The sequence below is a fragment of the Comamonas sp. HJ-2 genome, from assembly GCF_053615495.1.
Genome location: NZ_JBSIFD010000005.1, coordinates 115344 through 230686 on the forward strand (window position 1 = coordinate 115344; position 115343 = coordinate 230686).

At 58.8% G+C, this 115343-nt stretch carries 110 protein-coding genes, 1 tRNA gene and 3 pseudogenes (2 of these 114 cut by a window edge); 53 read left to right on the forward strand and 61 right to left on the reverse strand.

All coding sequences use genetic code 11. The features are described 5' to 3' along the window. Positions 1-396: the start of an aminotransferase-like domain-containing protein gene (locus tag ACWGXF_RS06355; RefSeq protein WP_034389670.1), read on the reverse strand. Its footprint begins 1092 nt before the window's first position; the window shows 396 of its 1488 coding nt (coding positions 1-396); the start codon lies at positions 394-396; its stop codon lies beyond the left edge, outside the window. A gap of 134 nt (positions 397-530) precedes the next feature. On the opposite strand from ACWGXF_RS06355, the gene ACWGXF_RS06360 reads away from it, so the two are divergent. Beyond that, positions 531-1148, forward strand: coding sequence for a LysE family translocator (locus ACWGXF_RS06360; protein WP_012838790.1), 618 nt, complete (start codon positions 531-533; stop codon positions 1146-1148). A 9-nt stretch (positions 1149-1157) separates the two neighbouring features. Further along, the gene (locus ACWGXF_RS06365; protein WP_012838791.1) at positions 1158-1667 is read left to right on the forward strand and encodes a GNAT family N-acetyltransferase; all 510 of its coding nucleotides are present in this window, start codon (positions 1158-1160) and stop codon (positions 1665-1667) included. 52 nt (positions 1668-1719) lie between these two features. Here ACWGXF_RS06365 and mnmH read toward each other — a convergent pair whose 3' ends face one another. From mnmH to ACWGXF_RS06380, 3 genes are all read right to left on the reverse strand, one after another. Next, positions 1720-2775, reverse strand: a complete 1056-nt coding sequence (gene mnmH, locus ACWGXF_RS06370; protein ID WP_256630758.1) for a tRNA 2-selenouridine(34) synthase MnmH — start codon at positions 2773-2775, stop codon at positions 1720-1722. Between the two features lie 392 nt (positions 2776-3167). Continuing rightward, on the reverse strand, positions 3168-4523 hold the full coding sequence (locus tag ACWGXF_RS06375; RefSeq protein WP_039048976.1) for an alanine/glycine:cation symporter family protein: 1356 nt from the start codon (positions 4521-4523) through the stop codon (positions 3168-3170). 253 nt (positions 4524-4776) lie between these two features. Beyond that, on the reverse strand, positions 4777-5319 hold the full coding sequence (locus ACWGXF_RS06380; protein WP_034348693.1) for a retropepsin-like aspartic protease family protein: 543 nt from the start codon (positions 5317-5319) through the stop codon (positions 4777-4779). Positions 5320-5463: 144 nt separating this feature from the next. Here ACWGXF_RS06380 and ACWGXF_RS06385 point away from each other — a divergent pair, with 144 nt between their 5' ends. Continuing rightward, entirely contained in the window at positions 5464-6234 is a 771-nt protein-coding gene (locus ACWGXF_RS06385; protein ID WP_256630759.1) for a DsbA family protein, read from the forward strand. A gap of 169 nt (positions 6235-6403) precedes the next feature. On the opposite strand, the gene ACWGXF_RS06390 is transcribed toward ACWGXF_RS06385, so the two are convergent. Together ACWGXF_RS06390 and icd are read right to left on the reverse strand one after the other, a co-directional pair. Continuing rightward, complete coding sequence (locus ACWGXF_RS06390; RefSeq protein ID WP_256630760.1) at positions 6404-8791, reverse strand: membrane-bound PQQ-dependent dehydrogenase, glucose/quinate/shikimate family; 2388 nt, start codon at positions 8789-8791, stop codon at positions 6404-6406. Positions 8792-8996: 205 nt separating this feature from the next. Continuing rightward, a complete protein-coding gene (gene icd, locus ACWGXF_RS06395) occupies positions 8997-10259 on the reverse strand; it encodes an NADP-dependent isocitrate dehydrogenase (RefSeq protein WP_256630761.1) in 1263 nt (420 codons plus the stop codon). 165 nt (positions 10260-10424) lie between these two features. On the opposite strand from icd, the gene ACWGXF_RS06400 reads away from it, so the two are divergent. After that, positions 10425-10688: a hypothetical protein gene (locus ACWGXF_RS06400; protein WP_232096796.1), complete on the forward strand. Its 264-nt coding sequence runs from the start codon at positions 10425-10427 to the stop codon at positions 10686-10688. Positions 10689-10902: 214 nt separating this feature from the next. Further along, positions 10903-11403 carry a DUF192 domain-containing protein gene (locus tag ACWGXF_RS06405; RefSeq protein WP_034389683.1) on the forward strand — a complete coding sequence of 167 codons (501 nt, stop codon included), beginning with the start codon at positions 10903-10905 and terminating at the stop codon, positions 11401-11403. A gap of 204 nt (positions 11404-11607) precedes the next feature. Here ACWGXF_RS06405 and ACWGXF_RS06410 read toward each other — a convergent pair whose 3' ends face one another. The 3 genes from ACWGXF_RS06410 to ACWGXF_RS06420 form a co-directional block, all read right to left on the reverse strand. Beyond that, positions 11608-12474 (reverse strand): alpha/beta hydrolase, encoded by an 867-nt coding sequence (locus ACWGXF_RS06410; protein ID WP_452101772.1) that lies wholly within the window; start codon positions 12472-12474, stop codon positions 11608-11610. A gap of 48 nt (positions 12475-12522) precedes the next feature. Beyond that, positions 12523-13587, reverse strand: coding sequence for an AraC-like ligand-binding domain-containing protein (locus tag ACWGXF_RS06415; protein ID WP_314352689.1), 1065 nt, complete (start codon positions 13585-13587; stop codon positions 12523-12525). Positions 13588-13706: 119 nt separating this feature from the next. Further along, a complete protein-coding gene (locus ACWGXF_RS06420) occupies positions 13707-15938 on the reverse strand; it encodes an NADP-dependent isocitrate dehydrogenase (protein ID WP_256630764.1) in 2232 nt (743 codons plus the stop codon). 38 nt (positions 15939-15976) lie between these two features. Here ACWGXF_RS06420 and ACWGXF_RS06425 point away from each other — a divergent pair, with 38 nt between their 5' ends. The 4 genes and pseudogenes from ACWGXF_RS06425 to ACWGXF_RS06440 all read left to right on the forward strand — a co-directional run bounded on the left by ACWGXF_RS06425 (position 15977) and on the right by ACWGXF_RS06440 (position 22861). Continuing rightward, positions 15977-16384, forward strand: a complete 408-nt coding sequence (locus ACWGXF_RS06425; RefSeq protein WP_131326172.1) for a hypothetical protein — start codon at positions 15977-15979, stop codon at positions 16382-16384. Positions 16385-16842: 458 nt separating this feature from the next. After that, the gene (locus ACWGXF_RS06430; RefSeq protein ID WP_003067427.1) at positions 16843-17136 is read left to right on the forward strand and encodes an H-NS histone family protein; all 294 of its coding nucleotides are present in this window, start codon (positions 16843-16845) and stop codon (positions 17134-17136) included. A gap of 1133 nt (positions 17137-18269) precedes the next feature. Then, a pseudogene (locus tag ACWGXF_RS06435) lies at positions 18270-21645 on the forward strand (EAL domain-containing protein). A gap of 646 nt (positions 21646-22291) precedes the next feature. Beyond that, positions 22292-22861 carry an SMI1/KNR4 family protein gene (locus tag ACWGXF_RS06440; RefSeq protein ID WP_052052645.1) on the forward strand — a complete coding sequence of 190 codons (570 nt, stop codon included), beginning with the start codon at positions 22292-22294 and terminating at the stop codon, positions 22859-22861. A gap of 13 nt (positions 22862-22874) precedes the next feature. Here ACWGXF_RS06440 and ACWGXF_RS06445 read toward each other — a convergent pair whose 3' ends face one another. From ACWGXF_RS06445 to xseA, 3 genes are all read right to left on the reverse strand, one after another. Then, positions 22875-23735, reverse strand: coding sequence for a DODA-type extradiol aromatic ring-opening family dioxygenase (locus tag ACWGXF_RS06445; protein WP_256630766.1), 861 nt, complete (start codon positions 23733-23735; stop codon positions 22875-22877). Positions 23736-23920: 185 nt separating this feature from the next. Further along, positions 23921-24508, reverse strand: a complete 588-nt coding sequence (locus ACWGXF_RS06450; protein WP_256630767.1) for a superoxide dismutase — start codon at positions 24506-24508, stop codon at positions 23921-23923. A gap of 316 nt (positions 24509-24824) precedes the next feature. Beyond that, positions 24825-26162, reverse strand: coding sequence for an exodeoxyribonuclease VII large subunit (xseA, locus tag ACWGXF_RS06455; RefSeq protein WP_256630768.1), 1338 nt, complete (start codon positions 26160-26162; stop codon positions 24825-24827). Between the two features lie 447 nt (positions 26163-26609). On the opposite strand from xseA, the gene ACWGXF_RS06460 reads away from it, so the two are divergent. Continuing rightward, the gene (locus tag ACWGXF_RS06460) at positions 26610-27242 is read left to right on the forward strand and encodes a MotA/TolQ/ExbB proton channel family protein (protein ID WP_003062918.1); all 633 of its coding nucleotides are present in this window, start codon (positions 26610-26612) and stop codon (positions 27240-27242) included. Positions 27243-27261: 19 nt separating this feature from the next. Then, positions 27262-27693, forward strand: coding sequence for an ExbD/TolR family protein (locus ACWGXF_RS06465; protein WP_003054027.1), 432 nt, complete (start codon positions 27262-27264; stop codon positions 27691-27693). Between the two features lie 75 nt (positions 27694-27768). Here ACWGXF_RS06465 and ACWGXF_RS06470 read toward each other — a convergent pair whose 3' ends face one another. After that, complete coding sequence (locus tag ACWGXF_RS06470) at positions 27769-28689, reverse strand: Dyp-type peroxidase (protein WP_256630769.1); 921 nt, start codon at positions 28687-28689, stop codon at positions 27769-27771. 176 nt (positions 28690-28865) lie between these two features. On the opposite strand from ACWGXF_RS06470, the gene ACWGXF_RS06475 reads away from it, so the two are divergent. Then, positions 28866-28942: transfer RNA gene (locus ACWGXF_RS06475), tRNA-Val, on the forward strand. 144 nt (positions 28943-29086) lie between these two features. Here the strand turns inward: ACWGXF_RS06475 and ACWGXF_RS06480 are convergent. Beyond that, positions 29087-29536 carry an SRPBCC family protein gene (locus ACWGXF_RS06480; RefSeq protein ID WP_003062911.1) on the reverse strand — a complete coding sequence of 150 codons (450 nt, stop codon included), beginning with the start codon at positions 29534-29536 and terminating at the stop codon, positions 29087-29089. A 120-nt stretch (positions 29537-29656) separates the two neighbouring features. Here ACWGXF_RS06480 and ACWGXF_RS06485 point away from each other — a divergent pair, with 120 nt between their 5' ends. Together ACWGXF_RS06485 and ACWGXF_RS06490 are read left to right on the forward strand one after the other, a co-directional pair. Then, positions 29657-30139, forward strand: coding sequence for a hypothetical protein (locus ACWGXF_RS06485; RefSeq protein ID WP_452101773.1), 483 nt, complete (start codon positions 29657-29659; stop codon positions 30137-30139). Between the two features lie 206 nt (positions 30140-30345). Further along, positions 30346-31188: a CHAD domain-containing protein gene (locus ACWGXF_RS06490; protein ID WP_054075528.1), complete on the forward strand. Its 843-nt coding sequence runs from the start codon at positions 30346-30348 to the stop codon at positions 31186-31188. Positions 31189-31209: 21 nt separating this feature from the next. Here ACWGXF_RS06490 and dkgB read toward each other — a convergent pair whose 3' ends face one another. Together dkgB and ACWGXF_RS06500 are read right to left on the reverse strand one after the other, a co-directional pair. Beyond that, positions 31210-32016, reverse strand: a complete 807-nt coding sequence (gene dkgB, locus ACWGXF_RS06495; RefSeq protein WP_202788228.1) for a 2,5-didehydrogluconate reductase DkgB — start codon at positions 32014-32016, stop codon at positions 31210-31212. 110 nt (positions 32017-32126) lie between these two features. After that, entirely contained in the window at positions 32127-32297 is a 171-nt protein-coding gene (locus tag ACWGXF_RS06500) for a hypothetical protein (protein ID WP_177340843.1), read from the reverse strand. A 187-nt stretch (positions 32298-32484) separates the two neighbouring features. Between ACWGXF_RS06500 and ACWGXF_RS06505 the strand changes: the two are divergent. From ACWGXF_RS06505 to adk, 7 genes and pseudogenes are all read left to right on the forward strand, one after another. After that, positions 32485-32571 (forward strand): annotated as a pseudogene (locus ACWGXF_RS06505) (LysR family transcriptional regulator); the annotation flags it as partial. A 163-nt stretch (positions 32572-32734) separates the two neighbouring features. Continuing rightward, positions 32735-33304 (forward strand): LysR substrate-binding domain-containing protein, encoded by a 570-nt coding sequence (locus ACWGXF_RS06510; protein WP_314352373.1) that lies wholly within the window; start codon positions 32735-32737, stop codon positions 33302-33304. A gap of 252 nt (positions 33305-33556) precedes the next feature. Beyond that, positions 33557-34966 (forward strand): GntP family permease, encoded by a 1410-nt coding sequence (locus tag ACWGXF_RS06515; RefSeq protein WP_256630771.1) that lies wholly within the window; start codon positions 33557-33559, stop codon positions 34964-34966. A 95-nt stretch (positions 34967-35061) separates the two neighbouring features. After that, a complete protein-coding gene (gene lpxK, locus ACWGXF_RS06520) occupies positions 35062-36105 on the forward strand; it encodes a tetraacyldisaccharide 4'-kinase (RefSeq protein ID WP_256630772.1) in 1044 nt (347 codons plus the stop codon). 97 nt (positions 36106-36202) lie between these two features. Further along, the gene (locus tag ACWGXF_RS06525; protein WP_003054006.1) at positions 36203-36394 is read left to right on the forward strand and encodes a Trm112 family protein; all 192 of its coding nucleotides are present in this window, start codon (positions 36203-36205) and stop codon (positions 36392-36394) included. 3 nt (positions 36395-36397) lie between these two features. Continuing rightward, complete coding sequence (kdsB, locus tag ACWGXF_RS06530) at positions 36398-37174, forward strand: 3-deoxy-manno-octulosonate cytidylyltransferase (RefSeq protein WP_034389710.1); 777 nt, start codon at positions 36398-36400, stop codon at positions 37172-37174. Between the two features lie 390 nt (positions 37175-37564). Continuing rightward, the gene (gene adk / locus ACWGXF_RS06535; RefSeq protein WP_003062884.1) at positions 37565-38221 is read left to right on the forward strand and encodes an adenylate kinase; all 657 of its coding nucleotides are present in this window, start codon (positions 37565-37567) and stop codon (positions 38219-38221) included. 262 nt (positions 38222-38483) lie between these two features. On the opposite strand, the gene ACWGXF_RS06540 is transcribed toward adk, so the two are convergent. Next, entirely contained in the window at positions 38484-39464 is a 981-nt protein-coding gene (locus ACWGXF_RS06540) for an asparaginase (RefSeq protein WP_256630773.1), read from the reverse strand. Between the two features lie 82 nt (positions 39465-39546). Here ACWGXF_RS06540 and lexA point away from each other — a divergent pair, with 82 nt between their 5' ends. The 4 genes from lexA (at position 39547) to ACWGXF_RS06560 (ending at position 42078) form a co-directional block, all read left to right on the forward strand. Further along, a complete protein-coding gene (gene lexA, locus ACWGXF_RS06545; protein ID WP_012838816.1) occupies positions 39547-40218 on the forward strand; it encodes a transcriptional repressor LexA in 672 nt (223 codons plus the stop codon). A gap of 169 nt (positions 40219-40387) precedes the next feature. Beyond that, a complete protein-coding gene (locus ACWGXF_RS06550) occupies positions 40388-40810 on the forward strand; it encodes a hypothetical protein (protein ID WP_256630774.1) in 423 nt (140 codons plus the stop codon). 417 nt (positions 40811-41227) lie between these two features. After that, positions 41228-41473, forward strand: coding sequence for a hypothetical protein (locus ACWGXF_RS06555; RefSeq protein WP_003062877.1), 246 nt, complete (start codon positions 41228-41230; stop codon positions 41471-41473). A gap of 143 nt (positions 41474-41616) precedes the next feature. Next, a complete protein-coding gene (locus ACWGXF_RS06560; RefSeq protein ID WP_003062875.1) occupies positions 41617-42078 on the forward strand; it encodes a universal stress protein in 462 nt (153 codons plus the stop codon). 304 nt (positions 42079-42382) lie between these two features. On the opposite strand, the gene ACWGXF_RS06565 is transcribed toward ACWGXF_RS06560, so the two are convergent. Beyond that, on the reverse strand, positions 42383-42709 hold the full coding sequence (locus ACWGXF_RS06565; protein WP_003075735.1) for a hypothetical protein: 327 nt from the start codon (positions 42707-42709) through the stop codon (positions 42383-42385). A gap of 771 nt (positions 42710-43480) precedes the next feature. Here ACWGXF_RS06565 and ACWGXF_RS06570 point away from each other — a divergent pair. From ACWGXF_RS06570 to ACWGXF_RS06625, 12 genes are all read left to right on the forward strand, one after another. Further along, positions 43481-43789 (forward strand): hypothetical protein, encoded by a 309-nt coding sequence (locus ACWGXF_RS06570; RefSeq protein WP_003053988.1) that lies wholly within the window; start codon positions 43481-43483, stop codon positions 43787-43789. Positions 43790-43884: 95 nt separating this feature from the next. Then, positions 43885-44289, forward strand: a complete 405-nt coding sequence (locus ACWGXF_RS06575) for a hypothetical protein (protein ID WP_003062872.1) — start codon at positions 43885-43887, stop codon at positions 44287-44289. An 84-nt stretch (positions 44290-44373) separates the two neighbouring features. Continuing rightward, positions 44374-45015 (forward strand): FABP family protein, encoded by a 642-nt coding sequence (locus tag ACWGXF_RS06580; protein ID WP_039050622.1) that lies wholly within the window; start codon positions 44374-44376, stop codon positions 45013-45015. Next, the gene (locus ACWGXF_RS06585; protein WP_370466699.1) at positions 45015-45230 is read left to right on the forward strand and encodes a Rha family transcriptional regulator; all 216 of its coding nucleotides are present in this window, start codon (positions 45015-45017) and stop codon (positions 45228-45230) included. The genes ACWGXF_RS06580 and ACWGXF_RS06585 overlap by 1 nt, the downstream gene beginning before the upstream one ends. A 439-nt stretch (positions 45231-45669) precedes the next feature. Then, positions 45670-46116, forward strand: coding sequence for a universal stress protein (locus tag ACWGXF_RS06590; protein WP_003062865.1), 447 nt, complete (start codon positions 45670-45672; stop codon positions 46114-46116). 195 nt (positions 46117-46311) lie between these two features. Next, a complete protein-coding gene (locus tag ACWGXF_RS06595) occupies positions 46312-47790 on the forward strand; it encodes an amidohydrolase family protein (RefSeq protein WP_452101774.1) in 1479 nt (492 codons plus the stop codon). Positions 47791-47799: 9 nt separating this feature from the next. Next, a complete protein-coding gene (locus ACWGXF_RS06600) occupies positions 47800-48561 on the forward strand; it encodes a porin family protein (protein WP_003062860.1) in 762 nt (253 codons plus the stop codon). A gap of 358 nt (positions 48562-48919) precedes the next feature. After that, positions 48920-49780: a hypothetical protein gene (locus ACWGXF_RS06605; protein WP_256630776.1), complete on the forward strand. Its 861-nt coding sequence runs from the start codon at positions 48920-48922 to the stop codon at positions 49778-49780. Between the two features lie 512 nt (positions 49781-50292). Further along, positions 50293-50490 carry a hypothetical protein gene (locus ACWGXF_RS06610; RefSeq protein WP_034389723.1) on the forward strand — a complete coding sequence of 66 codons (198 nt, stop codon included), beginning with the start codon at positions 50293-50295 and terminating at the stop codon, positions 50488-50490. Between the two features lie 68 nt (positions 50491-50558). After that, positions 50559-50906: a PRC-barrel domain-containing protein gene (locus ACWGXF_RS06615; RefSeq protein WP_012838823.1), complete on the forward strand. Its 348-nt coding sequence runs from the start codon at positions 50559-50561 to the stop codon at positions 50904-50906. 523 nt (positions 50907-51429) lie between these two features. Further along, on the forward strand, positions 51430-51681 hold the full coding sequence (locus ACWGXF_RS06620; protein WP_167599004.1) for a hypothetical protein: 252 nt from the start codon (positions 51430-51432) through the stop codon (positions 51679-51681). Between the two features lie 249 nt (positions 51682-51930). Continuing rightward, positions 51931-52125, forward strand: coding sequence for a hypothetical protein (locus ACWGXF_RS06625; RefSeq protein ID WP_003053971.1), 195 nt, complete (start codon positions 51931-51933; stop codon positions 52123-52125). Positions 52126-52464: 339 nt separating this feature from the next. Here ACWGXF_RS06625 and ACWGXF_RS06630 read toward each other — a convergent pair whose 3' ends face one another. Beyond that, on the reverse strand, positions 52465-52845 hold the full coding sequence (locus ACWGXF_RS06630) for a cupin domain-containing protein (protein ID WP_034389780.1): 381 nt from the start codon (positions 52843-52845) through the stop codon (positions 52465-52467). Positions 52846-53418: 573 nt separating this feature from the next. After that, a complete protein-coding gene (locus ACWGXF_RS06635) occupies positions 53419-53664 on the reverse strand; it encodes a putative hemolysin (protein WP_087866464.1) in 246 nt (81 codons plus the stop codon). A gap of 320 nt (positions 53665-53984) precedes the next feature. Between ACWGXF_RS06635 and ACWGXF_RS06640 the strand changes: the two genes are divergently transcribed. Together ACWGXF_RS06640 and ACWGXF_RS06645 are read left to right on the forward strand one after the other, a co-directional pair. Then, entirely contained in the window at positions 53985-55202 is a 1218-nt protein-coding gene (locus ACWGXF_RS06640; protein WP_452101775.1) for a GGDEF domain-containing protein, read from the forward strand. 150 nt (positions 55203-55352) lie between these two features. Next, on the forward strand, positions 55353-56132 hold the full coding sequence (locus ACWGXF_RS06645; RefSeq protein WP_012838828.1) for a YoaK family protein: 780 nt from the start codon (positions 55353-55355) through the stop codon (positions 56130-56132). A 14-nt stretch (positions 56133-56146) separates the two neighbouring features. Here the strand turns inward: ACWGXF_RS06645 and ACWGXF_RS06650 are convergent, their stop codons facing one another. The 3 genes from ACWGXF_RS06650 to ACWGXF_RS06660 form a co-directional block, all read right to left on the reverse strand. After that, on the reverse strand, positions 56147-57313 hold the full coding sequence (locus tag ACWGXF_RS06650) for a diguanylate cyclase (RefSeq protein WP_034389727.1): 1167 nt from the start codon (positions 57311-57313) through the stop codon (positions 56147-56149). A 159-nt stretch (positions 57314-57472) separates the two neighbouring features. Further along, on the reverse strand, positions 57473-58048 hold the full coding sequence (locus tag ACWGXF_RS06655; protein ID WP_452101804.1) for a GGDEF domain-containing protein: 576 nt from the start codon (positions 58046-58048) through the stop codon (positions 57473-57475). Next, complete coding sequence (locus tag ACWGXF_RS06660) at positions 58049-58948, reverse strand: PAS domain-containing protein (protein ID WP_452101776.1); 900 nt, start codon at positions 58946-58948, stop codon at positions 58049-58051. It abuts the gene before it with no gap. Between the two features lie 628 nt (positions 58949-59576). Here ACWGXF_RS06660 and ACWGXF_RS06665 point away from each other — a divergent pair. Beyond that, positions 59577-60596, forward strand: a complete 1020-nt coding sequence (locus ACWGXF_RS06665) for a D-2-hydroxyacid dehydrogenase family protein (protein ID WP_256630778.1) — start codon at positions 59577-59579, stop codon at positions 60594-60596. A 29-nt stretch (positions 60597-60625) separates the two neighbouring features. Here the strand turns inward: ACWGXF_RS06665 and ACWGXF_RS06670 are convergent, their stop codons facing one another. Genes ACWGXF_RS06670 through ACWGXF_RS06680 form a run of 3 tightly spaced genes read right to left on the reverse strand, consistent with a single transcriptional unit; the run spans position 60626 to position 63479 of the window. Beyond that, complete coding sequence (locus tag ACWGXF_RS06670; protein WP_256630779.1) at positions 60626-61432, reverse strand: hypothetical protein; 807 nt, start codon at positions 61430-61432, stop codon at positions 60626-60628. Between the two features lie 3 nt (positions 61433-61435). Beyond that, a complete protein-coding gene (locus tag ACWGXF_RS06675) occupies positions 61436-61867 on the reverse strand; it encodes a DNA polymerase III subunit chi (RefSeq protein WP_034361514.1) in 432 nt (143 codons plus the stop codon). Positions 61868-61919: 52 nt separating this feature from the next. Then, on the reverse strand, positions 61920-63479 hold the full coding sequence (locus ACWGXF_RS06680) for a leucyl aminopeptidase (protein WP_256630780.1): 1560 nt from the start codon (positions 63477-63479) through the stop codon (positions 61920-61922). A 23-nt stretch (positions 63480-63502) separates the two neighbouring features. On the opposite strand from ACWGXF_RS06680, the gene lptF reads away from it, so the two are divergent. The 5 genes from lptF to ACWGXF_RS06705 are packed head-to-tail and all read left to right on the forward strand — an operon-like array spanning position 63503 to position 68350. Continuing rightward, positions 63503-64612, forward strand: a complete 1110-nt coding sequence (gene lptF / locus ACWGXF_RS06685; protein ID WP_012838835.1) for an LPS export ABC transporter permease LptF — start codon at positions 63503-63505, stop codon at positions 64610-64612. Beyond that, entirely contained in the window at positions 64609-65712 is a 1104-nt protein-coding gene (lptG, locus tag ACWGXF_RS06690) for an LPS export ABC transporter permease LptG (protein ID WP_012838836.1), read from the forward strand. The genes lptF and lptG overlap by 4 nt, the downstream gene beginning before the upstream one ends. 2 nt (positions 65713-65714) lie before the next feature. After that, the gene (locus ACWGXF_RS06695) at positions 65715-66143 is read left to right on the forward strand and encodes a sirohydrochlorin chelatase (protein WP_256630781.1); all 429 of its coding nucleotides are present in this window, start codon (positions 65715-65717) and stop codon (positions 66141-66143) included. Between the two features lie 58 nt (positions 66144-66201). After that, positions 66202-67143 carry a CysB family HTH-type transcriptional regulator gene (locus ACWGXF_RS06700; RefSeq protein ID WP_003062823.1) on the forward strand — a complete coding sequence of 314 codons (942 nt, stop codon included), beginning with the start codon at positions 66202-66204 and terminating at the stop codon, positions 67141-67143. 40 nt (positions 67144-67183) lie between these two features. Beyond that, a complete protein-coding gene (locus ACWGXF_RS06705; RefSeq protein WP_256630782.1) occupies positions 67184-68350 on the forward strand; it encodes a pyridoxal phosphate-dependent aminotransferase in 1167 nt (388 codons plus the stop codon). Between the two features lie 116 nt (positions 68351-68466). On the opposite strand, the gene ACWGXF_RS06710 is transcribed toward ACWGXF_RS06705, so the two are convergent. The 11 genes from ACWGXF_RS06710 to ACWGXF_RS06760 all read right to left on the reverse strand — a co-directional run bounded on the left by ACWGXF_RS06710 (position 68467) and on the right by ACWGXF_RS06760 (position 78402). Continuing rightward, positions 68467-69576 (reverse strand): YeeE/YedE family protein, encoded by a 1110-nt coding sequence (locus ACWGXF_RS06710; RefSeq protein WP_256630783.1) that lies wholly within the window; start codon positions 69574-69576, stop codon positions 68467-68469. A 96-nt stretch (positions 69577-69672) separates the two neighbouring features. Next, positions 69673-71406, reverse strand: a complete 1734-nt coding sequence (gene soxB, locus ACWGXF_RS06715) for a thiosulfohydrolase SoxB (protein ID WP_452101777.1) — start codon at positions 71404-71406, stop codon at positions 69673-69675. A gap of 206 nt (positions 71407-71612) precedes the next feature. After that, positions 71613-72266 (reverse strand): sulfur oxidation c-type cytochrome SoxX, encoded by a 654-nt coding sequence (gene soxX, locus ACWGXF_RS06720; protein WP_003062816.1) that lies wholly within the window; start codon positions 72264-72266, stop codon positions 71613-71615. 9 nt (positions 72267-72275) lie between these two features. Further along, the gene (gene soxA, locus ACWGXF_RS06725; protein WP_314352280.1) at positions 72276-73085 is read right to left on the reverse strand and encodes a sulfur oxidation c-type cytochrome SoxA; all 810 of its coding nucleotides are present in this window, start codon (positions 73083-73085) and stop codon (positions 72276-72278) included. 77 nt (positions 73086-73162) lie between these two features. Then, entirely contained in the window at positions 73163-73474 is a 312-nt protein-coding gene (soxZ, locus tag ACWGXF_RS06730) for a thiosulfate oxidation carrier complex protein SoxZ (protein WP_003053938.1), read from the reverse strand. A gap of 32 nt (positions 73475-73506) precedes the next feature. Next, positions 73507-73962: a thiosulfate oxidation carrier protein SoxY gene (gene soxY, locus ACWGXF_RS06735; protein WP_034358616.1), complete on the reverse strand. Its 456-nt coding sequence runs from the start codon at positions 73960-73962 to the stop codon at positions 73507-73509. 47 nt (positions 73963-74009) lie between these two features. Further along, on the reverse strand, positions 74010-75080 hold the full coding sequence (locus ACWGXF_RS06740) for a c-type cytochrome (RefSeq protein WP_003062810.1): 1071 nt from the start codon (positions 75078-75080) through the stop codon (positions 74010-74012). Further along, positions 75064-76416, reverse strand: coding sequence for a sulfite dehydrogenase (gene soxC / locus ACWGXF_RS06745; protein WP_003062808.1), 1353 nt, complete (start codon positions 76414-76416; stop codon positions 75064-75066). Before soxC ends, ACWGXF_RS06740 begins: the two co-directional genes overlap by 17 nt. 55 nt (positions 76417-76471) lie before the next feature. After that, a complete protein-coding gene (locus ACWGXF_RS06750) occupies positions 76472-76792 on the reverse strand; it encodes a c-type cytochrome (RefSeq protein ID WP_314352283.1) in 321 nt (106 codons plus the stop codon). A 126-nt stretch (positions 76793-76918) separates the two neighbouring features. Beyond that, positions 76919-77410, reverse strand: coding sequence for a hypothetical protein (locus tag ACWGXF_RS06755; RefSeq protein ID WP_314352284.1), 492 nt, complete (start codon positions 77408-77410; stop codon positions 76919-76921). After that, the gene (locus ACWGXF_RS06760; protein ID WP_087863735.1) at positions 77410-78402 is read right to left on the reverse strand and encodes an MBL fold metallo-hydrolase; all 993 of its coding nucleotides are present in this window, start codon (positions 78400-78402) and stop codon (positions 77410-77412) included. The genes ACWGXF_RS06755 and ACWGXF_RS06760 overlap by 1 nt, the downstream gene beginning before the upstream one ends. Before the next feature lie 159 nt (positions 78403-78561). Between ACWGXF_RS06760 and ACWGXF_RS06765 the strand changes: the two genes are divergently transcribed. After that, entirely contained in the window at positions 78562-78975 is a 414-nt protein-coding gene (locus ACWGXF_RS06765) for a DsrE family protein (protein ID WP_046460159.1), read from the forward strand. 62 nt (positions 78976-79037) lie between these two features. Here ACWGXF_RS06765 and ACWGXF_RS06770 read toward each other — a convergent pair whose 3' ends face one another. Both ACWGXF_RS06770 and ACWGXF_RS06775 read right to left on the reverse strand, forming a co-directional pair. After that, positions 79038-79346, reverse strand: coding sequence for an ArsR/SmtB family transcription factor (locus tag ACWGXF_RS06770; RefSeq protein ID WP_003053925.1), 309 nt, complete (start codon positions 79344-79346; stop codon positions 79038-79040). 233 nt (positions 79347-79579) lie between these two features. Next, complete coding sequence (locus tag ACWGXF_RS06775) at positions 79580-80173, reverse strand: NUDIX domain-containing protein (protein WP_046460158.1); 594 nt, start codon at positions 80171-80173, stop codon at positions 79580-79582. A 96-nt stretch (positions 80174-80269) separates the two neighbouring features. Here ACWGXF_RS06775 and ACWGXF_RS06780 point away from each other — a divergent pair, with 96 nt between their 5' ends. Then, entirely contained in the window at positions 80270-81208 is a 939-nt protein-coding gene (locus ACWGXF_RS06780; protein ID WP_314352286.1) for an MBL fold metallo-hydrolase, read from the forward strand. Between the two features lie 133 nt (positions 81209-81341). Here the strand turns inward: ACWGXF_RS06780 and ACWGXF_RS06785 are convergent, their stop codons facing one another. After that, positions 81342-82412 (reverse strand): BKACE family enzyme, encoded by a 1071-nt coding sequence (locus ACWGXF_RS06785; protein ID WP_012838850.1) that lies wholly within the window; start codon positions 82410-82412, stop codon positions 81342-81344. Between the two features lie 770 nt (positions 82413-83182). Between ACWGXF_RS06785 and ACWGXF_RS06790 the strand changes: the two genes are divergently transcribed. Further along, a complete protein-coding gene (locus tag ACWGXF_RS06790) occupies positions 83183-84181 on the forward strand; it encodes a tripartite tricarboxylate transporter substrate binding protein (RefSeq protein WP_314352287.1) in 999 nt (332 codons plus the stop codon). Between the two features lie 77 nt (positions 84182-84258). Here ACWGXF_RS06790 and ACWGXF_RS06795 read toward each other — a convergent pair whose 3' ends face one another. Further along, a complete protein-coding gene (locus ACWGXF_RS06795; protein ID WP_314352288.1) occupies positions 84259-85281 on the reverse strand; it encodes an AraC family transcriptional regulator in 1023 nt (340 codons plus the stop codon). 110 nt (positions 85282-85391) lie between these two features. Between ACWGXF_RS06795 and ACWGXF_RS06800 the strand changes: the two genes are divergently transcribed. The 4 genes from ACWGXF_RS06800 (at position 85392) to ACWGXF_RS06815 (ending at position 89424) form a co-directional block, all read left to right on the forward strand. Beyond that, the gene (locus ACWGXF_RS06800; RefSeq protein ID WP_052088092.1) at positions 85392-86303 is read left to right on the forward strand and encodes a TauD/TfdA dioxygenase family protein; all 912 of its coding nucleotides are present in this window, start codon (positions 85392-85394) and stop codon (positions 86301-86303) included. 15 nt (positions 86304-86318) lie between these two features. Next, entirely contained in the window at positions 86319-86921 is a 603-nt protein-coding gene (locus ACWGXF_RS06805; RefSeq protein ID WP_229227268.1) for an RBBP9/YdeN family alpha/beta hydrolase, read from the forward strand. Between the two features lie 99 nt (positions 86922-87020). Continuing rightward, positions 87021-88073, forward strand: coding sequence for a tripartite tricarboxylate transporter substrate binding protein (locus tag ACWGXF_RS06810; RefSeq protein WP_314352289.1), 1053 nt, complete (start codon positions 87021-87023; stop codon positions 88071-88073). Positions 88074-88311: 238 nt separating this feature from the next. Further along, complete coding sequence (locus ACWGXF_RS06815) at positions 88312-89424, forward strand: porin (RefSeq protein ID WP_232096800.1); 1113 nt, start codon at positions 88312-88314, stop codon at positions 89422-89424. A 127-nt stretch (positions 89425-89551) separates the two neighbouring features. On the opposite strand, the gene ACWGXF_RS06820 is transcribed toward ACWGXF_RS06815, so the two are convergent. The 3 genes from ACWGXF_RS06820 to ACWGXF_RS06830 all read right to left on the reverse strand — a co-directional run bounded on the left by ACWGXF_RS06820 (position 89552) and on the right by ACWGXF_RS06830 (position 91601). Further along, positions 89552-89902, reverse strand: a complete 351-nt coding sequence (locus ACWGXF_RS06820) for a Rieske (2Fe-2S) protein (RefSeq protein ID WP_054075507.1) — start codon at positions 89900-89902, stop codon at positions 89552-89554. Continuing rightward, positions 89871-90527 carry a DsbA family protein gene (locus tag ACWGXF_RS06825; RefSeq protein ID WP_054075506.1) on the reverse strand — a complete coding sequence of 219 codons (657 nt, stop codon included), beginning with the start codon at positions 90525-90527 and terminating at the stop codon, positions 89871-89873. The genes ACWGXF_RS06820 and ACWGXF_RS06825 overlap by 32 nt, the downstream gene beginning before the upstream one ends. A gap of 93 nt (positions 90528-90620) precedes the next feature. Beyond that, complete coding sequence (locus ACWGXF_RS06830; protein WP_003062779.1) at positions 90621-91601, reverse strand: quinone oxidoreductase family protein; 981 nt, start codon at positions 91599-91601, stop codon at positions 90621-90623. 484 nt (positions 91602-92085) lie between these two features. On the opposite strand from ACWGXF_RS06830, the gene ACWGXF_RS06835 reads away from it, so the two are divergent. Then, complete coding sequence (locus tag ACWGXF_RS06835) at positions 92086-93876, forward strand: acyl-CoA dehydrogenase (RefSeq protein ID WP_314352291.1); 1791 nt, start codon at positions 92086-92088, stop codon at positions 93874-93876. A gap of 201 nt (positions 93877-94077) precedes the next feature. On the opposite strand, the gene ACWGXF_RS06840 is transcribed toward ACWGXF_RS06835, so the two are convergent. The 17 genes and pseudogenes from ACWGXF_RS06840 to ACWGXF_RS06920 form a co-directional block, all read right to left on the reverse strand. Next, positions 94078-95799 (reverse strand): restriction endonuclease subunit S, encoded by a 1722-nt coding sequence (locus tag ACWGXF_RS06840; protein ID WP_314352292.1) that lies wholly within the window; start codon positions 95797-95799, stop codon positions 94078-94080. Between the two features lie 42 nt (positions 95800-95841). Beyond that, a pseudogene (locus tag ACWGXF_RS06845) lies at positions 95842-97333 on the reverse strand (type I restriction-modification system subunit M). Between the two features lie 165 nt (positions 97334-97498). Further along, positions 97499-100096, reverse strand: a complete 2598-nt coding sequence (gene hsdR / locus ACWGXF_RS06850; protein ID WP_452101778.1) for an EcoAI/FtnUII family type I restriction enzme subunit R — start codon at positions 100094-100096, stop codon at positions 97499-97501. A 423-nt stretch (positions 100097-100519) separates the two neighbouring features. Beyond that, positions 100520-101935, reverse strand: a complete 1416-nt coding sequence (locus tag ACWGXF_RS06855; protein ID WP_452101779.1) for a hypothetical protein — start codon at positions 101933-101935, stop codon at positions 100520-100522. Then, entirely contained in the window at positions 101922-102488 is a 567-nt protein-coding gene (locus tag ACWGXF_RS06860) for a hypothetical protein (protein ID WP_452101780.1), read from the reverse strand. The genes ACWGXF_RS06855 and ACWGXF_RS06860 overlap by 14 nt, the downstream gene beginning before the upstream one ends. A 56-nt stretch (positions 102489-102544) precedes the next feature. Further along, positions 102545-102892, reverse strand: a complete 348-nt coding sequence (locus ACWGXF_RS06865; protein WP_452101781.1) for a type I restriction endonuclease subunit M — start codon at positions 102890-102892, stop codon at positions 102545-102547. Between the two features lie 529 nt (positions 102893-103421). Next, positions 103422-103715: an H-NS histone family protein gene (locus ACWGXF_RS06870; protein WP_276514457.1), complete on the reverse strand. Its 294-nt coding sequence runs from the start codon at positions 103713-103715 to the stop codon at positions 103422-103424. 135 nt (positions 103716-103850) lie between these two features. Continuing rightward, on the reverse strand, positions 103851-105056 hold the full coding sequence (locus tag ACWGXF_RS06875) for a capsule biosynthesis protein (RefSeq protein ID WP_452101782.1): 1206 nt from the start codon (positions 105054-105056) through the stop codon (positions 103851-103853). An 8-nt stretch (positions 105057-105064) separates the two neighbouring features. After that, entirely contained in the window at positions 105065-106117 is a 1053-nt protein-coding gene (locus ACWGXF_RS06880) for an NAD-dependent epimerase/dehydratase family protein (protein ID WP_452101783.1), read from the reverse strand. Next, positions 106117-107262, reverse strand: coding sequence for a GNAT family N-acetyltransferase (locus tag ACWGXF_RS06885; protein WP_452101784.1), 1146 nt, complete (start codon positions 107260-107262; stop codon positions 106117-106119). The genes ACWGXF_RS06880 and ACWGXF_RS06885 overlap by 1 nt, the downstream gene beginning before the upstream one ends. Then, complete coding sequence (locus ACWGXF_RS06890; RefSeq protein WP_452101785.1) at positions 107259-108308, reverse strand: capsular polysaccharide export protein, LipB/KpsS family; 1050 nt, start codon at positions 108306-108308, stop codon at positions 107259-107261. Before ACWGXF_RS06890 ends, ACWGXF_RS06885 begins: the two co-directional genes overlap by 4 nt. Further along, on the reverse strand, positions 108305-109465 hold the full coding sequence (locus tag ACWGXF_RS06895; RefSeq protein WP_452101805.1) for a glycosyltransferase family 4 protein: 1161 nt from the start codon (positions 109463-109465) through the stop codon (positions 108305-108307). Before ACWGXF_RS06895 ends, ACWGXF_RS06890 begins: the two co-directional genes overlap by 4 nt. Before the next feature lie 25 nt (positions 109466-109490). Continuing rightward, on the reverse strand, positions 109491-110660 hold the full coding sequence (locus tag ACWGXF_RS06900; protein WP_452101786.1) for a polysaccharide biosynthesis/export family protein: 1170 nt from the start codon (positions 110658-110660) through the stop codon (positions 109491-109493). Positions 110661-110841: 181 nt separating this feature from the next. Next, positions 110842-112359, reverse strand: coding sequence for a glycosyltransferase family 4 protein (locus ACWGXF_RS06905; protein ID WP_452101787.1), 1518 nt, complete (start codon positions 112357-112359; stop codon positions 110842-110844). A 26-nt stretch (positions 112360-112385) separates the two neighbouring features. Next, on the reverse strand, positions 112386-113093 hold the full coding sequence (locus tag ACWGXF_RS06910; protein ID WP_452101788.1) for a DUF4214 domain-containing protein: 708 nt from the start codon (positions 113091-113093) through the stop codon (positions 112386-112388). Continuing rightward, positions 113080-114108, reverse strand: coding sequence for a polysaccharide pyruvyl transferase family protein (locus ACWGXF_RS06915; RefSeq protein ID WP_452101789.1), 1029 nt, complete (start codon positions 114106-114108; stop codon positions 113080-113082). The genes ACWGXF_RS06910 and ACWGXF_RS06915 overlap by 14 nt, the downstream gene beginning before the upstream one ends. Next, positions 114105-115343, reverse strand: the 3' portion of a protein-coding gene (locus ACWGXF_RS06920) for a glycosyltransferase (protein WP_452101790.1). 297 nt of this gene lie beyond the right edge of the window; the window shows 1239 of its 1536 coding nt (coding positions 298-1536); the start codon falls outside the window, past its right edge — the gene reads right to left on this strand; the stop codon is at positions 114105-114107. Before ACWGXF_RS06920 ends, ACWGXF_RS06915 begins: the two co-directional genes overlap by 4 nt.

Below are 115343 nucleotides of genomic sequence, written 5' to 3' on the forward strand. Positions count from 1 at the left end.
ACGAAAAATGCCGCGCAGCAGATAAGCGGTGTCGAAGTCCGCCGGCTGCGCCGAGGCGCCAGCAACGGCGGCAGGTTCCATCACGCGGCGCTGGGCAGCCACATAAAAACCGCTGCCGCGCCGCGATTGCACCAGGCCCTGGGCAGCCAGCTTGTCGTAGGCCTGGACCACGGTGTCGCGGCTGACACCTGCGCTTTCCGCCAACGCCCGCACCGAAGGCAGGCGCACGCCCACACGCAGGCCGTGGTTGCGGATCAGTCCACCGAAATGCTCGACCAGCTGATCCACCAGTCCCACCGCACTGGAGCGCATGGGCTGCCAGCCCAGGGATGCCGTAGCGGCCACAGGCAAGGCTGCCGGGGTCGCTGCCCTGCCGTCGATATGAGCATCCAGCATGAAGTGCCTCCTCAAAGTGTCAGGTCAATTAGAGCAGGCCAGCTCATAAACTGGCCTGCAAAAGTGTACTGATAGTGTACTGACTACAGGTCTTAGTATAGAGGCACAACGCTTATGCAGCCCCAAGGTTCACCATGCCATTTCTGCCTGAATCCTCAGCCTTCATCCTGCCACTGGCCATGTTTGCCTTTGTCAGCTCCGTGACGCCCGGCCCCAATAATGTGATGCTGACGGCCTCGGGGGCCACTTTCGGCTATCGCCGCAGCGTGCCGCATATGCTGGGCATCTGTCTGGGCGTGGTCATCATGGTGCTGCTGATCGGCGCGGGCCTGGGCAAGCTGTTCGAGGCCGAGCCCCGCATCTACACCCTGCTCAAATATGTGGGCGCGGCCTATCTGATCTGGCTGGCATGGAAAATCGCCCGTGCCGGCGGCGTGGACCAGGGCCAGTCGGGCAGCCGCCCGTTCAGCTTCTGGCAGGCCGCTGCCTTCCAGTGGGTCAACCCCAAGGCCTGGATCATGGCCGTGGGCGTGGTGGCGACTTACACACCGCGCGAAGGCTTTTTCGTCAACCTGATGCTGTCGGCCCTTGTTCTGGGCCTGGTCAACTATCCCAGCATCAGCGTCTGGACCCTGTTCGGCAGCACCGTGGGGCGCGCACTGCGCACTCCGCAGGCCCTGCGCATGTTCAATGGCGTGATGGCCGGTCTGCTGTTGCTGTCGCTGGTGCCCATCTTTGCCGAGCATGTCTAAACTCGGTCCATGCAATATGACATACGCCAACTGACCGAGTCCGACCTTTGCAGTTATCGCGCCCTGCGCCTGCAAGCCCTGACAGAATGCCCCACCGCCTTCGGTGCCACACCTGCCAGCGAACGGGCACTCGGCGATGCGCAGATACTGAGTCGTTTCGGCAGCACGCCAGGCCAAGCCATGTGGGGAGGCTTTGACGCAGACGGCAGACTCTGCGCCACCCTGGGCATGTATCGCGAGCAGGGAGAAAAGACTGCGCACAAGGGCAATCTCTTTGCCATGTACGTGGCTGCGGCGGCCCGAGGCCAAGGCCTGGCCCGCCGCCTGCTGGAGACGGCTGTTGAGCACGGCAGAGCGCTGAACTTGCGACAGCTGATGCTGGGCTGCAATGCCGGCAACGGCAACGCACTACGCTTGTATGAGCAGGCAGGTTTTAGCGAATATGGGCTGGAGCCTGCGGCCCTGTATGTGGACGGCGAGTATTTCGACGAGGTGCTGATGGTGATGAAGCTGGACTAGTCCGCACCGCACCGGCCCGTTTCAGCCGGCAGGCTTGAACAAGCTGCCTGGCTCAGCGCGCCTGCATCGCAATGATCTGCTGCGCCAGACCGGCGATGGCCTCATCCGAGAGCTGGTCTGTCTCCAGAACCTGGCGCCGGGGCCATTGCTCGAAGTGATTTGACTGGGAGCGCTCGTAGTGCGGGTCGTAGTGGCGCAGCATCAGCTCTTCGAACAGCGAAGGCAGCTCCCCGGCCCGAGCCCATTGCTGCCAGCGGCCCACGGTCTCTTTGCCCTGCAGCTCCTTGAGCCAGCCCAGCTTGGTGGCCAGCACTTCGGGATCGTCCCCCAGGTAGGCATAGTCGCGCAGCAGATAGGAAAGGCGTGCGGCGGTCGTCGCACGCACCTCGATGACCGGAGCCTTGTGCAGATGCTGCACCAGCACCAGCGGCAGGCCGACGCGGCCGATCTTGGCGCTCTCGCCTTCCAGATAGACGGGACGCGAGAGATCGAAGCTCTCCAGCTGCTCGGCAATCAGAGTTTCGAAACGCTTCTGGCTGGGCTGCTCGATGCCGGGCAGACCGCCCAGCAAGGAGCCCTTGTGGCTGGCATAGCCCTCCAGGTCCAGCACCTGCTCTCCGCTTTGGGCCAGCGCATGCAGCACGCGGGTCTTGGCCGAGCCGGTGGCACCGCAGAGCACGCGCATCTGCAGCTTAGGCACCAGGCTTTCAAGCTGCGCAATCACATGGCCGCGAAACGCCTTGTAGCCGCCGGCCAGTTGCTGGGCATCCCAGCCGACCAGACGCAGCCAGGTCACCATGGAGCCGCTGCGCAGGCCACCGCGCCAGCAATAGACCAGGGGCTTCCAGTTGGCAGGCTTGTCGGCAAAGGTGTCGCGCAGATGGCGCGCCAGATTGGCCGACACATAGGCCGCCCCCAGACGCTTGGCCTCAAAAGGGCTGACCTGCTTGTAGATGGTGCCGATCTCGGCACGCTCGGCATTGCTCAGTACCGGACAGTTGATGGAGCCGGGGATATGGTCCTGCTCAAACTCGGCGGGCGAGCGGGCATCGATCAGGGCATCAAACTGGTGACGTTCGGGAACGCGAACGGGCTGGCGGTGGGACACGGCGGACTATCCATGGCTGCGCCTGACGGCCTGCATGGCTGCCGGGCAATGGCGTGTGGTCGGGCGCAAAGCGGGAATCGCGACAATGCGGCGATTCGACCTGAGGCTCGGCAACATGAAAAACCTGCAGTCTCATCTCAAGATGAAGCCCGGCAGGCCACGAAGCAAGGGCGTGGATCGAGCCTCGATACGCACAACGGCTGCGGCAAGATTTCCCGCAACAGTCATTCCCTGTGTAGGAGGTATTTTCGCAGATATGCGGGGCTGCTTCAGCCACGGCCCCAAAACTGCACAGGGCGCAGCTGCTTGCACAACTGCGCCCTGTGTGAGGTGAGTGAGGTCAGGTCAAGCTCCAGCACTTGTGCGTCAAGTGCCTAAAGCTGCCGAAATGATCAGGCCTGATTATCCTGGCGTGCAAAGTATTCGCGCGTGAGCTGCACGATCACGGGTGAGAGCAGCAGCAGCGAGATCAGATTGGGAATCGCCATCAGCGCATTCAGCGTATCGGCGACCAGCCAGGCAAAGTCCAGCGTGGCCACGGCACCCACAAAGGCGCTGATGGTCCAGAGGATGCGGAAGGGCTTTTCACAGATGGTGCCGACCAGATAGGTCCAGCATTTTTCACCGTAATAGGCCCAGCCCAGAATCGTGGTGAAGGCAAACACCGACAGCGAAACAGCCAGCACATATTTGCCCACGCCGGGCATGGCGGCCTCGAAGCTCTGGGTGGACAGCACGGCCCCGGTAGCGCCGGAATTCCAGACGCCGCTGACCACGATGGCCAGCCCGGTCATGGTGCAGACGATGATGGTGTCGATGAAGGTGCCCATCATGCCTACCAGTCCCGAGAAAACGGGGTCTCGCGTGGCACCAGCAGCCTGGGCGATGCCGGCCGTGCCCAGGCCCGCTTCGTTGGAAAAAATGCCGCGCGCCACGCCCATGCGGATGGCCATCAGCACCGTCGAGCCCAGAAAGCCGCCCGTTGCCGCCGTGGGGCTGAAGGCCTGCTCGAAGATCAGTGCAAACGCAGCCGGAATGCGGTCGAAGTACACGCCCAGCACATAGAGCACGCAGACCACATAGGCCACGCACATGGCAGGCACCAGCTTTTCGGCCACCGCGCCGATGCGGGTGATGCCTCCCAGCACCACGGCACCGGTAAGCACGGCCAGGCCCAGGCCTGTGATCCAGCTCTCCAAACCGAAAGCCGTGTGCATGGCCGATGCAATACCGTTGGACTGCACCATGGAGCCGATGCCGAAGCCGGCCAGACCGCCAAAGATGGCAAACAGTGTACCCAGCCATTTCCACTTGCTGCCCAGGCCGTTCTTGATGGCGTACATCGGGCCGCCCACCCACTGGCCGTGGTCGTTTTTCTCGCGGTACTTCACCGCCAGGACCACCTCGCCATACTTGGTAGCCATGCCCAGCAGCGCCGTCATCCACATCCAGAACAGTGCGCCCGGGCCGCCCACGGCAATGGCCGTGGCCACGCCGGCAATATTGCCCGTGCCCACGGTGGCGGACAATGCCGTCATCAGCGCTGCATAGGGAGTGATGTCGCCATCGGCCTTGTCGCCGGGACGGCGGCTGCGCCAGATCATGCGAAAGCCGCGCACGATGTTGCGCAGCGGCATGAAGCCCAGGCGGATCTGCAGATAAAAACCCGTGCCGAGAATCAGCACGATCATGGGAACGCCCCAGACAATATCGTTGAGGGCTTTGAAGAGTTGGGTTAACCAGTCCATTGAGTGTCGTCTGCCGCAGCCGGCTTTCGCCTGCGGTCCATTGAATGGCAACAGTCCCGGAACATGTCTTTCACCCATGAGCGGCGAGTGCGGCAACCGCAAGAGGCCCGTGTGAGGCCCACGCACAGCGCACTATTCCTGTTTGCCGGTTGGCAAAGCGCCCTACTTTAATCCAGTCTGCGATCGCTTTTGGGCTGCCGCGGCCTATGACTCGCACAAGTGCGAAAAATCACGGCCAGTGTCTTCACGGCACTCACTTGCGCGGGCGCAGCAGCATTTCGTCGCCGCTCATCTGCACATCGAAAAAGCGCAGAAAGTTCTGGCCCAGCAAGGCGTCTTCGCTGTCGTCGCCCGTATAGCCCGTGCCCACGCGCACATCGCGCACACGCAGGCTGGCGATGCGGACCTCGTCGGCCGTGACGATGCGGCCGTCACGTTCGCCGTTGGCCGTGCGAAAACGTACCTTCTCGCCGCCTTCCAGCCCGGCACGCTCGGCCAGCGCATCGGTCACGCTGACCGAGGTGGCCCCGGTATCGACTAAAAAGGTGACGGGCTGATCGTTGACATAGCCCTTGACACGGAAGTGCCCGTCCATGCCGCGCTCTATGCGCAGCGTGCCGTCGGCCAGGACCTTGGCCTGGGCCGGCTTGAGGAAATGCTGCATGGCCAGATACATCGCGGCCATGACCACCAGCCAGAACAGCAGAAACAGCATGGTGCTGCGCCGTGCCACGGATTGCGGGGAAGGCTCGGACTCTGGCGAGGACTGGGGCGGCGGCGTGACATTCAGGCGCATGGGCAGGCAAACAAGCTGAGGACAATGCAGCCATTTTGCCAAGACCGGCGCCAAGGTCATACCCGGCCATTACGGCGCCAGCGCCACTACCGCGCTTACATTGAAGCTTGTTTGCAAATCTATCGGCCTGCAAGGCCGCCCAATATGAACACATCCAAGCTGCCCGCCCTGGTGCTGCACTATATTTTCGATCCCCTGTGCGGCTGGTGCTATGCCGCCGCCCCGCTGGTCAAGGCCGCGAGCGAAGTACCCGGCATCGCCGTGCAATGGCATGCCGGCGGCATGCTGACCGGAGCCCACACGCGCACCATCACTGCGGACTGGCGTGACAAGGTCATGCCCAGCGACCAGCGCATTGCGGAGATGACGGGCCAGCCCTTTGGCGATGCCTACCTCAACGGCCTGCTCAATGACATTGGCGCGCCGCTGGATTCCGAGCCCCCCACCACGGCCCTGCTGGCCGCCGAAGCGCTGGCCGGCAAGGGCCTGGAGATGTTGGCTGCCGAGCAGAAAGCCCATTACGTGGAGGGCCGCCGCATCAGCGAGCCCGCCGTGCTGCGCGAACTGGCGGCCGGCATCGGTCTGGACAGCGCGGCCTATGACGCGGCCTACGCCGAGCAAAGCGGCGCGGCCACGCAAAAGCATATCGCCGAAAGCCGTGAATGGCTGGGCATGGTGCAGGGCCAGGGCTTCCCCACCCTGGCGCTGGAGTTCGACCACCCCGAGCAGGCCGGCCAACGCGCCGTGCAGCGCATCGAGATCGGCGAATGGCTGGGCGATGTCGACGGCTGGAAGCAGCAGCTGGCCGCCTGGGCCGAGCAGATTGCCGAGCTCAATCAGCAGCAGGCCGGCGACACCGACACCAGTGGCGACCCCAGCTGCGGCCCCGACGGTTGCGAGCTGCCAGCGCGCTGAGCGGCGCGGCCAGCGTGGCACACGCCTGCGCGGCAGATACTCTTTTATTCATAGCTTGCAGCGCTTGATATTTAAAGATTTCATGCATTATTCAATCTAAATTCCTTATCCATTAAGCGCAAGCAGCTATCTTTTTTAATCCCTCTGTCGACGACTCCGCACCCTGTCGCTATTGCGGCAGGGCATAGGCGATCACATAGTCACCGCGCTTGGGCGACTGGCGTGCGCCACCGGCGGTGATCACCACATACTGCCTGCCGGTTCTGGGCGAGACATAGCTCATCGGCCCGCCCTGGCTGCCCACGGGCAGGCGCGAGCGCCAGATCTCCTTGCCGTTGGCGCTGTCGAAGGCACGCAGATAGAAGTCCTGAGTCCCCGCGAAGAAAACCAGCCCCGACTTGGTGACCATGGAAGGCCCCAGCGTGGGCATGCCGATGGGAATGGTCAGCCACATGGGAATGCCCAGAGGGCCGGTGTCGCGCACCGTGCCCACGGGCACCTGCCATTTGATCTGGCGCGATTTCAGATCCACCGCCGTCATGGTGCCGAAAGGCGGCTTCTGGCAGGGAATGCCCAGCGGCGACAGAAAGCGCTGGCGCATGGCACCAAACGGCGTGCCCTCCTGGGGCACGGCCCCCATCTCGATGCCGCTGGCGCCCGGCTTCATATCGGCGCGCGCAATCATGTAGTTCGCCAGACCCAGGCGCATATCGTTGACGAACATGGTCTGGCTGATCGGGTCTATGGAGACGCTGCCCCAGTTCATGCCGCCCAGCGAGCCCGGAAACTGCAGCGTCGGCCCCATGCCCGGGGGCGTGAACACGCCCTGATGATCCATGTCCTTGAAGGCAATCCGACACAGCAGCTGATCGAAGGGCGTGGCGCCCCACATATCGGACTCCTTGAGGGTCTGGTTGCCGATATTGGGCATGCCCGTGGAATGCGGCTGGGTCGGCGCATAGCGCTCGCCCGGCACATGGCCTTGCGGCACGGGCAGCTCCTGCACCTCTGCCAGAGGCTCGCCGGTCTCGCGGTTGAGCATGAAGATCATGCCCTGCTTGGTCACCTGCAGCAGCGCGGGGTCCACCCCGCCCTGGGCATTGCTCACATCGACCAGAGCGGGCTGGGACGGGATGTCGAAGTCCCACAGGTCGTGGTGCACGGTCTGGTAGAGCCAGCGCGGCTTGCCGGTGCGGATATCCATGGCCACGATGGCGGAGCTGTTCTTCTCCATCTCCGCAGTGCGCTGGGCCGCATAGAAGTCCGGCGTCGCATTGCCCGTGCCCAGATAGGCCAGGCCCAGCCTGGCGTCATAGGACATGCCGCCCCAGACATTGGGCGAGTTGCGCGTATAGGTCTGTCCCTGCGGCGGCGGCCCGGTGATGTCGGCATTGCCCGGGTCCCAGGCCCAGACCAGCTTGCCGCTCAGCACATCAAAAGCGCGCACCACGCCCGAGGGCTCGTCGGTCGAGAAATTGTCGGCCACGCGGCCGCCCACGATCACCAGATTCTCGGCCACCAGCGGCGCCGAGGTCTGCTGATACCAGCCCTGCTTGACCTCACCCATGCCCTGGGTCAGATCCAGCACACCGTCCTTGCCGAAGTCGGTACATGGCTTGCCCGAATCGGGATCGAGCGCGATCAATCGCGCATCGATGGTGGGCAGAAACAGACGACGCCTGCAGCCTGGCGCAACATCTCCGGGCTTGCCGAGGGCACCCGAGGCCTTGATTGCGGCCTCATTGCCATCGAAGTAACCCAGACCTCTGCAGCGCTGCCAGTTGGGTGACTTGGCCTCGGGGTCGAATTTCCACTTCTCCTCGCCCGTGTCCACATCCAGCGCCAGCACCTTGCCGTAGGCCGTGCAGACATACAGGCGCTCCCCGATCTGCTGCGGCGTGTTCTGGTCTTCGGCACCCGAGCCCGAGCTCTGGGGCACATCGCCGGTGCGTGCCGTCCAGGCCACGGCCAGCTTGTCGACATTGTCCCGGCTGATCTGCTCGACAGCCGCAAAGCGCTGTCCTGCGGGGCCCTGCCCCCAGTCCGTCCAGTCCGAGGCCTTGATCTCCATGGAGCCTACCGAAGGCACTTCGGTGACCTCGGGGGCAATCACGCCCTTGGGCGAGAAGGCACTGACGGCCGTCGCGACGATGCCCAGACCCAGCACCACCACCGACACTGCGGCTCCCAGGCGTCCGTAGTCGTTCATGACCAGCTTGCCCGCCTCAAGCTGTGCGTAGCCCAGGGCCACCAGCAGGCCCAGCACGGCAAACACCATCAGACGCGAAACCAGCGGCCAGAACTCCCAGCCGGCATCCCACCAGGCCCAGACCAGCGTCAGCAAAAAGGCCAGCGCATAGAGATGGGCGCCGGCCCTGCGCCGCGCCAGCAGCAGTGTGGCCGATGCCAGCATCGCCAGCCCCATCAGCACAAAGTACCAGCTGCCTCCCTTGCCGAGCAGAATGCCGCCGCCTATGGTCAGGTACAGACCCATGAGCAGCATCAGCAACCCCACTGCAAGCCAGTACCAGCGCCCGTCATTGGATGAAGGAGCCATAGCCTCACCTGAAATTAATTGCCATTTGTGTATTGCACGCCTTAACGCCGATACACATCGACATACTTTCGAGGCTTTGCACGCCAGCCTCAGGACTACAAGCGCCAGGTCTCGGGCGCAGAAAAAAGCCGCACCGTGGAGACGGTGCGGCCGCTGAGATGGCAGTGCCGGCAGATCTTCAAAGCTGCCAGGCAGGCGGCTCAGCTCAGTCCATCATCGAGATCACCACATCCCCGAAGCCCGAACAGGACACTTGGGTCGCACCGTCCATCAGGCGGGCGAAGTCATAGGTCACATGCTTGCTCTGGATGGCTTTTTCCAGCGACTCGACGATCAGATCCGCAGCCTCGCGCCAGCCCATATGGCGCAGCATCATCTCGGCGCAGAGAATCATGGAGCCGGGGTTCACATAGTCCTTGCCCGCATAGCGCGGCGCCGTGCCGTGGGTGGCTTCGAAGCAGGCAATGCTCTCCGACAGATTGGCACCGGGAGCAATGCCGATCCCGCCCACCTGCGCGGCCAGCGCATCCGAGATGTAGTCGCCGTTAAGGTTGAGCGTGGCCACCACCGAATATTCGGCCGGACGCATCAGAATCTGCTGCAAGAAGGCATCAGTGATCGAGTCCTTGATGACGATGTCCTTGCCCGTCTTCGGGTGCTTGATGCGGCACCAGGGGCCGCCGTCGATCAGCTCGGCACCGAACTCGCGCTGCGCCAGCGCATAGCCCCAGTCACGGAAAGCGCCTTCCGTGTACTTCATGATGTTGCCCTTGTGAACCAGGGTCACACTGGGCTTGTTGTTGTCGATGGCGTACTGGATGGCCTTGCGCACCAGGCGCTCCGTGCCCTCGCGCGAGACGGGCTTGATGCCGATGCCCGAGGTTTCGGGAAAGCGGATCTTGTTGGCGCCCATTTCCTTGGCCAGGAAGTCGATGAGCTTTTTCGCCTTCTCGCTGCCGGCCGCGTATTCGATACCCGCGTAGATGTCCTCCGAGTTCTCGCGGAAGATCACCATATTCGTCTTCTCGGGCTCCTTGAGCGGCGAAGGCACGCCCTTGAAGTACTGCACGGGGCGCAGGCAGACATAAAGATCCAGCTCCTGGCGCAGCGCCACGTTCAGCGAGCGGATGCCGCCGCCCACTGGCGTGGTCAGCGGGCCCTTGATGGACACGGCATAGTCGCGCACGGCGGCCACGGTTTCCTCGGGCAGCCAGACATCGGGGCCGTAGATGCGCGTGGCCTTCTCACCCGCATACACCTCCATCCAGGCAATCTTGCGCTGCCCGCCATAGACCTTGGCAACGGCTGCGTCTGCCACCTTGCGCATCACCGGCGTCACATCAACACCGACACCATCGCCCTCGATGAAGGGAATGATGGGTTGGCTCGGAACATTCAGTGTCTTGTCCGCGTTGACGCCGATCTTCTCCCCTTGCGGCGGAACCTGGATGTGCTGGGACGTGCTCATGTTGTGGAATCTCCTAGTCTTGAATACTGCGCGGTGGCGCACCTTTTTGGTGCTATTTTGTTGCCCCCGATTTTGGCACCTTGCTCTAAGCAAATTTTAAGAAATACAGCATAAAAACCTGTCAACGGCGGCACAGAGCTGCCGTTGAGAGGGTGTGGGGGACAGATGGGCTGCTCCTCACTTCAACCTGAAACCTGGCATTGCCGCATCTTTAGGAAATTGGCAACTATGAAAAAACTACTCGCTGTCCTGATTGCTGGTTCGTTCGCTGCTGGCGCTTTTGCTCAAGCCGCCGCGCCGGCGCAGCCTGCCACACCTGCCACCCCTGCCGCAACAGCAGCGGCGCCCACCGTCAAGCATATGAAGGCAAAACCTGCCAAAAAGCATCATATGCAGCACAGCAGCAAAAAGATGCACAAGCCAGCCTGATCGCGCGCTGAAAGCCGGTCTGGCGATACCGGCACGCCATGCCTCTGTACGCCGGACCTGACTCACGCCAAAGCCTGCCGAACGGAAAGTTCTGCAGGCTTTGCATTTTGCAGACCGGCTCCGGCCGCCTATTTGCGACAGCGATTTGCACCGCAACCCACGCGGATTGCTATAGGCTTGTGACTTCCGACTTCCTGTTTGGCATGCAAGGCTCATGAAGAACCTCCCCACCAAGACAATCCCCAAATCCGGCTGGCGCGCCCCGCTGCTGGCCCTGGCCTGCAGCGCCCTGCTGGGCCTGTTCGGCAACCCGGCCATGGCCCGCGACGAAGGTCAGCCGCAGACGAATCTGCGCCGCATCGATCTGACGGCCGGCATGTACCGCATCGACACCCAACTGGCCATCACGCCGCAGCAGCGCGAAATCGGTCTCATGTTCCGCAAGGAGATGCCGCAGCAGGAAGGCATGCTCTTCGTCTTCGAAGTACCCGGCGTGCAGTGCTTCTGGATGCGCAACACCATCTTGCCCCTGACAGCGGCCTTTGTGGCCGATGACGGCACCATCGTCAATCTGGCCGACATGAAACCCATGAGCGAAGACTCCCACTGCTCGGCCAAGCCCGTGCGCTATGTGCTGGAGATGAACCAGGGCTGGTTTGCCAAGCGCGGCATCAAGGCTGGCACCAAGCTGGGCGGCGCGCCCTTCAAGCAGTAGCTGACGCAAAGAGGACAGCTTCTGCCTCTTGCCGCACCATCCTGGCAGACCCTCCGATCTCTTTCACAACAGCCTTTGCTCATCGGCATTCGATGTTTTCCCCAGGCGTCTGGTTGGCATCCATTGCCGCCAGCCGGCTGTTCATTCGGCTGAGCCACTTCACAAGGTGGCTTCAGTTTTCTGCTGCGCTGCCACTCCGCACGACTAGGACGCGGCAATCGCCGCCAGGAGCTCGGCTAGCCTGACAGGCTGGGACAGAAAGGGAGAGTGGCTGGAAACCAGCTCGTGAACCACCGTGCAATTCTCGGGAGCAAAGCCGTCCGCCTCGTCGATGAAACGCTGCTGCAATGCGGGCTTGAGCGCGCGATCCTCCAGGCAGCGTATGTAATGCCTGGGCAGGCTGCCCCAGCGTTCCCGCGTGGTGGTGATCGGCGTTGCGAATGGCGCCACCGGAACATCTGGCGTCAGCTGATGCAGCATTGCCTCATAGTCTTCGCTGCTCACGTCGGCATAAAAGGCCTGTTTTCCGTTGGCTCGGTATGTTGCGCTGCTGCTGCGATGATCCATGCGCAGAGCGCCGACCACGGCCGGATCCGCCAGCAATTGGGGGCCCACAAGCTCACCCTCGTTCTCCGATGCCTGGATATAGGAAATGCCGGGGACGCCCGAGCCCGGCATGAAAGCCGTCAGATAGACCAGCTTGGACAGTTTCTCGGGCACACGCTCCGCCACCGCCGTTGCCACAACACCGCCCATGCTGTGGGCCACCAGCACGACCTTGTCGCATCCGGCCGCCCTGACCTGGTCGATGGTGGCGATGACACTGTCCGCATAGTCGTCCAGCGTGACATGTGCAACCGGCGAAGGCTCTCTTGCGAATGCCGCAGCATCGAGAGGCCTGCGACCATATGATGCCGGGAAGCGCGCGTTCAACCCATGCGCGGGAAGGTCTCGCGCCACCGCCAGATACCCTTTGGCAGCCAGCAGCGGAATCACGCGCTCATAAGTCAATGCACCATGCCATGCGCCATGAACGAGTACGAAGGCAGTGCTTGAAAAGTCTTGTGACATGCGGTCTCCTGAGTGTGTTCAAGCCAGGCTAGTGGCTTGATCAAGACTCTAAGAGGGCCCGCTTGGCGCAGGCAATCCCCTCTTGTCCATGAACGCAGCCAGCTTGTCCGGGAGTGCAACGGCCAAGCCCTCATCGTGCATATCACGCCATGCTTTGGGAGCCATGCCGAATCGCTCGCGAAAACGCCTGCTCAGATGCGCACAAGAGGCAAAGCCGCAGCGCGAGGCAGCCTCCTGAATGGAAAGCTGCGGCTCGGCCTTCAGAAGGGTACGCACGCGCTCCAGGCGATACCCCCACAGTTCCGCCCCGAAGCTGGTTCCATCTCCGGCCAGCCAGGCATGTAAGCTGCGCACCGAGACACCTATTTCCGCTGCGGCCCTCAACGGTGAATAGTCCGGATCCGCGTAATGGCGGCCAATGAGGGCGGCCACTTTGGCGCGCGCATGCCGGCGATGAGGTGGTGCCGCGCGTGGCTCCAGCCCCTCCGGCATCAGGGCTCGCAACAAGCTGACCATGGCCTGGGCGATGCACGCGCCATCAGGGGCCTGAATATCGGCTTGCCACTTGGACAGCGCTTGCATCTGGTTCATCAGCAAGAGCGCTGGGGCCGTGCCGGGCAGCCGCCAGGGCATCTCTCCCAAGGCTTGCACGGTGCGATCGCCCAACAGCGCATGGGGAACGGCCAGAGACAGCAGGTCCGTGGCCACAGAGTGCTGCAGCTTGAAAGGCCGGCAGCTGTCAAAGAGCAGCAAGCGTTGCGGCCCGACCTCTACCTCTTGTCCGTTCTGCACTATCCGTGCATTGCCCGTGCGATAGAGGTTGACGAACAGCACAGGCGAGCCGCCACAAGACAGATCGGCAGCGGTGCGCCACATATCATGCGCCGGGCCCCTGACCTCGTTGAGCGCAAGACAGTCGATGGTGCGATGAACCATGGCTGCCTGAAAATCGTCGGCCCGCCTCAGCTGCGGCGTCATGGGAACGAATGCCCGCGCACAAATGTCGCGCCAGAACTCCCGACGAAGCCTGGCCGGTATGGCAAGAGAAGTCCAGCTATCGTACATACGCATCATGCTCCTTGATAGCACCATAAGGCAGCCAACTTCAAGCATCCGGCCCTGAAGCCATACTCACTCGCATGCAGTCGTAAAAAAACCGGCAACCCTTGCGGGCCTGCCGGTTTTACTTGGGCTCAGCTGCACAGGCGTGTAGCCTGCAGCAGCTGCCTGCATTACACCGACGCGATGGCGGCGTTGAAGGTGGCGCTGGGGCGCATCACGGCATCCAGCTTGGCCACGTCGGGCATGTAGTAGCCGCCGATATCGGCTGCCTTGCCTTGCACTTCCTTCATCTCGGCCACGATCTTGGCTTCGTTCTCGGTCAGGCTCTTGGCCAGAGGTGCGAACTTGGCCGCCAGTGCTGCATCTTCGGTCTGAGCAGCCAGAGCCTGGGCCCAGTACAGAGCGATGTAGAACTGCGAACCACGGTTGTCCAGCTCGCCGGTGCGACGCGAAGGCGACTTGTCTTCGTCCAGCAGCTTGCCGGTGGCTTCGTCCAGAGTCTTGGCCAGCAGCTTGGCGCGGGCATTGTTTTCCTTGATGCCCAGGTCTTCAAACGAGACGGCCAGAGCCAGGAATTCACCCAGCGAGTCCCAGCGCAGGTGGTTTTCTTCCACCAGTTGCTGCACATGCTTGGGAGCGGAGCCGCCAGCACCGGTTTCGTACATGCCGCCGCCGGCCATCAGAGGCACGATGGACAGCATCTTGGCCGAGGTGCCCAGTTCCAGAATCGGGAACAGGTCGGTCAGATAGTCACGCAGAATGTTGCCGGTCACCGAGATGGTGTCCAGACCGCGGGCCACGCGCTCCAGCGTGTAGCGCATGGCGCGCACTTGCGAGAGGATGTGGATTTCCAGGCCGTTGGTGTCGTATTCCTTCAAGTAGGTCTGCACCTTCTTGATCAGCTCGGCTTCGTGCGGACGATAGGGGTCCAGCCAGAACACGGCAGGCATGCCGGAGTTACGGGCACGGGTCACAGCCAGCTTCACCCAGTCACGGATAGGAGCATCCTTGACCTGGCACATGCGCCAGATGTCGCCAGCTTCCACGTTCTGGCTCAGCAGCACTTCGCCGGTGGCGATGTCCACGATGTTGGCCACGCCGTCTTCGACGATCTCAAACGTCTTGTCGTGCGAGCCGTACTCTTCGGCCTTTTGCGCCATCAGACCCACGTTGGGCACGGTGCCCATGGTCTTGGGGTCGAAGTTGCCGTGCCACTTGCAGAAGTTGATCACTTCCTGGTAGATACGGGCAAAGGTGGACTCAGGCATCACGGCCTTGCAGTCGTAAGGCTTGCCGTCAGCGGCCCACATCTTGCCGCCCACGCGGATCATGGCGGGCATGGAAGCATCCACGATCACGTCGTTGGGCGAATGGAAGTTGGTGATGCCCTTGGCGGAATCGACCATGGCCAGACGTGGACGGTGCTCCTGGCACTTGTGCAGGTCACGGATGATTTCTTCGCGCTGCGAAGCAGGCAGGGTCTCGATCTTCTCGTACAGATTGGCCATGCCGTTGTTCACGTTCACGCCCAGCTGATCGAACAGCTTGCCGTGCTTTTCGAAGGCTTCCTTGTAGAAAATCTTCACGCAGTGACCGAACACGATGGGGTGGGATACCTTCATCATGGTGGCCTTCACGTGCAGCGAGAACAAGATGCCCGACTCGCGGCAGTCTTCGATTTCCTTTTCATAGAAGGCGCACAAGGCCTTCTTGCTCATGAACATGGAATCGATCACTTCTGCTGCCTGCAGCTTGACCTTGTCCTTGAGAACGATGCTGTTGCCGGACTTGGTCTCCAGCACCATCTTCACTTCGCGGGCCTTGTCCAGCGTCATGGACTTTTCGCCGTGGTAGAAGTCGCCCTCTTCCATGTGCGACACATGGGTTTGCGACCACTGCTTCCACTCACCCATGGAATGGGGGTGCTTCTTGGCGTAGTTCTTGACCGCTGCAGGCGCGCGGCGATCCGAGTTGCCTTCGCGCAGCACGGGGTTCACGGCAGAGCCGATGCACTTGTTGTAGCGTGCCTTGATGTCCTTTTCGGCATCGGTCGTGGCGGTTTCAGGATAGTCGGGGATGGCGTAGCCCTTGCCCTGCAATTCCTTGATCGCTTCTTGCAGCTGGCCCACGGATGCGGAGATATTGGGCAGCTTGATGATGTTGGCTTCAGGCGTCAGCGTCAGCTTGCCCAGTTCAGCCAGGTTGTTCGGAGCGCGTTGGGCTTCGGTCAAAAAGTCGGGGAACTCGCCCAAGATACGGCCTGCCAGCGAGATATCGCTGGTCTCCACATTGATGCCGGCCGGTGCTGCGAAAGCACGGATCACGGGCAGGAATGCGCTGGTGGCCAGGCGGGGAGCCTCGTCAGTCAAGGTGTAGATGATGGTGGGTTGCTGCGTACTCATCTCTTGTCTCAGGTTGTGAAAAAAGGGGGAAAGGTGCCTTGGGCCTGCATCCCGGGCTTGCGCAATGGGGCCTGACACAGCGGGACGACACTTTCTTGATGCAATGCGTTCCCACAATACAAAATTCTACGCGCAACCGGGCCGATTTTTTTAAGTCTTGTACAAGACTCAAGGATTTAGCTCAACTTTCAAAAGGCGTTTTCATTGGGAAACAGGCTTTTTTCCCCGGTTTTCTTCCATGTAAAAAAGTCGCACTGCCGCATTCATTTAGCGGCCATCACAGCCGTGCAAGTTGCGTTGAAGAGTTGCGTTGCGCGGCCTTTGGCACAAATTTGCGCGATCTTTGGCACAAAGTAGCACAGGCTTTGGCACCAAGGCTGACAAATTGGCAAGCGATCACGTCCTCGAATGTGTTGTTTTATCACCCATCGACCAGTCTCCGTTGACGATGGGGGCGTTGGATGGATGCGTTGACCAGTTGAGCTCCAACCGGGAGCACTGGCAAGAACAGGCCTTTAGCTGCCCTGTAGGTTTTTGCTGAAAAGGAGTCCTGCAAAGCCATATGGGTCACTTCTGACCGAGCGGCTCAAGTCGGCTGACCGCGAGCGCCGAACGAATGCTTTGTGGGCACTCAATAGATGGCTTCTGGTCACACCTAGCCAATCCCTCCGTACCTTTGAATAAGACATCGTGCAATACGAGACGCTTCAGTACCTGCTTGTCTCTAAAGCTCATTTTATTTTTTGTGTGCGCCTGAGCTTTTGGAGTTGACGCACCTCAAATCAAGACACAATGTACGCGGTCACTTTCGATTGAAAGTGAACCAACTGCATAAACGACGTATCTCATGTATGGGTGCATCCCTTTAGTGCTGGTTCATAACTTTACATAGGACCTCTTTTAGATGAGTACACATTCTTATAAGGATTTGTTGGCGCAACGCGAGGCTCTTGAGCAGCAGATTGCTGCCGCCCGCAAGACTGAAGTCGCAGACGCGGTGCAAAAAATCAAAGGCTTGATCGAGGCTTTCGGGCTGACACAGGATGATGTCTTCCCTGCCGCCAAGCAAAAACAAAAACGCGAGGCTGGCTCTGTGGCTCCAAAATATCGTGACCCAACCACAGGCCAGACTTGGTCCGGTCGAGGAAAGCCTCCGAATTGGATCAAAGATCAAGATCGTTCTCAGTTTGAGATTTGAAAGTGGCCCTAGCGGCCACTTTTTATTTCTCCCGACTGCCGCGGCGATCAGTCTTGCTCGCCCACTGGCGATTCTCTCAACACTGCCCCGGAGACTCCTCACTCTTGGCCCAGTTGTAAATCGCTGATTCGCCACGTTCGCGCTGATTCGCACCGCCGCCAACCGCGCACTCCTGCCGCCGGACTTCCATCTCAAAGTCCTTGAAGCATGCCCGAATTGCAGAATCCGGTCGTTGATGCTGATGGCGGCCTTGCCTTTGATTTCCTTGGGCTTTTCAGACGTCAGCTCGTACTGCTTCCGCTCGAGCGACACACCATAGTCTTCGGTCTCCCAGCGGCTGTACCCTACCGTATCGATCCATCTGTGCCCAAGCAAGCTGCTCGATGTAAGCGTCGCCTGTCATTCACAGAATGCCGCTGATAGGTTCACAGCCACGCCGTGAGCGAAGCCACATTCAGCGGGCTGCGACAAGGGACTTGCTCACATGTCCAAGCAGGGCTTTCGGCCCAAGTCCAGAAACTTCAAGTCATTTGGCCAGCCCGAGAAGATCAAGTCGCTCAGGAGGAAGCCGGATGCAGCGATAGCCTCGCCACCTCGCTCGCTTTCGTGTGCCGAACCCTAGTCGAACACCACTCCTGAAAACTGCTCAATCTTCATTCAAGGCCGGGGGTTTTTATAAGGTTCTCCAAATTGATATGACTCAAGAATTCAAAAGAAAAAAGCGATCTCTTGTTGAGAGATCGACCGTAAAAATTCTCAGCTACTTGAATTCAGCATCTTTGTAATGCGTCTTGATCGTATCAACAACGCTAAAAAAGAACGCTATTTATCTGCTGGCTACTGAATATCACATTGCTCTGCCGAACTAGCAAACGGACGCTTCAATGCCAAGCAACACACAGAATTTCGCGAAATTCGACTCCTCTGCAATGTGAACCAATGACAACAAATGAAACAAATCGCATATTGTTTGTATATTTGAGCTTGTATCCCTCAGTTTGCATGTTGATGGACCCTGCACACTCCTCCTATCCGGAGTGTCTGGATCCCTTACATGGATGGTGATGTCAGCCTAGGCCAGCGGCAAGTGAAAATGGCTTGTGCGGCCTGCATCTAGCGTAGGAGCGCGTTCTATGGTGCGGAGGTCTAGTTTCGAGTCCAAGGTTGTCACAGCATTTGGAACGGCTGCGCTGGTAGTGATCGCGATGGCACTATCGACGTGGGAAGTTGCAAATGATGCCGCCAAAGCCGCCCAAATGGTGACACATGCACACCAGTTGCTCAACAATATAGATCGCGTCAGAGGCTACTCTCTCCAATCTGAACTAACCACTCAAAATTTCCGTCTGACAGGTAATGCCGAGCATATTGCCGAGCGAAATGCAGCGATGGCTGAGCGAGAGCTTTCGCTGGAAAAAATACGGCAACTAACGATCGATAATCCAGATCAACAACGTCGCTGGACAGAGCTGCGTAAAGTCATTGACCAGCGCATGGCAGCTGCACGCCAAATTGAAAAATTGCGCAATACCCAAGGTCAGAAGGCAGCAAATGCATTTGCTGCCGCAACTACGCTTGCATCCACGCGTTTGCGCACCTATGAATTGCTGAGCGAGATGGATACCGAGGCGCGCCTGCGACTCGCTCTGGAAGAGGCCGAGCACAAGCAAGCGCGTCATAAGCTGGTGATGGCTGGAGCATTGGTCGCTGTGGCACTTATCTTGCTGTTGGGTTCCTCCTATCTTCTGATAAGACGTCAATTGCGCGAAACAGAAGCCAGTCAGCGTGCTCTGGCTGACAATGAAGAAAGCCTTGTGACTACCTTGCACTCGATCGGCGATGCAGTACTCGCAACAGACACTGAAGGGCGAATCACTCGCATGAATTCAGTGGCCGAACAGCTCACAGGCTGGAGTATCAATGAGGCTCAAGGCCGTTCTATCGAGGAAGTATTCAATATCATTCATGAGCAGACCCGCGAGCCTGCTCATATTCCTGTAGCAACGGTGTTAGCCACCGGGGAAGTGCAGATACTTGCCGACTACACCTCAATCATTGCCAGAGATGGCACCGAACGTCCAATCTCTGATAGCGCAGCCCCCATCCGCGACTCCAAAGGCCAACTACGAGGTGCTGTACTAGTCTTTAGACGTTACTTTGGAGCGAAAGGCACAACGGATCATCCGTGAGCAAAACGCGTCACTTGAAGCTGACGTGCACCAACGCACTTTGCAATGGCATGAGATTCAAAGCCATTTGCACAACGTCATCAGCGCCGTTCCGGCGCTGATTGCCTACGTTAATGCACAACAGCACTACGAGTACGTCAACACTCAGTACCGGGAGTGCTTTGCACCTGACCGCGAAGACATCACGGGTGAGTCGGTAAGAAAAATCCTCGGAGAGGAACGCTATGTTGTTGCCAATGATTTGATCGGCAAGGTCCTCGCAGGAGAGCCGCAAACATATGATTGGCAGCCCTTTCCAGGAGTTTGGCAGACTATTCAGTATGTTCCCAAACACCAAGCCGATGGAACGGTTGCTGGCTATTACGTATTGGGCACCGATATTACTGAGCGCAAGCACTATGAAGAACGTATCCAGACGCTCAATGGGGAACTCGAACAACGAGTGCATGAGTTAGAGCATATTGGCCGCGGACTGCGAACCTTGAGTGCCGGTAATCGCACCATGCTACGAGCCAGCGAAGAACAGAGTCTGCTTGAAAACATGTGCCGAGCCATCGTGGCTGCAGGAGGCTATGGCATGGCTGCAGTCTGGTATTCGGGTGACGAGCCAGATCAACAACTACGTCCGATGGCCGAGTGCAATTATCCAGGCGGTATAGAAGCACTTCGCAGTCTAGGACTCATAGCAGCCGATACGGAGCTAGGCCAAAGTCTGACAGCTAGCGCAATTCGCAGCGGCAAGGTTCAATTTGTCCGAGACATGCGCGTAGATTCCAACCATGTTCGATGGAGCGACAAGCTTGGTGAACTGAAATCAGGCGTATCTTGCCCTTTATTGGTTGAGGGCGAAGTCATTGGCGCACTATCCATTTATGACACCGAACCAGACGCGTTCGGCGAAGATGAAATCGCATTGCTGACCGAGTCAGCGGACGATCTAGCCTTTGGCATTTCCATTCTGCGTACACGCTCAGAACAACTACGTGTACAAGCAGAGATTAATCATATGCTGCGCCATGATCCCTTGACTGGACTACCCAATTCGATTGAATTCAGGGAAGTGCTGACTGCGACAATTGAGGGAAGCTCTTCGCATCCAGAACCAATCGCGGCTTTGCAATTCAATATTGAACGCCTTCGAGAAATCAACGAGGTGCTAGGTTTCTCTAATGGGGACCAGATTCTTAGAGACTTCGGAGAGCGCCTAAGGCAAAGCATTCCCGATTCTGCACATATTGCTCGTTTACGCGGAGACGAATTCGCGGTATTAGCGCCCACTCTGGATAGAGGTTCCGCCGTAGCCTTGGCCGAAGAGTTGGAAAAAACCATCTCCCGCCCTTTCCCTATCGCAGATATTGAATTGGATGTCAGTGCAAGAGCTGGCATAGCTTTGTTTCCCGAACACGGCACAACTTCCGATGAACTATTGCGTCAAATGGGAAAGGCCACCCATCAAGCCAAGGCCCGCGGACTGAGCCAGTGCGTATTCGACCCGTCGCATCAGAAAAATCAAGCGGGACGCTTGACCATGGCAGGAGAACTTCGGCGAGCCATTGCAGGCAATCAGCTGCGGCTATTTTTACAGCCAAAAGTTGATTTTTCCTCCGGGCAAATCTGTGGAGCAGAGGCCTTGGTACGCTGGATGCATCCAATTAAAGGACTAATTCCTCCCGGATTGTTTATCGACCTGGCTGAGCAAACAGGCTTGATCAAGCCTTTGACGGAATGGGTCATTGTCGCAGCCCTTGATCTGCTGCAGAGCTGGCAGGCAAAAGGTTGTGCTGTTCCTATTGCAATCAATCTCTCCGCGCGAAACTTCAGAGATGAACAGCTTTTCGCCAAGTATCGCCAATGGCATTCAGAGCGCTCTGTGTCAACCGGACTATTGGAAATCGAAATTACGGAAAGCGCCGTAATGGAGCATGCTGAATATGCTCTACGAGCACTGAGTGAGATGAGCGATGCTGGGATTCCTCTTTATGTGGATGATTTTGGAACAGGGTACTCATCATTGAGCTATCTACAAAAACTACCAGTAGATTACATCAAGATCGACCAATCATTCGTTTCTGCAATGCATCGCGATAGGGATTCTGCCACGATTGTGCGCTCCACCATTGATCTCGTACATGATCTAGGACGGAAGACAGTTGCCGAAGGTGTGGAGACCAAAGAGCACTGGGATCTGCTCAAGGATCTTGGCTGTGATATTGCACAAGGCTACTACATCGCCAAACCTATGCCTTCCAGCGATTTCCAGCAATGGGCCGAAGATTTCAGAACATCTCAGTCACGGGATAGTTCATCCTTTTCAAGATAATCCATTACATTGAAATTACGCGCCCAATAACAAAGAAACAGGTATTTTCAACATCAATGAATCTTCAAGACAGCAGAATCATGCGGTGCATAGATACGCCTGAAATTTTATTCTGACAAATTCAATAATGACAGACGAAAAATAATAATCTATAGCGAGTAAATTAATCTGGCGTTTGCAACGCCTAGATACTTTGAATCTGCACTTCGCAACTTCATAGCCGATTACATTCTCACTCCCGACCTCATACGAGATTGCAAGTTCTCGAATTTGAAAGCGTCGAGTCTGGCATCTCTTTTTTAGATGGCATTCAAAGGTCGAAACCCAAGAGCAACTGCCGACCTTATAGTTTCCGGCCTCAGACTGAAGGCCAAGCACACAAGAAGTGCTTCAAATGCGCACCACGCAAAAAAGCAAGTGCGCCAGTGGCACTATGCTGATCGCTATCGTCTATGGATTCAACTGGTCAGCGCAACACAATGACTGCCTCTGGCGCAAGAAGTGTTGGCATGAAGCAAAGACCGCGGATTTACTACACTGAAAATCCAAAGAGCCACACTTTGCCCCCAAACAGACTCCCCAACACCCGCTGTCGGTCCGACCTCGCTGCCCAATTCACTTACCTCGGACTACTACGCCTGCCACCATGACACCTGACCAATATCTTGCGCATTTGCATGCTGTGTATGCTGCATTCCAGCTGCGCTTTCACCCCTTGCCGCCGGCCAGCGAACAGGATCTGGCCGCTTTGGCCGCCGCGCTGGGGCCTCTGGATGCCGATCTTGCCGCATTCTGGCGCCTGACTGCAGGCAGCAGCACCGACAGCACCCAACCCTTGTTTCAGCGGCCAGGCTTTGTGGATGCTCTGGACCTTCTCACGCCACCGCAGGCCATGGCCCAGGCACTCCGCATGGAAAAGCGAGCCCAGCGCATGTGGGATCTGGCCGGCCCCGCGTCCCAGGACCCTCGCCTGAGCGGGCGCTGGTGGCACACCGGCTGGCAGCCGTTTGCCAGCTTCTATGGCGACATCGTGCTAATGGCTGATCATCATCCCGGTCCTGAAGGACAGCGCGGCCAGATCATTGCCTATGTGCACGACCCCGACCAGGTCTGCTGGATTGCCCCCAGCTTCTCAGCCTATCTTCAAGCGTCCGCCGACTCGATTGACGATGACAGAGAAGAATTTTTGAATGGTCCGCTGGACGAGCAAGAATAAGCGGAGCTCTGAGCTACGCCCCGGCCTGAAGGCAGTAACTGGACAGCGTGGCCGAGTCCATGAAGGCCTCTTCAAAGTAAACACGGCGGGCCAGGTCCTGCTCCGCCGCCCCCACCACCACCATCAGCGGCAGCAGATGCTCCTCCCGCGGATGGGCCGTACGCGCGCCGGGGGCCCGATCCCAATCGGCCAGCCGCTGGCTGCGCGCGGCAGGTGTCATCTGCATCAGCGTCTCGGCCAACCAATCGTCAAACAGCTTGGAAGGCGCCCGCCCCACGGGGCCGAAACTACGCATATTGTGATAGCTGGAGCCGCTGCCAATGATGAGAACTCCCTCGTCACGCAACGGGGCCAGCGCACGACCCACGGCCAGGTGTTCTGCAGCGTTCAGATTGCTGCGCAGGCTGAGCTGAAGCACGGGCACATCGGCCTGCGGATAGATCACAGCCATGGGCACAAACATGCCATGGTCGTAGCCGCGCTGGTCGTCAGCCCGCACGTCCTCTCCAGCCTGCGCCAGCAACTGCTGCACCCTGCCTGCCAGCTCAGACGAGCCGGGCGCACGGTAATGCAGGTTATAGGTTTGCGGCGGAAAGCCGCCATAGTCGTACAGCATGCCAGGATGGGCGGCACTCTGCACGGTGAAAACCGGCTCCTCCCAATGGGCGGAGATCAGCAACACGGCCCGGGGCCTGCGCGCCAGTTGGCGCGGAATATTGCGCAAGCCCTCGGCCATCAGCTCATGCCAGTCGTGCATCTCCGGCACCCAGGGCCAGGGGCCGGCGCCATGGCAGAGAAAGTACACCGGCATGCGAGCGCCTGCCTCCATTGGCCCGGAAACCGCCTGACTGCCCAGGCCTTCACGCTCCTCCATACCAGTCTCTCCCATGCATCAATAGGTCATCAAAAACATAGCTGCCTGCACTTTCCGCATCAAAACTGGAGACCTAAAACTCCTCATTCTTAGCAGACGGGCATAAAAAAACCTCCTTGCGGAGGTTTTTGCCAACGATCAGGTCCGAGCCGTGCAGCCGCAGACCTGATGCCGTATTGCCGTGATCAGGCAGCGAAGTTGGCTTCGGCGAACTTCCAGTTCACCAGCTTTTCCAGGAAGGTTTCGACAAACTTGGGACGCAGGTTGCGGTAGTCGATGTAGTAAGCGTGTTCCCACACGTCCACGGTCAGCAGCGCCTTGTCGGCGGTGGTCAGGGGGGTACCGGCAGCGCCCATGTTGACGATGTCCACGGAACCGTCGGCCTTCTTCACCAGCCAGGTCCAGCCGGAACCGAAGTTGCCGGCAGCGGAAGCCACGAAAGCCTTCTTGAACTCGGCGTAGGAGCCCCACTTCTTGTTGATGGCATCAGCCAGAGCGCCTGTAGGATCTGCTCCGCCGTTGGGGGTCATGCAGTTCCAGAAGAAAGTGTGGTTCCAGATCTGGGCAGCGTTGTTGTAGATGCCGCCGGAAGACTTCTTGACGACTTCTTCCAGATCCATATTTTCGAATTCGGTGCCCTTTTGCAGGTTGTTCAGGTTCACCACATAGGCGTTATGGTGCTTGCCATGGTGGAATTCCAGGGTTTCCTGGCTGTAACCGAACGGAGCCAGTGCATCGATAGCGTATGGCAGGGGGGGCAGAGTGCGTTCCATGATGGTTTTCCTCGTGGTTGAAATTTTTGGGGGCCGTCCAGTGCCAAGGCGCCTGAGCGGTGACCGCTGTGCCGGCCGGCACATTGCTGTACTACAGACGTCAAGTATTGCACTAACCGAACCATTGTAGAAAGAACTGAGAGGCTGCGGGCCACTCATCAGGACTATTGCGCACGCAGCCAAAAGCATGCGCTCACGGCTTACAGCGCATGAACACTGGCCCCTGTTGCATTGCCTGCGCCGATTGCAAAAGAGTTCTGATGAAGAACCCGGTTAGCGTGCAGGTGTTTTGCTGCCAGCTTGTGACTGGCGAGCATCAAAGCAGGCGCGGCTGAGTGACCACCACATCCACCGCTCCGTCCGACAACTGAGCCTTCAGTGCCGTCCCCGGAACGGCCTGCCTGGCCTGGGTCACAGGCCTGCCCTGCTGATCCGTCAGCAAGGCATAGCCGCGCTGCAACACCAGGCGCGGGTCCAGCAGTTGCAAGCGCAGGTCGATACGATCCAGCGTTTGCCTTTGCTGCTCCAGACTGCGCTGGAAGATATTGGGAAAATTAACCTGTATCGCTTGCTGGTTCTGCGCAAGCCGCTGCAATTTCAATAGCATGGAGTGGCGCAGGCGCTGCGCCTGACGACTGAGCTGCAACTGATTGCGCGCCAACTGCTCGCTGGGCCGCCCCAAACGCTGTGCAGCGATATCCAGGCGCTGGGCCTGGCGGTCCAGCACACGCTGCACCGCGTTGTCCATGCGGTCCTGGGCCAGAGCCAGCGCACCCAACCAGACCTCGCGCGGCTGGGCTGCCAGCTCGGCCGCAGCCGTGGGCGTGGGCGCACGCAGGTCGGCGCAAAAATCGGCAATGGTGAAGTCGGTTTCGTGACCCACGCCGCTGATCAGCGGCACCGGGCTTTGCACAATGGTGCGCGCCAACTGTTCGTCGTTGAAGGCCCACAGGTCTTCCAGCGAGCCACCACCGCGCACCAGCAAGATGGTGTCTATCACCGGCTGCCGCGTGGGGTCAGCAGGCAAATTGCCGCTTGGGCCTTGCCCGTCTCGCGCCAGCCGATACAGCTTTGACAATGCCTGCACCAGTGACTGCGGCGCCTGTGCGCCTTGCACCAGAGCTGGCACGATCACCACCGGAATATGTGGCACGCGACGGCGCAGCGCCGTCACCACATCGTGCAAGGCGGCCGCGCCCAGAGACGTGACCAAGCCGATGCCGCGCGGCAAGGGTGGCAGCGGCCTCTTGCGCGCAGGGTCGAACAGTCCCTCGGACTCCAACTGGGCCTTGAGGCGCAAAAACTGCTCGAACAGTGCCCCCTGCCCGGCTCGCTGCATGCTCTCCACCACCAGTTGCAGATCGCCACGCTGCTCGTAGACGCCTAGACGCCCTCTGACTTCGACCAGCTCGCCATCACGTGGCGAGAAACCGACCTGCTCGGCCGCACGACGGAACATGGCACAGCGAATCTGCCCGCTCGCGTCCTTGAGGTTGAAATAGCAATGCCCGCTGGCAGCGCGCGAAAAGCCACTGAGCTCGCCGCGCACCGCGACCGGATTGAAGCGAGCCTGCAAGGCATCGCCAATGGCGTGGCATAGCGCGCCAACTTCCCACACATGCGGCGTGGTTGCTGAGTTTGGACGTTCAAACATTGAATTCATGCGGTGTCAGCGAGGTCTTACGCGGGCCTGATTCTCCACAGATGTCGGCGTCCAGCCTTGTCGGCGACAAAGCCAGAAAAATCCTAAACAACACATGAGGAATATCATCCATCTTATTGATTTAAAACAACTTATAAGGCTTCACACAGGTGTCAAACTCGTAACAAGCCTTTAAAGCGAAGCAGATAACTGCCCGGCATAGCAACTAGATCACAAAGTTATCCACAGATTTCTGTGATATACGCGAAAGCATTCGCAAAGAATCGCAAGCACTTTGTGCCTGCTCTGCCGCTCCAAGCTCCTTGCGCTAGCGCTGCCGCACGATCTTGCTGCGCTGGCTCAAGCCTGCCGTATGAGGCCTGTAAAAACGGGTCGCAGCGGCACGGCAGTGGGTCATAATCGTCGGCTGCAATTTCTGAACGACGAGGGAGAGCAACGTTGCTGTCGATCATACAAGCCGCAGGATGGCCTATCTGGCCTTTGATTGCCTGCTCGATTCTGGCCCTGGCCCTGATTTTTGAGCGCTTTGCCTCGCTGAAAGCCAGCAAGGTCGCGCCGACCAATCTGCTCAATGAAGCGATTTCGGTCTCCACCAAGCACCTGCCCAGCGCTGAAACCACCCAGCAACTGGCGCAAAGCTCGGTATTGGGTGAGGTGCTGGCCACTGGTCTGCGTACCCGCCAGGCACATCCCGAAAGCAGCGAGGAAGAGCTGCGCTCGGCCATGGAGGGCGCGGGCCGCGCCGCCGCCCACAAGCTGGAAAAGTATTTGAGCGCCCTGGCCACCATTGCCTCGGCCGCGCCGCTGCTGGGCCTGTTGGGCACGGTGATCGGCATGATCGAGATTTTCGGCTCCCAGCCCGGAGCCAGCTCCGGCGCCGGCAACCCCGCCCAGCTCGCCCATGGCATCTCGATTGCGCTCTACAACACGGCATTCGGCCTGATGGTGGCCATTCCGTCGTTGATCTTCTGGCGCTATTTCCGCGCCCGTGTGGACGGCTATCTGCTGGGCATGGAACTGGCGTCCGAGCAGTTCGTGCGCCATCTGGGCCGCATCAAGCCTGCCAAGTAAGAAGCGGAACACATCCATCATGAACTTCCGTCCTCGTCACCGCGATGAGCCCGAGATCAATCTGATTGCCTTCATCGACGTGCTGCTGGTGGTGCTGATCTTTTTGATGCTCTCCACCACTTACAGCAAGTTCACCGAGCTGCAGCTGACCTTGCCCGTGGCCGACACCGAGCAGCAACGCGATCGCCCCAAGGAAATCATCGTCGGCGTCTCTGCTGATGGCCGCTACTCCGTCAACAAGCAAGGCGTGGATGACCGCAGCGTCTCCTCTGTTGCCGCCGCCCTGTCCGGTGCGGCAACAGCGGGCAATGACAGCGTGGTCATCATCAGTGCCGATGCCAACTCCCCGCACCAGTCGGTGGTGACCGTCATGGAAGCGGCCCGCCACGCGGGACTGTCGCAGATCACGTTTGCCACCCAGACCTCGGCCAGTGCAGGCAAGGCCAACTAGAAGCCTCTCGGGGAATAGGCAGCAGATGAAAAAACGGGCCAGATGGCCCGTTTTTCTTTGCACCCATGCCATTTCTCAGGCCTGGAGTCCCAGCACCGTCAGATCCAGCTTGCCGCCAGAAACCGGCGGACACCAGAAATAGCAGCCCGTCAGCGGCCTGGAAAAGCGGAACAGTCCATCGCTGATGCCGTCATCCATGCCCAGCATGCGGCGCATCTGAGCCTCGAAAGCGTCAAAGCTGCAACCAAAGGCGGAGAACATCAAGCCGCTGCGATCACTGCCCTGCGGGCTGACGCTCCACCAGGGCATTGAGCGTCGCACCACAAAGGCTTCCGGCTCAAAGCTCTCCTGCGCCGTGCGCTTGACATGGGCCGACTCAGGGGCATCGTCCAGTTCCTCGTTGTCGCTGCGGCGGCGACCCACGGCATGGTCCTGCTCCATGGTGCTCATGCAGCCAAAGGCAGAGTAGTCATGTTGCCACTGTTGCAAGGCCCAGTAGCTGCAGCCGTCCATGCCTGCCCCCTGCTCTGCCGCAATGCCGGCTGCCACGGCCTCATCGTCCTCGGGGTTCTCGGTGCCGTCTTCATAACCGGTCAGATCACGGCCGTGACCGTTGTCCGAACGCTGGTGCACAAAGGCATCCACGATGTGATCAAGCTTGAAGACCGGCGCCAGCAAGTTGGTCAGCTTGGCCGTCAGAGCGATCAGCTCACCGCGTTGATCGCCGCGCAGCCACAGGCACAGCGCATAAGGTGTGCTGGGTGCTTCGAACTGCGGGCCCTTGAGGTGCGGGAACTCGCGCATCAGCGGCAGTTTCTTGTCCAGTTGCTGCAGCACCTGCAGGCCCAGACCCGCCACTATCTGCTGACCGTCAACACTGGTCTGCAATTTCTTCAGACTGTTCTGCAAATCTGCACCTGCACCGACCAGGGTGAAGAAAACATAGCGCCCCTGTTCAGGAAGAGACGCCAGAATGCCTGCTTGTGCTTTTGTCATGGGGTTGCCGATTCAATTGATGGAAAACACATCAAAGTTTAGTAGCGAATCAGCAGCGCCCCGCCGAGCCTTGAGCCGCTTGCCGGATTTGAAAAAATTCAGCCTCAGGCGCAAAAAAGTCGCGACTTTGCCCAAACCACCATTTTTCCGCTGCTAGAATTCATCCCATCGACGACAGGCGCGTAGCTCAGCTGGTTAGAGCACCACCTTGACATGGTGGGGGTCGTTGGTTCGAGTCCAATCGCGCCTACCAAACATCGCAAGCAAAACCAGAGCTTGCAAGCAAGACAGCCCGCTGAAAAGCGGGCTTTTTTTTCTGCCCCTCTCTTGGAGCGCCGACGCATGGATCACGCCATGCATTGAGCTCGGGCCGTCAATGTCGCGCTCTGCGTCGTTTTCACGCTCCGTCAGGGATGGTCGGCTCCACCAGGAGGGCAAGCAACTGCAGCGACTCCTGCCAGCCCAGATAGCAGGCCTGCTCGGGAATCACGTCGGGAACGCCCTCCTGCACCACATGCAGCTCGGTGCCACAAAACACGGCTTTCAAGTTCACGGTGGTGATCATTTCACCCGGCAGATTCGGGTCCTCGAAGCGGTCGGTATGGCGTATGCGCTGGCCTGGCACCAGCTCCAGAAACTCGCCGCCAAAGCTGTTTTGACTGTTGGCGGAAAAATTGATGAAGCTCATGCGATAGCGGCCGCCCACACGGGCGTCAAATTCATGCACCTGCGCTGCGAAACCATGGGGCGGCAACCACTTGACCATGGCTTCGGGGGTCGTGAAGGCCCGATAGACGCGTTCGGGCGGAGCTTTGATCACACGGTGCAGTCGAATGGTCTGTGGCATGCGAGACTCCTGAGGTATAGGCCACAAGCTTAGCTCTCATCACAATGACTGGCTACCAGCTTCTCGAGAATGCGCTCATCAGCCGCTGCGTCAAAACAAGCACCACTACAGCCAACTCCATTGACCCATCCTCGACATTCACAGAACCCGATGAAGGATTCGCCGACTTTAGGCAGATGGCTGTCCATGGCACGCGATGACGAGATCGTCATCGACGCCGCCGACATCAACCATGAGGCATCGTCCAATCTGTGGTGCTTTTCTCCGTGCGATGACGAGTCCCTGGGTCTCAGTGCTGCAGCTCTTGTCGATTTCATCAACCAGGTCATGACAGCCAGGCGAGAGAAATTGAGCGGAAATTCATCCATGCTTTTCTATTGCTGGCATGACGCACAGACGAGGCAGCTACGCTTCAGTCTTGTCTCCAGCACACATGGCCGGCTGCCTTTCGGCGGCGCCATTAACCCCTCTGCAGAGCTCGCCGCCGTCGCAGAACATGTCGTCAAGAAGGACTGGCTCAATGCCGACTGGGGCAAGACTGGGCCGAACGGCCCTGGTGCAAAAACAGCCTTGAGCCTGCCCATGATCGTTGCCAACCTTTAGCAGCCAAGCCCAGCCTTCAGACTCATCACTGCCCAGGCCAGTCACCGGCCTGAACGCTCCCGCCGCAATTCAGAAGCTGCCCACGGACATAGGGCAGGGAACATGGCACACTGTGGCAAACAGCAGCGAGAGCAATGCGGACCGGAGCATCGCTTTGCTAGTCGCAAGCTTGTCTCAGCCTCATGAAAACTGCCCCGGGAGTTCGTATGGGCAAAGGCAAACCAGACGCCGCAGTGGCGTTTTCAGCTATCGCATCCCCGCTTGTCGACTCGGCAGTCGAACAGGCCCGGCACATAGCCCGAGAGCCCGCCGCCGAGGGGATTCATCAATTGCGCGTTGCGCTGCGCAACCTGCTGACACTATGGTGGCTCTACCGCCCCCTGATGGGCGCCGAGGAATATGCACGGCAGCGCGGCTGCCTGAAATCGATTGCCGGCGCAGCAGGCAAGGCCCGCGATTACGACATTCTGATCGAGCTGCTGAGCCGTCATGGCAAATGCAGTGCAGCCGGCATTGCCGCAATATACGTCGCTCGCGAGGCGGCCTTGCAGGCTGGCAGAGAAATCCTGTCACCTCCGCATATACAGACATGCCTGCTGAAAACGCTGACACAAACAGAGGCAGGCTTGCGCGCCAAGCCTCGCCAGCTGCGATTGGGAGCACTTGCCGAAGCACGGATCGCAAAATCCAGGCGGCAATTGCACCAACGCATCAAGCGGGCGATAACAGCGAACAAGCCAGATATCGAAGCATTTCACGATGTCAGAAAAGCCGGCAAGAAAACTCGTTATCTGCTGGAGCTATTCGGACCTCTGCTGCCCAAAGATCATCACCGTCTGCTCAAACGCCTCAAGAAAATCCAGCAACCTCTCGGAGAGCTGAATGATCTTGCCGCCAGCGAAAGCCTGCTACGCCAGAACCTGCGCCTGATCTCCACACCGGATCAAGCGAAAAAGCTAGAACGCTGGCTCAAGAGAAAACGCAAACGTCGCCAGAGTACTCTGGCCTGCACGCTGCGGCAGGATTGGCAGTCCAAGCGGCCCGGTTAAGGGCCTAATACGGCACCACTATCAGTCCCACACAGGAGCCAGGCCTTCGGGACTGACTTCTCGCCCGTTACGCTCCAGCGCGGCGATCAGCGCCATGTCTTCGGCATCCAGCTTGAGGTCGCGCGCCAGCAGGTTGCTGGCCAGGTTCTCGCGCTTGGTCGACGAGGGAATCACCGCATAGCCCAGCTGCAGCGCCCAGGCCAGGGCCACCTGCGCCACCGTGGCGTTGTGCTTGGCGGCAATCTGCGCCAGCACCGGGTCCTTGAGCACCTTGCCGTAGGCCAAGGTCATATAGGAAGTGACCTGAATGCCCTGCTCCTTCAAAAAGGCGGTCAGCTTGTGGCTCTGCAGATAGGGGCTCAGCTCGATCTGGTTGGTGGCAATCTCGCCCTGGCCTACGGCCGCGATGGCCTGCTTGGTCAGTTCGATATTGAAGTTGGAGATACCGATCTGGCGGGTCAGCCCCTGGGCCTTGGCCTCGGCCAGCGCCTCCATGTACTCGGACAGCTCGACACCATTGCCGGGGGCGGGCCAGTGAATCAAGGTCAGGTCCACGTAGTCCGTACGCAGCTTTTTCAGGCTGTCCTGAAGGCTGGAGATCAGCTTAGCTTTGCTGTAGTTCTCGACCCAGATCTTGGTGGTGACGAACAGATCGCCACGTGCCACGTCGCTCTCGGCAATCGCCTGACCGACTTCAGCCTCGTTGCCATAGATCTGAGCCGTGTCGACAGCGCGATAACCCACATCGAGTGCATTGCGCACGGAATCGATCACGGTCTGACCGGAGAGGCGGAAGGTACCGACGCCGAAGAAAGGAATATGGCTCATGAAATAACTCCTGAATGAGATTGAAGACGGCAGCCAGTCCTGAGCTTCCATGTCTGCTATCAGGCCAGGCTTTTCCGATGCCTGAAGTTTGCCCAACCCATATTTGTAGATTAAGCCCTGTATTTCACAAATTCTTTTGAAATTAAATCAAATATAGAACTCGAATCTTGCGCCAGCAGTGACCAGTCTTCATCATCTTTGATAGCAACACGTGCCCCAGCAGAAACGACTGCCATGCCCACCGCGGGAATGCTGGCTTGGACGCCATCGGCAATCACCAACAGTCGGTCCACAGAGGCGAATTCGGCAATGCGCCGGTGACCAGGGCGAACAACAGAACCACGGACAGGTTTCCGGCGCGGTGTCCTCGATTAATATTTGCAGATCAAGCTTGGCATCCCCCATTTTTCTTGAACCGAATTCAACAATGAAGACCACGCTCGATGAATTGCAGGCCTTGTGGCCGTCGTGGACACGGGGTCCATCACGGCCGCTTCGGAGCTGCTGGGCCTGACAATTTCGGCTACCAGCCGCACGCTGGGACGCCTGGAAGAAAAGCTGCAGACCACGATGCTGCGTCGCACGACCAGACGCCTGGAACTCACCGAGGAAGGCGCCACCTTATTGCAGCATGCCCGCGCCATACAGGCATCGGTGGACGAAGCGGAGGAGCTGATGGCGGCGCGGCGCATGCGGCCGGCGGGAAGATTGCGTGTCGATGCAGCCCCCCTTCATGCTGCATGTGCTGGTGCCGCTGATTGCAGGATTTCGTGCGCGCTACCCCGAGGTGGAGCTGGAGCTGAACTCCAACGAAGGCATCATCGGCGTGCTCAAGGACTCCACGCTGCACGCCCGCCCTGTGGGCATCAGTCGCATTCGCGTGCTGGCCAGCCCGGCCTATCTCAAGCGCCATGGCATGCCCGCCAGTCCGACACAGCTCGCCCAGCACAGCCTGCTGGGCTTTACCCAGCCCGAGTCGCTCAACGACTGGCCGCTGCGCGACGCCGACGGCAACGCCGTGCGCATTCGCCCGGACATTGCCTCCTCCAGCGGCGAGACACTCCGGCATATGGCTCTGGCCGGCCTGGGCATAGTCTGCCTGTCGGACTTCATGACCCGCACAGACCGCGAGCAAGGAAATCTGGTGCAGCTGCTCGGCAAGCAGACACTGGACATCTGCCAGCCCATCAATGCGGTCTACTATCGAAACACCGCACTGGCGGCGCGCATCACCTGCTTTGTGGACCATGTGATGGAAACGCTGAGCAGCCGTCCCTTCGGGACCTGAGCGACGCAAGCCGGCGAATCAAAGACGATGGCGGCTGTCATACCTGTGTCGCGATGACGCTGCGCAATGGGCTTGCAGCGCAGCTCTTGCTGCGGAGCTGAACCGCCGCACCAGAGCACGCCAGGGATGGACGGCAAATCAAGCCCCCATGGCTGGCTGCTGCTGGCTGCTGCTGGCTGCTGCTGGCCCGCAAAGGCTGCGCTGCTTTTGAATTGAATGCCGTGACTGCACGGTTTGCTTAGAGAGGTGCATGTGATCAGCATTTTGGGCATCGTTCTTTCACTCGGTCTGCTCATCACTTTGGCCTATCGCGGCGTCAGCGTGCTGCTGCTGGCACCACTGACAGCCCTGCTGGCCGTGGCCTTCGGTGCACCGGAGCTGATGCTGGTCAGCTACACCCAGATCTTCATGGTCAGCCTTGGCGGCTTTGTCATCGCCTACTTTCCGCTGTTCTTGCTGGGCGCGGTCTTCGGCAAGCTGATGGAAGCCTCGGGGGCAGCTCACATCATTGCCCATGGCATTGCGGCAGCACTGGGCGAGCGGCGCGCCATACTCGCCGTGGTGCTGGCCTGCGCCGTTCTCACCTACGGCGGTGTTTCCTTGTTTGTCGTGGCCTTTGCGGTGTATCCCATCGCCCAGGCGCTTTTCCGGCGTGCCGACATCCCGCGCCGCCTCATGCCGGCCACGATTGCGCTGGGAGCCTTTACCTTCACCATGACGGCGCTGCCCGGCACGCCGGCCATCCAGAACGCGATTCCCATGCCCTATTTCGGCACCACGCCGTTTGCCGCGCCGGGACTGGGCCTGATCGCCGCAGCCGTGATGCTGATGCTCGGCCTGTGGTGGCTGCACTGGCGCAGCGCGCAGGCGCGCTCCAGGGGAGAAGGCTTTACCGCCGAGGATGAAGCCCAGCAGCCGGCGGACGAACTTGCTCCAGCAGCAGAGGCCACCCCCAGCCATCTGGAGCTGGGCAAGGCCTTGCTGCCTGTTGCCGTGGTGATCGCTCTGAACTATCTTTTATCGGTGCATGTGCTTGCAGGTCTGGACACGCGCTATCTGGCCGAGGCCCGTTTCGGTGCCACCAGCATCGAGGCGCTGCGCGGCATCTGGGCCGTGATTGCGGCCCTGACCGCGGCAATCTGCCTGCTGGTTGCCCTGTGGTGGGGCCGCCTGCCACAGCTCAAGCAACTGCTCGACCAAGGCGCCAGCGCCTCGGCCCTGCCGCTGCTGAACACGGCCTCCCAGGTCGGTTATGGTGCTGTCATCGCCTCGCTGGCAGGCTTCACGCTGATACGCGATGCGGTGCTGAACATCTACCCGGACAACCCGCTGATCTCGATGTCGATCGCCATCAATATTCTGGCCGGCATCACCGGCTCGGCCTCGGGCGGCATGAGCATTGCCCTCCAGACCCTGGGCAGCACCTGGCTGCAGATGGGTGAGGCCGCCGGCCTGTCGCCCCAGTTGCTGCACCGCGTCACGGCCGTCGCCACGGGCGGACTGGACACCTTGCCGCACAACGGCGCCGTCATCACCCTGCTGGGCATCTGCGGGCTCACGCATCGCCAGTCCTATCTGGACATTGCCATGGTGGCTATCGTCCCGGCCGTCGCTGCCCTTGCCGTCATCGTGGCGCTGGGCAGCCTGTTTGGCAGTTTTTGATCCCGAGCTCCCGGGATCAGGGCCCAGGTATTTGCGCATCACGCAGGCCCGTTGGCTGCGGGAACTCCGGCCGCGCCCGTATGATCCCAACCCCTATGCCTCAAAACACCGCCCAAGCATCCTCCTCGCAACATGGCTTGCGCGCCCTCTGGCGCCAGCGTGGAGCGGGTGCCTGGCTACTGTGGCCGCTATCGCTACTCTATGGAGTGCTGCAGGCCTGGAACGCCAGGCGCATGCTCGGCCGCCAGCAAAGCACGGGGCTGCCAGTCATCGTCGTCGGCAATGTGATTGCGGGCGGCGCGGGCAAGACCCCCGTGACTCAGGCCGTGGTGGCCCACCTCAAGGCCAGGGGCTGGCAGCCGGCCATCATCTCGCGCGGCTATGGCCGCAGGATCGAGAACGGACAGGATTGCCGTGAGGCCCTGCCGGACAGCCCCGCCAGCGAGGTCGGCGACGAGCCCGCCCTGCTGGCGCGCAGCACCGGCGTGCCGGTCTTTGTCGCCTCCAGGCGTCTGGAGGCGGCGCAAGCGCTGCGCCAGCGCTACCCGCAGGTCGACGTGATCGTGAGCGACGACGGCCTGCAACATCTGGCCCTGGCACGCGATGTGGAGCTGTGCGTCTTCAATGATGAAGGAGTCGGAAACGGCTTTCTGCTGCCCGCAGGCCCGTTGCGCGAGCCCTGGCCTCGCCCGGTGACGGCCACACTGCATGCCGGCCAGCCGCCCCGGCCACTGGGCTCTTCACCGGCGTTCGCGCTGCAGCGCAGCCTGGCCGACACCGCCCACAACGGCCATGGCCAGAGCATCCCGCTGCGCAGTCTGGCCGCTCAGAGCCCGGAGGCCGTGGCCGCCGTGGCACGCCCCGAGTCCTTTTTTGCCATGCTGGCCGCCCAGGGCATCACTCCGGCAGCAACCCAGGCCCTGCCCGATCACTATGATTTCGAGAGCTTCTCGCGCACGCTGGCAAACGACAAACCCTTGATTTGCACCGAAAAAGATGCCGTCAAGCTCTGGCGCAGCCATCCTGAAGCCTGGGCCGTTCCCCTTGAGCTGCAGCTGCCGCAGGCCTTCTGGGAGCTGCTGGACGCTCAGCTGGCCAAGGCCAGCGCCAATATTCGCCGCGATGGCAAGCCAGCCTGACTATCATTGAGCCTATGGATCGGCCTCGGCTGATCACCCCTTTTTTGCAGCGCCAGCCCCCTGCTGGCGCCCTCATCCCGTTTTGCAGGAATACTCCATGGACGCCAAACTTCTCGAACTGCTGGTCTGCCCCGTCACCAAGGGCCCGCTGCGCTTTGACCGCGAGCATCAGGAGCTGATCAGCCACAGCGCGCGTCTGGCCTATCCCGTGCGCGACGGCATCCCTGTGCTGCTGGAAAACGAAGCCCGTACCCTGTCCGACGACGAGCTGGAAGAAGAAAAGCAATAAGCCATGAGCTATACGGTACTGATCCCGGCCCGCCTGTCCTCGACCCGTCTGCCCGGCAAGCCCCTGGCCGATATTGCCGGCTTGCCGATGGTGGTGCGCGTGGCCCAGCGCGCGGCTCTGGCCGGCGCAGCCCGCTGCGTGGTGGCGGCCGACGACGAGAGCATTGTGGCGGCCTGCGCCCGGCATGGCGTCCAGGCCATTCTGACCCGCAAGGATCATCCAAGCGGCAGCGACCGTCTGGCCGAAGCCTGTGCGCAACTGGGCCTGTCCGGCGACGATGTGGTCGTCAATGTGCAGGGCGACGAGCCGCTGATCGACCCCAAGCTGATCGAGGCTGTGGCGCAACTGCTGCTGGCCCGTCCTGAAGCCAGCATGGGCACGGCGGCTCATCCTATTGATAGCCTGACGGATTACCGCAACCCGAACGTGGTGAAGGTGGTCTGTGACGCCAAGGGTCTGGCCAGCTATTTCAGCCGCGCCCCCATCCCCTGCTCACGCGACCACGGCGATGAAGCCTGGTGGCAGACGGCGGCCCCCAGGGCCGGTCACACAGGTTTCACACCGCTGCGCCATATTGGCATCTACAGCTACAAGGCCGGTTTTCTGCGCGAGTTCCCGCAACTGGCACCCGCGCCGACCGAAGCCATGGAGCAGCTGGAGCAGCTGCGCGCCCTCTGGCACGGCCACCGCATTGCCGTGCATATCACGCCCGATGCACCGGGTGCCGGCGTCGACACGCCCGAAGACCTGGAGCGCGTGCGCGCTGTTTTTGCTGGTTGAAAAAAAGACCTGCGCACCTTGGCGACACCGGTGCGCAGGCTGTCTTCATCCAGGGCTGCTCACGCATCAAGCCGGCAGCTGCCCAGCCCACGCGCGCAGTCCCAAAGGGCCCTGGGCCAGTCCAGGAAAGCGCTGATCGCTATACTTTCCGCATAGTCCGAATAGCATATGTAACGGCTTCGGCACCTGGATTACAACTACAGCAATCGCGTTTGCAGCGGATACATGCCTTCAATTGGCCGCACTTGTGACAGCCTTGACTGAATTGTGTAAGCCTGTGTTGGTCTTGTGCGTGCTATCCTTGCCCGCGAAAAAATACGGCCCGGGGACTACGGACGACCACCCGTCTGCCTGGGCCAGCAAGAATTTCTACTCTCCTCAAGGATTTCCATGAAACTGATTTTGTTGGGTGCACCCGGCGCCGGCAAAGGCACTCAGGCGGCCTTTATTTGCCAAAAGTACGGTATCCCTCAAATCTCTACGGGCGACATGCTGCGCGCCGCCGTCAAGGCTGGCACCCCTCTGGGTCTGCAAGCCAAGGCCGTGATGGACGCCGGCCAGCTGGTCAGCGACGATCTGATCATCAACCTGGTCAAGGAACGCATTGCCCAGCCCGACTGCGCCAAGGGTTTCCTGTTTGACGGCTTCCCCCGCACCATCCCCCAGGCCGACGCCATGAAGGCCGCCGGCGTGAAGCTGGACTATGTGCTGGAAATCGATGTGCCCTTCGACGCCATCATCGAACGCATGAGCGGCCGCCGCAGCCACCCCGCCTCGGGCCGCACCTACCATGTCAAGTTCAACCCTCCCAAGGTGGAAGGCAAGGACGACGTGACCGGTGAAGACCTGGTTCAGCGCGAAGACGACAAGGAAGAAACCGTCAAGAAGCGCCTGGACGTCTACAGCAGCCAGACACGTCCTCTGGTGGACTACTACAGCAACTGGGCCAAGGCCGATGCAGCAGCGGCCCCCAAGTACCGCGCCATCAGCGGCACAGGCAGCGTGGAAGAAATCACCGAACGCGCTCTGGCCGCTCTGGCTTCCTGATCGCCCTGATCACTCGCTCATGGAGCCTTGCCGACTTTCGCGGCCAGGCATCTCTGGGCAAAAAAGGCCGGTGTCTTCACCGGCCTTTTTTGTTTTTGAAGCTCGCGCTCCCGGCCTTCCGGCCGGCGGGATAGCTGCACCAAGGATGGCATTGCAGCCATCAATATTCATAGCTGCCTGCGCCTACATTCATTGGACTTCAGGTAAAAACACCATAAATACTCTTTATTAACGCAGGCTGACCGCTCTCATAATAAGAGCATCAATCCAATGCGTGAGGCCAGCCCATCAGCTCCAGCATCAGGCTGATTCTGGCCTTGGCCGCCGGCAGGCTGCTCACACGGCCATCCCCCGCTCCCTCGGCCCGCACCACCTGCCCCTCCTCGCACCGGGTCGTGATGCGCAAAGCCATGCCCTGCGCCTGCGCCCAGTCCAGGGCTGGCGCCAATGCCTGATGGACCGTGCCATTGCCCGTGCCCACCACCACCACGGCACGCACGCCTGCCGCATACCAGGCCTGCATCACCGCCAGCGCTACGGCACTGTTGCAGCCGGCATGACTGTGCAGCAGCTCCACCAGGGGCCAGTGATCTGCGGGCGGTAAAGCGATTGCAGTGGAGCTGGCCGCAACGACCGGCAGCCCGCCTGTTGCCCAGCGCAGCCGCCCCTCTTCCACCCAGCCCTGCGGGCCGGCACCACTGCCATCGAAGGCATCCACACGGTAAGGATGCACCTTGCGCACCTGGCGTGCACTGAACACCCGGCCCGCCACCACGGCAAGCACACCGCGGCCAGCAGCCTGCATGTCGGCCGCACAGGCCACGGCATCGCGCAGATTGCCGGGGCCGTCAGCCGAAATGGCTGTGGCCGGGCGCATGGCGCAGGTCAGTACCACGGGCTTTGCCGGGTGCAGAACACATTGCAGAAACCAGGCGGTTTCCTCCAGCGTGTCGGTGCCATGGGTGATCACGATGCCGCTCACGTCATCACGAGCGAGCAGCTCGGCACATCGCAGCGCGAGTGCATGCCAGGTCGCGTGATCCATATCCTTGCTGTCCAGCTGCGCCAGCTGCTCCACCTGCAGCGACGCAGAAGCAACGAGCTCCAGGTCCGGCACGGCCTGCAGCAGCTGAGCCACGCCCAGTTGGGCCGCACGGTAGCCCACACTGGTGCCCGCCTGCTCGGCAACACCGGCAATCGTGCCACCGGTGCCCAGAATGACGATATTTTTGTCACGTTCCACTTGCAGTCCTCTTCAAACTGATTAAAAATACAGGTACTGGATGAACACACAGTATTCATCATCGATCGATCAAGGAATGCCCATGGACCACCCCAAGCTCACTCCCCGCCAGCAGCAGATTCTGGACCTCATCCAGTCCAGCATCGCTCGCACGGGTGCGCCCCCTACCCGGGCCGAGATTGCCAGCACCTTTGGCTTCAAGTCGGCCAATGCTGCAGAAGAGCATTTGCAGGCACTGGCCCGCAAGGGCGTCATAGATCTGGTCAGCGGCACATCGCGCGGTATTCGCCTGCGCGCCGATACCGTGCGCAACATCAATGCGGCACGTGGTGCCAGCTTTGCGCTACCGCTCACAGCCCTGGCCCCGCTGGTGCTTCCCCTGGTCGGCCGCGTCGCTGCCGGCTCGCCTATTCTGGCCCAGGAACATATCGATCAGAGCTATTCGGTCGAGCCCAGCCTGTTTGCCGCCAAGCCCGATTACCTGCTCAAGGTCCGCGGCATGTCCATGCGTGACGCGGGCATCATGGACGGCGACCTGCTGGCGGTACAGGCTACGCATGAAGCGCGCAACGGCCAGATTGTGGTGGCCCGCCTCGGTGACGACGTGACCGTCAAACGCTTCAAGCGCACGCCTCAGGGCATCGAGCTGCTGCCCGAGAACCCCGACTACAAGATCATTCACGTCGATCCTGAAGAGCCATTCGCCATCGAAGGCCTGGCCGTAGGCCTTATCCGCAACAGCATGTTCATGTAACGGGCAGACGGCGTCCCTACGCCTATGCAGCGGAGGCACCGGGCCTCTTTCCCTCTCAAGCCCAGGTGGTAGGCGCGAAGCCGTTGAGCTTCGCCCTGGGCGGAGCTTTGCCTGAAGAACGCAATCCTGCCCTTATCCATGCCGCAAGGTCATCAAGAGGAGTTGCCAAATGGGATTCGCCACATCACTGCAGGCTTTGACACGCCTGACCCTTAAAGGGCAGCCTGCCACGCTGTCGCTCAACCCGAACTTCTGCTCTGATGATGCAAGCGAAGCCGCTGCAGAACCTGTATCCTTCACTAGCAATCGCCCAAAGGCGAAGCAGATCAGCATTCCTGTCATGCGCGCCAACCGCGGTCGCAGTCGTCTAGGCAGCAATACGCTTTGTCCTCAGGCTTTTGCAGCGACACCAGAGCTGCAATCGCCAATAACCGACGAGTCTAGGCAAGCAGCTTCTCCACGACTTCTCAAGATCGTGCAGCGTGAGCCGCGCAGTCAGCCCGAATGCCTGTTGATCTGCGGACGCATGGCCGATGTCTGTGCCGCGCTGGAGCGTATGGCACTCCATGAGCAAACAACCCCGCAAGTCTGAAAGCACAGTGAGGTTTGACTGCCTGCACTCGTGCAGCTCCGAGCCTGACCCGCGATAGGTCTGCAGGCGATGCAACAAAGCTTCCATTGCATCCAACAGGAAGCCACCTCAACGCTCTTGGCCCATCGGCCGGCAGATATGGCGCCAGACAACTCTGCCAGCAGTGCATAGGCAAAAACTCGATGTCGCCAGAGCAGGCCCTCTATATTGGCGCCGAACGATCTGGATTGCCATGTAAATTATTTGCTGATGTTCTGCCTGTGCCTGTCCGCCAGAACGCATTTCGCACAAGCCTTGCAGCCTTCTAAACTCCTTGTCAGGCGCGAATATGCGTCAGAACGGATACCCGGATCAGGGTATTGCAGCACCTCTTCGACAGTGGAAACATTCATATACACATGTCAATGAGGGCGTCTTATGAGTGCCTACCGCAAGCTCTTGCAGCACATACAGGCCAAAGACGCCAATGGAGACCTGCGCCTGATTCTGGTCTATCAGAGTTTTGATGAGGTTGACATGCCGCATGGCGTCTCCATACGACCGTCTGCCATTTACTTTGAAACTGCCGATCATCAGGAGGTCAACTGGCTCAATCCGCAGCAGTTCGAGATAGAGGCCACTGGCGAAATCCTCAATCGCGTTCCCCCTTCGCCCGAGGAATGAGACAACTCGACGCCATCGACCCCGTTACAGAGTCTTACCTCCTGTCTACAACTCTGCTGCATTCAAGAACTAGGCATTGCGCGGCTCGAAATATTGGAATAAATTGATTCTCAGGCACATCTTCCGGCATCAGGAGGCTGAACATGTTCAAGCACCTGCTCATTCCCACCGATGGCACCAAACTGTCAGAGGCTGCCGTGCGTGCTGGCGTTCTGCTTGCGCGTGAACAAGGCGCCAAGGTGACCGGCCTTTATGTCATGCCCGATTACCGCGCCATCATCTACGGCGCAGACGCACTGCTGACTTACAACAGCACAGAGTTCGAGCGAAGTGCCAACAGCGATGCAGATGCGGCTTTGCAGTTCGTTGACCAGATTGCCAGACCTGAAGGCGTACCCTGCAACTTTGTGCGAGTCACCCACGCCTCTGTTTACCAAGCCATTGTTCACCAGGCGCAGGAATTGCAGTGCGACCTGATTTGCATGGCCTCACACGGTCGCAAAGGTATTGGCGGAATTTTGCTGGGCAGCGAAACCCAGCGCGTCCTGACGCACAGCCATGTCCCGGTGCTGGTACACCGGCCCGCCTCCACCGGCAAACATTAAGGAGCCAGAAATATCGAATAGCAGTCCTGCATGTCGCACGCTTGCCTCGGTACAGGATGGGCAAGTGATTTGCAAGTCATGGCTGCAAAATGCAGGCCAGCCAGTCAGGAGCTGCTGGCCGCACCCGATGGGGCAACCTGTCAACCGTTCAAACGCGTCAGCAACAGTGCAAGAGCGATAAACGGCGATTGAGGCCAAAGTAGCGCCTCTGCCAACTATTCAAATGCATTGACTGTGTGAGCTGCAGAACCGGATCGAGAGGACCCCAAAACTTGCCCGCCTTGCGCGGGCATTTTTTTGGCTGCTAGGCACATCGCTCCGATACTTCTCCCAATCGCTCACGATGCCCAGGCAAGGTGAACAGAATCTGGAGATTCTGCGAGTCCATTTGCTGCACCACGATGGAGCCGTCTTCGTGCAGATAGATCCGCACAGTGTGTGCATCATCCAGATCCCAGTGCGCAACGCTCGTATTCACCCCCCGCCAGCCATGCTCCTCGCACAGCCGACGCCGGCGCAAGGCCTTCAAAAATTCCTGCGAAGCACCAAGCTCTGCATTGGTTTGCACCCAGCTGTCGATCACCAACTCATAAGCCATCTGCTGCGTATGGCAAGGCTTGGCCAGCTTCATGTGCCTGATCCAGGCATCTAGACGGGAGGCAAAAGTGTATTGCAGGTGGTGGGACATGGGCTTTTTTTTGAATTCAGTAGGGCATCAGGCTAGATCGCCACTTGCACATCAAAATCAGAATTTTCCTACGCCCAATTTACCGAAAAGTGCAGCAGAAACAAAATCTACATCACCAATAGGTTCAGGGTTTAACACTGTTTGACGACCGGCCTGAGAGACAACTGGCAGAGCGAGACTTGCCAGAGCCACGGTGAACCCTGAGCCTGCACGGTGACATATCTCAAGGATTGGATAGGCTGGCTTTTGGACGCTTGCCAGCTGCTCAGCCACCGCATTGCCTAGTATTTCGGGAGCACCTACCGATGACTTGCCTGTTGGAATTCAGGCAAGGCGATTCAGCCCTGCTTTCGTTGACTCAGGCCAGAGCATCGTCATCCTGAAATTCAATGCGCCTCTCTCAAAATTGTCATCATCAGGCAATTTTTACGCTCAAACCCATGCCGGCTCAGAATAGATTTCATTAAAAAAATCTATCTTTTCACTCAGTTACTTAGCACGGCCACTTCATCAAGAAAAGATGACAGCGGCACCGGCAAAGCACCTCCCCAGCGCTTCAGAGAAGCTCACACAGCAGATCTGCTCTGTCCATTAGCGCGATCTGTAAGTGCCTACATACTTCCTTACATCCTCTTGATACAACATCAGTCAAATGCAATGAAATGTCAGCTCGCAGGTCCTGCGGCAAGTCGTTGAGCAACAGGGAGTGTCGTCATGAGAAAAGTTAATCCTGCCGCCAAGAACGCGAACCGCGCTTTTGTCCGTCTGCACACGTATGTGACCAAGCAATTCGACTGGGATCTCTTCACCAAGGACTACCGGGTAGTCCTGCACACTGACGAGGACGGAGGCGTCACGCTCTACATCGTCAAGGTCTTCGACAAGGATGGACAGCCTGCCGCACTAGGGCCAAAGATCCCTAACCAGATTACGTTCTCTTACCGTCAGGCTCCCATCATGTCGGTATGGACAGAGTTCTTTAACGACGGCAAATTCAGTTGGCGCAATGTCTCCTGCCGCTAGGGCGCGGCGGTGGAGGATGGTGGATTGGCTGTCGGCATAGACACCCGTCGCTGCGCCAGGAGCGCCATCCTGTCCAACACATTCAGGAGAGTTGCATGACCCGCTTCCAACCGATGCTTGCAACTGCTGCCCTGCTCAGTCTCATGACACTACATCTCAGCAGCAGCTCCATGGCACAGGCCGCCTTTACAACCCCGGGCGGCTACACCAACTCCTACAGCGGCCAGATCACGGGCAACGGCATCGTGCAATACGGGCTCGAAACGCGGCCCTTCCAGCGCATGACCGTCACGCTCAATACCAACAACCCCTCCAGCCAGATGAACGTCTTCAAGGACGGCTCTGCCCAGCCCCTATGCCAAGGCTCGGCCAACAACAACATCTGCACCTTTCGCATCGAACGTGGTGCCAGCTATCGCGTGCTGATCTTCCTCACGCGTGAAGCCGCCCAGCGCGGCGAAAGTGCACGCTTTACGCTCACCACCGAAGAAAGCACCTGACAGCTTGACTGCCGTCAAGAAGCCCTCAGTCCATGGCTTGTAAACTGGCTTCAACAGATTCAAAGTGAAAGCCCGTTACACGATATGGAAAACTTTCCCAAAGACATCTACACCGAGCCCACGCCCGATGTGAATACCCTGGCCAACCTTGGCCCCCTCACCGGCATGGCCGGCATCTGGACCGGCAAGCGCGGCCTGGACATCAACCCCAAGGCTGACGGCCCCGAAAAGCAGGCCTTTATCGAGCACATGGAGTGCCAGCCCATCGATGCGCAAACCAACGGGCCACAGCTCTTCTATGGCCTGCGCTACCACACACGCATCGTCAAGCCCGACGATGTGGAAACCTTTCACGACCAGGTCGGTTACTGGCTGTGGGAGCCTGCCACCGGCAACATCATCCAGACCCTGACCATCCCGCGCGGACAGACCGCCATGGCCACGGGCAAGACCACGGCCGACGCCACCAGCTTCACCCTCAGGGCCGAGCGCGGCTCCACCGTCAACGGCATCTCCAGCAACCCGTTTCTGGAGCACGCCTTCAGAACCGACGCCTATACCATCACCATCACCAAGCACTCGGACGGCACCTGGTCGTACGAGCAGGAAACCACGCTGACCATCCCCGGCCAGAGCGAACCTTTTGCCCATACCGACCGCAACACCTTGCACAAGATTGGCGAGCCCACGCCCAACCCAACGGCAAGGGCCGCAGTTGAAATCTGATTAGCACTCTCAAAAGACTCCACGCCCCGGCCGAATTCACTGGGTCCGCAGGGCGCACACTCCCCGATTACCGCATCGTCCGCGATGGCCTTACGCTGCTGACCATGGCCCTTACAGGCAAGAAAGCGCTTGCCTTCAAACCGGCTTATATAGATGCCTTTCAGCGCATGGAGGCCGTTCGCAGCAGGCTGCCGGCATTCGGCGCATGGAGCTGACCTTCAATCTGGTCACGAAGGCTGAGGCGCAAGTGCACCGCACTGCGTTCATGACCTTGATACAGGGCGATGCCGATAGATGAGCGCACCGCAGCCACCTGCCGAACCTGAATTACGGTCGCCCACCCTGCGTCATATACAGCCGATTGTGACCGAGCTGAGGCAGGCCTCCTTTGACAGCCTGCCGACCGACAACAGCCGCAGAGCAGGCTGCGCAAGACCTTCGGATAGTCTGCTTTTGATAGCTTCCAACGCTTTATGGATAAGGGCTTGAGGCGGCTTTTACCTGCAACCTCATGAATTTGATTTCCATCAAGAAACCGTCTGAATACTCATTTCAAGGTGTTGCATTAGCAGCCCTGGAGTGTGAGTATGAGTTCGGTGATCGATCGAATTGATTTGGCAACAAGACGCGCACCTATGCGCAAGGAGGCTGGATATGTTCAAGCACATTTTGATTCCTACGGACGGCTCTAAGCTCTCTGAGGCCGCGCTGCGCGCGGGCATACAACTGGCTAAGGAACAAGGCGCACAGGTGACGGCGCTGTATGTGATGCCGGATTACGCAGCCATGATTTACGGAGCCGAGGCGCTGATCGCCTACAACTCTGCAGAGTTCGACAAGAGCGCCCAGAAGGAAGCAGATCAGGTGTTGCAAGCTGCCCTGGACATTGCCAAGACCGAGGGCGTGGCCTGCCAGACGGTGCGGGTCACGAATATCTCCATCAATCAGGCCATCATCAAGCAGGCGCAGGAGGGTAACTGCGATCTGATCTGCATGGCATCACACGGCCGCAAGGGCATTGCCGGCATTTTGCTGGGCAGCGAGACCCAGCGCGTACTGGTCAACAGCAGCATTCCGGTTCTGGTACACCGCCCGGTTTAAGCATGCTCGACTGCAGCGCAGCCACTTCCCGGCCGCTCTCATAATGCAAGCAACGCCCCATCGCCCTCGTGCGGTGGGGCGCTTTTTCATGGCCGATCGTCGTGTAGCATCGGTGCATCAAATTGTGAGCCTTTGGTCCCATTTGTCACGCCGGCAGCGGCGTCTCTTGTTCATTTTGAAAAAAGGGAAAAGCAGATGAGTCACGCAATCGCAACCGATGCCGGCCTGGCGTGGCAGACCGGCCCGATTCGCCCGAGAGCCTGCACCTGCGGCAGCGTGGTGTGCCAGTTGCTGCATGAGCGGGTGATGAGCGATATGTCGCGCCGCATGTTTGTGGGCGGGGTGGCGGCCATGATGGCGCCATTTGTGACCCTGCATGCTGCCGAGACAGGCGCGGGCGGGGCGGCCAGGCCGGCCGACCGCCCCGTGTTGCTGACCAATCTGCGCCTGTTTGACGGCACGGGCAAGTCGGTGCGCCAAGGCGTGCAGGTGCTGATCCAGGGCAAGCTGATTGCCGCCCTGCCCTCTGCCGGCGAGAAGGTGGAAGGTGCGCAAGTGATCGACTGCCAGGGCAAGCTGGTGATGCCGGGCATGATCGACACGCACTGGCACACCATGCTGGCAGCCATTCCGCAGATGACGGCCATGACGGCAGATCTGGGCTATCTGTATATCTCCGCCGCGCAGGAGGCGCAGCGCACGCTGATGCGCGGCTTTACCTCGGTGCGGGACGCGGGCGGCCCCGCCTTTGCGCTCAAGCGCGCGATCGACGAGGGCATGGTCCCGGGCCCGCGCATCTATCCCAGCGGGGCGATGATTTCTCAGACCTCGGGCCATGGCGACTTCCGCCTTCGCAGTGATATTCCGCGTGCAGCGAACGAGCCGCTGAGCATGGTGGAGCAAACCGGCGTGGCCATGATTGCGGATGGCGAGACCGAGGTTCTGCGCCGCGTGCGCGAGCAGTTGATGCTGGGGGCATCGCAAATCAAGATGCTGGCAGGCGGCGGCGTGGCATCGCTGTACGACCCGCTGGACAGCACCCAGTTCACCGAGAAGGAGTTGCGCGCCGGCGTGGAGGCCGCCGCAGACTGGAACACCTATGTGATGTCGCATGTTTACACCCCCAAAGGCATCAAGCGGGCCATCAAGGCGGGCGTAAAGAGCATCGAACACGGCCAGTTGGCCGACGAGGAAAGCGCGCGCATGATGCGCGACGAGGGCGTGTGGTGGAGCCTGCAGCCGTTTCTGCAGGACGAGGACGCCAACCCCTACACCGATGCAGTGCGCCGCGAGAGCCAGTCGCGCGTGGCCCAGGGCACGGTGCGCGCCTATGAGATGGCGCAGAAGTACGGCATCAAGACGGGCTGGGGCACGGACATTCTGTTCAGTCCCAAGGGCACGGTCACACAGGGCAAGCAACTGGCCAAGCTGACGCGCTTTTACGACCCCATGACGCTGCTGAAGCAGGCCACGGGCACCAACGGCGAACTGCTGGCCCTGTCGGGCGAGCGCAACCCCTATCCCCAGCCGCTGGGCCGCATAGCCCCTGGCGCATCTGCCGATCTTCTGGTGGCCGATGGCGACCCGACGGTGAATCTGGACTTCCTGAGTAACCCGGAACAGAACCTGCGCCTGATCATGAAGGATGGCAAGGTTTACAAGAACACGCTGTAAGAGAGACAAATGACCCAGCACATCAACACCACTCCGGGTATGGCAGCGGCGGCGCTGGCCGTGAGCCTGCTGGCAGGCACGCCGGCCTGGGCACAGGACAAGACGGCAGCCGATGCATGGCGCTTTCAGCTCACGCCCTATGTATGGATGACGGGGCTGGACGGCAGCGTCCGCCCGTTCAGAGGAGCACCAACGGTGAGCGTGAACAAATCGTTCTCGGACATTCTGGAGGACCTGGACGCTGCAGCCTTTGTGAACGGCACGGCACGCAAGGGACAATATGTGCTGCAGGGAGATTTCAGCTACGCCGCTACATCGGACAAGGCTGCCTTACCCTTAGGCCTGAGCGCAAATGCCAAGATTCGCCAGACCTCGCTGACGATGACCGGCGGGCACAACTGGATGCTGAGTCCGCAGTCGAGCGTTGACCTGATGGCGGGCCTGCGCCTATGGCAGATCAAGGCCGAAGTGAGTGTGCCAGGAGTGGGTTCAGCGCAGTCCAACACCTCATTCGTCGACCCGGTGGTCGCCGCACGCTGGCGCTACGATATTGCGCCGCGCTGGTCCACCTTGGTGTATGCCGATATGGGTGGGCTGGATGTGGGCTCGAAGTTCACCTGGCAGGTGCACGGCTCGGTGAACTACCAAGTCAAGGAAAACATCTTTGTGTCCGTGGGCTACCGCCACCTGAGCGTGGACTACCGTGACGACGGCAAGCGACTGGACTTCAGCCAGAGCGGCCCGATCGTCGGAGCGACGTTCAGGTTTTGATCACCACCAGCGGATAGCCAACACCCAGCCCCTCAGACCTGCGGCTGCAACGCCGCATGCAGCAATGGCATAGGCGATGGCAATCGCTGCGGGCGAACCAGGCTGCACCAGGCCCTCTATAGCACTGGACTACCTGGTGCGTGATCTCGCTCGGTTTCAGCGCATGGAGTCTCCTCAACCACCGGGGAGTCAGAGCCTGAAAACGCGCTCGAAGCACCACTACAGGACAAACCAGGGACGTGCGCACTCATTGCTGCAGCCTGCCTTTCCTTGCCCCATCAGCCGCCCGCGCCAGACGACAATGTCAAAGCAGCACCAACTGACCAAAACAAGAAATCCGACAGGCCACAAGACATTAATGAACCGCACCGAATTTCTGCAACAGCCCGAAGTCATTGGCTTTACCGACTGGCTTGCAGCCACACTCCCCCAGCGACAGATTCAGTTGAACATTCGCTCTTCCAGCTACGTGCCCAAGGGCTTGATGGCCACCACCCGTTTTGCCGATCTGGTACCTCACCACTACCGCTGGCGGGCGACTGGCCTGGCAACGGGCGACTGGGCCGAGTCGTGCATCAAGACAAGCGCTCTTTCTGCCAAGCTGCGCGCTGCCGTGCAGGCCAACGATGCGACAGCCACCCTGGCCGCCTGTAGCGATGTGCTGGACTGGGGCGGCGAGCGCAACCCCAAGGAAGGCGCGCGGCCCTTTCTTGTGGGCCTTGGCACTAATATCAGCCACTACATTGCCCAGACCCACCAGGAAATGGCGCTTGGCTCGGCCAGCCTGCGCACCGGCTTTCCGACAGTGCGGCTCATGAACTCCATGCTCACCAAGGTGCACGCCTTTTATTCGGCCGAAGGCTTGCCCATCTATGACTCACGGGTCAGCGCCGCGGCGGCTGCACTGGTGGAGTTCTGGCGCCGCAGCAGCGGCAGGCCCCACCTGCCCGATACACTGAGCTTCCCGCTGGCCGGCGGCAGCCAGAAGCCCCAGCACAAACTGGCTTGCCTGTTTGACCAGCCACCGACGCCGGGCACCCTGCTCTACACCAGCCAAAGCACGCCCCAGCGCTGGGCTGGCGCCAAGGTGCGGCTGGCCTGGGTAATGGCCGAGACCCTGCGCAAGACCCCCAGCCTGTTTTCAGGCCAGCCTGATCGCATGCGGGCCATGGAAGCTTCACTCTTCATGGTGGGCTACGACCTGAACTGCCTGGCCTGAACAAAACAGCCCCTGCCAACCAGTCGTTGCAGGGGCTTTTCTCCGCATCCAGGCATTTAGGTCAGATAGGCCTCCAGCGCTTATCCATCAAACGCCGGAAGCTATCAAAACGGCTAGCTCTGGAAAAAGCCAATGGGCCTGTCGAATGCGGACAAGGGCAAAACGGCAAGACTGGCGGAATCACGGCAACGCCCTTCACCAAGGCATAAGGCCGGCCGGTGTACACGCTTCAGGGTACTGCGGTTGGAGCGACTTGCATCGGGGAGGCAGCGATCGCAACCCTGAGTGAGCCCAGAACCCAGCACGTTCTGCTGCGCATCTGGATGAATACTGTGAGGAATATCGAGAGTTCCGCCTCAAACGTAAACCAAATGCTACGTAATGGCCGTGAATTCACAAAATTCAGCGTTGCGCCACGTTCTCCTACAGAAGGGTTTTCCATGACTCGGCGACCATGCACCCACAGCAAGCCAACCCGGTTTGCTGGTCACCAACCTGAAGGAGTGAAGGACATGACGCAACAAGCGAACCAGCAGCACAACCCCAGCCAACAGGACAAGCAGCAACAGCAGCAGCAAAACCCTGGGCAACGCCAACCAGGCCAGAACACCAGCCAACCCGGCCAGCAGCAACAGCAAACCCCAGGACAGCAGAAGACCCCTGCTCAGCAACAGCAGCCCGGGCAACAGCACAAAACGCCCCAGCAGTGAATGTGAGCGCCTCAGCGCTGGCCCACCTTGCCAGCGTTGTTCTGTACCACGCAAAGAAAGGAGCAGGAATGCAACCAGCCTCACCTGTCATCTCATCCGATCGTGTCAACGGCACCAACGTCTACAACCCCAACGGCGACAAACTGGGGGCTATCGACTCACTGATGATCGACAAGCTCACCGGCAAGATTCGATATGCAGTGATGCAGTTTGGCGGCTTCCTGGGCATCGGCTCAGATCTCTACCCACTGCCGTGGGATAGCCTCAAATACGAACCCAGCCAAGGCGGGTACGTGGTTTCCGTCACCAAGGAACGGCTTGAAAACGCCCCTCGCTACGAGGGAGGCACATTGCCTGAATACACCGACGACTACGGCCGCCGTGTTTATGACCACTACGGTGTGCCCTTTGTCTAACCCCGGCACGCAACCACACATGCGCTAGTGCCCAAACTCAAGAAGAACCGCAGGCCGGTCGGCGCCGGCCACCAACCAGTTGGAGTTCAGCCCACCTCGCGGTCGGCTTTTTTTTGCGCGGAGATTTTCAAATGTAGCCTCCTGGCCCCGCGGGCCTTAAGCGCGACCTCTCCCCGCAGGGTCAAGCGGGGCCATCTGGTGTGATGGTTCCCGGTACAAGGTATTGCTCAAAATCGAGGCCTGAAATACGCTTTACCAATACCGTGGTGCACAAGCCGTGAGCTGCGGTCTGAGCGGTCACACCAGATGGTGATGATATCCATTGCTTTCTGCCGAGCCTGAGGTTCTCTACCCTCCCTCTGCTTCCCCAGGCACGCCGCAAGGCATCGGCCTTTACACGCAAGCCCACCAGCCAACGCCGGTGGGCTTTTTCTTTGCCGGTAGACGCTCAGTGCAGCCACACAACACACGAGGTCGATGTCTGTTGACGCGCTGTACAGGGGAAATTTAAACTACTGTACAAATGAACAGCACTGATAAAAATAACAGTAAAATTCAAGGCAACAGCTTGCTGCGCCAGAGCGCGAAGCGCATTCACTCCACCATACCTTTGTTGGTTTCACCGGCTCTCAAGAGCGCTGGTCTTTTTTATCCGACCCCGCCCATCCAGCGGGCCTGCTTCTCGCCAAAAGGAGACTCCATGCTGTACAGCACCGTTCCTCAACCCGTTGATGAAGACCTCGTGCAGCGCCTGCGCGAGAAGGGAGGCCTGTGAAATGGCCACACATCCCCACCGCCCTGCTCGCGCTGCTCCTGACAGTCCTGCTCTTGATCGCCCCGGCCTTGGAACAAAGCTACTGACCGCCGCGCAATGGGGCCTCAGCCTCCTGGGGATCGTTTGCCTCATCGGCGTGGCGGTCGTCATTGCCACCACCCCGGAAGCCTGGCCGCTGTGAACGGTCGACCTCATCGATTTTGATAACCACAGGCGTTTTCCTGACAAGCGCCAGACCGGAGAAATATCATGGAAAAGATCATCGAATCCCTGATCCTCGTCGCCGCCATCTTCATGGGCGTACTGTGGCTTGCCACCCCCAACGCCCAGGCAGACGAACCCACCACCCTCACCAAATCCGTGCGCGACGAGTTCGCCTGCCCGGGCATGCACGCCGAATGGCTGGACGCCCACACCGTCCAGTGCCTGCGTGAAAAGCCCTGATCTACCGTCCCGCTGCCCCCGCGAACAGCCCATGCCCCATCGACACCGTACGGCAACGGCAACAGCTACAGCACCACCACAGCCAACACAGCCGGCTGCTGCCTGCTATGGAAAGCAAGGCTGCTAGTTCAATCCAGACGATGCCATCAGCTGCAGCACACTTTCAAATGCAGATAGGGCGGGCGCAACGCAATCGCCAATTCAGAAGCTCGGAAGCGCCCGCCAAGCAGACAAAAGCCCGCAAGGTTCCAGACCTAGCAGGCTTTTTTGCCAAGTGGTTGGCATGTACTACCGCTACCTCAATCTGCTATGGCAAGCCCGCAAGCACTTGCGCGAGCGTTACTCGGAAGGTTTTGCGTAGACCTCTGCACTCAGCACCTCAAGGCCGACAAAGGGTTCAGTCCCTTCGACCCAGGCATCGTGACCGGGTGGGATGGCGTAGGACTCGCCTGCGCTGAGCATTTTCTGAGAGCCGTCCTGCATTTGAACGGTGAGCTTTCCCGAAACGACGTGCCCCACATGCGAGAGCTGGCAGTATTCAGTCTTCACCACGGGCTTGATGCATTCGGACCAGCGCCATCCGGGCTCAAAGTTGAACCGTCCAATCGTGTAGCCCTGAAGCTTTACGAGCTCCACGCGAGTTTTGCTAGGTGTGCGAAGTTCATCAGGCTCGCTGTGTGACCTGACTTCTAGCTTCTCAACGCTGACTGGAGTGGCCATGATTTTCTCCTTCATAAGAGCTGCACCTCGAGCCCCCAAGGAATTCTTCAGGTATAGCTGGTGAGCCGAAGGACAGATGAAAAAACTTATCACTACGTCATTCGCATGGCATTGCCAGGAGCACTTATCAGTTACCAATTGCTGCATGCGGCACGGCACTGTCTGCGCCGCCCAATTCACGGCTGACAGCAAAAAGCATGCTTTGACATACGGGGTGCCTACGCGGCCCATCTAAAGCGCCACAAGTTCGCACAGATTTTTCAGATTTGCATACAGCAAGCAGATCGAATGCAGCTGCAGCAAGAACGGCATGACTTCTTTGCGCAGCCCCAAAACGGCGCAGTGCTGACTGTTTTGGGCGCAGCCAATGCCTTAGCCATTGGTAAAGCTGGCTGAACTGTCCAGACCCCGCCCACCCAGCCTACGCCATATGGGCTTTTTTGTCTGCCATTCACGGAGGCACGATGGGTCGCGCCGCCCCCTTGGCCTCAGCGAGGTACATGCCCGAGTCATCCGCCGTGCACCAAGAACCTACTAGCACTTGAGCCCGCTGATGTTAGGACTACGGCTCGGTTACTTTGCAGGGTGGTCGCGGCGGAACAGCTCCCACTCGTCGATTTCCGTGCCGTTGGGCAGCACGCAGATGCCGCGCTCTCCGGCAGTGGTCTTCTCGATGCGGGCCTTGCCGCCCAGCTGGGCGCAGTACACCGATGCGGGGTTGGCCATGCCGATCACAGGTGCAGCGGACTGAGGTTGGGCGCAACCGCTGATGGCCAGTGCAGAAAGTACTGCGCTGGTGGTTCCAAGTGCTTTTTTCATGGGCTCAATGTAGCAAATGCCGCCTTTTTCATTGAGCCGCAAAAAATCCTGACTCACATCAATCTCTCGTTTCCTTCATACATATGGGCTAAGGGTTGGCACCGACGATGTTGGCGGCACTCTGTCAGCCAATGTCACTTTTAGTTATTTCACCTCCAAAAGAGGAAAAGTGAACTGTCAGAAATCGCAAGAAGTTGTTAATTTGTGATCCGGAAGATGAGCGGCTGACACATTAATGGCCGCCTTGGCATTTAGATTTGACTAGAGATATGGCCAGTCTGGCCTGTCTGTTGGTGATCACTAGCAGAAGGGCTGTGTGTATGCATACGAGCAACGACCACATCTTTGTGTTGATGCCATCTCTGTCCCTGCTCTTCCTGGCCGGCCTGCTGGGAGTGTGCTGGGCGACCCAGCCCAAGCAACGCTTTCTACTCTGGCTGTGCGCCTCTTTCCTGCTAACCGCAATGTCCATCAGCATTCGCAGCGTGCTGAAGTTTGAAGTCCTCAATCACTATGTGGTTCTCGTCAACGCTCTGTTTCTGGCGGGAGCTTGGTGTTTTTCCAAGAGCTTTTCAGAGCGTCGGTGCGTACCCACATATCCGCTTGCAGCCCTTGTCTTGTGTGCCGCGACGCTGGCCTCGCTCTACTATTTCGCCAACGTGGCACAGAACCAGGTGGGTAGACTGCACACATTCGGTATAGGCGTAGCTCTGATGCTCTTGCTGCCAGTGCCGGCAGTTCTCAAACGAGGCCTCGCCAACGACTGGCTGGATAGGATTTTGCTGTGGTCCTATATGTTTTATGCCGTCTTTACCATGCTGCGCCCGACGCTGGTCGCGACTTTCGCGCATAACGGTCTCGGCGATGCCATGGATGCCAACTCAACCTATTGGCTGACAACGCTGATGAGTATTTTGCTTTTTGCATTGCTCTTCACGGTTTTAGTCTGTGCAGTCACCATCAGGGACACAGTCCGTCAACTGCGCACTGAACGCGACCTGGATGCTCTGACCCAGATACTGAATCGCCGCGCATTCAGTGAAGCCGCACAGCATCGCCTGGCCGACCAGCGCCTGTATCCCATGGCGCTTCTGGCCAGCGATATTGATCATTTCAAACGCATCAACGACAACTGGGGGCATGACAAAGGTGACGAGGTCTTGCAGCTTGTCGCCAGAGCGATGCAGCACAATGTGCGCAGCAATGATCTGGTTGCCCGCTTCGGCGGTGAAGAGTTTATGGTTCTGCTGACAAAGATCGATTTGCAAGGTGCCGAGCAAGTCGCCAAGCGCATTGGCCTGGAGTTGAGAAATGACCAGGAGCTATTGCCGAAAGGGCCAGCCCTGACGCTGAGCTTTGGCATCACTTCAATCAGCAATGCCGACCAGCTTGAAGGTGCACTGAGGCAAGCCGACCAGTTGCTGTACAGCGCCAAAAATGCTGGCCGAGACCGCGTTCATGTGGAAGGCCGCACTTACCCAGACATCAGCTTTGAACACACCTTACCGGCAGACCACCCCATGGCATTGCTGATGTAAGCCGGTGAATTCGCTGACCCATGCCATCACGCACCAGGCAGCTCACGTATCCAAGTTGGCCCACAATGATTCCTGCATGGTCGCTGGCAAACCAATTTGCCAGCATTGATGCACCCCGTCATGGGTGCACTTTTGTCAGTGGAATCCTTGATGCGCAGACTTCGCCATCTCACCAACCGGCATCGCACGCCGTCCACCAATGTCGCCCTGGGTCTGCTGCTGGCCTTTAACGCAGGCGCGGTCAACGCTGGCGGCTTTCTTGTGCTGCGGATGTATACCTCGCACATGACGGGCTTTGCCTCTCAACTGGCTGACGGCCTGGTGCTTGAGAACGCCAAGCTGCTGCTGAATGCGCTTGGTGCCATCATCGCCTTTACAACAGGCGCGGCCGTCTGCGCGTTGCTGGTGAACTGGGGGCGCAAACGCCATCTGTACAGCGTCTATGCCCTGCCGCTGATGCTGGAGGCCGTCATGCTGATTGCCTTCGGCCTGATGGGCACAGTCACCTTGACCTGGAACACTCCCTTCGCAGTGCCGCTGACCGTTCTGCTGCTGTCCTTCATGATGGGTTTGCAGAATGCCGTAGGTTCCAAGACATCCGGCGGCAGCACTCGCACCACGCACATGACCGGCAATTTCACGGATCTGGGCATGGAACTGGGCAAGATGTTCTTCTGGAAGCGCCACGCCAACGCCGGCCTTCAACTGTCGCCCCTGGTTCGGCATGACTGGCGCCGTATGAAGGTGTCCGCAGGGCTGATCTTGATGTTTGTGCTGGGCGGCATTACCGGTGCACTGGGCTTCAAGCATATCGGCTTCATCTGCGTGGTTCCGCTGGCCGCTCTTTTGCTTGTACTGTCCGTGCCGCCATTTATGCGCGATGCAGCACAGTCCGCCGAGCGGCCGTCACTCTTCAGCAAGAAGAGCTGAGTGCATCCGGTATCTCACGCCGCTGCCGCGACGTCCCCGGGTCCATGCACGACGACCTGATCGCGCCCAAGCTCCTTGGCCTTGTAGAGTTGCTGATCAGCCCTCATTAGGGCTTCGCGCAGATCGCTGCCGAATGGACTGACAACGACACCCATGCTCAAGGTCACGCGCTGACCATCGGGCAATGGCGCAATGATCTCGACCGCTCCGGCACGAATACGCTGCGCCACACGTTGTGCAGTCTCAATGTCGGCATGGGTCAACAGCAGCACAAATTCTTCGCCTCCAAAGCGAGCCACCAGGTCGGTTCCACGGACACTTGCCTGTATGACTTCCGCGACGGCCTTGAGTACTCCGTCTCCATATTCGTGCCCCCAGTTGTCGTTGACCCGCTTGAAGTGATCCAGATCCGCCACCACGATGGAAAGCGGTTGCGCTTTTCGATCCCGGGCCAGCGGGTCTGCAAGCTCCCAGAAGCCGCGACGATTCAACACGCGAGTCAGCATGTCGTGATTGCGCTCGTCTCTGAGTGTGGCCATTGCATCCCTCATCGAAACGATGAGCATGAGGCCCGAGAACACCAGGCTGAACAATAGCGAGCCCAGCATGGTGACCAACCAGTAAATGGAGCTGAGCATGTCCTGAAGCTCAGTGAATCCCAGAAACAGCACCATGATGGGCCTGAGCACTGTATAGATCGCAAAGGCCCCATATGACCTGTAAAGCAGCTTTTCCAGCCCGTCACGTCTGACTTTTTTTAGCGCAATGGCAGGAAACGGTATGAAGTGAATGATGCCAAGCCCTGTGTTCAGCCAGAGCACGCGCGCAGCAATGTTGTCCTGCACGATGCTGTACTCGTAAAGAGCAGCAACCACGATGATCGATACCAGGGCCGAGATCTTGGGATATGAGGAGACGGAAAACTTTTGAGCGACGCCCCAGGTACAGAGCCAGGCACCAAACAGATAAATGGGCCCGGTGTAAACAGCCCACCGAACCAGTTGTCCGTGAGGTGTCAAGCACTGCCAACCCAAGGCAAGCCCCGTAAGTGTCAACCCACAAGCCGTCGAGAGCAGAAACACTGAGCGGCGCTGTGCAAGCCAGCAAAAAGCCATGAGTGCGCCCAGTGCCGTTATGCATACCGGCGCGACCAACAAGTACAGCTGCAAATTGCTAGGCATGAATCAGCCGATCAGTAAAGCTCATTCGCGCGGCTACACATTGGTGGCTACCCATGCTCTGAGGTTAGGAAGAAGGAGTCCGTTTGATCAGTGGACTGTTGAATTCGGGGCGATGTTAGCAAGTGTCCAAAAGCCGAGAAATCGATTTCCCGACAAATATCAGTTACCGGCTCCGGTGCGCGGGACGGGCCAGGCGTCACGAGAGCCATCCCTGCTGCGCTCGAGTTCGTCGCCCCGGCCCGGATAGCGAGCCCTCTGAACCTGATTGCGGCCCGAACTCTTGGCCCGGTACAAGGCCATGTCGGTGCGGCGCAGCAGTTGCGCAGAGGCTTCACCGGCCTGCCAGCTGCCCACGCCGAACGACATGGTGATGGTTCCTGCCGCCGCGTAGCTGTGCGATGCGATGCTGCGGCGCAGCCGCTCGGCCAGCTCCAGGGCCGCCTGCAGGCCGACGCCCGGTACGATGATCAGGAACTCCTCGCCACCCCAGCGCGCAACATGCTCCGAGGACCGTACGGTGTTCCTGAGGACTTTTGCGATCTGCTGCAGGACCTGGTCGCCGGCCTCATGGCCGAACTGATCGTTGACCTGCTTGAACAGATCGACGTCGCACATGATCAGTGCATAGGGAACGCCTTGACGCTCGGCAATTCGCTGGCAATTTTCCAGCTCGTAACTTCCGGCACTGCGGTTGGGCAAGCCGGTCAGATCATCCCGGTAGGCCCGTACCAGCAGTTACTGTTCACGCTGAACCAGGTCGCTGATGTCTTTGGAAATGCTCACATAGTGCGTTATCCGGTGCCTGGCATCGCGCAGCGCCGAAATGCTCTGGGCGGCATGGTAGAGCTCGCCATCCTTGCGCCGATTGATGAAAGTCCGGCTGAAGTTTTCTCCGCGCACCAAGGCGTCGCGCAACTCGGCATAAAACTGTGCCGTATGTGAGCCGGACTGCAGCATGGCCGGCGTGCGACCCATTACTTCTGCGGCGCAATAACCCGTCTGATGCTCAAAAGCATGATTGACAAACACGAGATAGCCATTGCGATCGGTAATGAATACCGGCGCATTGGCCGAGTTCAATGCCTGGATCATCAAATCCCGCTGCCTTTCGCTTTCCACCTGCCGCGTCACATCCTGCTGCACGGATACAAAATGCGTGATCTTCCCGTTTACATCCCGCACGGCAGAGATATTCCAGGACACATGGTATGGCGTTCCATCCTTGCGGTAGTTGACTGCGCTACCTTGAAAAAAACGTCCCTCGGCAAGGCATTGGCGCAATTGCTCAATCACCTGCTGATCCGTCTCGGGGCCCTGCAACATACGCGGAGACCGGCCCAGCAGCTCTGCTGCGGAGTAACCGCTCATGCTGGTAAATGCCTTGTTGCAATAGCGAATGAACGGGCCACCGCCAGCCATTTCGGCATCGGTTATCACCACGGCATTAAATGCCTGGGCCACAGCCACCTCAAGCAGTTGCGGTTGGGTATCCAGGCGAGAATCAGAAAGTGACGAAATATAACTATTCTTCTCCATCGCCACATTCTCACCTTGATTGGGAATGCGGCGACACATTAATTTCTGACCGACCCTGACACCTGCACAGTCATCGATATCCGCGCCGGTATTGAGCAAGCAGCCGGCAGAGATGTTAATGATTGGACATATATGAAATGCTTGACAAGCGTTTTACCCATATGGACCGGTTTTCGAACCGGTTTGCATTTGGCAGCGCACCGAAAATGACTGCCTGGTCAACAGACCGGAGGCGCAAACCTTTGGCCTCTGAATCAGGCAGAAGATATTACAAAGCTGCTGCACATCGGGCAGGCTCGAACGGTCGGGGCTGAAGCAGCCAAGCCGCAGATGCCACGAGTGCCCGGCAGCCCGGCATTTGCGGATCGTGTTGCCTCGATGCGCTGACGCACCGGTCGTCTGCGTACCAGCTCGGACATACCGGTAAACCCCAGTTTTGCCGGTCACAGCCACTGCAAGCCACGGACCGTCTCCGGCCTGGATCACAATGGCATCCGCAACCCGGAGCTTCTTGGGGCATGGTCATCAAGCGCCTGCAAATGCCATGCGTCAGCCTGGCTTTCAGAACCGGTGCCAAACCTGAGCTAAGCTCTGGTATGTGTAGGGTGTGCACGCAGGGAATCTGGTGGCGTCGATTTGGCGTAAGTTTTCACGAGAGCAATCCTAAGCCTTTGATCGCATTGAATTTCATTCAATAAACTCAGCCACTTACTTAAGGATGCCAGTGGTGAACATCGTTATCCTGGACGATTACCAAGACGCGGTTCGCAAGCTCGATTGCGCCAAGCTGCTCGATGCCTTCAACGCCAAGGTCTACACCAACACCATCAAGGGTGTGGGACAGCTATCAGTCCGGCTGCGCGATGCGGATGTCATCGTCCTGATTCGCGAGCGCACCCAGATCTCGCGCCAGCTGCTCGATAAACTGCCCCGGCTCAAGCTGATTTCCCAGACGGGCAAGGCGGGCGCCCATATCGATGTGCAGGCCTGCAGCGAGCGTGGCGTGGCGATCGCGGAAGGCGTGGGCTCTCCGATTGCGCCGGCAGAGCTGACCTGGTCGCTGATCATGTCGGCCATGCGTCGCCTGCCGCAGTACATCGCCAATCTCAAACATGGTGCCTGGCAACAGTCGGGACTCAAGGCGGCATCCATGCCGCCCAACTTCGGGCTGGGCAGCGTGCTGCGCGGACGCATGCTGGGCATCTGGGGTTATGGCCGCATCGGGCAGCTGCTGGCGGGCTACGGCAAGGCTTTCGGCATGCAGGTCTGCGTCTGGGGCAGCGAAGCCTCGCGCCGCAAGGCCGAGGCCGACGGCTATCTGAGCGCCCCCTCCAAGGAAGCCTTTTTCGAGCAATGCGATGTGTTGTCGCTGCATCTGCGTCTGCACGACGCGACGCGGGGCATCGTGACGGCACAGGATCTGGCGCGGATGAAACCGACCGCCCTGTTCGTCAACACCTCGCGCGCCGAGCTGGTGGAGCCCGAAGCCTTGCTCTGCGCCCTGAACCGCGGCCGCCCCGGCCTGGCCGCCATCGATGTCTTCGAAAGCGAGCCGATACTGCAAGGCCATGCCTTGCTGAGGCTGGAGAATTGCATATGCACACCCCATATCGGCTATGTGGAACAGGACAGCTATGAGCTGTATTTCCGCGCGGCGTTCGAGAACGTGGTGAACTTTGCCAACGGCCAGCCCAGCAATATTCTGAACCCCGAGGTTTTCAACGGTCCGCTGCGACTGAACCGCTAGGCTGGGATGCCGCGGCCAGCGGCTATCGGCTATTGCCGGGTCTGCTGTGCAAGCTCGGCCTCCACGGCTTCGTAGACCGATTGACGCACCACGGTCTCCACTTCTTCACGCAGGCGCAGCACCATGGATCGGGTCTGTGCTTCCACAACCTGCGCTATCGCCTCCTTGAGCTTCTGCTCCAGAACCAGATCCACCCGCTGCATGAGTCTGTGGACCAGATACTCTTCGGTCACCACGGCACCGTGCGCATCCAGTGCCTGCTGCAGGCCGGCTGCCCCAAAGACCGGGGCGGGTTCAACAGCCTGCTCCACATCTTGTGCCTGGACGAGTGGCTCGGCGGCTTCCTCATCGAGTGCCTCAGACCCAGGTTGAAGCTCTTCACCCTGGGGTTGGCCAGCGTCCGTAACGGATGGCTGCTCCGCCTGGTCTGCGAGCGGAAATGCCGCCACGAGTTCGGCAGTTACCAACTCAGTCTCAGGCTCCACCTGCCTGGCCGATATTGCTTCTACCACCTCCCCAGCCATGCTCTGCGCAAATGACTGCTGCGGCGGCAAGGATTCCGGCAAAGGGGGCAGTTGATGCGGAATACCTGCAGGCCGGCCGCGGCCGTAGAGACCGTCCGCCAGCCATGAGGTGTGAAACGACGGCCTCGCCAGAGGGACAACGCTGTCTCCCAGCGTCCGCGGGCCTAGCACCTGCTGCGCAGCTCCCTGAGAGTGCTCCGGCGGCGCCGGCTGAGCGCTGTCCGCAGTGTCTTCAAGCGCGGCAGCTTCGGGCTGAACCACCTCGGTCAGGGTGGGGACGAAGCGTGGCGGAACTTTGGATGAGGAGCTCATGACCTAGCCCTTGAGATTCAGATCGTGCCGGACGATGGAAAAACCACGCGCTGCATAGTCGCGCCAGCGGGCACGCGCATCCTGGCGATCCATCTCATCGCCGGAAGAAACGATTTCCACCACGCGCGCGAAGCGCTCAAACCCCGACGGCACCTGCGGCGTGAGATTGACCAGGACATCGTAATGAGGCAGGTCCTGCAGGTGTTCGGCCAGGATGACGGGAGAAGCAGCAAGCATCCGCGCCCCATCCGACTCGCAAGCATGCGCGAGAAAATCCGTGGCCGACACGCTCCACAAACGGGGCGAAAGCCGGCTCAGCGCAGCTCCATCCCCCAGAACCACGATACGCGCACCATGACGCAGAGCCTTGCGTGCGAATCGGCACACATAGCCCAGCTTGTCTGGTGCATTGAAATGAAAGGCAATTTCTGTCACAACTCTTGGCGGCAGATGCGGCCCGAAACCAGGCCGCATCTGCCGACTTTTCTTAAGCCGAAGCCTTGGCAGTCACACGCGTGCGGCGCGAAGCCGCAGGTTTGGCAGCACTCTTGCGAGCCACCGGGGTCCTGGCAGCAGTCGCTGCTGCAGCGGCAATCCGGCCTTCCTGACCCAGCAGATATTGCACCAGCAGGCCTACGGGGCGACCCGTAGCGCCCTTGGCAGCACCGCTCTTCCAGGCAGTACCGGCGATATCCAGATGTGCCCAGGGAATATCGCCCACAAATTTCTGCAGGAACTTGGCGGCCGTCACCGCACCTGCGGCGCGCCCTGCCACGTTGCCCATGTCCGCAAAATTGCTCTTGAGGCCATCGGCGTACTCCTCGTCCAGAGGCATGCGCCAGCAAGGGTCGAGCGCCGCGTCGCCCGCAGTCTGCAAGGCTGCTGCCAGCTCGTCGCTGGTCGAGAACAGGCCGCTGCGCAAACCGCCCAGGGCAATCACGCAAGCGCCAGTCAGCGTGGCCATATCGACCAGCGCAGAGGGCTTGAAACGCGATGCGTAATGCAGCACATCGCACAGCACCAGGCGACCTTCTGCGTCCGTGTTGAGGATCTCGATGGTCTGACCGCTCATGCTGGTCACCACATCGCCAGGCTTGATGGCTGCACCGTCGGGCATGTTCTCGCATGCAGGAATCAGGCCCACGACATTGATGGCCGGCTGCAGCTTGGCCAGCGCCTGGAACACGCCCAGCACGCTGGCAGCACCGCCCATGTCGAACTTCATCTCATCCATCTCGGCTGCAGGCTTGAGCGATATGCCGCCGGTGTCAAAAGTGATGCCCTTGCCCACCAGCACGATGGGGGCCACGCTCTTGGCCGCACCGTTGTAGTGCAATTCGATGAAGCGCAGGGGTTCGCGCGAGCCCTGGGCCACCGCCATGAAAGCACCCATGCCCAGCTTGGCCACATCGGCAGGGCCGTGAATCTTGCAGCTCATGCGTGCTGCCTTGGCAATGCTCTTGGCAGCATTGGCCAGCAAGGTGGGCGTTGCATGGTTGGCCGGGCGGTTGGCCCATTCGCGGGCCATGGCAACGCCCTCCTGCTGCGCCACTGCGGTATTGAAAGCAGCGGTAACAGCGGCCGTCTTGGACGATACGCCCAGCACGAGCTTGGTCAGCGCCACGGGCTTGGCCTGGGATTTGGTGTGGGTATAGAGGTAGGTCGCATCGGCAACCGCCTGCACGGCAGCCGCCACAGCCTGGACATCGGCATCAAAGGCAAAGCTCACAACAGCCTTGGCAATGCCTTCGGTCTTGAGCACCGCGCCGCAGCCAGCCAAGGCATTGCGCACGTCCTTGGGAGTACCAGCTCCCACGCCCAGCAGCACCACACGACGTGCGGCAATGGCGGGCACTTGGTACAAAGGCAATTGCTTGCCACAAGACAGGGCAAAATCACCCTGCTTCACCGCATGAGCCACCATGGCTCCGATGGCGTCGCTGCCGAATGTGCCCGATGCTGCCTGTTCAGAAACCAGCACCAGCAGCAAATCACATTTTTCGCGCGCTGCAGCGGCAGCGGTCAGAGCCTTCAGTTCAAAGTTCATAATCGGTGTTTTCCTTTTAGCCAATGTTATTCGATTCATCCATACGCAAAGAGCTGGCCCGCAGCTTTGGCGCGACGGCCGTGGTTCTGATCACTGTGGTGATGACCATGATGCTGATCCGCACCCTGGGTCAAGCTTACAAGGGCAGTGTCAGCCCTTCCGACGTGATGCTGGTCATGGGTTTCACCGTGCTCGGACAACTCCCGACCATTTTGGGCCTGAGTCTGTTTGTCGCCATTGTGGGCTCTCTGTCCCGCATGTACCGCGACAGCGAGATGGTCATCTGGTTTGCTGCCGGCCAGGGTCTGGCCAGCCTGCTCAAACCCTTGCTGCGCTTTGCCTGGCCGGTGATTCTCATCACGGCCGTCCTGGCCCTCGGCGTGCTGCCCTGGTCCTATCAGCAAATCGAGCAGATCAAGACCCAGTTCCAGCAGCGCAGCGACTTGGATCGCATCGCACCCGGCGAGTTCCAGGAATCGGCCGGCGGCACACGCGTGTTCTTCGTGGACAAGGACTCTCCCTCGGACATGGCGGCCAGCAATGTCTTCGTGGTCTCGCGCGACCCGGGCAAGGAGTCCGTGACCTCGGCCAAGGGCGCGCATCTGGCCGTCATCAAGGGCCAGCGCATGGTGATTCTCGAAGACGGCCAGCGCATGGAGACACGCAGCGACGACGGCTCGGTGCGCATCACCGAATTCAAGGAATACGGCGTGCAGGTCGACAACGACAACCCCGTCGCCATCGAGGAGATGGCGGCGCGCAGCATGCCCACCAAGGACTTGATCGGCAAGGACGAGCCGATTGCCCGCTCCGTGCTCGCATGGCGTCTGGGCCTGCCGTTTGCCGCGCTCAACTTTGTCATTCTGGGCCTGGCCATCTCCAGCGTGAACCCGCGTGCGGGCAATAGCAGCAGCCTGATGATCGCCCTCTTCGCCTTTATCGTTTACTACAACCTCATGACACTGGGCGAGAGCTGGGTCAGCGCCAACAAGATAGGCATGTGGGGCATTCTGGGCCTGCTGCACGGCAGCATCCTGATCGTCAGCGTGCTGGTACTGCTGGCGCGCCATTTCCGCTGGTCGCCGCGCGATCTGCTGCAGCGCTCGGGCACCCGCAAGGAGGTGGCACGATGAAAGTCCTGCGCAACCTGATCTATCGCGAGGTCATACAGGCCGTCCTGTATGTCTCGCTGGCCTTTCTGGCGCTGTTCTTCTTCTTCGACCTGGTCGATGAGATGCGCTGGGTAGGCAGCGGCAACGCCGGCTACACCGCCACGCGCGCCCTGCTGTTTGTGGCCCTGTCCATTCCGGGCCACCTCTACGAGCTGATGCCGATTGCCGTGCTGATCGGCGCCATCTTCGTGATGGCCAAGTTCGCCCAGAGCTCGGAGTTCACCATCATGCGCACCAGCGGCATGGGCCCCTGGCTGGCACTGCGCACGCTGCTGATTCTGGGCATGAGCTTTGTGCTGCTCACGGTGCTGGTGGGCGACTATATTGCCCCCGCTGCCGACAACTTCAGCCAGAAACTGCGTGTGGTCAGCAAAGGCCAGATCTCCCGGGGCGCGACAGGCGCCTGGCTCAAGGAAAAGCAAGGCGATCACTCGGTCGCCATCAACGTCGGCGCCGTCAAGAGCCCTGGCGACTTCGTCAATGTGCGCATCTTCGAGTTCGACAGCAAGGGCCGTATCGCCGCGCAGATCAACGCCCAGTCGGCCCAGGTCGATGAAGACAGGGAGCAGTGGACGCTGCAGGGCGTGCAAGGCAGCAAGGTGGCCCAGGATGGCGATGTCACCAAGCTAAGCCCAATCAGCGAAGCCAGCATGAACTGGCCCACCAAGGTCACTGCGGCCATGGTCTCGGGCGCGCTGCTCAAGCCTGATCGCATGACCACGATTGCGCTGTTCCAGTTCATACGCCATTTGCAGGACAACGGCCAGGCCGCGCAAAAGTACGAAATCGAGTTCTGGCGCAAGGTCTTCTACCCGCTGAGCTGCCTGGTGATGGTGGTTCTCGCCCTGCCTTTTGCCTATCTGCATTTCCGCTCGGGCGGCATCACGGCCTATGTGTTTGGCGGGGTGATGGCCGGCATCAGCTTCTTCCTGCTCAACAACGTGTTCGGCTATATCGGCACCCTGCAATCCTGGTGGCCCTGGCTGGCCGCCGCGGCGCCGGGCCTGCTCTACACCGCGCTATCGCTCTCGGCCTTTGGCTGGCTGGTACTGAGGCGCTAGCCATGGATGACGCAGCCAACCACTCTCCAGCCCGGGCCGGCCTGATCCTACTGGCCCATGGCTCCAGAGACCCCCTCTGGCGCCAGCCCATAGAGGCCGTGCACCAGCTGCTGCAGGCCATGCAGCCCGACCTGCCCTGCATCTGCGCCTATCTGGACGCCTGCGCCCCGGATCTGCCTGCCGCCACGCAGAGCCTGATTGCCCAGGGCGTCGAGCATCTGATCGTGCTGCCGCTGTTTCTCGGCACTGGCAAACATGCACGAGAAGACATTCCGCGCCTGCTGGACGAATTGCGCCGGCAGCATCCCGCCTGTCGGTTCGATCTGCAGACCACTGCGGGCGAGAATCCGCGCGTCACGTCCCTGCTGGCGCAGCTGGCGATAGAGGCGGCAGCTGGCACCGAAGTGCTCAAACATACAGATTTCAAATAAAAAACAGCTTCTTTAGATATTTGAAGCATAATGATGCAAGTTCTTAGTCCATGCCGTCATGAACCTGCATCAATTCCGCTTCGTTCAGGAAGCCGCCCGCCGCAATCTCAACCTCACCGAGGCGGCCAAGGCCTTGCACACCTCCCAGCCCGGAGTCTCCAAAGCCATCATCGAGCTTGAGGAAGAGCTGGGCATCGATATCTTTGCGCGCCACGGCAAGCGCCTCAAGCGCATCACCGAGCCGGGACAGGAAGTCCTCAAGAGCATAGAGCTGATCATGCGCGAGGTGGGCAACCTCAAGCGCATCGGCGAGCAATACAGCGCCCAGGACAGCGGCACGCTGAGCATCGCCACCACCCACACCCAGGCCCGCTATGTGCTGCCGCCCGCCGTGGCACGCCTGCGCGAGCTCTATCCCAAGGTCACCATCAGCCTGCACCAGGCCACGCCCGCCGAAGTCGCGCGCATGGTGATCGACGAAGTCGCCGAGATCGGCATGGCCACCGAATCGCTGGCCGACTACCCCGATCTGGTGACCCTGCCCTGCTACGAATGGCAGCATGTGCTGGTCATCCCCACGGGCCACCCGCTGGCGCAGAAAGAGCGCATCACGCTCGAGGACATCGCCCAGGAAGCCCTGATCACCTACCACCCGTCGTTTACCGGACGCGGCAAGATCGACCAGGCCTTCGAGATGCGCCGCCTGCATCCGCATATCGTGCTGGAAGCCATCGATGCCGACGTGATCAAGACCTATGTGCGTCTGGGCCTGGGCATCGGCATCGTGGCCGAGATGGCCATGCGCGACGATCCCGTCAACGACCTGGTGGTGCGCCCCGTCGGCCATCTGTTCGGCACCAGCGTGGCCCGTGTGGCCATCAAGCGAGGCGCATACTTGCGCAACTTCGTCTACCGGTTTGCCGAGCTGCTCAGCGACCGTCTCTCGCGCGACCTCATCATGCGCGCCATGAACGGCAGCGTGGACGACTTCGGACTCTGATCCTGCCCGCCTCAAGGGCCGGTGCCTGTGCGCCCGGCCCATGCATTGCAAGACTATCGTGACTCCCAACTTCCCCAGCAAGCTGCCCAATGTGGGCACCACCATTTTCACCGTCATGTCGGCGCTGGCCGCCGAGCACCAGGCCGTCAATCTGGGCCAGGGCTTCCCCGACTTCGGCTGCGACCCCAGGCTGCTCGACGCTGTCAACGATGCCATGCGTGCCGGTCACAACCAGTACCCGCCCATGACGGGCTGGCCCGCACTGCGCGAGGCCGTGGCTGCCAAGATCGAAACGCTGCACGGCCGCCGCTATGACGCGGGCAGCGAAATCACCATTACCGCCGGTGCCACCCAGGCCATTCTCACAGCCATTCTGGCTACCGTGCATGCAGGCGACGAAGTCATCGTTCTCGATCCCTGCTACGACAGCTATGTGCCCAATATCGAGATGGCCGGCGGCGTGGCCGTGCGGGTGCCGCTGACACCCGGCAGCTTCCGCCCCGACTTTGCCAGGATCGCTGCCGCCATCACTCCGCGCACGCGCCTGCTGATCATCAACAGCCCGCACAACCCCAGCGCCACCATCTGGACCGATGCGGAAATGCGCCAGCTCGAAGCCCTGCTGGCGCCCACCAATGTGCTGCTGATCAGCGACGAGGTCTACGAGCACATGGTCTTCGACGGTGCCGAGCATCTGAGCAGCGCCCGCTACCCGGGCCTGGCCGAGCGCGCCTTCATCGTTTCCAGCTTTGGCAAGACCTACCATGTCACGGGCTGGAAGGTCGGCACCGTGGCCGCGCCCGCCGCCCTCAGCGCCGAATTCCGCAAGGTGCACCAGTTCAATGTGTTCACCGTGAACACGCCCATGCAGGCGGGTCTCGCGCAGTACATGCAGGACCCGGCGCCCTATATGGAGCTTTCGGCCTTCTATCAGGCCAAGCGCGATCTGTTCCTCGGCGGCCTGCAGGGCTCGCGCCTGAAGCTGCTGCCCACGGCCGGCACTTATTTCCTCTGTGCCGACATCTCCTCTGTCTCGGACCTCAACGAGGCCGAGTTCTGCCAGTGGCTGGTCCGGGAAATCGGCGTGGCCGCGATTCCGCTTTCGGCCTTCTACGGCGACGGTTTCGACCAGCGCGTGGTGCGTTTCTGCTTTGCCAAGAAAGACGAAACCCTGATCGAGGCTGCCGCGCGCCTGCGCCAGCTCTGAAACGCTGAGACCCATAAAAAAGGAGCGCCTACCGCGCTCCTTTTCTCGTTTTCAGCAGGTTTTCATGCTGAATCTGTTTATCAGCAAGCGCAAGAAGCTATCAAATTAACTCTGCTTCATGCCGTCTCTGCCAGATGGCGCAGCATCAGCACCGCCCCCAGCACAATGCCGGCCAGCGCCACAAAGCTGCCCAGACTGAGCATGGAGATCGCGCTGATGCCCTGGCCCACGGTGCAGCCCATGGCCGTCACGCCGCCCACACCCATCATCAGCCCTCCCAGAAGATGGCGGGCCAGATCGCCGCGGTCGGCAAAGCCCTGCCACTGGAAGTCCCTGCGCCACAGCGCATGGACAAAGCTGCCCAGAACCACGCCCGCGACCGAGACAATGCCCCAGGTCAGCACCTTGTTGCGGTCGCTGAAGAACATCAGCCAGTCCAGCGTGTGCGCCACCGGCGTGACAAAGCTGAAGGCCTCGATGCGGCCGCTATAGGTCGCGGCATAGACCTGCTCCAGCGTCTCGGGGTGCTCGGCCACCAGCGCCAGATGGCCACCTAGCCACCAGGCCGCCGTCACGCACAGGCCGACCAGCAGCCCGCCCAGCAATACGACCCGGCTGCGCTCGGCACCGGGCCGGGGATCGAAGGCCAGCAGCAACAGCAAGCTCCCCAGACCCAGGCCCAGCACGCCGCGCAGCAGCGTCAAGGGCCAGGCCATATGGCCGGCCAGCCATTCGGGCAGCAGGGCCGGGCCCGCGAATTCCAGATGCACGCTGTCCAGCCAGCGCACCCGCGCCACGGCAGTAATGCCCTTGAGCGTGGCAAAGGCGGCCACGCCCATGACCAGCAGCACCACCAGCGCCTTGAGACTGCCGCTGCCCAGCCGGGTCAGATTTCTGGCCCCGCAACCCGATGCCAGCACCATGCCGCCGCCAAACAACAGCCCTCCCGCCAGGGCCGACAGCCACAGCAGGCGGCGGCTGGCATAAAGGGCATCACCCACCTGCAACTGGCCCCACAGCGCCAGCGCCGTGAAGCCCAGCATGCTCACGGCGATGGCCATGCACCACTGGCGCGCCCGTCCCCAGTCCTGCAGATACACCACATCGCTGATGGCACCCACGGTGCAAAAGCGGGTCTCGCGCATCACAAAGCCCAGCACAGCGGCCAGCAACAAAATGGCCACCAGAACGGTGGCCGTCAGGGAATCAAACTCGGCAGGACTCATGCGGGCATTGGACGGCGCGGCCCGGCTTCAAGGCAATGGCATATACCCCAGCCCGCGCAATAACACTGTCTTAATCGGCTTTCCAATCAGCTTTCATCAGGCCTTGGCCAGCCCCTGATTGCCGCCGACATTGATCAGTCGGGGCTCGTCAAGCCGGCGCGGCCCGAGCGTCTTGTGGTCCTTGAGCCAGGGCTCGACCACCTCCCAGATCTGTTTGTGTCCTGCGCTCTTGGCATCTTCGGCCACGGGCGCCCAGCCGGCCACCTTGTATTTCTTGTCCGCCTCCAGCAACTGGCCGTTCAGGCGCATGTCGCTGATGCGCCGACCCGCGCCGGCCGCCGGGTCGCACTGGTATTGCAGACCGCCCACGCGCACCATGTCGCCGCCCTGCTGGTAGTAAGGATCGGGATTGAAGAGATTGTCGGCCACGTCTTCGAGCACGGTCTTGATCGTGCCCCCCGTCATCTCGGTCACCGTGGCATAGGAATAGGTGGTGGCCGTCATGTCCATCAGCCATTCGCGCGTGATGTCCTGCCCGGCCAGCAACGATGTACCCCAGCGAAAGCCCGGCGAGAAGGCAATCGGCGCATTCTGCACCTCCATCATGGCGTCCAGCAGCAACTGGTCGCCCGTGCCGTTGAAGTTGCCACGGCGGTACAGCGTGCCGTCGGTGCGCGCCAGCACTTCGCCCAGCCGGCTTTCATAGGGCGCACGCACTCGGGTGATCAGCGCCTGCATCTGGGCATCGGCCGGCAGGATGTTGGCGAACACAGGCAGCAGGCGGTACTGGAAGCCACGCACCTTGCCGTCCCTCACATCAAAGTCCAGCACACCGAGAAACTTGCCGTTCGAGCCCGCGTTGGTGACTATGGTCTTGCCGCCTGCGTTCTGCACCAGCGTGGGCACTGGCATGCCGTCATGCGTGTGGCCGCCCAGGATGGCGTCTATGCCGCGCACGCGGCTGGCCATCTTGAGGTCCACGTCCATGCCGTTGTGCGAGAGCACGACCACCACCTTGGCGCCCTTGGCGCGAACCTCGTCCACCATCTTCTGCAGATTGTCGTCCTGGATGCCGAAGCTCCAGTCCGCCACCATGTAGCGCGGGTTGGCGATCGGCGTGTACGGAAAGGCCTGGCCGATGATGGCCACGGGCACGCCGTTGATCTCGCGGATCACATAGGGCTTGAACACCGGATCGCCGAAATCGGCCGTCTTGACGTTTTGTGCCACAAAGTCGAGCTGCGTGCCGAAATCCTTGTCGATGATCTCCTGCACGCGCTGCATGCCGTAGGTGAATTCCCAATGGCCCGTCATGACGTCCACGCCCAGCAGCTTGCAGGCATCCACCATGTCCTGGGCATTGGTCCAGAGCGAAGTGGCCGAGCCCTGCCAGGTATCGCCGCCGTCCAGCAGCAGTGCGCCAGGACGCGAGGCGCGCATGCGCTTGACCAGCGTGGACAGATGGGCAAACCCGCCCACCTTGCCATAGCGCCTGGCCGCCGCCTCGAAGTCCAGATAGCTGAAGGCATGGGCCGACGCCGTGCCTGGCTTGATGCCCACGGAGCGCAGCAGATGCTCGCCCACCAGATGCGGGCGCTGGTTCTTCATCGCAGCAATACCGAGATTGACACTGGGCTCACGGAAGTGAATCGGGTTGAGCTGAGCATGGCAGTCCGTCATATGCAACAGGGACACATTGCCGAACGGCGCCACCTCATACAAGGCCTTGTCGGCCAGCGACTGATCGGCGTAGGCATAGCGCTGCAATCCCATGCCCGAGACACTGGCTGCTGCCAGCACTTGCAGAAATTCGCGTTTGGAAAGACTCATGCTGATATCCGTTGGTACCTATGCAAACAAGGAGGCAAGCACGGGCATTTCTACCCTGCCCGATCCGAATTTGCATAAGTTGTGTGCGTAATGCTGCGCGCCGCAACTGCTTGGCAGACGCCAGGCAAGGGGTGCGAAGGGTCATCCCCTCCCGAATTGCGAAGCAACGCGAGAGAGGGGCAAGCGGCATAGCCGCTCAGAGGGAGCTATTTGTTGACGGGAGAGGCAGGATCGACAAGCAAGGCGACAAGATCTCGTGTCTGCGCTTCGGTGAGGATGCCGGAGTGACCGAAGCGGGGCATGCCCGAGCAGGCGTTGTAGGCCTTGGCGTTCCAGATCTTGCCCCAGGTGTACTCGACGATGGCTCTGGACTCGGGGCTAGACGGATCCTTGATGCCGCGAATCTTTCCATAGTTGTAGAGACTGGGGCCCAGCGTGCCAAAGGAGATTTCTTCCTTGCTGATCTGGTGGCAGTTGTAGCAGTTGCCGCCATTGGCGCTGCCTGCCTTGTCGCTCCAGGTCATGCCTCTACCGTTCTGGGCGATTTTTTCGCCCTCCTTCCAGTCGCCGAGCAGCTTGCCATCCTGAGGCCATTTGACGGTCTTGAGATTGGCAGCTTCGATGGCTTGCGCACGCGCAGGTGCCAACGGCTTGCCGGATGCATCGGCAGCGCTGCAGGCCGCATTCGATTCGTCCTGCTGCAGGCGATCGACCTTGGCGATGCCCTGGTCGCGGAAAGAGGTCTGCACCATCCTGGCCGTCAAGGCATCGATGTCCGCCGCCCCGTCGACGGAGGCACAGCCCAGCACCAGCAACGATGCGGCCACGGCCAGGTACGGCATGTGTTTTTGCTTGCGCATAGGGCCTCCTTATCGCTTGATGGCCGGTGCGGTCGACGTCCCGCCCTTGCCGTTGACGCCCATGAACACACCCAGCGCCACCGTCACGTCGCTGGCGTAACCGGGATAGGGAAAGCGCTGCTGACGGAAGCAGTCGTTGAGGCGGCGCTGCATGCTCCAGAGCTCGCCTGATGAAACCCGATAGGCGGGCCAGGCGCCAAAGCCTTCCGCAGCCCCGGGGTTCCTGGTCAGATTGGGCAGATCCTGCATGCGGATGCGCTTGCCATCCGCACCATGGCAGGAAGCACAGGCAAAGTCATGTGGGCCGCCGCGCATATAGAACATGCGCTTGCCCGCCTCGTACATCTGCCTTTCCTGCGCATGGCCTTGGGGCAGGTTGAACTTCATGCCTTTGGACTGCGATGAAATCCAGGCCACCAGCCCTTCCATGTTCTTTTGCTCGTCCTTGCCGAACGGTGTTGCCGCAATCTTTTGCGCATCCAGCCCCTGCAGCCTTTCCATGCAGGTCAGCAGGCGCGACTCCAGATCCTGCACCTTGCCCGTGTCGGCAAAATAGCGCGGCAGCTCCACAAAGGCACCCTTGACCACGCCCGGCCCCTTGCCCAGATCGCACTGCTCCATGGACGCCTTGCGGGGGCCGCGCTTTTGCGTCCACAGCTCCTCGCCCTTCATCTCGAACAGCTCGGCAGGGTTGCCGTCCTGCAGCATCTCGCGGTACTCGGCAATGCCGTCGGCTGTGGACTTTTGCGCCAGCACCGGCGCGGCCATGCACAAGGCCAGCACGGCAGCAGCCGCCTGGCCCGGGGAGGAATGTCTCATGGGGCACCTCTCTGTTTTTAATTGATTCTGGACTGGGGTGAAGGCTGGCCGACGGCCAGCCGCTGTCTGCGCCGTGCTCAGCTCACGGTCGCTTCATCGGTGCGGGTCTCGCCCTTGTTGTCCTTCCAGCTCACCGAGATCTTGTCGCCAGCCTTGGCACCCTTGACCACGAACTGCAGAAACGGGTTCTTGGAAACCGCAGGCCCCCACTCAGCCTGCAGCACCTGCTTGCCGTTGTGCGCGGCCGTCACCTCCTGAATAAACCAGGCGGGCACGGTCTTGCCTTCCGCATCCTTGCGCTGGCCGGTCTCCATTTCATGGGACATCAGCACGCGCACGGTGGTCTTGTCACCTGCAGCCTGGGCACGAATACGCATTGGATCAGCCATGTTCTTCTCCTTTTTCAGATGATTGGTTGCAATCAACCGCCGCAGCCACCGAGGGTGACCTTGACTTCCTTCTTGGCATAGAAAGCCTTGCCGTCATTGGTGATGGCCACGGCATACACATCGGAGGACTGGCCCAGCTTGGCGCGGGTCAGGAAGTTGGCTTCCAGCGCCTCGTTGACGGTGAAGGCCGCAACCAGCGTGTTGGGATTCTTTTCCACCAGCACCAGCATCTGCTTCACATTGGGCAGGCTGGTCGCTGCGCCCAGAGGCACGACGGCCCCGTTTTCGGCGATGTCGGGCGCCGTCAGCGTCACGTCCTTGCTTTCGGCAGGCGCAGCAGCTCCCATGGCCTTGAGCACATCGGCCACGGTCTTGGCGTCGAAAGCGGTCTTGTTATAGGCAGCCTGCGCTGCTTGCGGCAGCAGGCCGGCGGCCATCAGCATGCCGAGCACGGCCGCACTGTTCCTGAGGGCGTCTCTACGTTTCATCTTTGTCTCCTTTTCATTCACTTCACAGTCGCACGACACAAGCTGCATCAGGGCTTGGCGCCCGCCGCCAGCCACTGGGCAATCACCTTGGCATCAGCATCGCTGAGATTGGGCTGGGGCGGCATGGGTGTTGATCCCCAGACGCCGGAGCCTCCGACCCTGATCTTGTTTGCCAGATAGTCCAACTGGCCACCGTGCTTGCTGGCAATTTCGCTGAAGGCCGGGCCAACGAGTTTCTGCGCCATGCCGTGGCAAGCCATGCAGGCGTTCTTTTCCAGCAATGCCGTCGGTGCCGCACTGCCCGATTTCCTGTCAACAGCAGGCTTGACCGCCTTGCTTGCACCGCCATCGGTCTCGATGCCGCGCTGGGCACCGACCAGCCGGTTCTGCTGAGCCAGATTGCCGTGGTTGTTGCTGGCATGCTCGGGCAAGGCCGAGCGCAGCCTGGGCTCGGGGCCACAGTTGCTCATGCAGGCAGTAGCCAGCACATCGGGCCTGACGCTCTTGCCGAACTCATTGCCGGGCCACAGAGCATGCCGGGTCGTCATGCCGTTGCGGTTGGGCAGCTTCCGCTGCACCTCGGCAATGTTCGTGTCGCTGAGCGTGAAGCTCTCGGGCACCACGCCACCGAGGTTGAGCAGATAGGCCGTGACGGCATACACCTCTTCGGTGGACAGCGACTTGGGCGCATTCCAGGGCATGGCACGATTGATGTAATCCCACAGCGTGGACACCGTGGCCACCTTCATCAGGGTCGTGCGGCCCGGAAAGGCCGGATCCTTGAGCCGCGCCACATGCCCGGTCTTGATGTCCTCGGCCGTGGTGCCGCCGACCAGCGGGCTGAACACCTCGTTGGATTCGCCGAACACCCCATGGCAGGACGCGCATTTGGCCTCCCACACATCCATGCCTTTTTGCACCGAGCCCGAGCCTGCGGGCAGCCCCTTGAAGTCAGGGCGCACATCGATATCCCAGGCCAGAACCTCCTTGCCCGTGGCATTGCGGCCCACGCCGGGATAGCGGTCTTCGGCAGACTTGCTCTGCGCCGCAGCGGGCCCGGCGGCCACGCCCATGGCAAGCAGCGTCAGCAGGAGCAGAGGTTTATGCAAGCTGAACATTCGCGACCTCCCCGTTGGCACGTACCGCCCAGGACTGGATGGAATTGTTGTGATAGATGGAGCGCGTGCCGCGCGCGGCACGCAGTTGCTGGTAGCTGGGCTGCACATAGCCGGTCTCATCCATGGCGCGGCTCTGGATGATGCATTCCTCGCCATTCCAGACCCAGTCCAGGTTGAAGCGCGTCAGGCATTTGCCCATTACCGGCCCTTCGAGCCGGGCCGTGCGCCAGTTGCGACCGCCATCCACACTCACATCCACGCGCTTGACCTTGCCGCGCCCCGACCAGGCCAGGCCCGTGATGTTGTAGAAACCCTTGTCCAGCAGCATCTGGCCGCCGGACGGCGTGGTGACCACACTCTTGCACTCCTGAATGCTCGAGTACTGACGGTGCTGTCCATCGGGCATCAGGTCCACATAGTGGATCGCCTCGTCCTTGGCTGCATAAGGCATGTCGCCCACCTCGATGCGGCGCAGGTATTTCACCCAGCTCACACCCTGCACGCCCGGCACCACCAGGCGCAGCGGATAGCCCTGCTCGGGCCGCAGCATCTCGCCGTTCTGGCCGTAGGCGACCAGCACCTCGCCGGAAGTGATCAACTCCACGGGGATGGTTCGCGTCATGGACGAGCCATCCGCCCCCTCGGCCAGAATGAACTTGCCCTTCTTCAGATCGGCACCGGCCATCTCCAGCAGGGTGATCAGGGGCACGCCCGTGAACTCGCTGCACGACAGCATGCCGTGTGTGTACTGCACCGTGGGCACGGCCACATTGCCCCACTCCATGCCGGTGTTGGCGCCGCATTCTATGAAATGAAAGCGCGACACCGAAGGCAGACGCATGATCTCGTCCATGGTGAAGACCTTGGGATTCTTCACCAAGCCGTTGATCATCAGCCTGTGCTTGGAAGGGTCGATATCCCACCAGCCCTGGTGGTGGCGCTCGAAATGCAGACCGCTGGGCGTGACGATGCCGAACAGCGACTGCAGCGGTGCAAACGATACCGAGGCCTGCTTGGTCTGGGTCAGACCCGGGCTCTGGCGACGCTGCACATTGGCCTCGTACCTGGAGGGCTTGCCGTAGCCGTCGGTGACCACCGGCTGGCCCAGACCCTTGCTGTGTGCGGGCAGCTCCAGAATATTCGGGTCCCCATCGCCGCTCACGGCCTGCCGGTCCTGCGCATGGACGGCTGCAGCGCTGGCTGCAGCGGCCGCGAAAGCCCCGCGAATGAAGTCACGCCGACCTGCCCTGGCTTCGGCAAACACCGTACCTACATCGTCCGCCCGCACAAAGTTTTCGGGTGCCTTGCGCACCTTGCCCATCAACTGGCTTTGCATAAGCTCTCTCTTTGATCGTTGGTGGCGCTTACCGGGAAAGCACGACACGCCTGTTTCATTTGGAACCCTTGAGAATCCAGGCCGCCAGCGTCTGGGTGTCCGCATCGCTGAGTGCTGGCTGGGCGGGCATGGGCACCGGCCCCCATTTGCCGGAGCCACCGGCCTTGATGCTTTTGACCAGATAGGCCTGTGCATCGGCCTGGGCCGCATATTTCCTGGCCACATCCTGGAACGCCGGGCCTACCAGTTTCTTGTCCGCCGCATGGCAGACCATGCAGGCGTTCTTCTGCGCCAGCGCCTGATCCGCCTGCGCCAGTGCAGGAACAGCCAGCCCCAGCAACACCATCAAGCCACCCAGCCAGGATGCAGTCTTCATCGCTTGGTCTCCTTATATTTATATATAAGCATGTTGTTATTTAAAGTATCCAACAGCTCGTCAAATTTGAGATCCCGCGCTAACCCTCGTTATTCCCGAACAGGAACAGCGATACCCATATCCGGCTCAACGCCCCTGCACTGCTGCCCGGGCAGCCTTCATGCGTTCATCCAGATAAGCGCCATAAAAATCGGGGATGGAGCTGCCAATCAGGCGATCAGCCACTTCCCGTCGTCCTGCTCCATGAAAAAGCACGGTAGGAGCAACCTCGATCTCCAGTTGCCTGACCATGTCGCCATGCGTGGTCGCCGTGCCATCCCAGCTCTGCAAAGGCTCACGTGACAGAAAATGAATCTGAGTCACCAAAGCCCCGGACTGTTGCAACGGCAGCAGGTAATGTTCGCGCACGATCTTGCAGAACGGGCAGCCATGCAGGCTTGCCATCACCACCAACGGCTGCTTGCGGGCCAGCGCCAAGGCCAGGTCGTGCTGCAGACTCTGGCTGGTGGGCAGCAGGCGCTCAGAGGCATCGAGCGCCGCCCACGCCGGGGCCGCGCCCGCCAGCAGCAGCTGCAAGCACAGTCTTCTGCGGGCACGAAAGGAGCTGGCTGTTTCCATCACGGCTTTTCCTGCTCCATCAGCAAAAAGGTGTTGTAGGCATTCATGCGATTGGCTTCCTTGAACAGCGGGTAAGCCGAGAACCTGGACCAGTCCGTCGCCTGATAGGCCTCGTCAAACGGGTCGAGGTTGGCTGCGGCCTTGCCCATGGCCTCGCGCAGATAGTGCAGATAGTCTCGCGTCAGCTGCATGTCCTGGCGCGGCTGCTCGGAGGCCGGGCCGTGGCCCGGCACCATGACCTTGACGGGGAGCTTGAGCAACTCATCCAGCGCGGCAATCCAGTGGCGGCTGTCGGCCTGGCCCACATAGGGAATGCGGTTGCGAAACACCACATCGCCAATGAACAGCACACCGCTTTGCGGCAGGAAGATGGCCGTATCCTCCGGCGTATGCGATGGCCCCATATGCTGCAGCACAAAGTCCACGCCCCCCACCTTCAGCGTGGAGCTATCGCCCGACACCCATTGATTCGCGGGCACCAGGCGCGTGCTCCGGTCGACCCAGGGAGCCAGATCCTTGCGCGAAGCCTCAAGCCGCAGATGCGCGGTTTCTGAGTTGATGTATTCACGCGCCTGGGCATGGGCCACGATTTTTGCGCCCAGGGCCTCGAACACCTGCAGGCCATAGATGTGGTCGGCGTGATAGTGGGTCAGCAGCACATGGCTGATGGGCTTGGGCGTCAGCGTACGGATTTTCTGCACTAGCTCTTCGGCCAGTGCGGGCGAACCCAGCGCATCGATCACGACCACGCTGTCATGGGTGATGACAAAGCCCGCATTGGAGATGAAGTTGCGATTGGCCGGGCTGCCCAGCGCCGATACGCCCTGCACAAAAAATACATTGGCAGCCACCTGTTGCAACTCCATCACGGGCGCGCTGACCGCTTGCGGAATGAGCGACCTGGGGGCTGCATCATGCGCGGCCGCTGTACCTGTCGCTGCAATCGCTGCCCACACAAAGCTCCTCAGCGCAGCTCCTGCCCAGCTTGTCATGGCTTTGTCTCCCTTGCATGGGCAGCGCGTCATGCTTGCATGTCGCCACTAGCGCTTGCCCTATTTTTGAATGTTTGCGTCATCGTTAATATAAGCAAGTGGCAATATTTAACCAAGGGCATCTTCCCTGATTCCCATAGACACCACAGGAGACATTCCATGAAGCGCCAGTTCATTGCCCTGAGCTTTGCCCTGTGTACGGCGATTGCCGCCGCTCAGGATGTGAAAGTGGTCTATCACGTCAACACCGGCGTGGAGACAGCGGCCGCCATACTCGCCAATATCAATAACGAACTCAATGCCTCGCCCACGGACAAGATTGTGGTGGTCACCCATGGACCAGGCATAGACTTTCTGCTGAACAATGCCAAGGATAGTAAGGGCCGCGAGTTCAGCGGCCAGGTCAGCGCACTGGTGGGGCGCGGCGTGGAGTTCAAGGTCTGCAACAACACGCTGCAAACGCGCAAGCTCGATGCCTCAAGCCTGCTGATGGAGGCCTCGGTCGTCCCCTCCGGTGTGGCCGAAGTCGCACGCCTGCAGGCCAAAGAAGGCTTTGTCTATCTCAAGCCCTGAACCGCACACGGCCATGAAAAAAGGCGCCTGGTGCGCCTTTTCTTCCTTTGGGGCTCAAGCCATCAGTTCTGTTCGATGGCAATCTGCACGCAGATAGTGCGGCACATATGGACGACCTTCTCGTTGGCGATGAAATAGTAGATGCTGACCCCTTCACGCCTGCGGCCCAGAATGCCGGACTGGTACAACGTGTTCAGATGCTGAGACATATTGGGCTGGGTCGTGTCTATGGAAGCCAGCAGCTCGGAGACGTTTTTTTCTCCGTTGCACAACGCGCTGATGATCTTCAGCCGCATGGGCGCAGCCATGGCTTTGAACAGCTCGGCCGCACTCTCGAAAACGCTGTCATCCTCAAGCTCTGACGATTCCATGAAACACTCCTGAACACCGCTTCAGACGGCAACCCTCAAATAGAGGTGGTACGCCATGGTGCATGGCACCAGTTTATAGGAAGGTCCTGCAGCGCCTGTCATCACCCGACGACAAACACTGATGGGCATCAGGCAATCCCGAAAAAGAAGCAGCCAGCGCCTGACTGCCATGAATTTCAGGAACTTTCATAGCTGAAACCCATTGCCAATATACGCAAGCAGCTATCAAAAAATCAAGCTGGCTTCCACTCCAGAGGCCAGGCACCGCTTTGCACGTTCTGCAGCCACAGGCAGCAGCTCAGGGTCTTGGCATCAGTGACCTGGCCACTACGCACGCCGTCCAGCAGCTCGTCAGCCGTCATGCTGCAGACATCGAGAAACTCGTCAGCATCGAGCTGGCGCTCGCCCGCGGTCAGGCCGCGCGCGAAGAAGATGTGAATGACTTCGTCGGAGTAGCCGATCGCCAGATGCATGGGGCCGGCATAGGCCCATTCCCGCGCGCTGTAGCCGGTTTCCTCCAGCAGCTCGCGCTGAGCGCAGATCAGCGGCTGCTCGCCCGCATCGAGCTTGCCTGCGGGAAACTCAGTCATGACCCGGCCCACGGGGTAGCGAAACTGCCGCTCCAGCAGCACGCGTCCATCGTCGAGCAGCCCGATCACCACCACGGCGCCGGGGTGCACCACATACTCGCGCGTGGCCTGCCCGCCATGAGGCAGACGCACGGTATCGAGCCTCACCTGCAGAAAACTGCCCTGGTGCACCAGCTCGCTTTTGATGGGGTGCTCGATCAGATGGGCTTCCTGAGCCTGTTTGTCTTGTTGGGTCATCTCCGACTCGTCTTTCAAAGCGCTGTGGTGACAGCGCAAATACATCCAAGGTTTTAATCTTCGCAGAAGCCGGCTTCACTTTCCTCCACTCAGACCATGATGCATCCCATCGACACAGCCCAGACAGACATACAGCGCCACCAGTTTGGCCGCGTGACGGTGTTTCGCGGCGCCAAGGGTGGCAAGTATCCGGACGGCAACCAGGTCATGATTCGCGGCAGCGATACGCTGGCAGCGCTGGATACGCCTATCGTTGCCAACCTTATCGGGGCCGAGTTCGATGCCACCGAGCTGGTGGTGATGGGTCATGTGCATGAGGACCATATGGCCGGCCTGCACCGCCTACCGGACGCGCAGGTCTTTGCTCACGCGGGCGATCTGGCGGCCTTGCAAAGCTGGGAGGGCCTGGTTGCCACCCTTGGCTGGGCCGATTCGGCGCAGGCCGGCATCCTGCGCAGCAAGCTGGAGAGCGAATTCTTCTACGCCCCCAGACCCGATGCCAAGGGCTACGAGGATGGAGCCGTCTGGGAGCTGGGCCGGTCGCAGATTCGCGCCATTCATATGCCTGGCCATACCGCCGGCCATACCGTGCTGCTGATCGAGCCCGAAGGTGTTGCCTTTATCGGCGATATCGACCTGACAGGATTCGGCCCTTATTACGGCGATGCCTGCTCCTGTCTGACTGACTTTCGCCGCAGCCTGGCGCGGCTGCCCGAGATCGAGGCCCGGGTCTGGGTGACCTCGCACCACAAGGGCATTTACACGGAACGCGAGGCATTTATGCGAGACCTCAAGCGCTTTGCTGCGGTCATTGACGAGCGCGGTGCGCGCATTCTCGAATGGCTGGCGCAGCGGCCCATGACGCTCTCGCAGATGGTGGAGCAACGCCTGCTCTACCCGCAGGGCTTTGATGCGCCCTGGGTACAGGGGGCCGAGACGCGCAGCATTTCCCAGCATCTGGATGAGCTGCTGGCGGTCGGAGAAATCCTGCAGCAGCGCAACGTGCGCGGCGAAGACCTTTATCTGCGGGCTTGAATCCAGAGAAATAAAAAAGCCGACTTCTCAAGGAAGTCGGCGGTGGCAGGCGCTTGGCCACGCATCCACCAGGCAAGCGTGACAAACGCACAGCGGCTAGATCAGCCGGGCCCGGTCACCCGGGCTTTGAGACTCAGGCCACAGCGTCCATGGGCTTGCGCAGAAAGCCCTGGTTGGCGCCCTTGCGGTTGGGTGCGAAGCCGTTCTTGGCCAGGGTTTCGTCGGCGGTTTCGTAGAACACGCCGATCTGCTTGATCTCGCGGGCCTGCTGGGCCGTGGCAATCGGGCGACCGAACTCGCCCGCAATGCGCACCAGCTGCTTGATCTGCTCCACGGTGCTCATCTTGCCGGTGCGGGTCTGATTCCACAGCACGTCTTCGATACCGCAGCGCACATGCAGACCCAGGGCCATGCCGATCATATTGATGGGCAGCACGTTCAGCACCGAGCTTTCCACCGTCACGATGGCGTTGTCGGGCACGGCGCGCAGCATATTGGCCAGGTTGTAGATATTGGCCTGGTCCATGCCGCCGCTGATGGCGACCCAGTTCATGACCAGCGGCCCCTTGTAGACGCCACGGCGGATCATGCGCTCTATGGTTTCGAAACTGTTGATGTTGTAGACCTGGAAGGCGCTCTGGATGCCCTTTTCGGACAGGCGACGGATATGTTCTTCGACGAAGCTGGGGTTCGAGGGAACAATCATGTCCTTGTAGGTCTTGTGCAGATGCGGGAAGCCGCGCGAGACACCGCGGAAGTCGTCTTCGCCGGCATGCTCGGTCACGTTCATCTGCGTGGTGTTCACGGTCACCGTCACCTGGTCGGGCACGGGTGTCAGCTCGGCCAGCATATGGCGGGTATCGTCGGAGAGCCACTTGGCTTCGCCGTCCGGGCCTTCGGGCGCAAAGCTGATGGAGCCGCCGACCTGGATGATCATCTCGGGCACACGCTCACGCACACCGGCAATAAGCTCGTTGAACTTGGACAGACGCTTGCTGCCCTTGCCGTCGTCTTCACGCACATGCAGATGCAGCACGGTGGCGCCGGCCTCATAGCAGTCCACGGCCTTCTGAATCTGCTCTTCCATGGTGATGGGGATGTCCTCGGGGAAGTCCGAGGGAATCCAGCCCGGAGCGTAAGGAGCTGCAGTGATGATCAGCGGTTGCTGGTTTTCGGGATACAGGTGACCGTCAAGAAAGTTCATGGTTGTTGTCTCCGGTTTGAGTGCGAGAAATCAGTGTCTGGACAAACTGCATCAGCCGATTTCAGGCCATTGCCGATGCGTGAAGCCAGTATCAAATGCCATGCGAGATGCCACTTTGCATTTCAAGACACGCGCTTTCTCAAACGCGACAAGACCGGCAAACCATGCCTGAAGGTGATTGGCTCAGGCAACAGAGAGACAACATCGGCTCATGCACTGCAAAAGTCCAGGCGACTGCCGCGCACCATCGGCAACCTGCGATCTCCCCCTCCTCGCGGCTCCGATTGCAAGGCGCCCATACCGCGCCTCAAGCACGCATCGAAGCCATGCAGGCTGCAACCCTACATCGGGTAAGTGCGGAGTACTGCAGTCATCAAATGCGAAGTCGCAGGCATGAAACGCCAAGTCACCGGACTTGCGGACCTCCATCATGAATTGGTGCATTCCTACACCCCAAGCACAAGAGCGCAGGGACATGCCGGCAGATTCAGCGGATCACCTATTCGTTGGGTCTGCCCCCTGCGAGACAGAGATCGGCGTCATGCCGAATGTCTGTCCCCCATGAAAAACGACAGGAGACATCAATGACAACCGCTGTGAATTTTGCTGGACCACCCGGCCCGCAAGTGATGCCCGTGATTCGCGTCTTGCGAGCCAGAGCCGATAGCGCCGCAGCAAGACAAACTCTGAATGCTTGCGTTCTTGAAGATGGGCGGGTCACAGACTCTCCCGCCAGCGCCATCTGAGCAACTCCATTTAGGGAGCAACACATGCGAAACATTCCTCGAACCCTGCGTTCCTGCGCCGCAATTCTTTGCGTCGGCGTAATGGCCAGCACCGCCGTACAGGCTCAGACCCCTGCACCCGCCTGGCCCGTCAAACCCATCCGCCTCGTCGTTCCTGCGCCTCCTGGTGGCATCACCGATGGTGTGGCGCGCCTGGTGGCCGATCATCTGCAGACCAATCTGGGCCAGCCCGTGGTCGTCGACAACAAACCCGGCGGATCGGCCGTGATTGCCGAGCGCGCCGTGATGAATGCACCTGCCGACTGGCATACGCTGATGATTGCGCCCTCCAGCATCTGGACCGACTTTCCACTCACCGTGAAGACACCGTTTGACGTGCACAAGACATTCACCTATGTCTCGGATGTGGCCTCCATGGTGCATATGCTGGTGGCCAACAACAGCTTTCCCCCCAACAGGATTCAGGAGGTGCTGGACTATGCAAAAAAGAGCTCCGGCCCTATCAATATCGCCAACCTGAGCCCCGGCACTCGCTCCGACATGCTGGGTGAGTTGCTGAGCGAGAAAAGCGGCGGCAAGATCACCGCCGTGCCCTACAAGGGCTCGGCCCCTGCCATCGTCGATCTGATCGGCAATCAGGTACAACTGACTTTTGAAGTGGTGACCAATGCAGCCCCGCTGGTCAAGGCCGGCAAGATCAAGGCCCTGGGCGTGGTCTCGCCCAACCGCTCGCGCCTGCTACCCGATGTGCCCAGCTTTGCCGAGCAGAACATGCCCGACTTTGTGCTGCCCGATGCCAGTGTGGGACTGTTCGTGCTGAGCAGCACGCCCCCGGCCCTGACCCAGAAGGTGCGCCAGGAAATGGACAAGGTGACTCAATCCGCCAAGTTTCAGGCGCAGCTCAAAACCCAGGGCTTTGACGCCCCCCAGCCCAGCACGATGACGGAGCTGCAACAAAAAATGCTGAACACGGTGGAGCAGAACCGCAAAATTCTGAGCAAGCTCAGAATCGCCAGCAACTGAAGGACGCTGGCGTAGCCGCCCTCTTCCTGGGGTGGCACTTTGGTAGTGTGTTTGGCGGGCCCCTGCGGCCCGCTTTTTTATGCGCCGCCTGTGCCTTCGGTCTGCGCCTTGGCACGGCTGTCCTTGGCACTGCAGCCGAACTGGCTCTGATACCAGCGTGAAAAACTGCTGGGGGCCGTAAAGCCCAGCAGCTCGGCCACTTCGGTCAGAGAGCGGTTGCTCTCGAACACATAGCGCACGGCCAGCTCCTTGCGGATATCGTTCATCAGCGAGGAAAAGCTCTGACCCTTTTCCGTCAGCCGGCGCTGAATGGTGCGTGGCACCACACCCAGGTGCTCGCTGACTTTCTCAATGCTGCAGCGCCCGCTGGGCAACAGCAGCAAGATGGTGCGGCGCACATCGTCAAGCACTGCTTCCTCGCTCATGGGAGCCACGGACTCCAGCAGCTTCTGGGCATAGCGCACCATGGCAGGGTCGGCAAATTCGTTGCGCGTATCGAGATCGGCCTTGACGCAAACAATGCAGTTGAACTCTTGATTGAACTCCACGCGCGGGCCGAACATCAGGTGATGCATGCTCAGGTCCTTGGGCGCGGCGTGCTCGAAACACACCATGCGAGGCTGCCAGTCGCGACCTATCAGCTGCCGAATGGCGCGCACCATCACGCCCAGCGCCAGCTCCACGCGCTGGCGCGTAGGCTCATGGGCACGGCCGGCCAGCAACAGCTCACGGATCAGCACCGTGTCGGCCTGCTCATCCAGCTCCAGCGTCATGGCGCCGTTGAGCAGGGCCAGATGACGCACCAGCAGGCTCAGCGAATCGCGCAGCGTAGCCTGATCGCGAATCAGCAGGCCCACTGGCCCCATATTGGACAGCAGGCGCGAGCGCGCCATGCACAGACCAAAGCTTTCATTGCCCGACTGCGTGGCCGAGGCCTGCAGCAAACGCCCCACCTTGTCCACCGGAATCATCAGATCCGGCTCGTCGAGCACACCGGGGCTCAGGCCGGCATCGAGCAGCATGCGCGCGCCATTCAGTCCCGAAGCCTGGGCGACTTCGGCGTAATTGGTCAAGCAGGCGGCGCGAACGAGAGAGGCCATGGGGTTTCACTAACTTGGCACTAATTGCAAAGCACCAGTCATGTAATGACAAGCGCCGATCGAGGGGAGTTTTCACACTGGCGACATTGATTCTATAAGGAGACTTCCCAATGAAAAACGAGGTTGGCGCAGCACCCGCCCTTATCCGCTCCAGCTCTTTGACCCGCTCGCTGGAAGTCAATCCTCTGACCTGCTCCATCGGTGCGGAGCTGTCCAACGTTCACCTGGGAGCGGCCGCCGAGGACGAAGGCCTGATGGCCGAGATCCGCCAGGCACTGCTCAAGCACCGCGTGATCTTTTTCCGCGACCAGGACATCACACGCGCCGAGCATGTGGCGTTTGCGCGCAAATTTGGCGAACTGGAAGACCACCCGGTGGTGGGAAGCCACCCCGAGCACCCAGGCCTGGTGCAGATCTACAAGACCCCCGACAACCCTCTGGACCGCAACGAGAACTCATGGCACACCGATGCCACCTGGCGCGAGCAGCCCCCCATGGGCTGCGTGCTGCGCTGCGTTGAATGCCCGCCAGTGGGCGGCGACACCATGTGGGTGAACATGGTGATGGCCTATGAGAACCTGCCAGACGACATCAAGGTCAAGATCGAGCATCTGCGTGCCCGCCATAGCATCGAAGCGAGCTTTGGTGCCGTCATGCCTATCGAAAAGCGTCTGGCACTCAAGGCCCAATACCCCGACGCCGAGCACCCCGTGGTCCGCATCCACCCCGAAACCGGCGAGAAGATTCTGTTCGTCAACAGCAGCTTCACCACCCATTTCACCAACTACAACACACCCGCCAATGTGCGCTTCGGCCTGGACAAATCGCCCGGCTCCTCGCAACTGCTCAATTACCTGACCAGCCAGGCCATGATTCCCGAGTACCAGGTGCGCTTCAAATGGAGCAAAAACAGCGTAGCCTTCTGGGACAACCGCTCCACCCAGCACTACGCTGTGATGGACTACCAGCCCTGCCACCGCAAGATGGAACGCACCGCCATCATCGGCGGCCCCACGGACTGAGCCAGGAGACAGAAGATGACCTTGAAGCACACGATTCTCATCATCCCCGGCCTGCGCGACCATGTGGAAGAGCACTGGCAGACGCTGCTGGCCAAGGAGCTGACTGCGCAGTCCGTCCCCTGCGTCACCGTGCCACCGCTGGAGCAGGACAAGCTCAGCTGCCAGGCCCGCCTGGACGCGATCGACCGTGCACTGGACGGCATCGACGGCCCCGTCGTCATCGTGGCGCACAGCGCCGGCTGCATGATGGTGGCGCACTGGGCGCTGCGCCGAGCCCGTCCCATTCTCGGAGCCTTGCTGGCCGCCCCCGCCGATGTGGAAACCCAGATGCCTGCCGGCTACCCCCCCAAGGATGTGCTGGCAGCCCACGGCTGGACGCCCATCCCGCGCCAGCGCCTGCCGTTTCCCACACTGCTGGCAGCCAGCAGCAATGACCCGCTGACCCAGTTGGAGCGCGCGCGCGGCTTTGCGCGCGACTGGGGGAGCGAGCTGGTGGAGCTGGGCCCCCAGGGCCACCTGAACCCGGCCTCGGGCCATGGCCCCTGGCCGCAGGCAAAACAGCTGATCGAGGATTTGCAGGCTCGGATCGAAGCCCGACAGCCCGAGCCAACGGCCTGAGCCACCCGAAGACCATCACGATGAATGCGCAGCCACCCACAATATATAAAAGGTGCGCGCAGATGGGGAGCCAGATCTCCCCATTGAAGGAGACAAGCAATGAAGGCAACGACACCCGCCTCACGCAATTCAGTGGACACCGCAGGTTCTCGCACCGCGACAGCCTGCGCACTGCGCCGGAAATTAGGCCTGGCCGTCATGGCCGTGGCCGCCAGCCTGGCCTTGCCCGCACAGGCCGAGCAGACCGCGGACTGGCCGACCAAGCCCATACGCCTGATCGTCACCGGGCCTGCCGGCGGCACGGCTGACACCCTGGCCCGCCTGCTGGCAGAGGGCATGCAGCAAGAGCTCAAGCAGCCCGTGATCGTGGAGTCCAAGCCCGGTGCCTCGGGGGCCATCGGCATCCAGGACCTCAAGTCCCATGGCAAAAACGGCTACACCTTTCTGGTGATTCAGGACGGAGCACTGAGCGAGGCGCCCCTGGCCCAGAAAGTCAGTTTCGACCCGTTCAAGGACCTGACGCCGCTGGCCCAGCTCACACGCACCGGACTGGTCATGGTCGCCAACAAGGATCTGCCGTTCCAGACCCTGCCCGAATTCATCAGCTACGCCAGACAGCAACGCGACGGCGTGGACTTTGCCTCCTACGCCACGGGCCTGAAGGGTCACACCTCGGGCATGCTGCTGGGCCAGTTGGCCAAGATCAATATGCGCCATGTGGGCTACAAGGGCTCGCCCCCTGCTCTGGTGGACCTCATGGGCGGCCATGTCCCGGTGATGTTCGATGGCGTCACCACTTCGCTACCCCTGATTCGCAGCGGCAAGATCAAGGCGCTGGCCGCCGTCTATCCGACCCGCCTGCAGACTTTGCCAGAGGTGCCGACCTTCACGGAGCTGGGCTATCCCCAGCTGTCCAAACCCGGCTGGTTCGCCCTGTGGTCCCACCCGCAAACCCCGGCAGCCATCCAGCAGAAGCTGCGGGATGTGGCGCTGGCGCATTTCCGCAAGGAGGCCGTTCTCAAGCAGCTCGCCACGGTGGGCATGGAGCCCGGCCAGCCCCTTACCACGGCAGAAATGACGGCCGACCTCAAAGAGGCCAGCCGCAAGCAGGCAGCCCTGCTCAAGTCCATAGGCTACAAGCCCGAAAACTGAGGCCCGGGTCCTTGAGCAGTTGCCCTCAAGCTGCTCCATTACTTATCTGATTCAAGACCTCTGCCCGGTGCCCACCCTTGGCACCGTGGGCGGCCGCACCCAGCTCCAGTCCTTTGGCGGGATTAGAGCTGTGGGCTTGCCTGCGCCCTCAACCCATCCCCAGGCCCGGCCTTGCCCTGCTGTGTTTTTCGTCGGTTTGCCATCAGGCATCTTTTTTCAACGGTTCAAGGAGACATGAATGACTACAAAAAAAATGGCTTTCAATGCGCTGAGCGCTCTCGCATGCACGCTGGCGCCGCTGGCGGCCTCGGCACAATCCTCTGTGCAGGTCTATGGCGTGGTGGATATGGCCGTATCCAATTACCGCGGCGCTGGCGCAGGCTCGCGTCAGATGCTGACCTCCAGCGGCAATCAGGCCAGCCGCCTGGGCTTCAAGGGCCGTGAAGATCTCGGCAGCGGTCTGGCCGCCGGCTTTGATCTGGAAGCGGGTCTCAATACCGACAACGGCACCGGCCAGGCCTCCAACACCAACAACCAGCCTTCGGGGGCAGGCAGCAGCAACGGTCTGAGCTTCAACCGCAAGGCCCTGGTCTATCTGCAGAGCAAGCAATGGGGCGAGGTACGTCTGGGCCGCGACTATGTGCCCGCCTTCTGGAACATGTTCAACTACGACCCCTTTCGCCTGGGCGTGGGCATGAGCCTGCATGTGCTGCACGGTACCACTGTGACGGGCTTTCGGGCATCGAACAGCATTGGCTACTTCTCGCCCGGCTGCTCCAGCTCCAGTTGCAAAGGCCTGTTCTATCAGTTGATGACTGCATTCGGTGAAAACGATGCCGGCCCCAACCGCCAGGACGGCCGCGTCTATGGTGCACGCCTGGGCTATGGAGGCGACAACTGGGATGCAGCCGTCGCCATCACGTCCACCAAGAATCGTGCGGCCGACGATTACAGACAGATCAATGCCGCCGCATCCTACCTCTGGGAGGGCCACCGCCTCATGGTTCTGGCTGCCGATCACCGCACCGGCAACCGCCTGGCAGGTCTGGACAATGCCGACCATGTACGCTACTGGCAGCTGGGTGCCATCTGGAAGGTCGGCAACGGCAATATCCCCATGAGCTTCATGCGCCTGAACCGCAATGACAACAGCGGCAGCAGCTCCAACAAGTACGCCGTGGGTTATGTGCACAACCTCTCCAAGCGCACCGCACTCTACGGCACCTATGCCTATGTAGACAACCGCGGCAGCATCAACCTGCCGGTGGCCACGGGCGCGCTGCAAGGCCCGATTCCAGTCGCTGGCGGCAATGCCTCGGGCTTTGACATCGGCATTCGCCACACGTTCTGAGTCCAATCCATGGCAACCGGCGCCTGCCGGTTGCCGACCAGAGGACATCAATCCTGAAACCATAGAAGAAGGCCCGCAGAGAAAATCTGCGGGCCTTCTTCTATGCACATCAGCGCTCGAGGGTGTATCAGCAGTTGTCAGGCGGTTTGAGCCAGAGCAGTCCCTCTCTGACAAGAACTTCGTAGAGAGGAATCGTCATCTGCGGCGATGCCGTGCACTTGCCGCTGCGGATATCGAACTTGAGTCCATGCGCGGGGCAGCTCAGCACATGGGCATCGCAATTGCCGCCGGCCATGGAGGCACCCGCATGCGGGCAGCTGTTCTCCAAGGCATAGAACTCGCCTTCGACATTCAGCAGCAAGATGCTCTGGCCACCAGGCGTGAAGACCAACTTTCGCCCGCCAGGCGGCAAATCCCGCGCGGCACCGGCGGCCAGCAATGCGGTATCAGGCGAAGATGCTGTCGGCAACACGGGCATGCTCCATGGCGCGCAGCAGCTCCGCGGGCGCCACCGCGCCCGTCACCTGCAGACGCTGGTTGAACACCATATGCGGCACGCCGCCGGTATGGCCGGCCTCGCTTTGGTAGCGCAGCGCATCAAAGCGGGAAGGACTCCAGTCCAGTGCTGCCGAGTGCGCCAGCTGCTGCAGCACCATGACCGAGCCTATATCGCGGCCCTGCACAAAGTAAGCGGCAAAGATGGACTCCACAAAACGGATCATGGATTCACCATCGAGCAGAGTCTGGGCGTAGTTGACCAACGCACAAACCAGGCGCGTGCTGGGGAAGGTTTCAATCAGCGCATGATTGATCTGCAGGCCCGCCGCATGGGCCGCCGAGCGCACCTGGGCACGGCGAACCTCCACGGCCCTGGGACCGCCCAGCCTGGCTTCGTAGAAGGCCTGGTAAGGCACTCCATGCTCCGGGATATGGGGCAGCAGAGTGTCTGCATGCCAATGGATTGCAAGCTGCTGGTCGGGATATCTGGCCAGCAGCATCTCACGGGCGGCCAGCAGATTGCGCAGACCGATCCAGCACCAGGGGCAGATCAGGTCCAGCGAAAAGTCGACCTGCAGTGTCGTTGCAGCAGAGCTTTGAGTCATGGCATTTATTTCCTTGGGCAATCACCGGGGTTGATGCAAAAAAAGGGCTGAATGGCTCAGCCCTTTTCATACAGAAGTGCTGCCTTTGGTATCTCAGAGCGTGAAGATGGCCGATCCCACAATCTTGCGGGCTTCCAGATCGCGGTGAGCCTGAACGGCGTCTTCCAGCGCATAGCGCTTGCTGATATCCACCTTGATACGGCCTTCGGCCACATGGGCGAACAGTTCGTTGGCCAGCTCTGCACGCTCCGCGGGGTCGGCGATGTAATGCGCCGATGCAGGACGCGTCAGGAAGAGCGAGCCTTTGCCGGCCAGAATCTGCGGGTTGAATGGCGCAATGGAGCCCGAAGCCGTACCCAGACAGACCATCAGCCCGCGCACCTTCAGGCTGTTGAGCGAGCCCTCGAAAGTGTCCTTGCCCACGCTGTCGAAGACGGCATTCACGCCCACGCCGTCTGTCAGCTCACGCACGCGCTTGGCCACGTCTTCGTGGCTGTAGTTGATGGTGTGAACGCAGCCGTTGGCCTTGGCCACTTCGGCCTTGGCATCGCTGGAGACTGTGCCGATCACGTTCAGGCCTTCCAGCTTTGCCCACTGCGACACCAGCAGGCCCACGCCACCGGCTGCAGCATGCAGCAAGATGGTGTCGCCCTTCTTGAAGTCCCAGATACGGCGCATCAGGTAAGCCGCCGTCAGTCCACGCATGGTGATGGCTGCTGCGGTTTCAAAGCTGATATTGTCAGGCAGACGGATCAGGGGGGCAGCAGAAATCAGGCGCTCCGTGGCGTAAGCGCCGATGGTGTTCAGTGCACCGGTATAGGTCACGCGGTCGCCGACCTTGAAATCCGTCACGCCGTCGCCCACGGCCGTGATCGTGCCGCAAGCCTCGCTGCCCACGCCCGCGGGCAAAGGAGCGGGATACAGACCGGAGCGGAAATAGGTATCGGCAAAGTTCAAGGCTACAGCGCCTTGCTTGAGGCGGACCTGACCTGGACCGGGTTGGCCGACTTCAATGTCTTCCTGTCGCAACACCTCGGGGCCGCCAACTTCGTGATAACGGATTACTTTAGCCATACAAACTCCCAGTCAGATACCAATCGAAAGGTGATGCAGCACACTGCCTCACCTCGAACAGAAGCAATACGAATCAATGACTTAGGCCATATCCCCGGTATTCTTCCATTCAGACTGGGTTGAATTTATGGGAATTCGGCTCCAGGACATTTCCCGAGAACGCCGCTCTCTTGTCTTTACGCGACACCACGGGTAAACACCAGGTCAAAAAAGTTAACTATAAAGTTTCTCTTTGATTGAAAGCTTGCCGCAAGCGTTGGCCACCATATTGCGCGTCTGCGACTGCGGCAAGCCCGTCACAGCCTCTAGAATCATTCCGTTTACGTAAACGTCAAACCAATGCGAGGTCCTGACATTCTTGCCAGGCGCCAGACATGAAGTCGAGGGAAGCCCCTGCCATCCGTGGCAGGCAACATCCCCAACAATCCAAGGCACAACCCAGGTCTGGCAGCCAGCCGGGCCAGCATTCAAGGAAACAGAGACGATGACCTACAAAGCGCCCATCAAAGACATGCTGTTCGACATGGAGCATCTGGCCCAGATCGAGCAGGTCGCCCAGATTCCCGGCTTTGAAGATGCGGGGCTGGAAACTGCGCAGGCCGTGCTCGAAGAATGCGCCAAGCTCTGCGAAGGCGTGGTCGCCCCCCTGAATGTTCCCGGCGACCTCAATCCCTCTTCCTTCAAGGATGGTGTGGTCACCACCACGCCCGGCTTTGCCGATGCCTTCAAGCAGTACGCCGAAGGCGGTTGGCAGGGTCTGCAACATCCTGCCGACTTTGGCGGCCAGGGGCTGCCCAAGACCATTGGCGCGGCCTGTATCGAGATGCTCAATAGCGCCAACCTGAGCTTTGCTCTGTGCCCGCTGCTGACCGACGGCGCCATCGAGGCGCTGCTGACTGCCGGCAGTGACGCGCTCAAGTCCACCTATCTGGAAAAGCTCGTGACCGGCGAATGGACAGGCACCATGAACCTGACCGAGCCCCAGGCCGGATCCGACCTGGCCCTGGTGCGCACCAGGGCCGAGCCTCAGGGCGACGGCAGCTACAAGGTCTTCGGCACCAAGATCTTCATCACCTATGGTGAGCACGATATGGCGGACAACATCGTCCACCTGGTGCTGGCCCGCGTGGCGGGGGCGCCCGAGGGCGTCAAGGGGATCAGCCTGTTCGTCGTGCCCAAGTTCCTCGTGAACCAGGACGGCTCCTTGGGCAAGCGCAACGATGTGCACTGCGTCAGCATCGAGCACAAGATGGGCATCAAGGCCTCGCCCACGGCCGTGCTGCAATTTGGCGACAACGGAGGAGCCATCGGCTACCTCGTGGGCGAGGAAAACCGCGGCCTCGAATACATGTTCATCATGATGAACGCCGCCCGCTATGCCGTGGGCCTGCAGGGCCTGGCCGTCGCCGAGCGTGCCTACCAGCACGCCGTGGCCTACGCCAAGGAACGCGTGCAAAGCCGCCCCGTCGACGGCTCGGTCAAGGCCAGCGCCACCATCATCCACCACCCCGATGTGCGCCGCATGCTGATGACCATGCGTGCCAGCAACGAGGGCTGCCGCGCCATGGCAACCGCCGCCGCCGCCGCCTACGATGCCGCCCACCACCATCCGGACGCCGAAGTGCGTCAGGCCAATCAGACCTTCTATGAATTCATGGTGCCCCTGGTCAAGGGCTACAGCACCGAAATGAGCCTGGAAGTCACCAGCCTGGGCGTGCAGGTGCATGGCGGCATGGGCTTTATCGAGGAAACCGGCGCCGCCCAGTATTACCGCGACGCCAAGATCCTGACCATCTATGAGGGCACGACCGCCATCCAGGCCAATGACCTGGTCGGCCGCAAGACCGCGCGTGATGGAGGCCAGACCGCCAAGGCCATTGCCGCCCAGATCGAAAAGACCGAGGCGGCTCTCATTGCCAGCGGCACCGATGCGGCCAAGGCAGTCGCGAGGAATCTGGCCCAGGCCCGTCAGGCCTTTGTGCAGGTGGTGGACTTCATCGTGGCAAAGGCCAAGGCCGACCCCAATGCGGCGTATGCGGGCAGCGTTCCCTATCTGATGCTCACCGGCAACCTGGTCGCCGGCTGGCAGCTGGGCCGCTCGGTGCTGGCCGCGCAGGAGTTGCTGGCCAAGGGCCAGGACAAGGCCTTCATGCAGGCCAAGCTGGCCACGGCACAGTTCTATGCCGAACATATCCTGACCCGAGTGTCCGGTCAGGCCGATGCCGTGATCAATGGCGCAGCCAGCGTGATGGCATTGTCCATGGATCTGTTCTGATCCTGCACCTGACGGCAGGGCGATAATGCCCTGCCTCATCATGAAATGCATGGAAATAGCGGCTAGCGCTTATGGATAAAGCGCTAGCCGCTATTTTTTGCCCCCCAAACACACCTGCCAGGACTTACGCAAACAAGATTGCAGCAACGACCTGCTCCTGAGGCAGTCATCCTGCCTGAACCCGTTTTGCGTAAGTCGTGACTATGCTGCAGCCTGCTCTACCCATGCCTGCGCCAGCTGGGTTTGGGTACTGCGCGCTTGAGTGAGCTTTTCACGCAACTGCTGGCACAGGGCGCGCAGCTCGGTGACGCGGGCGACGATGCGGGATTGTTCGGCGAGGGGAGGAAATCCAACTGGAGTTAAACGCAACTGACCAAGAGAAACAAATGCTTGAACGCCGCCCCCTGCACGAGCCTTTATGCTTTCAACCTCCGACTGCAAAACAAGTAGCAGGAATTTTGGGCAAGATAAATTCACTGCATAATACTTAAAAAGTGCAACATTTTTTACGCTAAATTCAACATCCGTATTCACGATAACGGGGTTGCCGATACTTCCAATCATTGCAAAAATAATATCATTACGCTCAACCTTTGATCTTTCAGATATTTTTTTATGATCATCGGCAGAAATAAATTTAACATCATTTAAGTCAAGAAATCCACCGTAAATATTTTTACTGGTTACCAATGGGAATCCAGAGGATTGATATTTTGGAGTATCATGTGTTCCATCGCGCACATCATATGCATTCTGTAATCTAGTCCAAGACCATCCAGATGGCAAATCAAAAGAAACTTCTTCGTCACTAATTTCTGGCAACGATTTTATTTTTTTTAATGATTTTTCATTAATCAATCGATCTTTCTCAGCCTGTATCTTTTTCAACAGCTCACTCGCAGGCTCATCGTTCGCATCCTGCTCCACCAACAAGCCCCGCACTGCCAGTTGGAGGATCGTTTGCTCCAGCGCATCCACGCCTTCGGGGCGATCAATGAGCAGGTCAAAGTGCTGTGCCAAGCGCTGCCAGTGACGCGCCAGCTCATGTGTGCTGGTGGTTTGGGTGAGGCTATCTAGCATGGCTTGCAACAGTTGCTGGTGCTGGGCCTGCTCCAGACGGCCTTTTTCCTCCAATGCATCACACAAGTGCATCAGTTCCTCGACACGAGCGACAATGCGGGATTGTTCGGCTACAGGAGGGAGGGCAATCAAGACTTCGGAAAAATCTCTGCCAGAAATTTCTTTAAATGTAGTCCCAGATGCACCTGCATCAATAATTGGACCTGAATATTTTAAATGCCAATAAATAAATTTATTAAATTCAGAAAAATAAGGAACACAAGATTTGAAACCTTGGTTTGTTGCAATTGGATTACTAGATATTGCAACATATCCAATTGGCGCACGACTGGAAAACAGCACTGATCCTTTCGGCATCAACTTGGCTGAAGAAGAGCTTAATCCCAGTTCTGTAATATCTCTTCGCCCACGAGATATAAAAATATCTTTTTTTCCATATAAATCAGCGGGTGTAACCCAGGCAACCCCATCATCAGTCCAGTACTCTGATGAATCTGATTTTGGAGTACCCCCTCCAACGATCTCACCAAGAATACCTAGCCGTACCCATACCCAGCTAAACGGTAATTCAAACGGCTTTTCGCCTTCCGTAATCTCCGCCAGCGGCTTGTCTTTCTTGATCTTCCCTTCCGCAATCAGCCGGTCTTTCTCCGCCCGTATCTTTTTCAGCAGTTCACTGGCCGGTTCATCGCTAGCATCTTGCGGCACCAACTTGCCTTGCACGGCCAGCGTCAAGATCAATTCGCGCAGGCGCGCCACGCCGCCGGGGGCTTGGGCTGTGGTGGTAAAGAGTTGTTCAAAATTGGGTAGCAGCTTGCGCTGGTCATTGCTTGTGTTCAGCATGGTTTGACCCTGAAATCCTTTGTTATCAAGCGCTAGCAGCTATTACTTATTAGATGCAGCAGCATCTGCACCACCCGCCAGTGACTGGGCCAGCATGGCTTGCAACTGGTTGCGCAGGGCTTGTGCATCGGCTTGCAGTTGCTGGTATTTGGCCAGCAGCTCGTCAGGGTCATGGCTGACCTGCTCACCCACATGGGGGTTTTTCTGGTCCAGGTTCCAGTTGGCGGCGCGCAGGGTGTCGATGCTCACCTTCCATGCTTGCTCGGTTTGCTGGCGGCTGGCGTAGCCATCTGCGGCGCTGCCCCACCAGGCTTTCTCGGCATCAAACTCCTTGATGTTGATGGGCTTGGTTTTGTTGTAGTTCTTCACGCCCACGGGGTATGGGTGCTCGTAGTACCAGACATCTTGCGTGGGCTGGCCCTTGGTGAAGAACAGGATATTGGTCTTGATGCCGGTGTAGGGGTTGAACACGCCATTGGGCAGGCGCACGATGGTGTGCAGATTGCACTCGGTGAGCAGCTTTTCTTTGATGCGGCTTTTGCTGCCTTCGCCAAACAAAAAGCCATCGGGCAGCACCACGGCGGCGCAGCCACCGTCTTTGAGCAGCTTCATGATGAGAATCATGAACAAATCAGCCGTTTCGCGGCTGCGCAGGTCGGCGGGAAAGCCGTCTTCAATACCGGGCTCCTCCGTGCCGCCAAAGGGCGGGTTGGTGAGGATGACGTCCACCTGATCGGCCCGGCCGTAGTCGCGCAGCGGGCGGCTCAAGGTGTTGTCGTTTTTGATCTGGCTGGGCACTTCAATGCCGTGCAGCATGAGGTTGGTCACACACAGGCTGTGGGGCAACGGCTTTTTCTCTACGCCGCGCACGGCGGTTTGCAGCAGGGCCTGCTGCTCGGGCGTCTGGGCTTGTAGGCGCAAATGCTCAATGGCGCAGACCAGAAAGCCGCCGGTGCCTGTGGCGGGGTCCATGACGGTTTCGCCCAGCTGGGGGGTTGACGATATCGGTCATGAACTGGGTGACGGCCCGGGGCGTGTAGAACTCGCCCGCATTGCCTGCGGCCTGCAGGTCTTTGAGCAGCTTTTCGTACAGGTCGTTGAACTGGTGGCGCTCGGCCTGGCGGTTGAAGTCGATGACGGCCAGCTTGTTGATGACCTGGCGCAGCAGGTGGCCGCTTTTCATGTAGTTGTAGGTGTCGTCGAACACGCTGCGCAGCACATAGGCGCGCGGGTTTTGTTCGATGCTGCCGGGCAGATTGGCGAGCGTGGGGATGAGCTGGTTGTCCACAAAGTCCAGCAAGGCTTCGCCCGTCATACCTTCTTCATCAGCGGCCCAGTTGCGCCAGCGCAGTGCTTCGGGGATGGCGCTTTGGTAGTTGTCTTTGGTCAACTCCAGCTCTTCTTCCTGGGCATCAAACACTTTGAGGAACAGCAGCCAGGTCAGTTGGGACAGCCGCTGGGCATCTCCATCCACCCCGCTGTCCTGGCGCATGGTGTCTTGGATGGACTTGATGATGGATGACAGATTGGACATGCTGCGAACTTCTGGATATCTGAATTAGGACTTACGTAAACAAGAATGCAACAACGGCCTGCCTTCTGAAGCTGTCGCCTTGCCCGAACCCGTTTTGCGTAAGTCGTGTAAAAAATGCTGCCCACGCTTTTCAGAAAAGCGTGGGCAGCTATACATTTTGCAAGCTTATGGATGGCCTGGCTGGTAGATAGCTTGGCCCAAATGGGCGATGGCAGCCTGGTAATTGAGCTTGGAGCCGCCAAAGCTCTTGATCAACTCAACTGGCGAGCCCATCTGGCTCAAGGGCTGGACCTTGAGCACATCGGTATTTTCAATGGCAGCAATGCCCTCGTCTGCGTACTTGTCGATCAAAGCGTCCAGCACCTTGCGGGCAGTTTCACCGTACTTGGCGTAGATGCCATCGTCGTGCAGCTTCTTCCTGGCCCGTCTGGCCCGTTCACTGCGGGTAAGTATGGGCTGGTCATAGGCGACGTGCAGCAGCACGTCGAACGGGTCAGCCCCTTGCAGGCTGCTTCCGTCGCCCTTTTCCAGTGCCAACTCTTCGGCCAGCACATCAAGCAGCACGCCATGGTGCTGCAGTTCCTCGATCAAGGCTTGCTTGCGGTCGGCGCTGCTCCAGGCCTGCATGAAGGCGTCCAGCGATTCATATTTTTTGGCCAGGTTGATGCGGGTGAAATCACGCAGGCTTTCCGTGACCAGCTTGCCGTTGGCGTCCAGGTATTGCACGCGCTCACGGGCAATGGCCACCGTGACACGGCCACCGATCTGGTATTTGCGAGGCTTGTCCGTGCCGCCTGCCGCGCCAGCGCCACCACCAGTCCCATCACCATAGACGCCTGCCGGGTCCTTGGTGTTGCCGGCCGGCACAGAGCTGCCGTCACCCTGGCCATCGCCATCCGCGTCTGGCAACCAGCTGTCGCCGTCGATCACAGTGCTTTCATCATCCGTGGGCGGTGGTGGTGGCACCACATCGTCATCACCCGTGGGCTGGTAGATCTGCACGGGCTCACCGTCAAAGTCCTTGTCTGCAAACAGCTCCGTGGCGCGCTTGAAATCCAAAATCGTGAAGAACTGCTTGCCATGCTCTTCGTTCAACCGCGTGCCACGCCCAATGATTTGCTTGAACAGCGTCATGGACTTGATGTTCTGATCCAGAACCACGAGCTTGCAGGTCTGGGCATCCACACCAGTGCTCATCAGCTTGCTGGTGACGGCAATCACAGGGTCTGGGCTGTCAGGGTCGATGAAGTTGTCCAGCTCGCGCTTGCCTACCTCGTTATCGCCAGTGATCTGCATCACGTATTTGTGGCGGGTCGCGCAGATGTCTTTGTTGGCCTGCACCAGCGCGGCCGTCATGCGCTGGGCATGGTCCACGTCTTCGCAGAACACAATGGTTTTGGCGTTGCGGTCAGTGCCCTTGAGGTATTCGGTAATTTTGCCCGCCACCACGCGGTCGCGCAGGCCCAGCACCAGATTGCGGTTCATGTCGGCCGCGTTGTAGATGCGGTCTTCAATGGGGTGTCCGTTGTCGTCCAGCATGCCCTTGGGGGGCCGCCAGCCAAAGGTGTCACGATCCAGATCGACGCGCACGACTTTGTACGGAGCCAGGAAGCCGTCTTCAATGCCTTCCTTGAGGGTGTAGGTGTAGACGGGCTCACCAAAGTAGTGGGTGTTGGAGGCATCCTCGGTTTCTTTGGGCGTTGCCGTCAGCCCCACCTGCGTAGCACTGCTGAAGTAGTCCAGAATCTCGCGCCATGCCGAATTTTCATTGGCGCTGCCACGGTGGCATTCATCAATGATGATGAGGTCAAAAAAGTCGGTACTGAACTGTTTGTACACATCATCCGCACCGCTCTTGCCGGTAACGGCCTGGTACAGGCCCAGATACACCTCATAGGCTTTGTTGACTTGCTTGCCACCTGTGCTTTTCTTGCCTTTGGTGACAGCCAGCTCCAGCTCATCCACTGTGGTGACTCCATTGGCATCCACACGCTCAATGCCTTTGGCGTTGGGGCTGAGCTTGGCCATGCCACCCTTGAAGGGCTTGAAGTCGCCCACCATGGTCTGGTCCACCAGGATGTTTCGGTCGGCGAGGAACAACACCCGCTTTTTAGCCCCGCTTTTTAGCAGGCGCCAGATGATTTGGAAAGCAGTGTAAGTTTTGCCGGTGCCTGTGGCCATGACTAGCAACACACGGTTTTGCCCCGCGGCTACCGCCTCCAACGTGCGGTTGATGGCGTGCAGCTGGTAGTAGCGCGGCACACGGCCGTTGTCGCCTTGGTGGTAGGCGAAGCCATTCACACGGGTTTGTTCAGCTGACCAGCCTTTCCATTGCTGAAATAGCGCCCAAAGCCTCGCAGGTGATGGGAACTCGTCCATTCCGAGGTCGGTCAACAACTGCCCGTTGAAAAGCAAGCTGGCATCCCTGAATACAAAACCGTCGCCGTTGCTGGCAAATGCAAAAGGCACCCCCATGCGCTGCGCATATTCAGCGGCTTGTTGCATGCCCGCACCGACGGCATGGCAGTTGTCTTTGGCCTCAATAACGGCCAAAGGCTGACCATATTGATGGCACAGCAAGTAATCTGCACGCAAAACTGACTGCAGATTGCGCTGGGCCTTCTGCCCTCTGACCACAATACGCCCTGGAGCAATGGTGTACTCACGGTAGATCTGATCCAACTCGCTCCAACCAGCATTCAACACAGCCGGGCTGATGAATTTCGCACAAATGTCGGCTTCGCTAAGCTGCTTCTTGTCCATGCCATCCTCATTGCTTTTCACCGGGATTATGACGCGGATGTACAGGCCCTCAGTCAGGCCTCGTGGTCATTTAGATTCGCAGGAATTTTCCATTTAATCCGTAGGCGTCGCCTAACTTCCCACACTCCAGCTACCTGGAAATGCCAAATGCAAGTAAATCAGTTTGGAGAAGTTGAGCAACAAATTACTTTGAGCATTGTCTAAATTTTGAAAATGATTTCCAAATCAAATGACACTGAATGCACTCTCACTCACAGCAGCACAATGTCGTATTGTTCTATTCTTGCAATTTAATTCATTTAATTTCAATAACTTGCAAAAGTTTTTACTCCAAAAAATCAGCCTAGCTACACATTTAGCTACACACCAGCCATACAATGGCTTTCACCATATTTACCAACCCACTATGGAATTAGCCCAAGCTTACTCAAGGTGGGAGATGCTATACATCCCCTTGAGCATCAGCACATATTCCATCACCTGCAGCGCCGTGTCTGTGGCCCAGTCGTTCACATCAGCTAAGTTCATGCAGGAAGGCTTCCACAGCCCATCGCACCAACAGCAGCTGATTTCCCACTTGGTCGCACTGATGCGCTCAAACACTGGTGGCTGCAGCTGCGCCGCTTTCCAGCGCTTGGCGATGTCCAACTGCAGCTGAGCTGGCAACACGCCTTCACCTTGCAGCAGCAAACGCAGCCTCAGCCCTGATCCCCAGCCTTCTTGCCTTAACTGCACCATGGTCAAGTTGGGCCACGCGGGTGCCGCACCAAACGCACGGGGCAGCTGAATCGTCAGCATGGGTTGCCCCTGGCGTAGGTGCACGGCCAACGACAGCGGCAAAGGCTCTTTGACTGCCTGCACTTGCAGTTTGACCGATGTGGCGTTGATCAGTTGGGCTTGCAAATTGCGCTTCACGCGCCGCCACCACGCCAGCCGTAGGTCGGGCACATCGCCCAAGGCTTGAAACAGCCGCTCATGCCACGCTATGCGCCTGGCTAAAGCCTTGGCACTCAGGTTCATGGCTTCGGCCATTTCTTGAATAGCCAGCATGACGTGACCATGCGCAGGAGCCAGCCCCAGCACCCGCCTTGCAAACGTCAGCACCCAGGGCACATCACAGCGCCCGCTGTCCAAGTGCCACAGCAAAGCGTGAACCGCGTCTGGTGCTTGATGCGGCGTACCGTGCACAACCGCTTGCGCATCTGCCGAATCCCGCCACTGCAACCAACTGGCTGCATCCTTGATGCCCTGGCTTTGCAAGAACGCCACGATGCTTCGCAGACGCTGCACGGCCTTGATGGCAGATGTTTGCTGGGTGATTTCACCTTGCCACAGCAAAAGGGCCAATTCGGCATCTTCATCAGGCCCGTATTGCTGCAGCAGTGCCACCAGCCGTGCAAAGCTGCCCAAGCCCAACTGGGGCACCGCACACCGTGCAAATGCCTGCCATGCAGCGGTGCGCTGACTAATTGGCTCAACCGACTGCAACGCCGCATCGGCCAATTCGAGCACCATGGCCGATTGCGGCTCCATGCACGGCTTGGCTGCATGTACATAACGCCCAGCTTCGGCACAGCCATTGAAGCAGCACGGCCACTGCCCACTGAATTCATGCGGAACAGGCGTACAGGCATCCAGTGCAGGCAATGTCATCACCGCCGCCAACAAACGCCGGTAGCGGTACCACCTCAGGTGATAAGGGTGCATGGTCAAACTTTCAAAACAGGCACGCCGCAACGGCACCTGGGTGCAGCCTCCAAAGCCGAGCACCAGGCGCACAACGTGCACAAGGGAAATCAGGAAAAAGAAAGCGAGAAACTGAAACTCAAGCCAGCGCAATGGCCGTGCCACGGCGGCTGCGCAAACCGACTTGCACCACCTTGTCCAAGGTGGCTTTTTCTGACCAGCGGGCGTTGGTGTTGCGCAGCTTTTTACTACCCCAATGCTCCAGCAAGGCATTCCAGGGGGTGAGCGGCACACCGTCCATCAAAGGGTCGAGCACCAGCAAGGACTGTGGCTTGCCATCGGCATACATCACACCCACTGCCAGCACCCAATGGCTGTAGCTGGGCGAGGTGAAACGCACCAGGCACACATGGTCTGATTCCAGTGCGGCCACCGTGCGGGCCTCGACATTGCGGCGCAGTTGGCGGCACTGCAGTTGCTCAGAAAACGGCGCAAACTGCTCTCTAATGGCTGCGCTGCTACAGCCGCTAAAGTACAAAGCTTGGCCCATGGCGCTCACTTCCATCAGCCGTGCATCAAGGTCACATTCATACAAGGCATCGCGTGACACCTGGCCCAACAGCATCAAAGCCATCAGCACGCAGTGGTGTCCACAAGCCATGTCGTTCTCGCCCTGGCGCAGCAGCAGCTTGTTTTGATAGGCCATTGCACCTGAGCGGCCCGCACTCAGCTGCGAGTGCACCACAAAGTGCCGCCCCTGCATCAGTACTCCTCGGGCAATAACAGCGTGGTGCTGCTACGGTCAGCTTCTGTGATGATCCACAGGCGTTCTGCCTTGGAAATCACATACACCGACATCAGCCTGTAGCCGTACTGCAAAGCGTCAGCATTACTTTGCCTGTCTTCGGCGCAGATATCGCCCCAATCACCCGACACATGGCGCAGCACAAACGGCAGTGCTGTCAGTTGATGGGTTTCCAGAAGCTCCAATGCCCCAGGTGTGGCTAATAACTGGCCCAAGGCAAACAACGGTGTACCAGCAGCCGCCTTGTCATGAGCAGCAGGAGAAGAATCGTTCGGGCATGCGGCGGCCTGACCTGTATCAGTCATAGAAAACTCCAAAAAGGGAGGTAGAAAGGTGAAATAACGCGCAGCGGCTTGCAGGCCATTCGCCCCAATCCCACACGCTTAAACGACAGGCATAGCTGCGCCGACCTTCAAAGGCATGCGCAGGCAAGCGGCCTGATCAACTCATACGGAGGTCGGAAACAAGGGGGAGAAACGCTCGAAAAGCTGAGCAGAGAACGCGGCATATCAGCCAATGCCAAGGCGGCATTTGACTAGTAATATGTTTAGCCATTATAGCAAATAAAACAAAAAGCTATATATATTTGATATTATATTCAAACAATGAATATAGAAATTATCTGCGAAGTGTTCAGCACACAATGCAAGACATGCAGTAAACCCAGCGCATGCATCTAGGATGCACAGCCAACGCCAGAGTCCGTAGGAAAAAATGAAGGTGAGTTGGGCGCTTTTAGCTCCAGGCCCTCCACGCAGAAAGCTTCAAAGAAGCCAGCGACCATGAGTCGATCAAGAAAAAAGGCCCTGATAGGCCACTTTTTTCTTTCAATTGCTAGATCGCAAACTGAGAGCGATCTTTATCCTTGATCCAAACAGGCGGCTTACCCCGACCAGTCCAGGTTTGACCTGTAGCTGGGTCACGATATTTGGGGGCAACAGCACTAGCCTCGCGCTTTGGCTTGGCCAGTGGAAAGACATCCTCCGGAGTCAGGCCGAACGCCTCAACTAATCCCCGAATCTTCTGCACAGCGTCAGCGACTTCTGCTTTGCGAGCAGCAGCAATCTGCTGTTCAAGCGCCTCGCGTTGAGCCAGCAGTTCTTTGTATGAAGTGATGTTTGTACTCATGTGATGGTGAATTTCTATCTAAATCTTGCTAACCAGCGATGTAAGAAGCATTCCGGTAATGACACGCACTAACGCATTATCAGTTTGCTTGCCTCAGTAAACAAAAATATTCTGACGCAAATCGGCCTACATATATCAGCATTTAGTCATCAACAGACGACTGACAAATGAGGATACTGCGGCACGCTTGCCAGCAGGATGAAAAAAAACTCCACGCAACTGAGTGCGTGCAACCAGCAACCTGATGAATGAATCTAGCAAATTCGGATCTGGGGCACTGGCACTGGACCAAAAAGCATGCAAACCACCTGCATGCGTCAGTCCGGCAATATCGAAGACAGCATCTCCCAAAACTTGCACTGGCCGTCTCAACTGCAAGGCCCTGAGCCCTGATGTACTGTTGACCGTCACAACACCAATAGCCTTCCCCAACATTTCATCCAGCACCCCAGCCTCCAGATAGTGAACCCTATCGGTGATGCCAAGACGCTTGGCACTGCTGCTAATCCATTGTTTCCAATTGATGAGTCCAGGATCCCAAGGATGCATCTTGATGACTAGCTCGCTGTTTTCTGGAGCATGCTCAGCAAACGATTTCAGCACCTCATCCACTGCATCTCTCATTCCCTTGTAAGGAGAGTAGGCTCGAATCTGAAAATCATGATCAAGCTGCAATGGAAAAAGGTAAAAAGGTTGCGGCCGTTTACCCACCTGCCGGCATTTTTCTGCAATATGCTTTTTTCGCAGACGCCGTAACAGCAGCGACAAACCCATCGCAGGAAAGTAAATCACTGGATGAGGCCGCTCAATGGATTGCTGATAAAAAGGATATAGCAACTTCAGCACCATATTGGCAAAGCTCCCCAGCAAATCGCCCAGCGACATACGCCAATCGCTGTCCTTAAAAACCGGTGCGAAATCCACTGCAGGCAATCCCCGTGCCTCTGCATAAATAACGGCAGGATTGCGCGGCATGCTGGAATCCCGGCCCATACCGTTGGCTTCCAGGGTGATCCAGTCTGGCCTGAAGTAACCAAAATCAGTCACCATCACACGAAGCCCCAGCTCATGCGCAAGGGCTACTGCCTGCTTGTGATATTTGCGCTGCTCGCCAAGCAATACGATGTCCGTCACACCACGTGCGGCGATAAAGCGTCGCAGAAAATCATCCCAGTCAGTCAACCGACCTCGAAAGCTCATGGCGCGCTGGTCATGCCAAAAAATCCAATCGGCAAAGCACAAATTGATGCGCGAAACACCATGGCCGTTGCGCTGCAATTCGTCGCCCACAAGCCTGAAGAAATCGCAAGGCATGCCCTGCAGAAAAAGAAAATGGCGCACGACGACAATCAGATCTTTTTTGGGGTAAAACTCGGTTGTGCGGCAAGCCAGGCAAGACTTTCCCGCATGCTCGAGGCGTAATCTACACGCCCGATGGGGGCCCCATGGGCAAGCAGCTTATCAATCGAATGACCACATGTACGCCCAAAGATCTGCACGATCAGGGGATGCAGCAATGGCTCACTCTGCAAATCAAGCCAACGCCAAGGCGCAGAAAGAGCACTGGCCAGTGGCATTGCCAGCCTATAGTCCAAATCCAACATCCACCCCTTGAGGCCGCTCCCCTGACGGAAATCACGTAAATAGTCGCTCCAACAGACGGCCCAGGGGTCACGCACGTTATAGACCTGCCCAGCGGCGCTGGTGCTGATGCCCGCCCACAGCAGGACATCCAACAAATTCTCTACATCCAGCAAACCGGCATGATGGCGCCCACCATCGATGCACAGCATTGGCCCCGTGCGCAATGCGCTGGCGATGCGCGAGACGAACGGGCTGCCTGGCCCGACGATGTTGCCTGCCCGCATCACCACATAAGGCAGAGCGTGCTGACGACAAAAGCTCTGCACCAGCAAATCTCCCAGGCGCTTGCTTTCCCCATAGCCATAACGCACTGGCTCCAACGGCTTATCCTCGCTGACAGCCAACCGTGGAAAACCATAGACATCAAGCGTTGATATATGAACCAGGCGCCGCAGCGTAGAGCGCTGTTTGCACAGTTCGTCAAGCAGCGCCTGCACCCCCTGAACATTGGTGCGCAAATAATTCTCGAAATGCCCCCAAGTCGCGACATCTGCCGCGCAATGAAAGACATGAACCGCGCCGGAAAGCAGCCGCGCCAGCGCCGCCCTATCCAGCAAATCCCCCTGCACCACGGTACAACGACTCACCAATTGAGGATCCAATCTGGCCGGCTCGCGAGCCAGCACTGTCACGAGCGCACCCACCTCTTGCAGCCGCCGCAACAATTGCCTGCCGACAAAGCCCGAGGCTCCCGTCAGCGCAACGGGCACACCCGCATATGCCTGCATCCATGGCTTCGCATCCTGCGATCTATCCATCAGCCCTCCTTGACCCGCGAGGACTTGAAGATCATCTTGTTCTCAAGCTTGGCCGGTTTGTTAAGCAGCGCATAGCCAAGGCCAAAAAACGGATTGAGCAAAGCCCATGGACAGCGAATCGCAAAATGAATGGACTCCAGGCGTGCCCCAACGTCTTGCTTGACGGAATAGGTGGTCAACCCCATCTCCAGACGCCGCACCTTCAAATTGATCGCCGTTTCAATCACCGCCTGTGCAACATACAGGTACAAGCTGTCGTTGACGGGCTCCGCGCGGCCAAAGTAAAGCCAGCGCAGCGTATCCCGGTCATGCAGCAACAACGCATGCCCAACAAACACATCGTCACGAAAAAAGCGCAGTACCTTGGCGGCCCCTTCCAGCCCCGACGACAACTCACGGTAAAAGGCCGGGGTCAACACCTCTCGCTGAAACTCATTGGCCCTTTCATGCACGATCAGCCATTGGCGGCACAGCTCATCGGCCAAAGGCGCAAAGTCCTCGACCAGATCATGCCGAACCTGTAATTGCGCATTCTTGCGCAGGTGGCTGTTGATCTTGCTGCGATAGTAGCTTTTCAAGTCATCACGATACTCATCAATCGTGTCCCAGGGCACATCCAAATAGGTATTGGGCAAACCCGGCACGATGTGGTACCCACAGCCGCGCAGCAAATGGAACCAGCCTGCTTCTTCCGACTCAAAATCGCGCAGCACCATCACCAGCGCACGGCTGCGGCGGGCATTCGCCTGCAGCGTACGGTGCCAGGCCGGAATAATGTCTTGCAACGCCAGATCGGGATGCAGCACCAGTGGTGGACTATTCAGGATGATGGGTGTACCGCACTCCAGCATCTTCAGCTTCAGAAAGCTCGGGAAGACCAGGCGCACCTTTTCCAGCGCGCGGCGCAGCCACTGCGGAGCAAAAATCGCGATATCAGTGGTCACCATGTAGAACGTCGTCTGCCCCACCGTTTGACCATCCTCATCGGTGAACAGCACATAGCGATACTGAAAATCATTGAGGCCCGACTCCTCGACAATAGCCCAGAACGCATGTGTAAACGTCAACGAACGCGTATCGAGCAACGCATCCCAGACCGCAGGATCTATCTCGCGAATCGACTCATAAACCTGTGCCTTGATCACGCGCCTCTCCTACGCTTGCCGTCCTGCCACCACGCAAGCAACTGCAGCACAGGGCGCCACAGACGTTGCGACCACGACAGCCTTCCCCGCGAGCGATCGCGCCATGTCAGCAGTTCCTGCAGCGTCTGTTCCGGCGTGCCACACGCCGCGCCTTGGGTATCGAAATAACGCGGATAGAGAATTAACGCGCCAGCAACCAGCGCATCCAGGGACAATTCACGTCCTCGCCGGGGCATCGGCAACAGATCTTGGGTCAATCCCCAACCAGCATAAAAAGGCTGCCCGTGGCACACAACCTTGCACCCACGCAGCAGAGCCTCAAACCCTGCCAAAGAAGTCATTACATGCACTTCGTCCACACGTTCCAACAAATAGTGCATGGGTACATGCACCAACAATTCATCACAGAAGTCCAGCGCCCGTGATTCCGCCTCGCCCCGCAAACGCAGGCCAGCTACTACATCGGGATGCGGCTTGTACAGTACATAGGCATCCGGATGAGCCGCCCGCACCCTGCGCAGCAACTCCAGATTGGTGCGTACGACTGGCGAGCCATAGCGGATGGAGGCATCCGTCTCCACCTGACCCGGCACCAGGATCACCCGCTGCCCTCGCTCAGGTCTAGACCATTGGCCAACACCGACGTTGTACTTGGTCAGCCCCTCGTGAACAATCACCTCCCTCAGTGCCGCCGCACGCTGCAGCAACTGTGGACTCCACACTGTAGTGGCCAGCAGCGTCTCCATGTCCGATGGAGCCGTGGCATCGAAATACATGCCTCGTCGATCCAGCACCCACGACATCGGGCGCACCCAGTCCGCCCCCAAGCCGACTGAGCGCAGAAAGCCATCTTCAACTCGCACCAGCCGCACACCTGGAGCCAATGGCGGCAACGCAGGCACACCCCAAACCGCCAGCAGCGCACCCGGCGGCACCACTTCAGGCGCATCCACGAACACCAGGCTCATCCCTGGGAAGCAGGCACGCAAAAAAACACGCTTGCGCCGCGCAAAACCCAGGGCATACAAAATGCTGTCCTGGATCACAACGAATCCGTACTCAAGCAGCGGCGCATCAGTGCGTGGACCTGATCGAAATGGGCCTTCCACGTCGGCGCTTGCCAGCCATGCATGCGTGCCAACTGTGCCCGTCTCCTGGCGCCATTCGTTTGCACATAGTCATCAATAGCACGTATCCAGCCAGGGCCATCCAGAGGATCCAGATATTCAGGCACATCTCTGGCCACTTCCCGAAATGCCGGCAAATCGCTGGCCAACACCGGCAGGCCCGCCGCCAGCGCCTCCACCAGCGGCATACCGTACCCCTCTGCGAACGATGGAAACAGCAAAGCCTGGGCATGAGCCAATAAAGTCGCCAGTTCGGTGTCATCACAGCCTTGACGCTCCAGCACAAAGCCGCGCAACGCCTCGCAGCGATCCAGCAGATCAAGCACCTGCTCACATTCCCAGCCCCGCTGACCCACAATGACCAAACGCGGAGCGCGTTCTCCATCCCGCTGCACCAAAGCCCGCCACACATTCAGCAGCAGCAAATGGTTTTTTCGCGGCTCAATCGTTCCCAGCATCACGAAATATGGTGGCATCCATGGCCGCTCTGCCCGGGGGCGCGCCAACCGCGCCGGCGCCAACAATGCCACCGCCAGCGGTGGCACCGCACTACCCATACGCTGTGCATACCCCCGCAGTTCCTCCGCAGTGGCCGCTGAATTGGCAAGAAGGCCACAGCCTGTGGATAGCATCGTCGTCAGACGCTGCTCATGCTTGGCGGCCTCCCCGGGGCGGCAATACTCAGGGTGCGTAATAGGAATCAGATCATGCAAAAAATACAGAGGCCGTAGCCCCAATCTCTGAACCCGAGTTGCATAACCGGCATCCTGTAATCCACTGTGGCCAGTATTCAGCAGCACACTGGCAGCCGCAGGCTGACGCCAATCCTGCACATAACTGCACCCAACCCACCAGCGCAGGCGAGCCGTATCCACCTTCCGGGGATTACGCAGCAGCGCATCGAACACCCTACGAGAGCGTCGTAGCGACATAAAAATCCAGCGCCCGCCAAATCGTACCAAAGCTTGAGCATCGGCACCAAAATGCCGCACATACTCCAGACTCACACGATCCACGCCAGTCGGCAGCCGCCCCTGCAAGGCACGGTCAAGCGCACGGGTGATATCAATCACGATGCATGCATTCACCAGACCGAACCCATCATTTCGTCAGATTAATAAGATTCGCAGCGGAGAAGACTGACGAAGTCACAATATTCATAAATTTCTGCAACTCCGCCGCTGGTGCATTAGCGACGTAAACCACGTCCTTATTGCGAATCGGAAAATTCTGCGCAACCAGTAAAGAAGCAGGATTTTTCAGATCAAGCCGATATACGACTGGCGCACGTCCATCAGGCGTCATAGGCCCCACGCGCAAGCGGGCATCTAACGCCTTTGGATCCTCAAAGCGGAAAACGAAGACGCCACGGGCATCCGCACGAGCATCTTGAATTCCGCCAGCACGCGCTAATGCCTGCGCCAGTGAAATACCTTGGGCTTCAAAGTTGATTTCCTCGTTCTTGCCCGTTGCACCCAGCGCCGTAAAGCTCAAAGGCTGGAAGTTGACCGTCACCACATCGCCAGGCGCCAACAGCACATTGTCCCCAGGTGCTTGAACCACACGATCCAAGGGCATGCTGGCCACTTTCGTACCACGCACCAACTGCACCGTCACTTTATTCACAGGCTGACGCACGCCACCGGCAGCGGCAATGGCATCCAGCAGGCGCTCTCCTTTGGCAGTCAGCGGCATGCGCTGACTCTGGGCGACTTCTCCAACCACAGTCACATTGGACGTAGCATTGCGGATCACGCGCACCATCACCTGCGGCTGGTTGGCTTTGCCCTTCAAGCGGCGAGCGATTTCTGCCTCAATCTGCTGCGGTGATTTACCTGCAGCCGCAATGCTCCCAGCAAAGGGAACATTGATCTGCCCCTCATGGGAAATCATCTGCTCCGGCAAAGTCGTCACGCGCGAGGTGGCGACGCCCCCCCTTGGGTCGAGCGATGCAGCACCGAACAAGGCAGCCGGCGGGGCCTCCCAGACAGAGACTTCGATGACGTCCCCGGGCCCCACTCGGTGGCCGTCCATGCGGCCTCCCGGGAAGGCTTCGGAAAAATGCTCACGCTTTTGCGCAGCCATCATCTGCCGCGCCACCATGTCGTTCACTTCGACAACTGGGATGGGCGAGGCAATTTCCTCTTGTACAGTCACCTGCCCAACACTGGGCCCCGAGGCAGGCAGCCACGCAGGATAGGTGGAGCAGCCTACCAGCAAAGACACGGGGAGAGCCAACACACCCACAGTGCGCAATATCATCATATACATGACCTTCTATCCAGAACTAAGCTCTCTTACCAATATATTTCTTAAAAAAGAAAGGATATAGAATAATTGAAGTATTTTGAAAATAAATTTAAATTTCATGCATAAAATTCATTTTATACATGAATTTTCTTTTGATACTTAATAATCCCCAAAAATAGTCAGTGCCAATTTTATTGGAATTTCAATGAATCATGTTAAGAAAATTCTCCCATTGCGGCACAATTTTTTCAGGAAGATACAAGTCACTTTTCTCGATTCCAATAGCTCGAAGCTTTTCTCGACGTGAATTTGAATCCACTTCAAAAATCAGACTTTCCAGGCAATCCACCAAAGAAGATGTATCGTAGGGATCAAAATACTCCGCAGCTTCCCCATATATCTCGCGGTGCACTGGTATATCCGATGCAGCAACAACCCCGCCGCAACGCATAGCTTCAACACCGGAAAAATCAAAACCCTCTCCAAGACTTGGACAAACCGTCACAATGGCATTTTGATATAGAACGCGAAGTCCATCACTTGGAACGCTATGCAATAGGAACAAGCCCCCTTGCTCAATTGCAGGAATACAGGAGTCAAGGATCGTATTGTAATCCCAACCTATATGGCCGACAAATACTAACTTCAAATCAGGATCCAATCGATCCTTCACTCTCTCCCATGCCTCTAGTAGTCTGGAATGATTTTTCCGCGGTTCAAGCGTGGATACCATCAAAATAAATTTACACGATTTCCCAAAGATATCTTGATAAAATTTCGTTTTATCGTCTTCGCTAATAAAATTCCTCGACAAATCGAAAGTTCTATCTGTCGATTTTTCACCAGCTGGGCGAAATTTTCCATGGATATGTCTTCGAACAAGACCTGCCACTCTTTCAGGCTCGGGTTCTGACAAATAATAGTGGTTAGACAGCATATTATGAATAGTGACTGACCTCTTCTCGACTTCAGGAAACAATCCAATCAAATCCTGGCGCGTTGCCTCAGAAACGCAAACAAACCAAGCATTATCCCGCACATTTGATTCCAATGCATGAAAATGACTTGCTTGATGAAATGCGCGATCTGAAATGGTGTGCGGCATTAAAATTGGAATAGCATCATGATAATGCACGACTAACGTAGTACCCTTACTTAAACGTCCTGGATATGGTGTTTGTGTAATGAAAATATCTTGATCGAAAAAATTCAAACAAGGATAAGCAGCACGACGAAAAAGCAAACGCCCATCTAAACCAACAACATGCATCCAACGCCACGGTGTAGCACAAACAAAGTGATTACATTTTAAAACTATACTTCGCTGATCACTTGGCAAGCTCCTAGCAAAAATTGCCTGCCATATAAAGTCTTCAAAATATATAGTTTCAAACTTCCTCAACTTAATTTTGTGCAAACCAAACCAGGCCGAAATACGCAAAAACCATCTTTCAATTTGCTCCTCGAAAAATTCTCCAATGCCTTGTTTCCAACCAGCCGCAGAACTACCCTTTAGTGAAACTACAGTTCGCGAATATCGATGAACTTTTTCTGCTTGCGCATGAATTTTTCCTTCATCAATACCCCCTCTAGTCATACGACGGGACATTTGCAGCAAACCACTTAACTCAATTTGAGGCAACTTAGCAAGTGCACTAAAAAGAAGGCGCGTTTCATGAGGAATTCCGTAATACCCATCGAGAGCAGGACGAAGTTCCATAGTTATTTTTATTTTACTTTTATAAGTCACCAAAAAAACCTTCCGAATTTTAGGTAAATCCAAATTGACAGCGGCTTCCGAAAATTTCGGCCTTCTTCAGAGAAGGCCAGCGAATAAAGCAATCGCATCCTAGACAGGCCATTCTTACGTGCATTTTGATAATTCTCAAGGCCAGCAGCATCTGCTTCTCGCCTCAAAAAAATTAGGTAGGCCTTTTGAATAAACTCATCCTCTGCAGCAGCCGTCAAGTATTTAACAGTGCTCAGTGTCAAATCCTCATAAAAATTATCTTCTTTATTCAAAAAATCCCTAAACTCATTGAGTTGAGGGTAATTGGCGCATCTCAGACTTCCTTCAGCGCTGCTCAGTATATCTTTCAAAACAAATAAAGTTCCACACCCATTGACTAGACGACCTGAATAGTGATCTATTCCCGAATTATCAGCCTCACGCCCCAAAACCAACTCATAGGTTTTGCGAATAAACAAGTCACCTTTGAGCTTTGGCAACTCTCTCAAAGCAGTCGCACTAACTCTATGCTCATATTCGTCTTCCAAAAAAATACCACGCGCAACGTCAGCTCGCGCCATTCCTCCAGCAAGCTGCAATAAATAATATTTAGCACGAGAAGGGCTGCACACACTCTTAAATGCCTTAACGAAGCAATGATGAACAAATGCTTCATCCGACAAGTACTCAAGCAGTGCAACATCAATCAAATCAGTTTGACTCATTTTTATTATTCATTTTTTTGTCAAAAAAATTTGAAAGACGATTTTTAATTTTAGAAATTGTAAAGCCTTGCGAGACACCTGAATAAGGAATAGGCTCAACGCCATTATCCCTCGAAATGGAATTATATTTTGAACGCTCCAGAAAATTTGCAACGAGAGGAACTACCTCCTTTTTGAGAGCGTAGCCCAAGACTTGCATATGAAACCGTGTACCCAACAAAACATCGACGGAATGAACTTCTCTTACCAAATCTTCAGTCGTATAGATATTTTCTGCATACTTAATCAATCCACCTGAGGCTTCCCAAAGTATAGCCCCTGCACGCAGATCGTTCTCTATTATGTGGGTTCGATGATTAGAAAATGGAATATAACAGAACTCAATAGAACCTTGAAAATTCCTTGCCAATTCAGAAAATATACCTGATATATGCAATATAAAATCTCGATGCTGCGGATCTTCCGATGTAAATCTTGTATCTGCAAAATTAATCCCCACCCGCTTTACAGCATCTTTCTTATTAGAAGAAGGCAGATTAAAATTTTCCAAAAGTTCAAAAGCATAGTCTCTTGAGTACTCACAATCTTCTCGGCCTAGTTGTCTAGCAATATCGAGGGACTGCCTATCTCTAACTGTTAGACTATCAACCACCGCCAATAGAGCCTTTACATATCTAGGACTACATTCGAATCCCTGAAGTCCAATTCGCTGCAGCCTGACGGGCAGGCCAGCAATTTTTGCACGTTGACTTATAACGAGCATGTCTGAAACATTTTCTGCGGACCAAAAAAGATTTCCCCCACCAAAGTCCAAAGAAGTTGCAATTGAAAGATAACGATCTGGTCGATCTAGAAATTCATTTGTCGGTATATAGCGCACTTCAAAAGGAAGGCACGGAGGTCCATAAGCAACTACATTTGATTCAGGCTCTTCCTTGAGAATAGCATGAAGCATCAAATCATCTCCAAGATTCCCAGTTCCGAATGCTCCAATCTTCAATGGCGCAGATCTCATTTGTTTATCGCCTTAAGTCGAATGCTTTTAAATTTTATCTCAGGAAGAGTCGATTCCCTCACTTGAGATTCAATATCAATCAATGTCAATATTATTTCAACCCTGCCGTCTCGAATTCCATTTAATGGAATCTCGATTGTGAAATCTCCAGGCCGGTTTGGCAAAGACTGTCGTGCACAGACTAACTGGTTCAAGTGGGCAATAATTAACCATTGCTCTTTTTTTATCTCAAGTAACTCGCAGTCAAGCACTATACGGAAATCTGCCCTATCAGTAATAAAATCATTCAATTTAGCTGAAAAAGTTACGGAATCACCTGTCAGCATCGCAGAAAAAGCATTGGAATCTGCTAAACCAATTTTTCCACTGACAGATCTCGTAGTCGTTCCAAAGAACAGCCCATCTTCATCAAGCACAGGCAGCTCATACTCTTTGGTGTGAATTATTTTCTTGATGGGCGCAACAATTTTCATCATTGCATCTCGATTTCCCCAATCAATGACATGTTCCCGTAGAAAACCGAGATATGCATCACCACCGATCGAGTAAGCATCAAAAAGTGCCGCAATATAAGTAGGTGATACAGACCGACTTACCGAAGTATTTTCAGGCGTATCTTTAATGAATTGAACAATTTGCCTATGCGTCTCCAACCACTCTTGATAGCCACTCACTGCACCGCACCAACCATTAAATGCAATTTCACGAGCCGTATCTAGAGGAATAACTACATTGCTCGTCACATCGCGATTAAACAATATACCATTCACCCAATTTGACACGTACTCATTGTGAACAGCATTGTCAGCGGCCATAACTAGCAGACCACGAGAGAAGGCCTCTAGCATCGCCATCCCAATGCCTTCTGACATGCGTGGGGCGAAGAAAACATTACATTTTTTCAACGCATCCAGATATGTGTTAGTTTCGCTATTCCAACGAGTCTCTATCATCTGTACAGATGATATTCCATACTTGTAATCACTCATCGCCTTTGGTAACCCATCATCAGGCGCATTATGTACATGCAAGCTTTTAAGTTGGTTGCCCACCATACGTTGAATGAGGCCAGGAGTTATGCCATCTTGGGGCCTGCGCATCCATAGTATGGCCCTCAAATCGTCAAATTTAGGAAGCTGATCTTCCTTGACTGGGGCCAAATAATACTTCACAGACAAAGAACGGCATCCAACCCCGATCACCCGTTCGTGCAATATTCTTGAGAAGTTGATAAA

Bases quoted from the DNA above. Each gene is read 5' to 3' on its own strand.
- ACWGXF_RS06810 (WP_314352289.1), top strand. From the start codon at position 87,021: ATGAAGGCAACGACACCCGCCTCACGCAATTCAGTGGACACCGCAGGT.
- ACWGXF_RS06635 (WP_087866464.1), bottom strand. From the start codon at position 53,664: ATGAAAAAAGCACTTGGAACCACCAGCGCAGTACTTTCTGCACTGGCC.
- ACWGXF_RS06780 (WP_314352286.1), top strand. From the start codon at position 80,270: ATGATGCATCCCATCGACACAGCCCAGACAGACATACAGCGCCACCAG.
- ACWGXF_RS06430 (WP_003067427.1), top strand. From the start codon at position 16,843: ATGAGTACACATTCTTATAAGGATTTGTTGGCGCAACGCGAGGCTCTT.
- ACWGXF_RS06590 (WP_003062865.1), top strand. From the start codon at position 45,670: ATGTTCAAGCACATTTTGATTCCTACGGACGGCTCTAAGCTCTCTGAG.
- ACWGXF_RS06440 (WP_052052645.1), top strand. From the start codon at position 22,292: ATGACACCTGACCAATATCTTGCGCATTTGCATGCTGTGTATGCTGCA.
- ACWGXF_RS06630 (WP_034389780.1), bottom strand. From the start codon at position 52,845: ATGGCCACTCCAGTCAGCGTTGAGAAGCTAGAAGTCAGGTCACACAGC.
- ACWGXF_RS06580 (WP_039050622.1), top strand. From the start codon at position 44,374: ATGGAAAACTTTCCCAAAGACATCTACACCGAGCCCACGCCCGATGTG.
- ACWGXF_RS06360 (WP_012838790.1), top strand. From the start codon at position 531: ATGCCATTTCTGCCTGAATCCTCAGCCTTCATCCTGCCACTGGCCATG.
- ACWGXF_RS06765 (WP_046460159.1), top strand. From the start codon at position 78,562: ATGAAGCGCCAGTTCATTGCCCTGAGCTTTGCCCTGTGTACGGCGATT.
- ACWGXF_RS06915 (WP_452101789.1), bottom strand. From the start codon at position 114,108: ATGAGATCTGCGCCATTGAAGATTGGAGCATTCGGAACTGGGAATCTT.
- ACWGXF_RS06840 (WP_314352292.1), bottom strand. From the start codon at position 95,799: ATGCTGAACACAAGCAATGACCAGCGCAAGCTGCTACCCAATTTTGAA.
- ACWGXF_RS06465 (WP_003054027.1), top strand. From the start codon at position 27,262: ATGAACTTCCGTCCTCGTCACCGCGATGAGCCCGAGATCAATCTGATT.
- ACWGXF_RS06750 (WP_314352283.1), bottom strand. From the start codon at position 76,792: ATGAAGACTGCATCCTGGCTGGGTGGCTTGATGGTGTTGCTGGGGCTG.
- ACWGXF_RS06705 (WP_256630782.1), top strand. From the start codon at position 67,184: ATGCATTGCAAGACTATCGTGACTCCCAACTTCCCCAGCAAGCTGCCC.
- ACWGXF_RS06830 (WP_003062779.1), bottom strand. From the start codon at position 91,601: ATGGCTAAAGTAATCCGTTATCACGAAGTTGGCGGCCCCGAGGTGTTG.
- soxY (WP_034358616.1), bottom strand. From the start codon at position 73,962: ATGAAACGTAGAGACGCCCTCAGGAACAGTGCGGCCGTGCTCGGCATG.
- soxA (WP_314352280.1), bottom strand. From the start codon at position 73,085: ATGAGACATTCCTCCCCGGGCCAGGCGGCTGCTGCCGTGCTGGCCTTG.
- ACWGXF_RS06770 (WP_003053925.1), bottom strand. From the start codon at position 79,346: ATGGAATCGTCAGAGCTTGAGGATGACAGCGTTTTCGAGAGTGCGGCC.
- ACWGXF_RS06865 (WP_452101781.1), bottom strand. From the start codon at position 102,892: ATGACTGATACAGGTCAGGCCGCCGCATGCCCGAACGATTCTTCTCCT.
- ACWGXF_RS06805 (WP_229227268.1), top strand. From the start codon at position 86,319: ATGACCTTGAAGCACACGATTCTCATCATCCCCGGCCTGCGCGACCAT.
- ACWGXF_RS06880 (WP_452101783.1), bottom strand. From the start codon at position 106,117: ATGGATAGATCGCAGGATGCGAAGCCATGGATGCAGGCATATGCGGGT.
- ACWGXF_RS06415 (WP_314352689.1), bottom strand. From the start codon at position 13,587: ATGCTTGAAGTTGGCTGCCTTATGGTGCTATCAAGGAGCATGATGCGT.
- soxX (WP_003062816.1), bottom strand. From the start codon at position 72,266: ATGCGCAAGCAAAAACACATGCCGTACCTGGCCGTGGCCGCATCGTTG.
- ACWGXF_RS06600 (WP_003062860.1), top strand. From the start codon at position 47,800: ATGACCCAGCACATCAACACCACTCCGGGTATGGCAGCGGCGGCGCTG.
- hsdR (WP_452101778.1), bottom strand. From the start codon at position 100,096: ATGGACAAGAAGCAGCTTAGCGAAGCCGACATTTGTGCGAAATTCATC.
- icd (WP_256630761.1), bottom strand. From the start codon at position 10,259: ATGAGCACGTCCCAGCACATCCAGGTTCCGCCGCAAGGGGAGAAGATC.
- kdsB (WP_034389710.1), top strand. From the start codon at position 36,398: ATGAGCTATACGGTACTGATCCCGGCCCGCCTGTCCTCGACCCGTCTG.
- ACWGXF_RS06825 (WP_054075506.1), bottom strand. From the start codon at position 90,527: ATGACTCAAAGCTCTGCTGCAACGACACTGCAGGTCGACTTTTCGCTG.
- ACWGXF_RS06620 (WP_167599004.1), top strand. From the start codon at position 51,430: ATGAACAGCACTGATAAAAATAACAGTAAAATTCAAGGCAACAGCTTG.
- ACWGXF_RS06380 (WP_034348693.1), bottom strand. From the start codon at position 5,319: ATGCGCCTGAATGTCACGCCGCCGCCCCAGTCCTCGCCAGAGTCCGAG.
- ACWGXF_RS06560 (WP_003062875.1), top strand. From the start codon at position 41,617: ATGTTCAAGCACCTGCTCATTCCCACCGATGGCACCAAACTGTCAGAG.
- ACWGXF_RS06870 (WP_276514457.1), bottom strand. From the start codon at position 103,715: ATGAGTACAAACATCACTTCATACAAAGAACTGCTGGCTCAACGCGAG.
- ACWGXF_RS06815 (WP_232096800.1), top strand. From the start codon at position 88,312: ATGACTACAAAAAAAATGGCTTTCAATGCGCTGAGCGCTCTCGCATGC.
- ACWGXF_RS06375 (WP_039048976.1), bottom strand. From the start codon at position 4,523: ATGGACTGGTTAACCCAACTCTTCAAAGCCCTCAACGATATTGTCTGG.
- ACWGXF_RS06445 (WP_256630766.1), bottom strand. From the start codon at position 23,735: ATGGAGGAGCGTGAAGGCCTGGGCAGTCAGGCGGTTTCCGGGCCAATG.
- ACWGXF_RS06470 (WP_256630769.1), bottom strand. From the start codon at position 28,689: ATGACAAAAGCACAAGCAGGCATTCTGGCGTCTCTTCCTGAACAGGGG.
- lexA (WP_012838816.1), top strand. From the start codon at position 39,547: ATGGACCACCCCAAGCTCACTCCCCGCCAGCAGCAGATTCTGGACCTC.
- ACWGXF_RS06410 (WP_452101772.1), bottom strand. From the start codon at position 12,474: ATGTCACAAGACTTTTCAAGCACTGCCTTCGTACTCGTTCATGGCGCA.
- ACWGXF_RS06700 (WP_003062823.1), top strand. From the start codon at position 66,202: ATGAACCTGCATCAATTCCGCTTCGTTCAGGAAGCCGCCCGCCGCAAT.
- ACWGXF_RS06405 (WP_034389683.1), top strand. From the start codon at position 10,903: ATGAAGAACCTCCCCACCAAGACAATCCCCAAATCCGGCTGGCGCGCC.
- ACWGXF_RS06390 (WP_256630760.1), bottom strand. From the start codon at position 8,791: ATGGCTCCTTCATCCAATGACGGGCGCTGGTACTGGCTTGCAGTGGGG.
- ACWGXF_RS06615 (WP_012838823.1), top strand. From the start codon at position 50,559: ATGCAACCAGCCTCACCTGTCATCTCATCCGATCGTGTCAACGGCACC.
- ACWGXF_RS06695 (WP_256630781.1), top strand. From the start codon at position 65,715: ATGGATGACGCAGCCAACCACTCTCCAGCCCGGGCCGGCCTGATCCTA.
- ACWGXF_RS06610 (WP_034389723.1), top strand. From the start codon at position 50,293: ATGACGCAACAAGCGAACCAGCAGCACAACCCCAGCCAACAGGACAAG.
- ACWGXF_RS06680 (WP_256630780.1), bottom strand. From the start codon at position 63,479: ATGAACTTTGAACTGAAGGCTCTGACCGCTGCCGCTGCAGCGCGCGAA.
- ACWGXF_RS06555 (WP_003062877.1), top strand. From the start codon at position 41,228: ATGAGTGCCTACCGCAAGCTCTTGCAGCACATACAGGCCAAAGACGCC.
- ACWGXF_RS06480 (WP_003062911.1), bottom strand. From the start codon at position 29,536: ATGCCACAGACCATTCGACTGCACCGTGTGATCAAAGCTCCGCCCGAA.
- ACWGXF_RS06775 (WP_046460158.1), bottom strand. From the start codon at position 80,173: ATGACCCAACAAGACAAACAGGCTCAGGAAGCCCATCTGATCGAGCAC.
- soxC (WP_003062808.1), bottom strand. From the start codon at position 76,416: ATGCAAAGCCAGTTGATGGGCAAGGTGCGCAAGGCACCCGAAAACTTT.
- ACWGXF_RS06755 (WP_314352284.1), bottom strand. From the start codon at position 77,410: ATGGAAACAGCCAGCTCCTTTCGTGCCCGCAGAAGACTGTGCTTGCAG.
- lptG (WP_012838836.1), top strand. From the start codon at position 64,609: ATGAAAGTCCTGCGCAACCTGATCTATCGCGAGGTCATACAGGCCGTC.
- ACWGXF_RS06905 (WP_452101787.1), bottom strand. From the start codon at position 112,359: ATGGAACTTCGTCCTGCTCTCGATGGGTATTACGGAATTCCTCATGAA.
- soxZ (WP_003053938.1), bottom strand. From the start codon at position 73,474: ATGGCTGATCCAATGCGTATTCGTGCCCAGGCTGCAGGTGACAAGACC.
- ACWGXF_RS06795 (WP_314352288.1), bottom strand. From the start codon at position 85,281: ATGGCCTCTCTCGTTCGCGCCGCCTGCTTGACCAATTACGCCGAAGTC.
- ACWGXF_RS06565 (WP_003075735.1), bottom strand. From the start codon at position 42,709: ATGAAGCTGGCCAAGCCTTGCCATACGCAGCAGATGGCTTATGAGTTG.
- ACWGXF_RS06670 (WP_256630779.1), bottom strand. From the start codon at position 61,432: ATGAGCTCCTCATCCAAAGTTCCGCCACGCTTCGTCCCCACCCTGACC.
- ACWGXF_RS06365 (WP_012838791.1), top strand. From the start codon at position 1,158: ATGCAATATGACATACGCCAACTGACCGAGTCCGACCTTTGCAGTTAT.
- ACWGXF_RS06790 (WP_314352287.1), top strand. From the start codon at position 83,183: ATGCGAAACATTCCTCGAACCCTGCGTTCCTGCGCCGCAATTCTTTGC.
- ACWGXF_RS06550 (WP_256630774.1), top strand. From the start codon at position 40,388: ATGGGATTCGCCACATCACTGCAGGCTTTGACACGCCTGACCCTTAAA.
- ACWGXF_RS06595 (WP_452101774.1), top strand. From the start codon at position 46,312: ATGAGTCACGCAATCGCAACCGATGCCGGCCTGGCGTGGCAGACCGGC.
- ACWGXF_RS06835 (WP_314352291.1), top strand. From the start codon at position 92,086: ATGACCTACAAAGCGCCCATCAAAGACATGCTGTTCGACATGGAGCAT.
- ACWGXF_RS06860 (WP_452101780.1), bottom strand. From the start codon at position 102,488: ATGGCCTATCAAAACAAGCTGCTGCTGCGCCAGGGCGAGAACGACATG.
- ACWGXF_RS06400 (WP_232096796.1), top strand. From the start codon at position 10,425: ATGGGCTGCTCCTCACTTCAACCTGAAACCTGGCATTGCCGCATCTTT.
- ACWGXF_RS06605 (WP_256630776.1), top strand. From the start codon at position 48,920: ATGAACCGCACCGAATTTCTGCAACAGCCCGAAGTCATTGGCTTTACC.
- ACWGXF_RS06640 (WP_452101775.1), top strand. From the start codon at position 53,985: ATGCATACGAGCAACGACCACATCTTTGTGTTGATGCCATCTCTGTCC.
- dkgB (WP_202788228.1), bottom strand. From the start codon at position 32,016: ATGAGCCATATTCCTTTCTTCGGCGTCGGTACCTTCCGCCTCTCCGGT.
- ACWGXF_RS06910 (WP_452101788.1), bottom strand. From the start codon at position 113,093: ATGAGTCAAACTGATTTGATTGATGTTGCACTGCTTGAGTACTTGTCG.
- ACWGXF_RS06785 (WP_012838850.1), bottom strand. From the start codon at position 82,412: ATGAACTTTCTTGACGGTCACCTGTATCCCGAAAACCAGCAACCGCTG.
- ACWGXF_RS06820 (WP_054075507.1), bottom strand. From the start codon at position 89,902: ATGCCCGTGTTGCCGACAGCATCTTCGCCTGATACCGCATTGCTGGCC.
- ACWGXF_RS06575 (WP_003062872.1), top strand. From the start codon at position 43,885: ATGACCCGCTTCCAACCGATGCTTGCAACTGCTGCCCTGCTCAGTCTC.
- ACWGXF_RS06510 (WP_314352373.1), top strand. From the start codon at position 32,735: ATGCAGCCCCCCTTCATGCTGCATGTGCTGGTGCCGCTGATTGCAGGA.
- ACWGXF_RS06450 (WP_256630767.1), bottom strand. From the start codon at position 24,508: ATGGAACGCACTCTGCCCCCCCTGCCATACGCTATCGATGCACTGGCT.
- lpxK (WP_256630772.1), top strand. From the start codon at position 35,062: ATGCCTCAAAACACCGCCCAAGCATCCTCCTCGCAACATGGCTTGCGC.
- ACWGXF_RS06650 (WP_034389727.1), bottom strand. From the start codon at position 57,313: ATGCCTAGCAATTTGCAGCTGTACTTGTTGGTCGCGCCGGTATGCATA.
- ACWGXF_RS06900 (WP_452101786.1), bottom strand. From the start codon at position 110,660: ATGTATATGATGATATTGCGCACTGTGGGTGTGTTGGCTCTCCCCGTG.
- lptF (WP_012838835.1), top strand. From the start codon at position 63,503: ATGTTATTCGATTCATCCATACGCAAAGAGCTGGCCCGCAGCTTTGGC.
- adk (WP_003062884.1), top strand. From the start codon at position 37,565: ATGAAACTGATTTTGTTGGGTGCACCCGGCGCCGGCAAAGGCACTCAG.
- ACWGXF_RS06740 (WP_003062810.1), bottom strand. From the start codon at position 75,080: ATGTTCAGCTTGCATAAACCTCTGCTCCTGCTGACGCTGCTTGCCATG.
- ACWGXF_RS06710 (WP_256630783.1), bottom strand. From the start codon at position 69,576: ATGAGTCCTGCCGAGTTTGATTCCCTGACGGCCACCGTTCTGGTGGCC.
- ACWGXF_RS06570 (WP_003053988.1), top strand. From the start codon at position 43,481: ATGAGAAAAGTTAATCCTGCCGCCAAGAACGCGAACCGCGCTTTTGTC.
- soxB (WP_452101777.1), bottom strand. From the start codon at position 71,406: ATGAGTCTTTCCAAACGCGAATTTCTGCAAGTGCTGGCAGCAGCCAGT.
- ACWGXF_RS06525 (WP_003054006.1), top strand. From the start codon at position 36,203: ATGGACGCCAAACTTCTCGAACTGCTGGTCTGCCCCGTCACCAAGGGC.
- ACWGXF_RS06385 (WP_256630759.1), top strand. From the start codon at position 5,464: ATGAACACATCCAAGCTGCCCGCCCTGGTGCTGCACTATATTTTCGAT.
- xseA (WP_256630768.1), bottom strand. From the start codon at position 26,162: ATGTTTGAACGTCCAAACTCAGCAACCACGCCGCATGTGTGGGAAGTT.
- ACWGXF_RS06490 (WP_054075528.1), top strand. From the start codon at position 30,346: ATGGGCAAAGGCAAACCAGACGCCGCAGTGGCGTTTTCAGCTATCGCA.
- ACWGXF_RS06645 (WP_012838828.1), top strand. From the start codon at position 55,353: ATGCGCAGACTTCGCCATCTCACCAACCGGCATCGCACGCCGTCCACC.
- ACWGXF_RS06625 (WP_003053971.1), top strand. From the start codon at position 51,931: ATGGAAAAGATCATCGAATCCCTGATCCTCGTCGCCGCCATCTTCATG.
- ACWGXF_RS06800 (WP_052088092.1), top strand. From the start codon at position 85,392: ATGAAAAACGAGGTTGGCGCAGCACCCGCCCTTATCCGCTCCAGCTCT.
- ACWGXF_RS06760 (WP_087863735.1), bottom strand. From the start codon at position 78,402: ATGACAAGCTGGGCAGGAGCTGCGCTGAGGAGCTTTGTGTGGGCAGCG.
- ACWGXF_RS06420 (WP_256630764.1), bottom strand. From the start codon at position 15,938: ATGAGTACGCAGCAACCCACCATCATCTACACCTTGACTGACGAGGCT.